The 115,343-nt window shown below is 53.1% G+C and carries 101 protein-coding genes, 1 tRNA gene and 6 pseudogenes (2 of these 108 cut by a window edge); 43 read left to right on the plus strand and 65 right to left on the minus strand.

Annotated features, from left to right (window positions below; genetic code table 11):
- A protein-coding gene (gene bglX / locus N7E69_RS00245) for a beta-glucosidase BglX (RefSeq protein ID WP_000871552.1) crosses the window boundary here: on the minus strand, positions 1-966 show its 5' end (the start). It extends 1,332 nt beyond the left edge of the window; only the first 966 of its 2,298 coding nucleotides appear in the window; the start codon lies at positions 964-966; its stop codon lies off the left edge, out of view.
- A gap of 266 nt (positions 967-1,232) precedes the next feature.
- On the opposite strand from bglX, the gene dld reads away from it, so the two are divergent.
- On the plus strand, positions 1,233-2,963 hold the full coding sequence (dld, locus tag N7E69_RS00250) for a D-lactate dehydrogenase (protein WP_000095234.1): 1,731 nt from the start codon (positions 1,233-1,235) through the stop codon (positions 2,961-2,963).
- Positions 2,964-3,021: 58 nt separating this feature from the next.
- On the opposite strand, the gene pbpG is transcribed toward dld, so the two are convergent.
- Both pbpG and N7E69_RS00260 read right to left on the minus strand, forming a co-directional pair.
- Positions 3,022-3,969: a D-alanyl-D-alanine endopeptidase gene (gene pbpG / locus N7E69_RS00255; protein WP_000911555.1), complete on the minus strand. Its 948-nt coding sequence runs from the start codon at positions 3,967-3,969 to the stop codon at positions 3,022-3,024.
- Between the two features lie 165 nt (positions 3,970-4,134).
- On the minus strand, positions 4,135-4,722 hold the full coding sequence (locus N7E69_RS00260) for a Yip1 family protein (RefSeq protein ID WP_001017055.1): 588 nt from the start codon (positions 4,720-4,722) through the stop codon (positions 4,135-4,137).
- 158 nt (positions 4,723-4,880) lie between these two features.
- Here N7E69_RS00260 and N7E69_RS00265 point away from each other — a divergent pair, with 158 nt between their 5' ends.
- On the plus strand, positions 4,881-5,450 hold the full coding sequence (locus N7E69_RS00265; RefSeq protein WP_001523476.1) for a DedA family protein: 570 nt from the start codon (positions 4,881-4,883) through the stop codon (positions 5,448-5,450).
- A gap of 48 nt (positions 5,451-5,498) precedes the next feature.
- Here N7E69_RS00265 and N7E69_RS00270 read toward each other — a convergent pair whose 3' ends face one another.
- Complete coding sequence (locus N7E69_RS00270; RefSeq protein WP_000169606.1) at positions 5,499-6,260, minus strand: SDR family oxidoreductase; 762 nt, start codon at positions 6,258-6,260, stop codon at positions 5,499-5,501.
- 65 nt (positions 6,261-6,325) lie between these two features.
- Positions 6,326-7,762, minus strand: coding sequence for a multidrug resistance outer membrane protein MdtQ (gene mdtQ / locus N7E69_RS00275; protein WP_001081453.1), 1,437 nt, complete (start codon positions 7,760-7,762; stop codon positions 6,326-6,328).
- Between the two features lie 317 nt (positions 7,763-8,079).
- On the opposite strand from mdtQ, the gene yohP reads away from it, so the two are divergent.
- Positions 8,080-8,163 (plus strand): small membrane protein YohP, encoded by an 84-nt coding sequence (gene yohP / locus N7E69_RS00280; RefSeq protein WP_000698460.1) that lies wholly within the window; start codon positions 8,080-8,082, stop codon positions 8,161-8,163.
- Between the two features lie 57 nt (positions 8,164-8,220).
- Here the strand turns inward: yohP and dusC are convergent.
- The 6 genes and pseudogenes from dusC to N7E69_RS00310 all read right to left on the minus strand — a co-directional run.
- Positions 8,221-8,946: pseudogene (dusC, locus tag N7E69_RS00285) on the minus strand (tRNA dihydrouridine(16) synthase DusC); the annotation flags it as partial.
- Between the two features lie 47 nt (positions 8,947-8,993).
- Positions 8,994-10,187 carry a 3-hydroxybenzoate 6-monooxygenase gene (locus N7E69_RS00290; protein ID WP_000150106.1) on the minus strand — a complete coding sequence of 398 codons (1,194 nt, stop codon included), beginning with the start codon at positions 10,185-10,187 and terminating at the stop codon, positions 8,994-8,996.
- 14 nt (positions 10,188-10,201) lie between these two features.
- Positions 10,202-10,846: a maleylacetoacetate isomerase gene (gene maiA / locus N7E69_RS00295; RefSeq protein ID WP_000781183.1), complete on the minus strand. Its 645-nt coding sequence runs from the start codon at positions 10,844-10,846 to the stop codon at positions 10,202-10,204.
- Positions 10,847-10,854: 8 nt separating this feature from the next.
- On the minus strand, positions 10,855-11,556 hold the full coding sequence (locus tag N7E69_RS00300) for a fumarylacetoacetate hydrolase family protein (RefSeq protein WP_000170621.1): 702 nt from the start codon (positions 11,554-11,556) through the stop codon (positions 10,855-10,857).
- A 15-nt stretch (positions 11,557-11,571) separates the two neighbouring features.
- Positions 11,572-12,609 carry a gentisate 1,2-dioxygenase gene (gene gtdA / locus N7E69_RS00305; RefSeq protein ID WP_001289853.1) on the minus strand — a complete coding sequence of 346 codons (1,038 nt, stop codon included), beginning with the start codon at positions 12,607-12,609 and terminating at the stop codon, positions 11,572-11,574.
- Between the two features lie 11 nt (positions 12,610-12,620).
- Complete coding sequence (locus N7E69_RS00310) at positions 12,621-13,979, minus strand: MFS transporter (protein WP_000194215.1); 1,359 nt, start codon at positions 13,977-13,979, stop codon at positions 12,621-12,623.
- Positions 13,980-14,104: 125 nt separating this feature from the next.
- On the opposite strand from N7E69_RS00310, the gene N7E69_RS00315 reads away from it, so the two are divergent.
- The 8 genes from N7E69_RS00315 (at position 14,105) to preA (ending at position 21,086) form a co-directional block, all read left to right on the plus strand.
- Positions 14,105-15,013: a LysR substrate-binding domain-containing protein gene (locus tag N7E69_RS00315; protein WP_000024658.1), complete on the plus strand. Its 909-nt coding sequence runs from the start codon at positions 14,105-14,107 to the stop codon at positions 15,011-15,013.
- A gap of 131 nt (positions 15,014-15,144) precedes the next feature.
- Positions 15,145-15,543 carry a CidA/LrgA family protein gene (locus N7E69_RS00320; protein WP_000045719.1) on the plus strand — a complete coding sequence of 133 codons (399 nt, stop codon included), beginning with the start codon at positions 15,145-15,147 and terminating at the stop codon, positions 15,541-15,543.
- The gene (locus N7E69_RS00325) at positions 15,540-16,235 is read left to right on the plus strand and encodes a CidB/LrgB family autolysis modulator (RefSeq protein WP_000989298.1); all 696 of its coding nucleotides are present in this window, start codon (positions 15,540-15,542) and stop codon (positions 16,233-16,235) included. Before N7E69_RS00320 ends, N7E69_RS00325 begins: the two co-directional genes overlap by 4 nt.
- A gap of 153 nt (positions 16,236-16,388) precedes the next feature.
- Entirely contained in the window at positions 16,389-17,273 is an 885-nt protein-coding gene (gene cdd, locus N7E69_RS00330; RefSeq protein ID WP_000553532.1) for a cytidine deaminase, read from the plus strand.
- 176 nt (positions 17,274-17,449) lie between these two features.
- Entirely contained in the window at positions 17,450-18,169 is a 720-nt protein-coding gene (gene sanA / locus N7E69_RS00335; protein WP_000920081.1) for an outer membrane permeability protein SanA, read from the plus strand.
- Positions 18,166-18,411, plus strand: a complete 246-nt coding sequence (locus N7E69_RS00340; RefSeq protein ID WP_000605187.1) for a DUF2542 family protein — start codon at positions 18,166-18,168, stop codon at positions 18,409-18,411. The genes sanA and N7E69_RS00340 overlap by 4 nt, the downstream gene beginning before the upstream one ends.
- Before the next feature lie 204 nt (positions 18,412-18,615).
- Positions 18,616-19,857 carry an NAD(P)-dependent oxidoreductase gene (locus N7E69_RS00345; protein WP_001136406.1) on the plus strand — a complete coding sequence of 414 codons (1,242 nt, stop codon included), beginning with the start codon at positions 18,616-18,618 and terminating at the stop codon, positions 19,855-19,857.
- Positions 19,851-21,086 carry an NAD-dependent dihydropyrimidine dehydrogenase subunit PreA gene (gene preA, locus N7E69_RS00350; RefSeq protein WP_000956095.1) on the plus strand — a complete coding sequence of 412 codons (1,236 nt, stop codon included), beginning with the start codon at positions 19,851-19,853 and terminating at the stop codon, positions 21,084-21,086. The genes N7E69_RS00345 and preA overlap by 7 nt, the downstream gene beginning before the upstream one ends.
- Positions 21,087-21,160: 74 nt before the next feature.
- On the opposite strand, the gene mglC is transcribed toward preA, so the two are convergent.
- The 6 genes and pseudogenes from mglC to folE form a co-directional block, all read right to left on the minus strand.
- A complete protein-coding gene (gene mglC, locus N7E69_RS00355; protein WP_001275101.1) occupies positions 21,161-22,171 on the minus strand; it encodes a galactose/methyl galactoside ABC transporter permease MglC in 1,011 nt (336 codons plus the stop codon).
- Positions 22,172-22,186: 15 nt separating this feature from the next.
- Positions 22,187-23,707: pseudogene (gene mglA / locus N7E69_RS00360) on the minus strand (galactose/methyl galactoside ABC transporter ATP-binding protein MglA).
- A 133-nt stretch (positions 23,708-23,840) separates the two neighbouring features.
- Positions 23,841-24,817, minus strand: a pseudogene (gene mglB / locus N7E69_RS00365) (galactose/glucose ABC transporter substrate-binding protein MglB).
- A 498-nt stretch (positions 24,818-25,315) separates the two neighbouring features.
- On the minus strand, positions 25,316-26,338 hold the full coding sequence (gene galS, locus N7E69_RS00370; protein WP_000628631.1) for an HTH-type transcriptional regulator GalS: 1,023 nt from the start codon (positions 26,336-26,338) through the stop codon (positions 25,316-25,318).
- A gap of 149 nt (positions 26,339-26,487) precedes the next feature.
- Positions 26,488-27,630 carry a DUF418 domain-containing protein YeiB gene (gene yeiB, locus N7E69_RS00375; RefSeq protein WP_001619000.1) on the minus strand — a complete coding sequence of 381 codons (1,143 nt, stop codon included), beginning with the start codon at positions 27,628-27,630 and terminating at the stop codon, positions 26,488-26,490.
- A 14-nt stretch (positions 27,631-27,644) separates the two neighbouring features.
- Complete coding sequence (folE, locus tag N7E69_RS00380) at positions 27,645-28,313, minus strand: GTP cyclohydrolase I FolE (protein WP_001139611.1); 669 nt, start codon at positions 28,311-28,313, stop codon at positions 27,645-27,647.
- Between the two features lie 329 nt (positions 28,314-28,642).
- Between folE and fghA the strand changes: the two genes are divergently transcribed.
- Entirely contained in the window at positions 28,643-29,500 is an 858-nt protein-coding gene (gene fghA, locus N7E69_RS00385; RefSeq protein ID WP_000425491.1) for an S-formylglutathione hydrolase, read from the plus strand.
- Here fghA and N7E69_RS00390 read toward each other — a convergent pair.
- Together N7E69_RS00390 and N7E69_RS00395 are read right to left on the minus strand one after the other, a co-directional pair.
- Positions 29,489-29,878, minus strand: coding sequence for a helix-turn-helix domain-containing protein (locus tag N7E69_RS00390; protein ID WP_000876817.1), 390 nt, complete (start codon positions 29,876-29,878; stop codon positions 29,489-29,491). The genes fghA and N7E69_RS00390 overlap by 12 nt on opposite strands.
- A 4-nt stretch (positions 29,879-29,882) precedes the next feature.
- The gene (locus tag N7E69_RS00395) at positions 29,883-31,250 is read right to left on the minus strand and encodes an L-serine ammonia-lyase (protein ID WP_001675764.1); all 1,368 of its coding nucleotides are present in this window, start codon (positions 31,248-31,250) and stop codon (positions 29,883-29,885) included.
- Positions 31,251-31,466: 216 nt separating this feature from the next.
- Here N7E69_RS00395 and serB point away from each other — a divergent pair, with 216 nt between their 5' ends.
- Together serB and N7E69_RS00405 are read left to right on the plus strand one after the other, a co-directional pair.
- The gene (gene serB, locus N7E69_RS00400) at positions 31,467-32,354 is read left to right on the plus strand and encodes a phosphoserine phosphatase SerB (protein ID WP_000022921.1); all 888 of its coding nucleotides are present in this window, start codon (positions 31,467-31,469) and stop codon (positions 32,352-32,354) included.
- A gap of 32 nt (positions 32,355-32,386) precedes the next feature.
- Positions 32,387-33,709, plus strand: a complete 1,323-nt coding sequence (locus tag N7E69_RS00405) for an MFS transporter (RefSeq protein WP_000023807.1) — start codon at positions 32,387-32,389, stop codon at positions 33,707-33,709.
- 43 nt (positions 33,710-33,752) lie between these two features.
- Here the strand turns inward: N7E69_RS00405 and cirA are convergent, their stop codons facing one another.
- The 3 genes from cirA to yieE all read right to left on the minus strand — a co-directional run bounded on the left by cirA (position 33,753) and on the right by yieE (position 38,613).
- Positions 33,753-35,744: a catecholate siderophore receptor CirA gene (cirA, locus tag N7E69_RS00410; RefSeq protein WP_000488250.1), complete on the minus strand. Its 1,992-nt coding sequence runs from the start codon at positions 35,742-35,744 to the stop codon at positions 33,753-33,755.
- A 346-nt stretch (positions 35,745-36,090) separates the two neighbouring features.
- Positions 36,091-37,560: a lysine-specific permease gene (gene lysP, locus N7E69_RS00415; protein WP_000535000.1), complete on the minus strand. Its 1,470-nt coding sequence runs from the start codon at positions 37,558-37,560 to the stop codon at positions 36,091-36,093.
- A gap of 189 nt (positions 37,561-37,749) precedes the next feature.
- Positions 37,750-38,613: a DNA-binding transcriptional regulator YeiE gene (gene yieE / locus N7E69_RS00420; protein ID WP_000548316.1), complete on the minus strand. Its 864-nt coding sequence runs from the start codon at positions 38,611-38,613 to the stop codon at positions 37,750-37,752.
- Between the two features lie 120 nt (positions 38,614-38,733).
- Here yieE and N7E69_RS00425 point away from each other — a divergent pair, with 120 nt between their 5' ends.
- Positions 38,734-39,783, plus strand: coding sequence for a YeiH family protein (locus tag N7E69_RS00425; RefSeq protein ID WP_000137966.1), 1,050 nt, complete (start codon positions 38,734-38,736; stop codon positions 39,781-39,783).
- A 78-nt stretch (positions 39,784-39,861) separates the two neighbouring features.
- The gene (gene nfo, locus N7E69_RS00430; RefSeq protein WP_000873915.1) at positions 39,862-40,719 is read left to right on the plus strand and encodes a deoxyribonuclease IV; all 858 of its coding nucleotides are present in this window, start codon (positions 39,862-39,864) and stop codon (positions 40,717-40,719) included.
- A 64-nt stretch (positions 40,720-40,783) separates the two neighbouring features.
- Here nfo and fruA read toward each other — a convergent pair whose 3' ends face one another.
- Genes fruA through fruB form a run of 3 tightly spaced genes read right to left on the minus strand, consistent with a single transcriptional unit; the run spans position 40,784 to position 44,557 of the window.
- Positions 40,784-42,472 carry a PTS fructose transporter subunit IIBC gene (gene fruA, locus N7E69_RS00435; protein ID WP_000854395.1) on the minus strand — a complete coding sequence of 563 codons (1,689 nt, stop codon included), beginning with the start codon at positions 42,470-42,472 and terminating at the stop codon, positions 40,784-40,786.
- Between the two features lie 16 nt (positions 42,473-42,488).
- A complete protein-coding gene (fruK, locus tag N7E69_RS00440; RefSeq protein ID WP_000091249.1) occupies positions 42,489-43,427 on the minus strand; it encodes a 1-phosphofructokinase in 939 nt (312 codons plus the stop codon).
- The gene (gene fruB, locus N7E69_RS00445; protein ID WP_000487282.1) at positions 43,427-44,557 is read right to left on the minus strand and encodes a fused PTS fructose transporter subunit IIA/HPr protein; all 1,131 of its coding nucleotides are present in this window, start codon (positions 44,555-44,557) and stop codon (positions 43,427-43,429) included. The genes fruK and fruB overlap by 1 nt, the downstream gene beginning before the upstream one ends.
- Before the next feature lie 368 nt (positions 44,558-44,925).
- Here fruB and setB point away from each other — a divergent pair, with 368 nt between their 5' ends.
- A complete protein-coding gene (setB, locus tag N7E69_RS00450) occupies positions 44,926-46,107 on the plus strand; it encodes a sugar efflux transporter SetB (RefSeq protein WP_000551934.1) in 1,182 nt (393 codons plus the stop codon).
- 63 nt (positions 46,108-46,170) lie between these two features.
- Here the strand turns inward: setB and N7E69_RS00455 are convergent, their stop codons facing one another.
- The 3 genes from N7E69_RS00455 to N7E69_RS00465 form a co-directional block, all read right to left on the minus strand.
- Positions 46,171-46,836 carry a GNVR domain-containing protein gene (locus N7E69_RS00455; RefSeq protein ID WP_001213897.1) on the minus strand — a complete coding sequence of 222 codons (666 nt, stop codon included), beginning with the start codon at positions 46,834-46,836 and terminating at the stop codon, positions 46,171-46,173.
- A 1-nt stretch (position 46,837) separates the two neighbouring features.
- Entirely contained in the window at positions 46,838-46,960 is a 123-nt protein-coding gene (locus tag N7E69_RS00460) for a membrane protein (protein WP_001519564.1), read from the minus strand.
- Between the two features lie 387 nt (positions 46,961-47,347).
- Positions 47,348-47,602 (minus strand): YkgJ family cysteine cluster protein, encoded by a 255-nt coding sequence (locus N7E69_RS00465; RefSeq protein ID WP_001675765.1) that lies wholly within the window; start codon positions 47,600-47,602, stop codon positions 47,348-47,350.
- Between the two features lie 324 nt (positions 47,603-47,926).
- Here N7E69_RS00465 and yeiP point away from each other — a divergent pair, with 324 nt between their 5' ends.
- From yeiP to yejF, 9 genes are all read left to right on the plus strand, one after another.
- On the plus strand, positions 47,927-48,499 hold the full coding sequence (gene yeiP / locus N7E69_RS00470) for an elongation factor P-like protein YeiP (RefSeq protein WP_001136822.1): 573 nt from the start codon (positions 47,927-47,929) through the stop codon (positions 48,497-48,499).
- A 212-nt stretch (positions 48,500-48,711) separates the two neighbouring features.
- The gene (locus N7E69_RS00475; RefSeq protein ID WP_000169349.1) at positions 48,712-49,698 is read left to right on the plus strand and encodes a CobW family GTP-binding protein; all 987 of its coding nucleotides are present in this window, start codon (positions 48,712-48,714) and stop codon (positions 49,696-49,698) included.
- A gap of 29 nt (positions 49,699-49,727) precedes the next feature.
- The gene (locus tag N7E69_RS00480) at positions 49,728-50,447 is read left to right on the plus strand and encodes a phosphatase PAP2 family protein (protein WP_000178093.1); all 720 of its coding nucleotides are present in this window, start codon (positions 49,728-49,730) and stop codon (positions 50,445-50,447) included.
- Positions 50,448-50,860: 413 nt separating this feature from the next.
- Positions 50,861-51,433 carry a bifunctional murein DD-endopeptidase/murein LD-carboxypeptidase gene (mepS, locus tag N7E69_RS00485; RefSeq protein ID WP_000241015.1) on the plus strand — a complete coding sequence of 191 codons (573 nt, stop codon included), beginning with the start codon at positions 50,861-50,863 and terminating at the stop codon, positions 51,431-51,433.
- A 373-nt stretch (positions 51,434-51,806) separates the two neighbouring features.
- Complete coding sequence (locus N7E69_RS00490) at positions 51,807-53,363, plus strand: cyclic di-GMP phosphodiesterase (protein WP_000957751.1); 1,557 nt, start codon at positions 51,807-51,809, stop codon at positions 53,361-53,363.
- A gap of 106 nt (positions 53,364-53,469) precedes the next feature.
- Positions 53,470-55,275 (plus strand): extracellular solute-binding protein, encoded by a 1,806-nt coding sequence (locus N7E69_RS00495; protein ID WP_000561749.1) that lies wholly within the window; start codon positions 53,470-53,472, stop codon positions 55,273-55,275.
- 9 nt (positions 55,276-55,284) lie between these two features.
- A complete protein-coding gene (locus tag N7E69_RS00500) occupies positions 55,285-56,379 on the plus strand; it encodes a microcin C ABC transporter permease YejB (RefSeq protein WP_000501619.1) in 1,095 nt (364 codons plus the stop codon).
- A complete protein-coding gene (locus N7E69_RS00505) occupies positions 56,379-57,404 on the plus strand; it encodes an ABC transporter permease (RefSeq protein WP_001137747.1) in 1,026 nt (341 codons plus the stop codon). Before N7E69_RS00500 ends, N7E69_RS00505 begins: the two co-directional genes overlap by 1 nt.
- A 1-nt stretch (position 57,405) precedes the next feature.
- Entirely contained in the window at positions 57,406-58,995 is a 1,590-nt protein-coding gene (gene yejF / locus N7E69_RS00510) for a microcin C ABC transporter ATP-binding protein YejF (protein ID WP_001676055.1), read from the plus strand.
- A gap of 3 nt (positions 58,996-58,998) precedes the next feature.
- Here yejF and N7E69_RS00515 read toward each other — a convergent pair whose 3' ends face one another.
- The 3 genes from N7E69_RS00515 to rsuA all read right to left on the minus strand — a co-directional run bounded on the left by N7E69_RS00515 (position 58,999) and on the right by rsuA (position 61,647).
- Complete coding sequence (locus N7E69_RS00515; RefSeq protein ID WP_001094639.1) at positions 58,999-59,343, minus strand: YejG family protein; 345 nt, start codon at positions 59,341-59,343, stop codon at positions 58,999-59,001.
- A gap of 390 nt (positions 59,344-59,733) precedes the next feature.
- Positions 59,734-60,924, minus strand: coding sequence for a Bcr/CflA family multidrug efflux MFS transporter (locus tag N7E69_RS00520; protein ID WP_000213347.1), 1,191 nt, complete (start codon positions 60,922-60,924; stop codon positions 59,734-59,736).
- A 27-nt stretch (positions 60,925-60,951) separates the two neighbouring features.
- Positions 60,952-61,647 (minus strand): 16S rRNA pseudouridine(516) synthase RsuA, encoded by a 696-nt coding sequence (gene rsuA / locus N7E69_RS00525; protein WP_001234836.1) that lies wholly within the window; start codon positions 61,645-61,647, stop codon positions 60,952-60,954.
- 151 nt (positions 61,648-61,798) lie between these two features.
- On the opposite strand from rsuA, the gene N7E69_RS00530 reads away from it, so the two are divergent.
- Both N7E69_RS00530 and rplY read left to right on the plus strand, forming a co-directional pair.
- Entirely contained in the window at positions 61,799-63,559 is a 1,761-nt protein-coding gene (locus N7E69_RS00530) for a DEAD/DEAH box helicase (protein WP_000578121.1), read from the plus strand.
- A gap of 124 nt (positions 63,560-63,683) precedes the next feature.
- The gene (gene rplY / locus N7E69_RS00535) at positions 63,684-63,968 is read left to right on the plus strand and encodes a 50S ribosomal protein L25 (protein WP_000494192.1); all 285 of its coding nucleotides are present in this window, start codon (positions 63,684-63,686) and stop codon (positions 63,966-63,968) included.
- Positions 63,969-64,076: 108 nt separating this feature from the next.
- Here the strand turns inward: rplY and N7E69_RS00540 are convergent, their stop codons facing one another.
- Together N7E69_RS00540 and yejK are read right to left on the minus strand one after the other, a co-directional pair.
- Entirely contained in the window at positions 64,077-64,697 is a 621-nt protein-coding gene (locus N7E69_RS00540) for a hypothetical protein (RefSeq protein WP_000033438.1), read from the minus strand.
- Between the two features lie 27 nt (positions 64,698-64,724).
- On the minus strand, positions 64,725-65,732 hold the full coding sequence (gene yejK, locus N7E69_RS00545; protein WP_000050806.1) for a nucleoid-associated protein YejK: 1,008 nt from the start codon (positions 65,730-65,732) through the stop codon (positions 64,725-64,727).
- Positions 65,733-65,911: 179 nt separating this feature from the next.
- Between yejK and N7E69_RS00550 the strand changes: the two genes are divergently transcribed.
- From N7E69_RS00550 to N7E69_RS00560, 3 genes are all read left to right on the plus strand, one after another.
- Positions 65,912-66,139, plus strand: a complete 228-nt coding sequence (locus N7E69_RS00550; RefSeq protein WP_001135904.1) for a YejL family protein — start codon at positions 65,912-65,914, stop codon at positions 66,137-66,139.
- A 31-nt stretch (positions 66,140-66,170) separates the two neighbouring features.
- Positions 66,171-67,931: an LPS biosynthesis-modulating metalloenzyme YejM gene (gene yejM, locus N7E69_RS00555; protein WP_000256150.1), complete on the plus strand. Its 1,761-nt coding sequence runs from the start codon at positions 66,171-66,173 to the stop codon at positions 67,929-67,931.
- Positions 67,932-68,004: 73 nt separating this feature from the next.
- Positions 68,005-68,081, plus strand: a tRNA-Pro gene (locus tag N7E69_RS00560).
- A 310-nt stretch (positions 68,082-68,391) separates the two neighbouring features.
- Here N7E69_RS00560 and N7E69_RS00570 read toward each other — a convergent pair.
- The 5 genes and pseudogenes from N7E69_RS00570 to N7E69_RS00590 all read right to left on the minus strand — a co-directional run.
- Positions 68,392-68,614: pseudogene (locus N7E69_RS00570) on the minus strand (DUF4113 domain-containing protein); the annotation flags it as partial.
- Between the two features lie 87 nt (positions 68,615-68,701).
- Entirely contained in the window at positions 68,702-71,068 is a 2,367-nt protein-coding gene (sspH2, locus tag N7E69_RS00575) for an SPI-2 type III secretion system effector E3 ubiquitin transferase SspH2 (RefSeq protein WP_001676053.1), read from the minus strand.
- A gap of 253 nt (positions 71,069-71,321) precedes the next feature.
- Positions 71,322-71,654: pseudogene (locus tag N7E69_RS00580) on the minus strand (tail fiber assembly protein); the annotation flags it as partial.
- Between the two features lie 83 nt (positions 71,655-71,737).
- A complete protein-coding gene (locus tag N7E69_RS00585; protein ID WP_001252690.1) occupies positions 71,738-72,022 on the minus strand; it encodes a hypothetical protein in 285 nt (94 codons plus the stop codon).
- A pseudogene (locus tag N7E69_RS00590) lies at positions 72,005-72,685 on the minus strand (phage tail protein); the annotation flags it as partial. The gene N7E69_RS00585 and the pseudogene N7E69_RS00590, both read right to left, overlap by 18 nt.
- Here N7E69_RS00590 and N7E69_RS24515 point away from each other — a divergent pair.
- Positions 72,645-72,803: a hypothetical protein gene (locus N7E69_RS24515; RefSeq protein WP_000340080.1), complete on the plus strand. Its 159-nt coding sequence runs from the start codon at positions 72,645-72,647 to the stop codon at positions 72,801-72,803. The pseudogene N7E69_RS00590 and the gene N7E69_RS24515 overlap by 41 nt on opposite strands.
- Before the next feature lie 28 nt (positions 72,804-72,831).
- Positions 72,832-73,035, plus strand: coding sequence for a virulence protein MsgA (locus tag N7E69_RS00595; RefSeq protein WP_001653202.1), 204 nt, complete (start codon positions 72,832-72,834; stop codon positions 73,033-73,035).
- 191 nt (positions 73,036-73,226) lie between these two features.
- On the opposite strand, the gene pagL is transcribed toward N7E69_RS00595, so the two are convergent.
- Entirely contained in the window at positions 73,227-73,790 is a 564-nt protein-coding gene (pagL, locus tag N7E69_RS00600; RefSeq protein ID WP_000281875.1) for a lipid A 3-O-deacylase PagL, read from the minus strand.
- Between the two features lie 729 nt (positions 73,791-74,519).
- Here pagL and narP point away from each other — a divergent pair.
- Positions 74,520-75,167: a nitrate/nitrite response regulator protein NarP gene (narP, locus tag N7E69_RS00605; protein ID WP_001115497.1), complete on the plus strand. Its 648-nt coding sequence runs from the start codon at positions 74,520-74,522 to the stop codon at positions 75,165-75,167.
- A 43-nt stretch (positions 75,168-75,210) separates the two neighbouring features.
- Here the strand turns inward: narP and N7E69_RS00610 are convergent, their stop codons facing one another.
- The 15 genes from N7E69_RS00610 to napF form a co-directional block, all read right to left on the minus strand.
- Positions 75,211-76,254, minus strand: a complete 1,044-nt coding sequence (locus tag N7E69_RS00610) for a cytochrome c-type biogenesis protein CcmH (protein ID WP_001238339.1) — start codon at positions 76,252-76,254, stop codon at positions 75,211-75,213.
- The gene (gene dsbE / locus N7E69_RS00615) at positions 76,251-76,808 is read right to left on the minus strand and encodes a thiol:disulfide interchange protein DsbE (protein WP_000828305.1); all 558 of its coding nucleotides are present in this window, start codon (positions 76,806-76,808) and stop codon (positions 76,251-76,253) included. Before dsbE ends, N7E69_RS00610 begins: the two co-directional genes overlap by 4 nt.
- Complete coding sequence (locus tag N7E69_RS00620) at positions 76,805-78,736, minus strand: heme lyase CcmF/NrfE family subunit (protein ID WP_000982526.1); 1,932 nt, start codon at positions 78,734-78,736, stop codon at positions 76,805-76,807. Before N7E69_RS00620 ends, dsbE begins: the two co-directional genes overlap by 4 nt.
- The gene (gene ccmE / locus N7E69_RS00625; RefSeq protein ID WP_001675710.1) at positions 78,733-79,212 is read right to left on the minus strand and encodes a cytochrome c maturation protein CcmE; all 480 of its coding nucleotides are present in this window, start codon (positions 79,210-79,212) and stop codon (positions 78,733-78,735) included. Before ccmE ends, N7E69_RS00620 begins: the two co-directional genes overlap by 4 nt.
- A complete protein-coding gene (gene ccmD, locus N7E69_RS00630) occupies positions 79,209-79,421 on the minus strand; it encodes a heme exporter protein CcmD (RefSeq protein ID WP_000074112.1) in 213 nt (70 codons plus the stop codon). The genes ccmE and ccmD overlap by 4 nt, the downstream gene beginning before the upstream one ends.
- A complete protein-coding gene (locus N7E69_RS00635) occupies positions 79,418-80,155 on the minus strand; it encodes a heme ABC transporter permease (RefSeq protein ID WP_000266005.1) in 738 nt (245 codons plus the stop codon). The genes ccmD and N7E69_RS00635 overlap by 4 nt, the downstream gene beginning before the upstream one ends.
- Positions 80,156-80,206: 51 nt before the next feature.
- The gene (gene ccmB / locus N7E69_RS00640) at positions 80,207-80,866 is read right to left on the minus strand and encodes a heme exporter protein CcmB (protein ID WP_000990039.1); all 660 of its coding nucleotides are present in this window, start codon (positions 80,864-80,866) and stop codon (positions 80,207-80,209) included.
- Positions 80,863-81,480 carry a cytochrome c biogenesis heme-transporting ATPase CcmA gene (ccmA, locus tag N7E69_RS00645; protein WP_000888535.1) on the minus strand — a complete coding sequence of 206 codons (618 nt, stop codon included), beginning with the start codon at positions 81,478-81,480 and terminating at the stop codon, positions 80,863-80,865. Before ccmA ends, ccmB begins: the two co-directional genes overlap by 4 nt.
- Before the next feature lie 20 nt (positions 81,481-81,500).
- A complete protein-coding gene (napC, locus tag N7E69_RS00650; RefSeq protein ID WP_000431778.1) occupies positions 81,501-82,103 on the minus strand; it encodes a cytochrome c-type protein NapC in 603 nt (200 codons plus the stop codon).
- 9 nt (positions 82,104-82,112) lie between these two features.
- On the minus strand, positions 82,113-82,562 hold the full coding sequence (napB, locus tag N7E69_RS00655; RefSeq protein ID WP_000835182.1) for a nitrate reductase cytochrome c-type subunit: 450 nt from the start codon (positions 82,560-82,562) through the stop codon (positions 82,113-82,115).
- Positions 82,563-82,677: 115 nt separating this feature from the next.
- Positions 82,678-83,547: a quinol dehydrogenase ferredoxin subunit NapH gene (gene napH, locus N7E69_RS00660; protein ID WP_000013533.1), complete on the minus strand. Its 870-nt coding sequence runs from the start codon at positions 83,545-83,547 to the stop codon at positions 82,678-82,680.
- Positions 83,534-84,229 carry a ferredoxin-type protein NapG gene (napG, locus tag N7E69_RS00665; RefSeq protein WP_000091677.1) on the minus strand — a complete coding sequence of 232 codons (696 nt, stop codon included), beginning with the start codon at positions 84,227-84,229 and terminating at the stop codon, positions 83,534-83,536. Before napG ends, napH begins: the two co-directional genes overlap by 14 nt.
- A gap of 6 nt (positions 84,230-84,235) precedes the next feature.
- Positions 84,236-86,722, minus strand: coding sequence for a nitrate reductase catalytic subunit NapA (gene napA, locus N7E69_RS00670; RefSeq protein ID WP_000778101.1), 2,487 nt, complete (start codon positions 86,720-86,722; stop codon positions 84,236-84,238).
- Positions 86,719-86,982, minus strand: a complete 264-nt coding sequence (gene napD / locus N7E69_RS00675) for a chaperone NapD (RefSeq protein WP_001260058.1) — start codon at positions 86,980-86,982, stop codon at positions 86,719-86,721. Before napD ends, napA begins: the two co-directional genes overlap by 4 nt.
- On the minus strand, positions 86,972-87,463 hold the full coding sequence (gene napF / locus N7E69_RS00680) for a ferredoxin-type protein NapF (RefSeq protein ID WP_000228064.1): 492 nt from the start codon (positions 87,461-87,463) through the stop codon (positions 86,972-86,974). Before napF ends, napD begins: the two co-directional genes overlap by 11 nt.
- Positions 87,464-87,876: 413 nt before the next feature.
- Here napF and eco point away from each other — a divergent pair, with 413 nt between their 5' ends.
- The gene (eco, locus tag N7E69_RS00685; protein WP_001550295.1) at positions 87,877-88,371 is read left to right on the plus strand and encodes a serine protease inhibitor ecotin; all 495 of its coding nucleotides are present in this window, start codon (positions 87,877-87,879) and stop codon (positions 88,369-88,371) included.
- A gap of 199 nt (positions 88,372-88,570) precedes the next feature.
- On the opposite strand, the gene N7E69_RS00690 is transcribed toward eco, so the two are convergent.
- The 5 genes from N7E69_RS00690 to N7E69_RS00710 form a co-directional block, all read right to left on the minus strand.
- Positions 88,571-90,214 (minus strand): multidrug ABC transporter permease/ATP-binding protein, encoded by a 1,644-nt coding sequence (locus N7E69_RS00690; RefSeq protein ID WP_000421574.1) that lies wholly within the window; start codon positions 90,212-90,214, stop codon positions 88,571-88,573.
- Positions 90,215-90,289: 75 nt separating this feature from the next.
- Positions 90,290-90,940, minus strand: coding sequence for a DNA oxidative demethylase AlkB (gene alkB / locus N7E69_RS00695; protein ID WP_000885000.1), 651 nt, complete (start codon positions 90,938-90,940; stop codon positions 90,290-90,292).
- 2 nt (positions 90,941-90,942) lie between these two features.
- A complete protein-coding gene (ada, locus tag N7E69_RS00700) occupies positions 90,943-92,004 on the minus strand; it encodes a bifunctional DNA-binding transcriptional regulator/O6-methylguanine-DNA methyltransferase Ada (protein WP_000975965.1) in 1,062 nt (353 codons plus the stop codon).
- A gap of 80 nt (positions 92,005-92,084) precedes the next feature.
- Positions 92,085-93,137, minus strand: coding sequence for an FAD:protein FMN transferase ApbE (gene apbE / locus N7E69_RS00705; protein WP_000784308.1), 1,053 nt, complete (start codon positions 93,135-93,137; stop codon positions 92,085-92,087).
- Between the two features lie 114 nt (positions 93,138-93,251).
- Entirely contained in the window at positions 93,252-94,388 is a 1,137-nt protein-coding gene (locus tag N7E69_RS00710; RefSeq protein WP_000865526.1) for a porin OmpC, read from the minus strand.
- Positions 94,389-95,116: 728 nt separating this feature from the next.
- Between N7E69_RS00710 and rcsD the strand changes: the two genes are divergently transcribed.
- Together rcsD and rcsB are read left to right on the plus strand one after the other, a co-directional pair.
- The gene (gene rcsD, locus N7E69_RS00715; protein WP_000083202.1) at positions 95,117-97,786 is read left to right on the plus strand and encodes a phosphotransferase RcsD; all 2,670 of its coding nucleotides are present in this window, start codon (positions 95,117-95,119) and stop codon (positions 97,784-97,786) included.
- A 16-nt stretch (positions 97,787-97,802) separates the two neighbouring features.
- Positions 97,803-98,453, plus strand: coding sequence for a response regulator transcription factor RcsB (rcsB, locus tag N7E69_RS00720; protein WP_001061919.1), 651 nt, complete (start codon positions 97,803-97,805; stop codon positions 98,451-98,453).
- Between the two features lie 101 nt (positions 98,454-98,554).
- Here rcsB and rcsC read toward each other — a convergent pair whose 3' ends face one another.
- The 4 genes from rcsC to N7E69_RS00740 form a co-directional block, all read right to left on the minus strand.
- Complete coding sequence (rcsC, locus tag N7E69_RS00725) at positions 98,555-101,401, minus strand: two-component system sensor histidine kinase RcsC (RefSeq protein WP_000876077.1); 2,847 nt, start codon at positions 101,399-101,401, stop codon at positions 98,555-98,557.
- A gap of 117 nt (positions 101,402-101,518) precedes the next feature.
- Entirely contained in the window at positions 101,519-104,155 is a 2,637-nt protein-coding gene (gene gyrA / locus N7E69_RS00730; RefSeq protein WP_108610926.1) for a DNA topoisomerase (ATP-hydrolyzing) subunit A, read from the minus strand.
- A 409-nt stretch (positions 104,156-104,564) separates the two neighbouring features.
- A complete protein-coding gene (locus tag N7E69_RS00735) occupies positions 104,565-105,767 on the minus strand; it encodes a mandelate racemase/muconate lactonizing enzyme family protein (protein ID WP_000705587.1) in 1,203 nt (400 codons plus the stop codon).
- Between the two features lie 14 nt (positions 105,768-105,781).
- On the minus strand, positions 105,782-107,107 hold the full coding sequence (locus tag N7E69_RS00740) for an MFS transporter (protein WP_000098072.1): 1,326 nt from the start codon (positions 107,105-107,107) through the stop codon (positions 105,782-105,784).
- Between the two features lie 49 nt (positions 107,108-107,156).
- On the opposite strand from N7E69_RS00740, the gene N7E69_RS00745 reads away from it, so the two are divergent.
- From N7E69_RS00745 to yfaE, 5 genes are all read left to right on the plus strand, one after another.
- A complete protein-coding gene (locus N7E69_RS00745) occupies positions 107,157-108,041 on the plus strand; it encodes a GntR family transcriptional regulator (RefSeq protein ID WP_000944714.1) in 885 nt (294 codons plus the stop codon).
- An 82-nt stretch (positions 108,042-108,123) separates the two neighbouring features.
- Entirely contained in the window at positions 108,124-108,852 is a 729-nt protein-coding gene (gene ubiG, locus N7E69_RS00750) for a bifunctional 2-polyprenyl-6-hydroxyphenol methylase/3-demethylubiquinol 3-O-methyltransferase UbiG (RefSeq protein ID WP_001091009.1), read from the plus strand.
- A gap of 355 nt (positions 108,853-109,207) precedes the next feature.
- Positions 109,208-111,493 carry a class 1a ribonucleoside-diphosphate reductase subunit alpha gene (gene nrdA / locus N7E69_RS00755; protein ID WP_001076494.1) on the plus strand — a complete coding sequence of 762 codons (2,286 nt, stop codon included), beginning with the start codon at positions 109,208-109,210 and terminating at the stop codon, positions 111,491-111,493.
- A 112-nt stretch (positions 111,494-111,605) separates the two neighbouring features.
- Positions 111,606-112,736, plus strand: coding sequence for a class Ia ribonucleoside-diphosphate reductase subunit beta (gene nrdB, locus N7E69_RS00760; RefSeq protein ID WP_000332026.1), 1,131 nt, complete (start codon positions 111,606-111,608; stop codon positions 112,734-112,736).
- On the plus strand, positions 112,736-112,990 hold the full coding sequence (yfaE, locus tag N7E69_RS00765; protein WP_000533921.1) for a ferredoxin-like diferric-tyrosyl radical cofactor maintenance protein YfaE: 255 nt from the start codon (positions 112,736-112,738) through the stop codon (positions 112,988-112,990). Before nrdB ends, yfaE begins: the two co-directional genes overlap by 1 nt.
- Before the next feature lies 1 nt (position 112,991).
- Here yfaE and N7E69_RS00770 read toward each other — a convergent pair whose 3' ends face one another.
- Entirely contained in the window at positions 112,992-114,182 is a 1,191-nt protein-coding gene (locus N7E69_RS00770) for an MFS transporter (RefSeq protein ID WP_000660247.1), read from the minus strand.
- A gap of 161 nt (positions 114,183-114,343) precedes the next feature.
- Between N7E69_RS00770 and N7E69_RS00775 the strand changes: the two genes are divergently transcribed.
- Positions 114,344-115,222, plus strand: coding sequence for a LysR family transcriptional regulator (locus tag N7E69_RS00775; RefSeq protein ID WP_000176719.1), 879 nt, complete (start codon positions 114,344-114,346; stop codon positions 115,220-115,222).
- A gap of 115 nt (positions 115,223-115,337) precedes the next feature.
- Here the strand turns inward: N7E69_RS00775 and glpQ are convergent, their stop codons facing one another.
- Positions 115,338-115,343: the 3' end of a glycerophosphodiester phosphodiesterase gene (gene glpQ, locus N7E69_RS00780; protein ID WP_001195116.1), read on the minus strand. It continues 1,065 nt past the right edge of the window; only the last 6 of its 1,071 coding nucleotides appear in the window; the start codon falls outside the window, past its right edge — the gene reads right to left on this strand; the stop codon is at positions 115,338-115,340.

Genomic DNA, 115,343 nt, shown 5'->3' on the forward strand with positions numbered 1-115,343 from the left:
CTCATCCGCCATGCTCATATCCACCCCTGCCTTTAGCGCCACGCGCACCGCATCTTCCGGGTCGGCCGCGGTACCGTGTTTAATCAGTTCTTTAATAGCGCCGTGGTCGGAAACGGTAATTCCCTTAAAGCCCCACTCATCGCGCAGGACATCTTTCAGTAGCCAGGAATCTGACGTCGCAGGCGTGCCGTTCAGCGAGTTCAGCGCCACCATCACCGCGCCGCTCCCCGCATCCAGCCCCGCTTTGTACGGCGGCATGTAATCATTAAACAGGCGCTGGGAACTCATATCCACGGTGTTGTATTCTTTACCGCCTTCAACGGCGCCATAGGCGGCAAAATGTTTCACGCTGGTCATCACCGAATAGCGGTCCGCCGGGCTTTTGCCCTGCATCGCTTTCACCATGGTTTCGCCCATGATGGAGGTTAAATATGTATCTTCGCCAAAGCCTTCGGAGGCGCGTCCCCAACGCGGATCGCGGGAGACATCCACCATCGGCGCCCAGGTCATATTCAGGCCGTCGTCCGCCGCTTCATACGCCGATACGCGTCCTACAGTTCTTACCGCATCCAGATTAAAAGAAGAAGCCAGACCGAGGCTTATCGGGAAGACGGTTCGCTGGCCGTGTACCACGTCATAAGCAAAAAAGAGAGGAATTTTCAGGCGGCTCAATGCCATCACCTGATCCTGCATTTGACGGATATCCTGGCGGGTGACGGTATTGAAAATCGCCCCTACCTGCCCGTCTTTGATCATCTCGCGAATCGCTTCTTTCGGGTTATCAGGGCCGACGCTAATCAGACGTAACTGACCAATTTTTTCATCGACAGTCATTTTCTTGAGTAAATCCGTGACGAACGCGTCGCGCGCTTCGGGCGTCAGCGGGTGATTGCCAAACAGGTTTTCCGCCAATGCTGGCTGCATCGCCAGACTCACAGCAACACCTACTGAACATAACCATTTCATGTTGAGTCTCTCTTTATCTTTATCCCGACGAGGCGGTAAAAACAGAATAAAAACCGCAGTTTGCCATAAGCCTAAACGCGAGAGGAGAAGAAAGCGAAGGTTATTCTCCTAATTTTCCGCACAGTCGAATACGCAACCACCAGCAAATGGTATCAAGGCGGCAAATGAATACCACCAACACAGAGACAATTTGAATGAGAAAGCGTATTGTCATACCAAGCGCTATGCTTAACGCTGATATTTTGTCCCACCACAAGGAGTGGAGAATGTCTTCCATAACAATGACTGATAATAAAACGTTCCTGAATGAGCTGGCCCGCCTGGTAGGCCATTCTCACCTGCTGACAGACCCCGCCAAAACCGCCCGCTATCGCAAGGGTTTCCGTTCCGGTCAGGGCGACGCGCTGGCCGTTGTTTTCCCGGGTTCATTACTGGAACTGTGGCGTGTGCTCAACGCCTGCGTTAACGCTGACAAAATTATTCTGATGCAGGCCGCCAACACCGGTCTGACGGAAGGCTCCACGCCGAACGGCAACGACTACGATCGCGATATTGTGATTATCAGCACCCAGCGGCTGGATAAGCTGCACTTACTGGATAACGGCCAACAGGTTCTGGCCTGGCCCGGTACGACGCTCTATGCGCTGGAAAAAGCGCTTAAACCGCTGGGCCGTGAACCGCACTCGGTGATTGGTTCGTCGTGTATCGGCGCGTCGGTCATCGGCGGTATCTGTAATAACTCCGGCGGCTCGCTGGTGCAGCGCGGCCCGGCCTATACCGAGATGTCGCTCTTTGCCCGTATTGACGAGCAAGGCAAACTGCAACTGGTCAATCATCTGGGTATCGATCTTGGGCATACGCCGGAGCAGATCCTGAGCAAGCTGGATGACGAACGGATTAAAGATGAGGATGTGCGCCACGATGGTCGTCATGCGCACGATCACGACTACGTGACGCGGGTACGAGATATCAACGCCGATACGCCCGCCCGCTATAACGCCGACCCGGACCGTTTGTTTGAATCTTCCGGCTGCGCCGGAAAACTGGCGGTTTTTGCCGTTCGCCTTGATACCTTTGCAGCGGAAAAAAATCAGCAGGTTTTTTATATCGGCACCAATCAGCCCGCGGTACTGACTGAAATCCGTCGGCATATTCTGGCGAACTTCGACAATCTGCCAGTGGCGGGAGAATATATGCATCGCGATATCTACGATATTGCGGAGCAGTACGGTAAAGATACCTTTCTGATGATCGATAAACTCGGCACCGACAAGATGCCATTCTTTTTCACGCTAAAAGGCCGAACCGATGCGATGCTGGAAAAAGTAAAATTTTTCCGTCCGCATTTCACCGACCGCGCGATGCAGAAATTCGGCCATCTGTTTCCCAGCCATCTGCCGCCACGAATGAAAAACTGGCGCGATAAATATGAGCATCATCTGCTGTTAAAAATGGCGGGAGACGGCGTCGCAGAAGCGCAACGCTGGCTGAATGAATTTTTTAAATCCGCTGAGGGCGGTTTCTTCACCTGTACGCCGGAAGAAGGCAGCAAAGCCTTCCTGCACCGCTTCGCCGCTGCTGGCGCGGCGATTCGTTATCAGGCCGTACACGCTGATGAAGTGGAAGATATCCTGGCGCTGGATATCGCTCTGCGCCGCAACGATACCGACTGGTTCGAGCATCTGCCGCCGGAAATCGACAGCCAACTGGTACATAAACTCTATTACGGCCACTTTATGTGCCACGTTTTTCATCAGGACTATATCGTGAAGAAAGGCGTCGACGTCCACGCGCTGAAAGCGCAAATGCTGGAGCTGTTGCAGGCGCGCGGGGCACAATACCCGGCGGAGCACAACGTTGGACATCTGTATAAAGCGCCGGAAACGCTGACGCGTTTTTATCGGCAAAATGACCCAACCAACAGTATGAACCCCGGTATCGGCAAAACGAGTAAGCGGAAATTCTGGCAGGAAAATACGCCCGACGAAACGCATTAACACCGAGTGGTTTACCGTGAATGCCCGGCGGCGCGATGCCTGCCGGGCCTGCGGCGACTTAATCGTTCTGTGCGGTTTGCGCTCCGGCGCTGGCGCTGGCTGCCGCCATTTGCGCGGCTTTTTGCTTTTTATAGCTCAGCGCGGCAGCCGGAACGGGCATGACTTTACCGGTTTCAATCCATGTACGCAGGCGACTGGCGTCCGCAAAGTGGGTATATTTGCCGAACGCGTCCATGACCACCAGCGCGACCGGTTTGTTATTGATCACGGTACGCATCACCAGGCAATGCCCCGCCGCATTGGTAAAGCCGGTTTTCGTTAACTGGATATTCCAGTTATCACGATAGACCAAATGGTTGGTATTGCGAAACGGCAGCGTATACGCAGGATGCGAGAATGTCGCCATATCTTCGCGCGTGGTGCTTAGCTGGCCAATCAGCGGGTATTGCTTCGTGGCAATCAGCAATTTTGTTAAATCCCGCGCGGTCGAGACGTTATGAATCGACAGCCCCGTCGGCTCAACGAAGCGGGTATGCGTCATGCCCAGCGCTTTCGCCTTCGCATTCATTGCTTTAATAAACGCGTTATAACCGCCAGGATAATAGTGCGCCAGGCTTGCCGCCGCACGGTTTTCGGATGACATCAACGCCAGCAGCAACATATTTTTGCGGCTAATTTCGCTGTTCAGGCGCACGCGGGAGTAAACCCCTTTCATTTCCGGCGTCTGGCTGATATCGACCTTCAGTATTTCATCCAGCGGCAATCGCGCGTCGAGCACGACCATCGCTGTCATTAATTTGGTTATCGAGGCAATCGGACGCACCAGATCCGGGTGGTTCGAATAGATCACTTTATTGGTGTTGAGATCAACAATCATTGCGCTACCGGAGGCAATCTCAGGTTGAGACGCCGCGGTTGTCGCTGCCGTTTTCGCCACAGCCTGCGGGGCAAAAGGAACGGCCAACATCAGAGCAAGGCTCAGGAATGAAGCTCGGAATTTCAGCATGATGAGATTTCTGATAATGATTCACGCGCGTCGTAACGCACACCGCCTGAGCTAAGATTATACTCAAGCTAGCAGTGGCATCATAGCGGCACGCCAGCGTTGCCGCTACAGAAGAATCGTCAGCAAATGCTGCATTGCTGGCTTTTGCGCCAGCCCTTTTTCGCATCAGAACAGGCGGTAGCCGTATCCCCACAGGATCAAGGTGATCGCCAGTAGCACCTCCAGGACCAGTACGCCGATAGCGAGCGTCGAACTGGAGAAGCTTAATCCTTCCTCTCTATTAATGTTAAGGAAAGTCGGAATACCCAAATACAGCAAATAGCCGGTGTAAAAGAGCGCGACAGCGCCGACCAAAGCGCATAGCCATACCAGGGGATAGAGCGCCATCAGACCACTTAAAAACAGCGGCGTCGCGACATAGCCGGCAAAAACCATACAGCGCGCAAGCGATGGCCGTTGCGGATAGTTTCGCGCCATCCACCAGATGACGCGTCCCATCACCGCGACGCCCGCCAGCATCACGCCGTAGAACAAGACCGCCAGCGCAAAAGCGGTAAACAGCGAGAGTTGTAACACGTTGCCGTCGCCAAAATTCCAGCCGATTTGCGTCGTGCCGATAAAGGCGCAGACGACGGGAATCGCCGCCATCAGCAAAACATGGTGCGTATAGTGATGCGAAACGGTTTCGTTTTCGCTTTTGATCACCTGCATTTCCCGATCGGGATGGGAAAAAAGCCCCCATACATGGTTCATACTGCCCCCTTCTGCTGCCTCAGATGCCAGTATGTTCAAGTATAATTCAGTTTCTGGTTATTTTATGAGCAATGGCAAAATAGTCTCCGGCAAAACGTCGGCTTTGCCGCGCACGCCTCTTGCCAGGGTGTATGCTTAATGCCGGAGGTGGTTTACGCATGGATATCAACACGCTTATTACGCATTATGGCTATGCGGCGCTGGTTATCGGCAGTATGGCCGAAGGTGAAACCGTTACCCTGTTGGGGGGCGTCGCGGCGCATCAGGGATTACTCAAGTTTCCGCTGGTGGCGGCGGCCGTCGCGCTGGGAGGGATGATGGGCGATCAGCTACTTTACCTGTTAGGACGATGCTATGGCGGGAAGATCCTGCGTCGTTTCCCGCGTTATCATACGAAGATTCGTCGCGCGCAGAAAATGATCCAACGCCATCCGTATCTGTTTGTGATCGGCACGCGTTTTATGTATGGCTTCCGGGTGGTTGGCCCGCTGCTGATTGGCGCCAGCCGCCTGCCGCCTAAAATTTTTCTGCCGCTGAATATTGTAGGCGCGCTGATCTGGGCGCTGCTGTTTACCACGCTGGGATATCTTGGCGGCGAGGTGATCGCGCCATGGCTGCACGACCTCGATCAGCATCTCAGGCACGGGGTCTGGCTGATTCTGGCCATCGTCCTGGTGGTGGGCGTGCGCTGGTGGCTGAAAAGACGCGGCAAAGCGGAGGCCCGTTAAACCCGATGGTATCCGGATGGCATAACGCCGCCATCCGGCACCCGGCGTTTATTTTGCGTTGAATTGCGGATTCACCAGCATAAATCCGCCGTCGACAATCAGCGACTGACCGGTGGTATAGCTTGCGCCTTCCGAACACAGCCAGGCGACGAGGCTGGCTATTTCATGCGTAGAACCCGGTCGGGCGATAGGGATCGAGGGTTCCGATCCCGGCTCAATGTCGCTGTCATCCATATCATTCATCGGCGTGGCGATAGCGCCTGGCGCGACGGCGTTGACCAAAATATGATGCTCAATCAGTTCCAGCGCCATGGATTTAGTCAATCCCCCCAACGCATGTTTCGCCGCGGTATAGGCGCTGGCTTGCGGAAGCGGCGTATGCTCATGGACGGAGGTGATGTTGATAATGCGCCCTCCCTCTCCTTGTTTAATCATATGCCGGGCGGCGATCTGCGCGCAGAGAAACGCGCCATCGACATCCACGGTAAAAATTTGCCGCCACTGCGTAAACGGCATATCAATAAACGCGGATTTGGTCATCGCCCCGGCATTATTGACCAGCACGTCAACGCGCCCCAGGCGCTGGATAAGATGTTCAATGGCCTGCGCGCCCTCGGGTAACTTGCTCAGGTCAAGATGAATGGTCTCTGCCCGCACACCAAACTGCGCCGCTTTTTTCGCCGTCTCCTGCGCGCCGCGTTCATCGGAATGCCAGGTGATACCAATATCAAAACCGTTTTGTGCTAATAACAACGCACACGCTTTGCCAATTCCCGAATCTGATGCCGTTACAATTGCGACTTTGGTCATATTCCTCTCCGGATGAATCATACACAGCCTAAGTATAGGAACCCTGTCTGAATCATCTGGAAAAATCAGGAATGATAACCGCCGCCCAGCGCGCTGGTAAGCTGAATAGAGGCATCCAGCCACTGGCCCTGCAACAGCAAGCCGTTACACTGCTCGCGCAGTGCCGGGATTTTGGCCTCGCTCACGCGGGAACCCGCAATAATGCCGGCATTAAAGCGCGCTTGCGCCAGACCGACCACACGCTGCGCGTCATGCTCAATCTGCTGCTGATGCTGATTTTTCTGCGCCAGCGTCTCTACCTGACTGGCGGCGCGCGCCACATCATTAACCGCATCTACCACCGCTTTGTTGTAGTTGGCGATAGAAAGGTTGCTTTGCGCTTTGGCGATATCGAGGTTGGCATTCAGCCTGCCGCTGTCGAAAATCGGCAGCGTCAGCCCGCCGGTAATGCCATATTGCTGTGCGGAATGGCGGAACAGATCGCTCAGATGTAACGCATCCTGCTGTAAAAAAGCCATCAGATTGATATCGGGATAAAACGCGGCCTTCGCGGCGTCAATGCTGCTCAACGAGGATTCAATGTACCAGTGCGCGGCCTGTAGATCCGCCCGGCGCGCCAGCAACGAATACCCCAGTTGCGACGGTAACTGGCTTTCAACGGCGGGGAGACTCACCTGACGCAGCTTGAGCGCCGCCGATTGCGTATTGGTTAACGCGCTGAGCCGCGCTTCAATAACCTTCATTTTACCGTTAACGTCATTCAACTGCTGCTGGGTTTTGCTGGCGTCGATATCGGTCTCGACCCCTTCAACAGAAGAAGTAATACCGTGTTGATACAGCTCCCGGTTTACCGCCACCACGTTTTGCTGCTCATGCTCGATTTGCATCAGCACATTTTTCAGCGCTGCCTGTGTTTGCCACTCCCAGTAGAGTCGCGCCACGCCGCTTGCCAGCAATTGTCGGGTCTGCTCCTGCTCCGCTTCGCGCGCTTTGACCGCCCCGATCCGCGCAGTAACTTCAGCGCGGTTTTTCCCCCATAAATCCAGATCCCAGCCCGCCGTCAGGCCGAATGTACCGTTGGTATACCACGGCCCGGTCGTTCCCGCCGCGGGGTCGGTAATCGCGAATGGCCCCATCAGCCCTTCCGCGGACATTCGCTGGCGCTCAATGTCAGCAGAAAAGTCGAGCTGCGGGCCGTCCTGCGCCTCAACCGCTTTCGCCTGCGCTTCCGCCAGTTGAATACGCTGTTCAGCCACCTGCATATCCGGCGAATGCTGTATGGCATTATCAATCAGCGCGTCAAGCTGCGCATCGTGATACGCCTTCCACCACTGGCTATCCGGCCAACCGTTTTTCAATGCCGCCGGCAGGCTGGAATCAACATGAGAAGAGGGCGTCTGCTGGGTCAGCGACTGGCGGGTATCGTGCATAGGGGCGCAGCCCGCCAGCAAAATAAAAAGCGGTAAGCTCGCTGTCGCGGCAAGGAAAGAATTACGATTCATGGAGGTGTTCTGATAAAAAAAGGTGCGCAGAGAGTACGTCTTACGGCGATCTATTTTTTAGTTACGCGTGGCAATACATCATCAGACAACAAAAGACATATTTTGAAATTTATATGATTAGTAAATAATTTCATCTGATACATTTTTTGATGTAATACTTCAATGAAAAGTCCCACTAACCCGTTCATAAATGAACGATTTTGCTGCAATACGCGCCAGCAGCCTTCATGAGTTAAACGTCGCCGCGCCCAACAAGGCAGCAGATGGCTTAATACTTTCCTATACTTTGTTTGTATTTACCAATAAAGGGACAAACAATGAAAATTCTTCTATGGGCAATCTTAATTATTTTTCTGATTGGGCTGTTGGTGGTAACGGGCGTGTTTAAGATGATTTTCTGATTCCTGCGCCGGGCAGCGATAGTATCTGCCCGGCACACGTTCTGGACGCTGTAGAGATTAGATTTTAATAGCCTGAATCGCCCGCGCAATCTCGGATGAACGGTTTAACGCCCGAATCGACTGAAAGAGTTCCGTCGCCTCAATATATTCCTTACGCAAATATCCCAACCACTGTTTAATACGCGCGACATGGTATAAACCGGTATCGCCCTGCTTTTCCAGTCGGGTATATTTTTGTAATAACGTTACCACTTCCGGCCACGGCATACGCGGTTCGTTATACTTCACCACCCGGCTCAGGTTAGGAATATTTAACGCCCCACGGCCAATCATCACCGCATCGCAGCCGCTGGTCGCCATACATGCCTGCGCGCTCTGCCAGTCCCAGATTTCGCCATTCGCGATAACCGGAATAGTCAGACGCTGGCGTATTTCGCCGATCGCCTGCCAGTCGATATGCTCGGCGCGGTAGCCCTGCGCTTTGGTACGACCATGCACCACCAGTTCACTGGCGCCAGCCTGCTGCACAGCATCGGCGATTTCAAATTTTCTATCGCCGCTATCCCAGCCGAGACGCACTTTTACCGTCACCGGAAGATGCGACGGTACCGCGGCCCGCATCGCTTTCGCGCCCTGATAGATGAGTTCGGGATCTTTGAGCAATGTCGCGCCGCCGCCGCTGCCGTTCACCACTTTTGACGGACAGCCGCAGTTCAGGTCCACGCCATACGATCCCAACGCCGTCGCCCGCGCGGCGTTTTCCGCCAGCCACTGCGGATGCTGTTTTGCCGGGTGGCGGCGCAAACGCCACGCTACGTCACGTAAGGCGCTCAACGCGGCTCAAGACAGTTATCTTCTTTCCAGCCGTACAGCCATTCGATACCGCGATAAAACGCCTCCTGCGATTTCCCTTTCCACAACAGATTACGCACCTGACGCTCCACCCCGGCGGCGTGATAGAGACGCCCCATCTCGCGGGTAGACCAGACGATACGCGCCGTGCGGGGAATACGCACCGACTCATACAGCGCAAATGCCTGCTGCGCGTCGCCGTCGCAGCGTTCCAGCGCTTTGCCTAGCGTGACGGCGTCTTCCAGCGCCATACAGGCGCCCTGGGCCATATATTGCGCCACCGGATGCGCGGCGTCGCCCACCAGAGTGATACGCTCGGTTCCCCATTTTGCGACCGGCTCGCGATCGGCGGTCGACCAGCGGCGCCAGGAGGTCGGCTTATCCAGCATCTGGCGCGGGCGGGGATGAATGCCGGCAAAATAAGAGAGCACCTCTTCTTTACTGCCGTCTTTCACGCCCCACTCTTCTTGCTGGCGGCTGTGGAATGTCACCACCAGATTGTACTGTTGACCTCCACGGAGCGGATAATGGACCAGGTGACAATGCGGGCCTGCCCACAGCACCGGTGCGTTAATACGTAAATCGTCCGGCATATCGTCGCAATTAATCACCGCCCGATAAACTACATGCCCCGTTACGCGCGGCGCATCGCCGAGTAAACTTTGCCGCACGACCGATTTAACGCCGTCGCAGCCCACGAGAATATCCGCCGTCCAGCTATTTCCCTGCTCATCAAACACCGTAACGTCATCCGGCGTCTGGCGGATATCGACAATATGGGTCGAGGTACGATACTCCACGCCAGGGTGCGTCAGCACCGCTTCCCATACCGTTGCATGAATATCTACCCGGTGAATTACCGCATACGGCCCGCCAAAATGGTCGCGGAACGCCTGCCCGGTTTCAATGCATACCACTTCTTCGGCATTCACGGCATCCATCATGGTAATGTGATCGGTAAACACCGCACGCTGGCGGGCAACATCGCCCACACCGAGACTATCCAGCGCCGAAAAAGCGTTCGGCCCAAGCTGAATACCCGCGCCAATCTCGCCAATTTCGTGCGCTTTTTCCAACAGCATGACTTTTATTCCCTGGCGCGCCAGCGACAGCGCGGTCGCCGCGCCGCCGATTCCGCCACCTACAATAATTGCGCTTGTCACGTGAGTCATGGTCATTCTCCTTTTCAGGCCGGGATTTTATCTTGTTGATTTTCCGGCGCGGCGGCAATAAACGCCGGTAGCTGTACGCAGGCGTCATAAACGGCTTTACAGCGCGGATAGCCTGATAAATCGCAGCCCATCCTGAGCGCATTCGCCCACTGAGGAATCAGGCAGCAGTCCGCAAGTCCTGGCGCGTCGCCCACACAGAATCGTCCGGACTGACTTTTACGCAATAGCTGCTCTACCGCGCTTAACCCTTGTTGTATCCAGTGGGCGTACCAGCGTTTTTTATCCTCCTCGCTAACCTTCAGCTCATCGGTCAGGTAGCGCAACACGCGCATGTTATTGATTGGGTGTATATCGCAGGCGATAGCGTAGACAATTTCCAGCGCCTGGCTGCGCGCCGGGTCGCTCGTCGGCAGCAGCGGCGTTTGCGGAAAATGTCGGTCCAGCCAGTCGACGATGGCCAGCGATTGCCCCAACGATTCGCCGTCATCAGTGACCAGCGTCGGCACCAGGCCTACCGGATTCATCCGTCGGTAGGCCAGCGCATTCTGCTGGCCGATACGAATATTGACGCCCACCGTCTGGTAATCAATCCCCTTTAACGCCAGCGCAATACGTACACGATAAGACGCCGAACTATTAAAGAAACTGTACAGCTTCATCGTTCACCTCAGACAATTTTCACAGCAATCGGCGTCAGACCTTCTACGTTCCCGGTGATGACATCCCCTTTCACCACTGCGCCCACCCCCTCTGGCGTACCGGTGAAAATTAAATCGCCTGGCTGCAATTCAAAGAAGCCGGACAAATAGCTGATGGTTTCATTTACCGACCAAATAAGATGACGAATATCGCTGCGCTGATGGTCTTCGCCGTTAACCTGTAGCCAAATAGGGGCGTTATCCACATTATGCGTTTCAGCGGCTTTGTGTAATGGCGCAATGGGCGCGGAGAGATCGAACGCTTTGCCAATTTCCCACGGGCGTCCCATCTGGCGCATTTCCATCTGACGATCGCGACGCGTCATGTCCAGACCGGTGGCGTATCCCCAGACATATTCATGGGCTTTTTCCAGCGGGATATCGCTCCCCTTTTTACCAATCGCCACCACCAGCTCAATTTCATAATGGTAGTTATCGGTCTGCGCCGGATACGGCAGTTCCAGGGTATCCCCCGCCGCTACCGGGACGACAGCGTCCGCTGGTTTACAAAAGAAGAACGGCGGTTCGCGATCGGGATCAAAGCCCATTTCACGGGCATGGGCGGCATAGTTGCGACCCACGCAGTAAACGCGACGTACCGGAAACTGCTCATCACTGCCCGCCACGGGTACTGTTACCGGGGCCTGCGGCTGGAATACATATTTGGTCATGTTCTCTCTCTCTAATTAATAACGTGCTTCGCGGAACAGCCCCAGGGCTTCCTGAACCGGCTTGTCCGAAAAGCTGAATAACACCGTGTCTTCGCTGCTGCGAAACGACACCTCATGCCAGGTCGGCGCCACAAAAATGTCTTTTGCGGAAAAATGAAAAGTTTCGTTGCCGATAGTGACCAGCCCTGCCCCTTCAACGACGTGGTAGATAGTGCTGTCGGTGCTCCGCGCCACACGCGAGGCAAAGCCTTTTGGCAACAGTTGCAGGAACGCGCCCATCGACGGCATCGGATAACCGCCGGTGACGGGATTAACGTAACGCAGCTTGTAACCTTCCCACTCATCCGGATCGCCCATACGGGTCAGATCGTGCAGCGCCTCGCGACTGCGGTCGTAACGGTAGTTGAAAATCGGCGACGAGTTCCCGCGCTGGTGGCGCAGCGGCAGCATATTCGCTGCATAGCGCGGCAGATAATCGCCCTCTTTTCGCGTCACCGGCTGCTGATCTTCGGGATAGTCTTCCGCAAAACCACAGCCCAGGAGATTGACTAACGGCAGATCCAGACCATCCAGCCATACCACCGGCTCTGACCCCGGATTACCATGATCGTGCCAGCGCCACTGCGGCGTCAGGATAAAATCGCCGGTATGCATTGGCGTGCGCTCGCCGTCCACCGCGGTAAATGCGCCTTTACCTTCGACGATAAAACGCAGCGCCGACTGGTTATGGCGATGACTCGGCGCGACTTCGCCGGGCAGGATCAGCTGTAAACCAGCGTATAAGGTCGCCGTGATCGACGACTGACCGCGCAATGCCGGATTTTCCAGCACCAGCACCCGGCGGATCGCCTCTTTCGCGCCAATGACATTGCCGCTTTCCATCAGTAGCGGACGAATTTCCTGATAATTCCAGTAGGCCGGCGCGCAGTTGGCGTTTGGCGTCTGCGGTACCAGGTGATGTAACGATTCCCACAGCGGCGTCAGATTCTGCCCGGAAATATGCTGGTAATACTGCTGACGGCTATCTTTTACGTTCTGATTTATTTCAGACATGGAGATTCTCCTTATTCGTTTACGACGCTGGCACGCGGCAGGTCGTCAGGTACAGAAATCGAAAGGCGGACAACCACCGTCAGCAGGGTAAGCATTACCGCGCTGATAGCCGCCGGAATAGCAATGACAAAAAACAACGTATCGAAAGAGAAATTGAGGGCCATCATCATGCCGCCGGAGAGCGAACCGACAATCGCCCCGCAGCGTCCAATGGCGTTCGACCAGCTCACGCCCGTCGCCCGGCTTTGGGTGGGGTACAGCGTCGCCGTCAGAGCATTCAGCCCGACCTGTGAACCGCTAATACCGATGCCGGTACCAAAAATCGCCAGCGCCATCAGCCAAAGGCCGTTTTCGCTCAGGCCTATCATGACAATGCAAACCGCGCCCAGCGCATAGCTCACCGCCAGTACCCGGAACGGGTTAAGCCGATCCATCAACACGCCGAGTAACAGCGCGCCAAGCGTGCCGCCAACCTGGAATGCGGCAGTCACCCACGACGCCTGTTGCAGATTAATACCGCGATGGTTAAGTAACGTCGGCATCCAGCTGGAAAGCAGATAGATAATGAGCAGGCTCATAAAGAACACCACCCATAACATCAGGGTAATGACAAGCTGTCGCCCGGCAAAAAGCTGGCGAATACTGCCTTTGGCGACGGCTGCCGTCTCATGCAGAAAGAATTGCGTATCGTGATAGCGCTCGCCGGTAATGGCGCTGACCGTCCGGGCGACAACGGCTTGCGGTAGTTGGCGACGTACCTGCCAGCGGGGAGATTCCGGCAGCGCGAACAGCAGGCCGAAAAACAGCAGCAAAGGCAAGATGCCGCCTAACGCCAGAATTCCGTGCCAGCCAATCAGCGGCACCAGTTGCGCGCTCACAATCCCGCCCATCGCCGACCCCAGGGTAAAACCGCAGAACATCAGCGTGACCAGCGCTCCGCGTCGACGAGCGGGAAGGTATTCCGACGTCATGGTGATGGTATTCGGCATCGCTCCGCCCAGTCCCAGACCGGTTAAGAAGCGCAGCAACACCAAGGTTTCTATATCCGGCGAGAAAGCGGAAAGCAGACTCAATGCGCCGAATAGCGCCACGCAAAGCTCAATGACCCGCTTGCGGCCAAAGCGATCCGCCAGCGGCCCGCATAGCAGCGCGCCGGCCGTAAGCCCCAGCAGCCCTGCGCCAAACAGCGGCGCAAGTTCGCTGGCGCTTAGCTGCCAGTGGGTACGAATATCCGGGGCGATGAAGCCAATCGCGGCGGTGTCGAAACCGTCGAGCATAACCACCAGAAAACAGCAGATGATAACGCGCCACTGCATTTTGCCGACGGGCGCGGCATCAATAAGGGCTTGTAGATCACGTCGTTGAGTCATAGCTAATGCCTCAGTGCAGGGAGATAGATGTTGTTTTTATGTTTGCTATGTTACGAGTTTGTAGAGTGAGCGATAAAATGTACAATGGCTTTTCAGGCAGAGACATAACCTGGAGGTTATAGCGAATGGCGAACTGGGCGCAGAAATTGAAATTACATCACCTGCAAACGCTGGTTGCGCTGGGCGAACAGGGCAACCTGACGCACGTCGCCCGGATGATGAATATCTCCCAGCCGGCGCTATCGAAGTGGTTATCTCAACTCGAAGATGAGATAGGCATCACGCTTTTTGAGCGCCACAGTAAAGGGCTACGGCCCTCGGAAGGCGGTAAATTACTGCTCCAGCACGCCCAGCGCCTAATTAACGATCTGGAGCGTTCACAGTATGAAATCGCCCGTTTTAAGCAGGGCGGCCTGGTTGGCAGCCTGAAGATCGGCTGTTCGCCCGTGGCGACTGACTGCGTATCACAGGCGATTCTGAGCCTGCTTAACGAAATGCCGACGCTGCATCTGAATATTGAAGAGAAGGTAATGACGCCGCTGCTGCACGATTTGCTTGCCGGTCAGGTGGATGTGGTGGTAGGGCGTGTCGGCGGCCGCGCCCTGCAACTGCCGCTTAATTATCAGGTACTTTATACCGAGCCGGTCTGCTTTGTGGCGCGTCCGCACCATCCGCTGGCCGCGCGAGCGCAGATCGCATGGAGCGATCTGGCGCACTGGCGGTGGATAGTCTGGCCAACCGGCACCCCTATTCGCATCAGTATTGATAACGCCCTCGTCGATAATGGCGTCATGCTCCCGGAAAACACCATTGAATCGGCGTCAATGAACGTCAGCACCAATTTGCTGCAAAGCAGCGATATGATCTCTATTCTTTCTTTACGGCTGGCGCAACGCTATGCCAGCCAGGGGCAACTGGCGATTTTAAACTTGCCAAAAATTGAGCAAAAAGGCAGCGTAGGGATGTTCTGGCGTAAGAATGAGACGCCGTCTTTGGCCCTGAGTCGCTTTTTGTATTTTTTAGCCCAGGTTTAGCGCCGCCGACCAGGAGCATTGCCCGATGTTCCTGCTGTCTATACCCACTATGCTAAGAATTCATGATGTGATCGGTAGCACGTTTTAACGTTTAATTGTATGATGAATCCATCTCATCAAGGGCTTTAAACATGAGTAAGTCACTGAATATTATCTGGCAATATATACGCGCTTTTGTATTGATTTATGCCTGTTTGTATGCAGGCATTTTTCTTGCATCACTGCTTCCTATCACTATTCCCGGCAGCATTATCGGGATGTTAATTCTGTTTGTATTGCTGGCGCTGCAAATTCTGCCGGCAAAGTGGGTTAACCCCGGCTGTTATGTGCTGATTCGTTATATGGCGTTGCTGTTTGTGCCGATTGGCGTCGGGGTCATGCAATATTTTGATTTACTGCGCGCGCAATTCGGCCCGGTGGTGGTCTCTTGCGCTATCAGTACGCTGGTCGTTTTTGTGGTCGTAAGCTGGAGTTCACATCTGATACACGGTGAGCGTAAAGTGGTTGGGCAGAAGGGAACGAAAAAATGATGACATATATCTGGTGGTCGTTACCGCTGACGCTGGCGGTATTTTTCGCCGCCCGCAGACTGGCGGCGCATTTTAAAATGCCGTTGCTGAATCCGCTGCTGGTGGCAATGGTAGTCATTATTCCTTTTCTGTTGCTGACCGGTATTCCCTACGAGCACTACTTCAAAGGCAGCGAAGTACTTAACGATCTGCTGCAACCGGCGGTAGTGGCACTGGCCTATCCCCTTTATGAACAATTGCACCAGATTCGCGCGCGTTGGAAATCCATTATTAGCATCTGTTTTGTCGGCAGTCTGGTAGCGATGATTACCGGAACATCCGTTGCCTTGCTGATGGGCGCAACGCCTGAAATCGCGGCATCGGTACTGCCTAAATCCGTGACTACGCCTATCGCGATGGCGGTGGGCGGCAGCATCGGCGGCATCCCCGCGATCAGCGCGGTATGCGTAATTTTTGTCGGTATTCTGGGCGCGGTGTTTGGCCACACGCTGTTAAACGCGATGCACATCCGTACTAAGGCCGCACGCGGGCTGGCAATGGGGACCGCCTCACATGCGCTCGGTACTGCGCGCTGTGCCGAGCAGGATTACCAGGAAGGCGCGTTTAGCTCCCTGGCGCTGGTGATCTGCGGCATTATTACCTCGCTGGTAGCGCCCTTTTTGTTTCCGCTCATTCTGGCGGTAATGCGCTAACGACGGGACAAAAGACCGGGTTAAAATTTGCGATACGTCGCGCATTTTTCATTTAAGTTTCACAAGTTGCATAAACAATGAGATTTAGATCACATATTAAGACATAGCAGGCCCGTAAACTACGGTTCCATTACATTGTTATGAGGCAACGCCATGCATCCACGTTTTCAAACTGCTTTTGCCCAGCTTGCGGATAATTTGCAATCAGCGCTGGCCCCTATCCTGGCGGACCACCATTTTCCCGCCATGCTGACCGCAGAGCAGGTCTCGACGCTTAAAAATACGGCGGGACTGGACGAAGACGCGCTGGCTTTCGCACTGTTACCTCTGGCGGCGACCTGCGCCCGTACCGATTTGTCCCATTTTAACGTCGGCGCGATTGCGCGCGGCGTTAGCGGCAACTGGTATTTCGGCGCGAATATGGAGTTCCTGGGCGCCACCATGCAACAAACTGTGCATGCTGAACAAAGCGCGATTAGCCACGCCTGGCTACGCGGCGAAAAAGGGCTCGCCGCCGTCACCGTTAACTACACGCCTTGCGGCCACTGTCGCCAGTTTATGAACGAGCTGAACAGCGGTCTGGATCTGCGCATTCATCTGCCGGGCCGCGCGCCGCATACGTTACGCGATTATCTGCCTGACGCTTTCGGGCCAAAAGATCTGGAGATCAAAACGCTGCTGATGGACGAGCAGGATCATGGCTTTACGTTAACGGGCGATACGCTAACGCAAGCGGCGATTACGGCAGCCAATAAGAGCCATATGCCTTATAGCCACTCACCGAGCGGCGTGGCGCTGGAATGTAAAGATGGCCGTATTTTCACCGGCAGCTATGCGGAAAACGCCGCCTTTAACCCTACGCTTCCCCCGCTGCAAGGCGCGCTAAACCTGCTGAGTCTCAATGGCTATGACTATGCGGATATTCAGCGTGCGATTCTGGCGGAAAAAGGCGATGCAGCATTAATTCAATGGGATGCCACCGCCGCAACGCTGAAAGCGTTAGGTTGCCATAATATTGACCGCGTGCTTCTCGGCTAAGCAAATGTGCCGGATAGCGACGCCCTGGCGTCTTATCCGGCCTGACTCTCCTCTCCCGCGACCCGATACAAGGGAAATCATGCTGAAAATCTCCGCAATCAGACGGCGGTTTCTTGCGCTACGTCTTCGGGTACAGTAGCCTGATCGTACTTTCATCCTGGTATCGAGTTTCCTGCATGTTAAAGCGCGTGTTTTACAGCCTGTTGGTCCTGGTAGGCTTGCTGCTGTTGACGGTGCTTGGCCTCGATCGGTGGATGAGCTGGAAAACAGCGCCCTATATCTATGACGAGCTACAGGATCTCCCCTACCGCCAGGTTGGCGTCGTGTTAGGGACAGCCAAATACTATCGCAAGGGTGTCATTAATCAGTACTATCGTTATCGTATCCAGGGCGCGTTAAACGCTTACAATAGCGGTAAAGTCAATTACCTGCTGCTCAGCGGCGACAATGCCCTGCAAAGCTATAACGAACCGATGACCATGCGCAAAGACCTTATCGCGGCGGGCGTCGATCCTGCGGACATTGTGCTTGATTACGCTGGCTTCCGTACGCTTGACTCCATTGTGCGTACCCGCAAAGTGTTTGATACCAACGACTTTATTATCATCACTCAGCGCTTCCACTGCGAACGCGCCTTGTTTATTGCGTTGCATATGGGCATTCAGGCGCAGTGTTACGCGGTACCTTCGCCCAAAAATATGCTGACAGTGCGCCTGCGCGAATTTGGCGCCCGCTTTAGCGCGCTGGCGGATCTCTATATTTTTAAACGCGAACCGCGTTTTTTAGGCCCGCTGGTACCTATTCCCACGCAGCATCAGGTGCCGAATGACGCCCAGGGGTATCCGGCAGTTACGCCGGAACAATTGCTTGAACTGGAAAAGAAAAAAGGGAAATGATCATGGATGTACAGACGATATTTGTCATATTAGCCTTTCTGCTACTCCCGCTTTTTTGCTTCCGTGAGGCATGGAAAGGCTGGCGAACCGGCGCGGTAGATAAAGTTGTCAAAAATGCGCGAAAACCGGTTTATGTCTATCGCCATGCCGATCCCGTACAATATTGGTCTTATCTTTTTCTTTATACCGGTTGCGGTTTTTTATTTACTGGAATGATTATTTATCTTCTTTTTTATCGTTAATCTATTTATTATCCCTTTAAAATTGAGAATAGTTATTATTATGATATAAGGAACAAATGCTGTTTTGCATTCTGGTTTCATTTTTTTGTGAATTCTTTCACAGAATACCCTTCTTTCAATGCTTAGGCTGGCGGTAGATTTTAGATCATTAAAACGCGTTATTTGCGTTTCGCCTTAATTTATTCAAGCATTAAGGAAGATTATATGCCGCAACAAAATTATCTGGATGAACTCACGCCTGGTTTTACGCCATTACTGGCAATAAAAGAGGCTTCACGTTGTTTATTATGTCACGATGCGCCCTGTAGTCAGGCTTGCCCGGCGCAAACCGATCCGGGGAAATTTATTCGTTCTATTTACTTTCGCAATTTTAAAGGCGCAGCGGAAACTATCCGGGAAAATAATGCGCTTGGCGCCGTCTGCGCCAGAGTCTGTCCGACGGAAAAATTATGCCAGCGCGGATGTACACGTTCCGGAATAGATAAACCTATTGATATTGCACGCCTGCAACGTTTTATTACCGATTTTGAACAGCAGACTGCCATGCAGATTTATCAGCCCGGGAGTAAAACACGCGGGAAAGTAGCGATTATTGGCGCGGGTCCGGCAGGTTTGCAGGCAAGCGTGACGCTCACGCATTTAGGCTATGACGTCACCATTTACGAAAAACAGCCGCAGCCCGGCGGATGGCTGCGTCACGGCATCCCGGCATTTCGTCTGCCGCAAAGCGTACTCGATCAGGAAATTGCCCGCATTGTAGAAATGGGCGTCAATATTAAATGTAATTGTGAGGTGGGCGGGTCGCTATCGCTTGCGCAACTCAAAGCCGAATATCGCGCCGTGCTGATGACCGTCGGGATGTCCTGTGGATCTGATTTACCGTTATTTGAGCAAGCCAGTCACGTAGAGATTGCCGTTGATTTTTTACAACGCGCCCGTCAGGCCGACGGCGATATTAGCGTTCCGCGTAGCGCATTAATTATTGGCGGCGGCGACGTAGCGATGGATGTCGCCAGTACGTTAAAAATTCTCGGCTGTCCTTCCGTCACCTGCGTGGCGCGGGAAGAATTAGCCCAATTTCCCGCCAGCGAAAAAGAATTTACCAGCACGCAGGCATTAGGCGTATCGATTATTGATGGTTTTACGCCTGTCGCCGTCAGCGGAAATAAAGTGACCTTCCACCATGTACGCCACTCAGGAGAACTGACGCTGGAAGCGGAAAATATTATTTTGGCCGTGGGGCAGCACGCGCGACTGGATACCTTTGCGGAGATAAAAGCGCAGCATAATATTATCGACACGCACAATTATCAAACCGACGACCCGGCGATCTTTGCCGCTGGCGATATTGTTAAAGGCGATAAGACCGTCGTTTATGCGGTAAAAACCGGAAAAGAAGCCGCTCAGGCTATTCATCATTATTTAGAGGAGGCCTGCTCATGTTAACAAAAGATTTGTCTGTTACCTTTTGCGGCGTTAAGTTTCCCAATCCGTTTTGTCTTTCTTCTTCTCCGGTAGGCAATTGTTATGAGATGTGCGCCAAAGCCTATGATACCGGCTGGGGCGGGATCGTTTTTAAAACCATTGGTTTTTTTATTGCCAACGAAGTCTCTCCACGTTTTGACCACCTAACGAAAGAAGATACCGGTTTTATTGGTTTCAAAAACATGGAGCAAATTGCTGAGCATCCGCTGGAAGAGAATCTGGCCGCCATTCGACGGCTAAAACAGGATTATCCGGATAAGGTGCTGATTGCTTCCATCATGGGGGAAAATGAGCAGCAGTGGCAAGAACTGGCGCGTCTGGTTGAAGAAGCCGGCGCGGATATGATTGAGTGTAACTTCTCTTGCCCGCAGATGACCTCGCACGCCATGGGAAGCGATGTAGGGCAAAGCCCGGAGCTGGTTGAAAAATACTGCCGCGCCGTAAAACGCGGCTCATCTTTGCCAATGCTGGCGAAAATGACGCCGAATATTGGCGATATGTGTGAAGTCGCGCTGGCCGCCAAACGCGGCGGAGCCGACGGTATCGCCACCATCAACACCGTGAAATCCATTACTAACATCGACCTGAACCGCAAAATCGGGATGCCGGTGGTTAACGGTAAATCCAGTATCTCCGGTTATTCAGGAAAAGCGGTGAAACCCATTGCGCTGCGTTTTATCCAGCAGTTGCGAATGCACCCTGAACTGCGCGATTTCCCGATTAGCGGTATCGGCGGCATTGAAACCTGGGAAGACGCTGCCGAATTTCTGCTGCTGGGCGCGGCGACCCTACAGGTGACGACAGGCATTATGCAATACGGTTACCGCATTGTAGAGGATATGGCGAGCGGCCTCAGCCACTATCTGGCCGATCAGGGATTTGCCTCATTACAGGAGATGATCGGGCTGGCGAATGGCAATATTATCCCGGCGGAAGACCTGGATCGCAGCTATATCGTCTATCCGCGGATTAATCAGGAGAAATGCGTCGGCTGCGGACGTTGCTATATCTCCTGCTATGACGGCGGTCATCAGGCGATGGAGTGGGATGAACACAGCCGCACGCCGCATTGCAATACGGAAAAATGCGTCGGTTGTCTGCTGTGCGGTCATGTCTGCCCGGTCGCCTGTATTGATTTAGGCGAGGTCAAATTTAAAAAAGGCGAAAAAGAACACGCGTTAACGCTGTAGCTCACGGTATGAAGCCCGGCGCGCAGTTTCGCTGCGCCGGGTTATCTGATAAGCAAGGCAATAGGTCTGGATAACTACTTCTTACGCGCGTATTTCAGCGAGTCCAGCGCCACGGCGAAAATGATAATGCCGCCTTTGATAATGTACTGCCAGTACGGGTTTACCCCGATATAGGTCAGGCCGTAGTTGATGACGGTAAAGATAATGACGCCGGTCACCACGCCGAAGACCGTACCCACTCCGCCGCTAAACGATACGCCCCCGACCACGCACGCGGCAATCGCATCCAGTTCATACATAAAGCCGAGGTTGTTGGTGGCAGAACCAATACGCCCTGCTTCCAGTAAGCCGCCGAAGGCATAAAACACGCCGGAGAGCGCATAAATCATCAGCAGGTTCAGCGCCACGTTTACGCCAGAAACTTTTGCCGCTTCCGGGTTGCCGCCAATAGCAAAAATGTTTTTACCAAAACGGGTCTTATTCCACAGCACCCAGACAAACGCTACCGCAATCAGGGCGTAAAAGGTGATGTATGAGAGCCGGAAACTGCCCATCGCCACAAAGCCCTGCGCAAAGGTGGAAAAGCCGCTGTCAAAGCCGGAAATGGGCGAAGCGCCGACAAAGTCATAGTAAAGGGAGTTGATCCCATAAACGATAATCATCGTGCCAAGCGTGGTAATAAACGGCGTCACATTCAGGTAAGCAATGATGATGCCGTTCACCAGGCCAATCACCGCGCCAATCGCGCAGACAATCAGGATGACCAGCGCAATCGGCATGGTCGCCATTTCCGGAAACACTTTGTTGGCGTTTTCCATTGATTGCAGTAATGTTGCCGCCACGACCGCCGCCAGCCCTACCTGACGCCCCGCCGACAGGTCTGTCCCCTGGGTGACGATGAGTCCCGCCACGCCCAGCGCGATAATAATACGTACCGAAGATTGCGTCAGAATATTACTTAAATTCAGCAAACTTAAAAAAGTCGGGTCCTGGAAAATAATAATCGCCAGCAACACTAAAAGAACGACGTAAATTCCGCCCTCTTTCAGCCAGGTCAAAAAGCTTTTCTTGTTTAACGCACTCATAAGGAGCCCCTGATCTTAAAGGTGCAAAGAAGCAAGACGCAAAATTTCGTTTTGCGTTGTTGTTTTAGTATCGACAATGCCGGAAACGAGACCGTTACTCATCACCAGGATACGATCGGTAATCCCTAACAGCTCCGGCATTTCAGAAGAGATAATGATGATCCCCTTGCCTTTTTTCGCCAGTTCCGCAATAAGCTGATAAATTTCAAACTTTGCGCCGACATCAATGCCGCGGGTCGGTTCGTCCAGCATTAATATTTCCGGCTGCGTTAATAGCCAGCAACCAATGATCACCTTTTGCTGATTGCCGCCGGAAAGCGAACCAATTTGCGTGCGATGCCCCGGCGTTTTTACCCGCATGGAATCAATGACCCATTGGGTGTCGCTTTTCATCCGGGAATTATCCAGTAACCCCACTTTATTTTTATAATTACGGATATTTGAAATTAATGAGTTAAATCCGATATCCAGATAGGCATAAATTCCGGTGGAACGACGCTCTTCCGTCACCAGCGCAAAACCGTGGTTAATCGCTTCGTTCGCAGTGTGATTATTAATTTTCTTGCCATGTAAAGTGATTGTCCCGGACGACTTCTCACGAATACCAAACAGCGTTTCGACGATATCGGTACGCTTTGCCCCAACCAGACCGGCAATGCCCAGAATTTCGCCCTTGTGCAAATCAAAGGAGACATCGCGAATGGAAGGCTGGCGCAGCGAGGTCAGGTTACGTACCTCCAGAATCACGTCGCCCGGCTTATTTTCTTTATCCGGAAAGCGCTGGTTCAGGGAACGCCCGACCATCATCGCAATGATCTTATCCATATCCAGCCCTTCCAGCGGCTGGGTGGCAATCCACTGACCGTCGCGCAAAATAGTAATTTCATCGCACAATTGAAAAATTTCTTCCATTTTATGCGAGATATAAACAATACCGCAGCCGCGTTCTTTCAGCTTGCGAATAATGGTGAACAGATGATTAACCTCTTTCTCAGTTAACGATGAGGTCGGTTCATCCATAATAACGATCTTAGCGTTATAGGAAAACGCCTTCGCAATTTCGATCATCTGCATTTGCGAAACGGATAACGTTCCTACGCGCGCGCGTGGGTCAATATCGATATCCAGTTCATCAAATATCGCTTTGGTATCCTAGTACATTTTATCCTGGTCGACAAACATACCTTTGGTGGGATAACGTCCCAGCCACATGTTATCCATGACCGAACGTTGTAATACCAGGTTTAACTCCTGGTGTACCATCGAAATCCCATTCTCCAGCGCTTCTTTCGCCGAATGGAAGTCCACTTCTTTTCCCTGAAATACAATGCTGCCGGAATCTTTTTGGTAAATACCGAAAAGACATTTTAATAATGTTGATTTGCCTGCGCCGTTTTCGCCCATTAATGCATGAATAGAGTGCGGACGAACGTTTAAGTTGACATTATCAAGCGCTTTCACGCCGGGAAATGATTTGTTAATGCCACGCATTTCCAACAAATATTCACCCGACGGCGGAGAAATCGTGCTGCCCATAATGATACCCTGTCGGCCTTTTTAATTATGACTATCCGCGCCGGATGGCAAAAGAAATACGTTATCCGGTCTGCGGCGCGTCCCCCTTCCACGGTTTCAGGGCGCAACAAAATTGCGCCCACAGACGGAAAAGTTATTTTTGGGTAAATTCGCTCAGATTGTCTTTGTCCACGCCGACATAAGGCACGCGCACGATTTTGTTCTCAATCTTCCAGGTGGTGCCGTCAGCCGCGCCCTTGCCTTCGGCGAGGTTTTTCGCCAGATCGAATGTCGCTTTCGCCTGATTGTTGGCGTCATTCAGTACCGTACCGGCCATCGCGCCCGATTTCACCAGCGCCAGGGCTTCCGGTAACGCATCGACGCCAAAGACCGGAATCGACGATTTATTATGCGCATCGCCATCGCATCGTTATTCGCGATAACCACTTCAATCTTGTTAGCGTTCGGGCCAGACAGCCAGGCATCCATCTTATCTTTTGCCTGCGCGGTATCCCACATAGCGGTGTCTAACGCCAGTTGCTCGGTCTGAATACCTTTAGCATTTAACTCTTTCACCACATACGTCGTACGGGCTTCAGCATCCGGGTGCCCCGGCTCGCCTTTCAGCAGAACATACTGAATTTTACCGTCTTTATTCAGATCCCAACCCTGATTCGCCTGCCAGTGTTTGGCAATCAAGTCGCCCTGAATCACACCGGATTCTTTAGAGTCAGTCCCGACATAATACGCCTTGTCATAGCTGTCCAGCGCTTTGCGGGAAGGCTCTTTGTTAAAGAACACCACCGGCACATTTTGCCCGCGCGCTTTCTCAATCACCGTACCGGCGGCTGCCGGGTCGACCAGGTTAATCGCCAGAGCTTTAACCCCTTTCGCCAATAAAACGTCAATTTGATCATTCTGTTTGGATTGATCGTTTTGCGAGTCATTCATCAGTAGCTGAACATCCGGCGCGGATTTGCCATCTTTTTCAATAGCCTTACGCACCACGGACATAAAGTTATCGTCATATTTATAAATCGTCACGCCAATACGAGTATCAGCCGCGTGTGCGTGCGCGCCGAATAACAGACTTGCCATCACGGCAGAAAGGGTCAGTACCTTCTTATTCATGGTAGCTCCGGTTTTATTATGTAGGGTATAGCGTAAAAAAATGCCCGGCTGTTCAGCACGTTAACGCGTGTTACTGAACGCCGAAGCGTATTTAGAGCCTATCCCACCAGGCGTTATTGGCGCAGCCAGTTTGGACACGGACAGCGCGCAAAAACCGGAGCGTACACGTAGTACGTGAGGTTTGACTCGCTACGCTCGCCCTTCGGGCCGCCGCTAGCGGCGTTCAAAACGCTAACGCGTTTTGGCGAGCACTGCCCAGGTCCAAAATGGCAAGTAAAATAGCCCTAATGGGATAAGCTCTTATTCAACTCTTTATTTTTGTCCGGTAGTCGCGGGATATTGTGATAACGGTTTTTATAAGCGAAATACCCCAGTAAAACTGACAACTAACTGTTACACATTAGTTACAGTGCGACAAACGTTGTCATCATAGCTATCACAATGTTAATAAACTGTGAATTTACTCACAGATTGAAAACGGTTACATGCGGTGCGTAATCAGTTAGTGATCAGTACCGCATTCTGTCGCCACGCCACCGAATGGCGCCGCACCAGGGTCGGCATGAAGCAGTGCGTCGCCGTGATATCCAGCGTGCCTGCGGCCCCCTGTAACGCCAGTTCGGTCGCGATTTTCGCCATAGAAGCAATAGGATAGCGCACGGTAGTCAACTGAGGATCGGTATAACGAGCAATAGGGATATCATCGAAACCGATGACAGACAGATGCAAGGGAATGGCGATGCCGTTATCTTTTAACGCCGTCAGCGCGCCCGCCGCCATGTTATCGTTATAGGCAAATACCGCCGTCAGTTGCAGATTGCGTCCCAGCAACTCAACCATTGCCGACTCGCCGCCCTGCATGTCCGGCGTGCCGGTGCCTATCCAGCTCTCCGACGCAGCAATCCCCTGCTCTTGCAGCGCGTGTAACCACCCTTCTCTGCGCATCGCGTCATCTTCAATACGGTGGCTGGAGGCCAGGTAGCCGATGCGTTGATGTCCATTATTCAGCAACATTCGGGTCGCCATTCTGGCGCCGCTCACATTGTCGAGACAAACACAACGATGCGCATAACCCGGCACGATACGGTTAATCAGCACCATACCGGGGATCTGATCCATAAAGTCGCTCAGCTCGCGATCGGTTAAGGCTTTTGAGTGAACAATCAATGCGTTACAACGCTGACGGATCAAGACTTCAATCGCATGGCGCTCTTTTTCCGCCTCATGATAACTGTTGCCAATGAGAACATATTTCTGGTGCTGCTGCGCGACCAGATCTACGGCTTTCACCAGAGCGCCGAAAAAGGCATCGGAAACATCCATGACCACGACGCCGATGGTGTCGCTCACCTGAGTGGCCAGCGCTTGCGCATTCGCATTTGGCCGATATCCCAGCAGGGTGACGGCCTGCATAACGGCGTCACGGGTGTCGGGACTAACCAACGCGCTGTTATTCAGTACGCGGGAAACGGTCGCTACAGACACGCCAGCCTGGCGCGCTACATCACGAATGGTGATCATATTCACTGCCCTGTTTGAGTTCAAAAATGCTCACAAATGCCCCGTTAGCAGGCGGCTATTTTGTCAGCACCCTGCCCAGGGCTGCGTGAGAAACATCACAGGGATGGAAACGGTTACAGCCATTTTGTTAATGAATGTGATCCAGATCGTTATCTGAGCGATCCTGACGCGCGCAACGTGAGTTGACGCCATAACCACTCGACCGGTCCCTGTCGCCAGAAACGTAGCCAGATGACGGAAAAGAGAAGGTTTATTGCCCATACCGGAACGACAAAGAACAAGAGTTCCAGTCGATTGAATTTCATAAATAAGCCAAACTGATAAAACAGCGTGGTACAGATGATCGTCTGCAGCAGATAATTGGTCAGCGCCATTCGCCCTACGCAGGCAATGGCAAGCGTCAGTCTGCATCGGCTAAGCTGCGGCCAGAAGCCAAACATCAGCGCGGCATAGCCCAGCGTTTGCAACGGCGCGCTCAGTTCACGCGGCGCCTGCAATAAAAAGGCGCACCAGCGGTACGCCCAGTCCAGCCGCCATTGTAAAATGACCGCAGGCAGGTTGATCAGTAGCCCTAACGCCACCAGCAGAGCCCCGGTACGGCGATAGTGCCGCAGACTGTACTGACCTTTCAGCCAGCCGCTACGCATTAGCGCGGCGCCCAGCAGCATCATACCCGCCAGTTGCCAGCCATACTGCGCGCCGAGCGCCAGTAAACTATTCGACAGCATCTCTGCCCGGTTGCTGATAGCCTCCATGCCGCCGTTCAGCTTCCAGTATTTTTCATACAATATTGCCGACGCATCCGGCGTCCAGGCGCGGCTGGTTTCGCTACTCGATACCACGCCCAGTAGCAGTAGCACGCCAATCCCTACCAGATAAAGGAGTATGCCGGTATTGAACAGGCTTTTTACCGAAGGCGCATCGCGTATCAGTCGCCAGCAAATTAACCCGACCAGACCGTAGGCCAGCAGAATGTCGCCGTCCCAAAAGAATAACGCATGGATAAAACCTAACAGTACCAATAGCGTTAAGCGCGACTGAATCCACTGTTTACCACGCGGAAGCAGCATTTGTAGCCCCGCGCCAAACAACAACGCGAACAGCGTAAGAAACTTAGCCTGCGCCACAATATCGAGAATCGCCCAGGACCAGGCGTCTTCGGGAACGATCGCGCCGTACCAGGCGGGATTGAGATAAGCCGCCTTCGGCAATCCAAAGGCGCTAATGTTAAGAAGCAGGATACCGAGGATAGCGACGCCACGTACAAAATCCAGCGTGACATTACGTTCCATCGTCTCCGCCTTAATCATGGATGATGGCGAACGGCACGCAGAAACTCCTGGCGCGTATTCTGGCTGGACTTAAACAATCCGCCCAGCGACGTCGTCGTCGTGGCGCTGGTTGCGTCACGAATACCGCGCGCTTTCACGCAGTAATGCACCGCATCAATCGATACCGCTACATTATTGGTGCCGAGCAAGGTTTGCAGCGCCGTCAGAATTTGTTGGGTCAAACGTTCCTGAACCTGCGGACGCTGGGCGAAGAATTGCACGATGCGGTTAATTTTCGACAGGCCGATCACGGAATCTTTGGGGATATACGCGACGGTCGCTTTGCCATCAATGGTCACGAAGTGATGTTCACAGGTGCTGGTCAGCGTGATATCGCGGACGGTGACCATTTCATCCACCTTCATTTTATTTTCAATGAGGGTAATTTTCGGGAAATTGGCATAGTCGAGGCCGGCGAAAATCTCGTCAACGTACATCTTAGCGATACGATGCGGCGTTTCCATCAGACTGTCATCGCTCAAATCGAGATTCAGCAACTGCATAATCTCAGTCATATGCCCTGCGATAAGGCTTTTTCGCGTTTCATTATCCAGTTCATCCATAGGCGGGCGCAGCGGCGTTTCCAGCCCCCGGGCAACCAGCGCGTCATGAACCAGGGCCGCTTCTTTACTGAGTGATGGCATTAATCGTGTTCTCCTGCAGGTGTGGCGCCTCTGCCCTGCATGGGGCAAAGTTTGTCAATATTGTGACAGTGTGATTATTGTGCGTGAGGTAGCGCACATAATCCAGTATTCACGCCCATAATTGTTGAAATTGTCGCTGCCTTTCATGACATCTTTTCCGGTGCGGGAATGATGGCAGGACAAAGGGCATATTTGTTAACGCAACGTTATTTAAATGATGAAGCATGTTTATGTATTACGGAAGTGAAAGTTACTCACAACGCGGTGAATAATCTGTATTATGAAGAATCTGCATACCTTATCAGGTTCACTATAAAAGGAGCCCCCGCATGGAAATGCTCGAAGAGCACCGATGTTTTGGCGGTTGGCAGCAGCGCTGGCGTCATCATGCCGCCACGCTAAACTGCGCCATGACATTCAGCATTTTTCTTCCGCCGACTCAGGATAATGAACCGCCTCCGGTACTGTACTGGTTGTCCGGGTTGACCTGCAATGATGAGAACTTTACCACCAAAGCAGGCGCGCAGCGTATCGCAGCAGAACTGGGCATTGTATTGGTGATGCCGGATACCAGTCCACGCGGTGAACAGGTCGCCGACGATAGCGGATACGATTTAGGCCACGGCGCCGGGTTTTATCTCAATGCCACACAGCCGCCCTGGGCCAGCCATTATCGCATGTACGATTACCTGCGCGATGAGCTTCCGGCGCTTATCCAGACACAGTTTAACGTCAGCGACCGTTGCGCCATCAGCGGGCACTCGATGGGCGGCCACGGCGCATTAATCATGGCGCTGAAAAATCCGGGCAAATACACCAGCGTCTCTGCTTTTGCGCCTATCGTCAACCCCAGCCGCGTGCCGTGGGGAATCAAAGCGCTTACCGCTTATCTCGGCGAAGATGAATCAGCCTGGACTGAGTGGGATAGCTGCGAATTAATGCTGGCCAGCCAGCCGCAGGACGCCATTCCTGTGCTCATCGATCAGGGCGACAGCGATCAATTCCTCGCCGATCAACTTCAGCCCGCCGTACTGGCGGAAGCCGCGCGGCAAACCACCTGGCCGATGACGCTACGAATCCAGCCTGGCTACGATCATAGCTATTATTTTATTGCGTCCTTCATCGAGGACCATCTGCGCTTTCATGCCCGGTATTTACGGGACGAGCGTGAGACGTCACCAACATAATGAATTTTCCAGCGCCGCGCTGTAATTCACCTCCTCCGACTGCGGCGCGGAAGATTTATTATTTAAATCCGCGGCCTGCTGGCGTACCTGAAGGCGGCCGCTGCCCTCTCCACCTTCATAACTTTCGTGAAAATTACGCAGCTCGGATTCAAACAGCACCGCATCAAGATTATGCAACTTATCCAGCGCCCGCAGGAGAGAAATTAACGTATCAAGATTGAGCCCTCCCCCCTTCTCGATACGCTTGATGGTGGCAATACCAACGTGCGCGCGATCGGCAAGCTGCTGCTGGGTCATCGAAAGAGACAGGCGCGTCTCCTTTAAGCGGGCGCACAACGACAGGATAATCTCGTCGTTATTCATCGTATTGTATTTCACGCTGTTACCCTCTCTTGCGCGGCTGAATTTTCCCCAGCGAACCATGATACGTTTCACGGTATTTAGCGCTCATGTCTTTACCGGTCTCGTACATCGCAGCAATGATCTCATCGAGCGAAATACAGGGTTCGCTTACGCGACTCATCGCCATCGTCGCCGCGTTTATCGCTTTCACGGCAGAGATGGCGTTTCTCTCTATGCAGGGAATTTGTACCTGCCCGCCCAGCGGATCGCAGGTCAATCCCAGATGATGTTCCATGGCAATTTCAGCGGCGCTCAGCGTTTGCTCCACGGATGCGCCCATCAGTTCAGCCAGGCCCGCCGCCGTCATTGAGCACGCCACGCCGACTTCCCCCTGACAGCCAACTTCAGATCCCAGAATAGAGGCGTTTTGTTTAAACAATATCGCGATAGCGGCGGCGGTCAGGAAGAAACGGGTCAGAGCACCGGGCTCCAGCGGCGTGACAAATTTATCATACCAGCAGAGCGCTGCCGGAATGATGCCGCACGCGCCATTGGTTGGCGCGGTAACAATCTGTCCGCCGCTGGCATTTTCTTCGCTTACCGCAATCGCGAAGGCATTGACCCAGTTCAGCGCGGTTAAAAAATCGCTGGCGGAGCGGTTAGCCTGTAACGTCTTATGTAACGCACAGGCGCGCCGCGGTACCTGATAGGGACCGGGTAATACCCCCTCAGTATGCAGGCCGCGATAAACCGCCTGCTGCATCACGTCCCATATTTGCGCCAGATAATTCTGCAACGTCTGTGGCGAGTGGCGGCACAGCTCATTTTTCATCATCAGCGCCGCCACGGACAGGCCGTTACGCCGACACAGCGCCAGCAACTGCGCGGCATGACTAAATTCAAAGGGCGACACTGTACGCAAAGGAAGCGATGGCGTCAGCGGCTCGCCATGTTTACGAACCTGCCCGGCGCCGGTAGAAAACCAGGTCTCTTCATACACCGTAAAATAATCATCCCTGGCGCGAAACGTCATGGCATAAGGATGGCCTGGATGCGCCTGGTGATTAGCTATAATCTTGACTTTTATCGTGATTCCGCCCGCGTCAGAGAGCGGGAGTTCGATTTTGTTTTCATTTTCCGCACGCTTAATCACCGCCATATGCGAACGGAGATCGACATTCTCCGGCTGGCAACCCAGCAGCCCAAGATACAGGGCGGTATCCACATTGTGGCACTTGCGGCTTAACGATAACGCGCCATACAGCTCGATTTCAATTTCCCGAATTAGCGGTAACGTCTCTTGTTCTCTGAGCAATGAAATAAAGTGACAGGCGGCGCGCATCGGCCCTACGGTACGTGAGCTGGATGGACCTATTACTATTTTGAATATATCAAGGCAACTCTCCATCGTTATATCAATCCTTTCAGTGTCATTCGCGTTCAGTAATAAATAACATCCTCGCACAGTTGGCATATCAAAAGTGATACCTTTTGTGTCTGAACTTTACCTGGTATCAAAAACAACGCTTTTTTAGCCCTTTTCTGGCTGTGATATCTGTGATAGCACGAGATTCCACGCCGCAAAAGAGCCATTATAATACCCGTAAATTAAGGGAGTTATCATATGAGCATTATTTATTTTATTACTACACAGGATATCGATACGTTTCAGAAAAAATTACAGGAAACGTTATTGAATGCCGTCACCATGCCGTTTCCGCTATTATTTGATAAACGTTATGCCGCGCTTATCAATACCGCTTATTTAAAGCTTACGCTGCCAGCGGAATGTCTGACGCCTGAATTTTATCGCTATTTACGCGAACTCTCATTGCAATGGCAGTTTGATTTTTTTATTAAGCCGCAGCCACTGCCTGCTAACGGTATTATCGCGTTTGATATGGACTCGACATTTATTGCGGAAGAAGGCGTGGATGAAATTGCCCGCGAGCTTGGCATGTCGACGCAAATCACCGCCATTACCCAACAGGCGATGGAGGGCAAGCTTGATTTTAACGCCAGTTTTACCCGACGTATCGGAATGTTGAAAGGCACACCGAAAGCAGTGCTGAACGCCGTATGCGATCGCATGACCCTTTCGCCAGGCCTGTTAACTATTCTGCCAGTCATCAAGGCCAAAGGATTTAAAACCGCGATTATCTCCGGGGGACTGGATATATTCACCCAGCGTCTAAAAGAACGGTATCAACTGGATTATGCCTTTTCGAATACGGTTGAAATACGCGATAACGTTCTGACGGATAACATTACTTTGCCGATTATGAATGCCGCAAACAAAAAACAGACGCTGGTTGACCTGGCTGCCCGGTTAAATATTACCACGGAGAATATTATTGCCTGCGGTGATGGCGCCAACGATCTGCCGATGTTAGAACATGCTGGCACCGGTATTGCCTGGAAAGCGAAGCCGGTTGTACGGGAAAAAATCCACCATCAGATTAATTATCACGGTTTCGAATTGCTTCTTTTTCTTATTGAAGATGAATTATAACGCGACTCACCTCGCCGGAAGGGAATTTTAAAATGAGTATAAAAACATTTATTTTCAGCCAGCCCGATAAGCCGATTGTAAAAGAGAAAAAAGAGATAGACCAGACCTATAAAAAATTTCGTTTTGAGATTATCGCCTCGGTCTTTATCTCTTATGCCGTCTTTTATCTTACCCGTAAAAACTTCTCCGCCGCGATGCCGGCCATGCTGACGGAAACGTCGCTGACCGCAGAAGACTTCGCCATTATGTCTTCCATTTTTTACATTCTTTATGGCGCGATGAAGTTTGTCGGCGGGATGCTGGTCGATAAAATTAACCCGAAAGCTATGACCGGCCCGGTGCTGATTGGCGTGGGGATTGTAAATATTCTGTTCGGCTTTTCCGATAGTGTGGCGGCATTCTACGTACTGTACAGCCTCAACGCGATCTTACAGGGCACCAGCTTTCCGCCGATGGCGAAAATTATGGCCTCGTGGTTTTCGAAAAACGAACGGGGACGCTGGTGGGCTATCGTTGAAGCGGCGCACAATATCGGCGGCAGCCTCGCGCCGCTGCTGACCAGCTTTGCTATCGCCTTTAGCGGTAGCTGGAAAATGGGGTTTTATGTTCCCGGCGCCATTTCGCTGCTGATGGGGATAGTGGCGCTATTTACCATTAAAGATCGTCCCGGTACGTTAGGTTTGCCCAACGTAGGGCAGTGGCGTAACGACCCGACGGAACTGGCCCAGGTCAAGGCCAGCCCGGTCAACCTGAGCTTCTGGCAGATTTTTGTGAAATATATCCTGACCAATCCACTGGTATGGATCATTATTATCGGTGATATGTCGGTTTATATTGCGCGCACCATCCTTAACGACTGGCCGCAGATTTACTATTCGCAGGTTCACGGCTGGAGCCTGATAAAAGCGAACTCGATTATTTCCTGGTTTGAGGCGGGCGGACTGGCGGGTGGGTTGCTGGCAGGCTACTTGTCTGACTTTATGTTCAAAAGTAACCGCTGGATGACCGGATTAATCTTCGCGTTGGCGCTGTGCATATGCATCGTGCTGGTGCCGCTGGTTCAGGATACCTCTTACACCCTCACCGCGATTCTGTTCACCATCATGGGCTTCGCCTTATACGGACCGCATATGCTTTTTGCCGTCGGCTGTCTGGATGTGACCCATAAGGATGCGGCGGGATCGATTACCGGCTTTCGGGGATTGTTCAGCTATGTCGGCGCGGCAATGGCCGGTGTGCCGGTAATTATGGTGAAAAATAGCTGGGCGTGGTCGGGCGTTTATATCTATGCGGTGATCGCCATTCTGCTAACGACTCTGTCGCTGGCGCTGCTCTCCAGGCTGCATCGGTTATAACATTCTGGCGACAGCGGCAAAACGCGGCTGTCGCCAGTCTCTGTCAGAAACGGTAATCCACCGCCATAAAGTAACGACGTCCGTCTTCGGTATAACCGTAGTCGTCGCGTTTGAGATCTTTATCGCCCACGTTCAGAACGCCCGCACGCAGTTTAACGTTTTTCGTCGCCTGCCATGCCGCGCCGGTATCCCAGACCACATACCCGCCCGGCGTTTTCGCTGTTGCGCTGTCGGCCCGCTTACGCCCGTTATAATTCCCTGATACGTAGAATGACCAGTCTTCGAGCTGCGCCGGTTTCCAGTCCAGCGTACCGTTCGCGGTGTGGAACGGCAGATCGGAAAGCGGCTTGTTCCCGCCATTACTGACGTCGCGTCCGTCGTTATAGGTGTAATTCAACGACAGTTTCCACGCCTCGTTAAACGGAACTTTCAACTCGGTTTCCACGCCCTGAATACGCGCTTTATTCACGTTGTAATAACGGAAGACCGGAACGCGCTGTCCCCGACTGTTGGTTTCGAAACCGACAAAGTTGGAATAGCCGGGCGCGGCGTTAACGTCAGGGGTACGGCTAATGCTGATGCGATTGTCCACATCGTTACGGAACGTGGTAACGCTCGCTTCCACGCCCTCCAGTATGCCTTCTTCGCCCCGGTAATAAAGGCCGAGCTCCCAGCTTTCACTGGTTTCAGGTTTCAGATCCGGGCTACCGATAATGCGGCATCCGCCACGGCAGGAGTTGGTCGCCCAGTCCGGACTTAATTGCAATAGCGACGGCGCTTTAAAGGCCGTGGCCCACCCACCTTTCACCGTCAGGGTATCCGTTGCGTTATAGACCAGATAAGCACGCGGGCTCCAGTGATCGCCATAGGTTTCATGGTCATCCATACGAATACCGGTGGTCAGCGCCAGCGGTTCGAAGATGCGCCACTCATCTTCAAGGAACAGAGCATACTGGCTGGCGGAGGTTTTAGTACTGGAACCGCCGGTCAGGTTCACCGCATCGCTCAGTTTATCGTGACGCCATTCGCCGCCGAAGGTGAGGAACTGGTTGACAGACGCTAACGGCAGAACGTATTTCCCGTCAATCGAATTGCTTTCTGACGTGATAGGGCTACTGTTGCCGGGGTTTTTGTTTTCCACTTTTTCGCCGTAGAATTTGAGCTCGCTATTGCCGAGATCCCAACGTCCGTTATGGCTCAACGCGTAGTTTTGCCGTTCCAGACGATTTTTATCCAGCGAGTCGGAGTCCCGGTCCTGGCGATCAAAACCGTAGCCTGCGGTAACGTCATGATTTTCGTTTGGTGTCCAGGCAAACTCGACGTTTCCATCCCGGCTGGTAAATCCTTCAATGCGCGGCGTTTCACCCGTAGCGGTGGTGGCGGAACTCTGCTGCTCGTCTTTTTCGCGTTTCGCCAGGCTACCGTAGGCTTTCATTCCCAGCACGCCGTCGATCAGCGGACCGCTGGTAAAGAACTGACCGTTATAGGTATCGCCACGGTCGCGATGTTCCTGAATAGTGGAGTCAACCGTGACGCTGCCGTGCCATTTCTGACCAATTTTTTTGGTGATAATGTTGACCACGCCGCCCAGCGCATCGGAGCCATACAGCGAGGACATGGGGCCACGCACCACTTCAATGCGTTCGATAGCGTCAACCGGTATCCAGTTCAGATCAAAATCATTATGGCGGAAGACCGCGTTACGGGAGTTAACGCGCTTACCGTCGATCAGGATCAGCGTATAACTGCTGTCCAGACCACGAATACTCACGCCTTTACGGTTATCCCCTTCGTTAGTGAGCTGTACGCCCGGCACCTCTTTCAGGACATCTTTCAGGTTTTGCACGGGCCTGCGCTGTAAATCTTGCTGGGTAATGACGCTGATACTTGCTGGCGCATCTTTCAGATTTTGTTCGATGGCGGACGCGGTAACGACCATAGTTTCACCATCATCCGTTGCCGCGGCAACCGGCCAGGCCAACGTAACTGCGGACATACAAAGCCCTACCCGAACGAAAGGGTTAAACCTAAACATTCCATTTCTCCATGAGGTAAATACGACAAAAAAATCGGTTATCGCTCACAACGCATTACGTTTCGCCTGCGATAACGGTTATCACGGCGAACTCTTTTTATGCAGGCGAGTCGGGCTCATGAGTGACGGTCGCGCCCGAATCTTCATCCTTTCTGATTTCGATCGTAACGATAAAGCAAACGATAATAATTATCAATTTAATTGTTAATAATTATGTCATTTGAACCAATCATGAAGAAAAAAACAAAAAACCCTCTCGAATGAGAGGGTTAGAAGAGTCAGATTCAGGCAGTCAGTGCCGGATAGCGGCATAAAAGCCTATCCGGCCTACGACGAGAATACCGCGTTACTTTTTAACGCGTTCCGGGAAGTGCATTTCGCTATAGCGCACGAAATGCGTACCTTTTATCAGCTTGTAGCCGAACCAGATAAGCAGGAACAGCGGAATACCGATATAGGTCGCCGCGACGCCGCCCCAGTCGATGGTATCTTTCAGGAACGCTTCATAGTTCTGCCCCAACGTAATAATCAGGCACAGTACAAAGGCGAAAATCGGCCCCAGCGGGAAGAACCCGGAACGGTACGGCAAATCATTCACATCATACCCTTGTAACACGTAACCGCGACGGAAGCGATAATGGCTAATGGCAATCCCCAGCCAGGCGATGAAGCCCGTCATACCGGAGGTGTTCAACAGCCACAGATAGACCGTCTGGTTGCCAAACATTGAGGTCAAAAAGCAAAGACCGGCAATCACGGTGGTGGCATAAAGCGCATTGCGCGGTACGCCGCCGCGGGACAATTTCGCAAAAATACGCGGGGCCTTACCGTCACAGGCCAGGGTGTAGAGCATACGGGTCGAGGCATACATCCCGGAGTTACCCGCAGACAGTACCGCCGTCAGGATAACCGCATTCATTATCGCCGCCGCAGACAACAAGCCCGCATGCTGGAACACTAAGGTAAACGGACTGACGCTAATGTCTTTGACGTCGTTACGCAGCAGGTTTGGATCGGTATAAGGAATGATCAGGCTGATAATCAAAATCGCGAAAACATAAAACAGCAGAATACGCCAGAACACCTGACGCACCGCGCGTGGAATATTCTTCTCCGGGTTTTCAGATTCCCCGGCGGCAATACCAATCAGCTCAGTTCCCTGGAAAGAGAAGCCCACGATCATCGCGACGCCAATCATTGCCGCAAAACCGCCAGCGAAAGGCGCATCGCCCGTCGTCCAGTTGCTCCAGCCGACCGGCTCGACACCTTTAAAAATGCCGATAATCATCGCTACGCCAACGATGATGAAGATAATAACGGTCGCGACTTTAATTAACGAGAACCAGTACTCCGCCTCGCCAAAACCGCGTACAGAAATGTAGTTCAGCAAGAAAATGACGCAGAGGAATAGCGCGCTCCAGATCCAGCCCGGCGTGTCCGGGAACCACCAGCCCATCACCAATTGCGCGGCAACCAGGTCAACAGCGATAGTCACCGCCCAGTTGTACCAGTAGTTCCAGCCCAGCGCGAAACCAAAGCCTTCTTCCACATAGTTCTGACCATATGTCGCAAACGAGCCAGATACTGGCATATAGGCCGCCAGCTCGCCAAGACTGGTCATCAGGAAGTAGACCATCAAACCAATCAGAATATAAGAAAACAGCGCGCCGCCTGGCCCCGCCTGAGAAATTGTCGCACCAGATGCAACGAAAAGACCTGTCCCGATGGAGCCGCCAATGGCAATCATCGTCAGGTGACGCGCCTTTAATTCGCGACGTAGCGCGGGCGCTTCTGTGGTTTTAGTTTTGGAACCCATGTGAAAATGCTATCCATCCAAAAAATGAGGCGCGATTGTAACAGACGAAATACTATCCTTCCGACACAAATGCGCGGTTATAAGAGACCTTCATGACCGGCCACGGATTATAAGTAAAGCAGAGAATAACGTATACGTAAGCGGATACTAAAAATGGCGATGCCGCCCGGGCAGCCCTCCTCTTCACCTTTATTCACAGTAACTCAAAAAACGCTGCAACGCGTTAGAAAGATGTTTCTGCCGATGATGAACACGCCACAACGTGCGCACCAGGCGCGGTAACGGCACCGCGACTTCGCCCAGGGTTCCCGCCTGGAGTTGTTCAGCAATCACCCGGCGCGATAAACAGCTTATCCCCAGTCCATGACGCACCGCATGTTTGATCGCTTCTGAATTCCCCAACTCCATCGCCATATGAAAGCGCGGCAAATGCGACAACAGCAAATAATCGACAATTTCCCGCGTACCGGAACCGCGCTCGCGTAAAATCCATGGGGATGCCGCAAGCTGTTCCAGCGTCACCGGCCCCTGCGTCAGCGGCGAGGACGGCGCGGCAAAGACCACCAGCTCATCTTCCAGCCACGGCTCAGAGATAATCTCTGTACTGTGACACGGCCCTTCAATCAGGCCGATATCAACCCGAAAATCCAACACCGCGTTAATCACGTCCTGGCTGTTTCCCACGCTGAGTTCCAGCGGCAAGGCCGGATAATGCTGGCGATAGCGGGCAATCATGGCGGGTAAAATGTAATTGCCGATGGTGCTACTGGCATAAACCCGTATCGCGCCGTTATCTTCACGAAATAGCTGCTCAATTTCTACCGCTTGCTCCAGCAATGCCAGCGCGCGCGGGTATAACAAGCGCCCATGTTCGTTGACCACCAGCCGTTTCCCCACCCGATCAAACAACTGTACGCCGAGCTGACCTTCCAGATCGGTGAGCGCGGCGCTAACGGCGGACTGCGATAATGACAGCATGACCGACGCCTGGGTTGTTGAACCGCTTTTCAGTACTTCAGCAAACACTTCAAGTTGTCGTAGCGTAATATGCATAGTCGTATCCCACCGATAGCGTTTCACTTACCACTTATAAAGATTAATTATAAATATATAATCAATTTTATTTTTAAACCAGATCACCGTAACCTTATTGTCCATATACAGGAGAAGGTTATGACAGAACTCACCTTGCAGAATCATCGTCGTACAATGTGGCATTTTATACCGGGGCTCGCTCTGAGCGCCGTCATTACAGGAGTCGCCCTGTGGGGCGGCGCTATCCCTGCCGTTGCAGGCGCGGGGTTCAGCGCCCTGACCCTGGCTATCCTGCTGGGTATGGTTATCGGGAATACCGTCTATCCACAAATATGGAAACAATGCGACGGCGGCGTGCTGTTTGCAAAACAACATCTGCTGCGTTTAGGGATTATCCTTTACGGCTTCCGCCTTACCTTTTCACAAATCGCCGACGTGGGTATTAGCGGTATTGTGATTGACGTATTAACGCTTTCCAGCACGTTCATGCTGGCCTGCTTCTTAGGCCAAAAAGTCTTTGGTCTGGACAGGCATACCAGCTGGCTGATTGGCGCCGGTAGCAGTATCTGCGGCGCGGCGGCGGTACTGGCGACAGAACCGGTGGTAAAAGCGGAAGCCAGTAAGGTTACTGTAGCCGTCGCGACTGTCGTTATTTTCGGCACCATCGCTATTTTCCTTTACCCGGCAATGTATCCGCTGCTGGCGCACTGGTTCAGCCCGGAAACTTACGGCATCTATATCGGCTCAACCATGCATGAAGTCGCGCAAGTGGTCGCAGCGGGTCATGCCGTTAGCCCGGATGCGGAAAATGCGGCAGTTATCGCTAAGATGCTGCGTGTCATGATGCTGGCGCCGTTCCTGATCATTCTGGCGGCACGCGTTAAACAGCTTTCACCGGCGACCGGCGCGGAAAAAAGCAAAATTACCATTCCGTGGTTTGCTATTTTCTTCATCGTAGTGGCGATCTTCAACTCTTTCCACCTGCTGCCGAAAGCCGTGGTGGATATGCTGGTGACGCTGGACACAGTGCTGCTGGCGATGGCGATGGCGGCGTTGGGTCTGACCACTCACGTTAGCGCATTGAAAAAAGCGGGGGCGAAACCGCTGCTGATGGCGCTGGCACTATTCGCCTGGCTGATTATTGGCGGTGGCGCCATTAACGTCCTAATCCATAGCCTTATCGCATAAATTATTACGTTTCACGCCTGTTAACCCGTTATCATAGCGTTCGTAATGAACCGTTAGCGGGTTTAACAGGAGTCTTTTATGAAATACATCGGAGCGCACGTCAGCGCTGCTGGCGGTCTGGCTAACGCCCCTGCCCGCGCGGCTGAAATTGGCGCAACGGCCTTTGCGCTTTTCACAAAAAACCAGCGTCAGTGGCGTGCCGCCCCCCTTACTCCCCAGGTCATTGATGACTTTAAAATCGCCTGTGAAAAGTATCATTTCTCGGCGGCGCAAATTCTTCCCCACGATAGTTACCTGATTAATCTGGGCCATCCGGTCAGTGAAGCGCTGGAAAAATCACGCGATGCCTTTCTCGATGAAATGCAGCGCTGTGAACAACTCGGCTTAACCTTGCTTAATTTTCATCCCGGTAGCCATCTGATGCAGATTGCACAGGAGGATTGCCTGGCGCGGATCGCGGAATCCATCAATATTGCCCTCGCGCAGACCGAGGGCGTTACGGCGGTTATCGAAAATACAGCCGGTCAGGGCAGTAATCTGGGGTTTGAGTTTGAACAGTTAGCCGCCATCATCGACGGCGTGGAAGATAAGTCGCGCGTTGGCGTCTGTATCGATACCTGCCATGCCTTTGCCGCCGGATACGATCTGCGTACGCCAGAGGCGTGCGAAAAAACATTCTCCGAATTCGGGAAAATTGTCGGATTTCAGTATTTGCGCGGAATGCACCTGAACGACGCCAAAAGCGCCTTCGGTAGCCGCGTTGACCGCCATCACAGTCTGGGTGAAGGCAATATCGGCCACGATGCGTTTCGTTGGATTATGCAGGATGGGCGTTTTGACGGTATTCCGCTGATACTGGAGACCATCAATCCTGATATCTGGGCGGAAGAGATTGCGTGGTTAAAAGCCCAGCAAATTGCCGAAGCGATGGCCTGACGCTCAATGTTCTTCAGGCAATAAAAAAGGCAGAGCGCGCTCTGCCTTTTTTAGCGTGTTTCTCTTATGCCGCTTTTGCCGCGACTTCCGTCTCCGGACGTTTCAGGACGGCATAAGCCAGTCCTGCCACCAGCGTACCGGCCACAATTGCCAGCAGGTATCCCAATACCGGCGTAATTGCGCCTGGGATAAGCAGAACAAACAGACCGCCATGCGGCGCCATCAATTTTGCGCCTACCGCCATAGAAATAGCCCCGGTCAACGCGCCGCCAACGATACAGCACGGCAGTACACGCATCGGGTCGCGCGCCGCAAACGGAATAGCGCCTTCAGTGATAAAGCACAGCCCCAGTACCAACGCCGCTTTACCGCCTTCCTGCTGCGCTTTGTCGAACTTACGACGCGCCACCATCGTTGCCAGACCCAGCGCTAACGGCGGTACCATACCTGCGGCCATGATCGCCGCCATCGGCGCGTAAGTTTGCGTACTCAGCAGACCAACGCCAAACGCATACGCCGCTTTGTTCACCGGGCCACCCATGTCGGTACACATCATCCCGCCGAGAATCGCGCCCAGCAGCACCGCGTTTGCGGTCCCCATGGTTTGCAGCCAGTGGGTGAGCCCTTCCAGAATCCCGGCAACCGGTTTACCGATCAGGTAAATCATCGCCAGCCCCACCACCAGACTGGAAATTAACGGGATGATCAGGATTGGCTTCAGCGCTTCCATACTTTGCGGAAGTTTCAGTTTGGTACTGATAAGCTTCGCCATATACCCGGCAAGGAAGCCGGCAATGATCCCGCCGATAAAACCAGAACCGGTGCTAACCGCCAGCATACCGCCAATCAGACCTGGCGTAAGGCCTGGGCGATCCGCGATGGAGAAAGCGATATAACCCGCCAGTACCGGCACCATCAGCGCAAACGCCGAACCGCCGCCAATCTGCATCAGCGCCGCCGCCAGCGTGTCCGGCACCTTAAAGGCTTCAATACCAAAGGCGAAGGAAAGCGCAATACACAGTCCCCCGGCAACCACCATAGGCAGCATGTAAGAAACGCCCGTCAACAGATGCCGGTATGCGCCAGCGCTCTCTTTCTTCCCTTCGGTCGCCGCTTGCGATGCCTTACCCGCCGGTTGATACGGCGTCGCTTCCGCTACGGCTTTATCCAGCTCCTGCGCCGTCTTTTTCAGCGCCAGGCCGGTCGACGTGCGGTACATCGGGAGACCGGCAAACTTCGCCAGATCCACTTCGATATCCGCCGCCACAATCACTAAATCCGCTTCCGCCACCTCTTCCGGGGTGATGGCATTGCCGGCCCCCACGGAGCCGCGCGTTTCGACTTTTACCCACCAGCCGCGTTTTTTCGCTTCTGTTTCAATGGCTTCAGCCGCCATAAAAGTATGGGCGACGCCGGTCGGGCAGGCCGTTACCGCGACCACGCGTTTCGGACCGCCGCTCGCCGCAGGAGCAGCCGCAGCAGGGGCGCTGTAAAGGGTCGCATGGCTTTTGGCTTCACTCAGAAACAGTTCCGGATGCGCGACGGCGCGACCAATATCCCCCAGCCAAACCTTTTTGCCGTTCAGAGCATTGTCGTTCGGCAGAGATTCGCCCAGCACGATCGCCAGCTCAGCATCATTCGGATTGTCGATAATTTCCAGATTTGCTTTATGCGCCGCCGCTCCAAGCAGGGTTTTCGCCATGTAAGCGCGAGCCTGGCCGAGATTAGCGTCAATTATCAGCAGCGTTTTCATTATGCCTCTCCTGCTGTCAGTTAAACGGTTGTAAGTCGACACGCGCCATCATTGCGGCCAACTGAGGACGATCGGTAATACCCACATTGCTCTGGCTGACCGCCAGCGCGGCAACCGCCGTCGCCAGACGCAGCGTATGTTCGCTGGACTCGCGCATCAGCAGGCCGTAAATCAATCCGCCAACCATGGAATCGCCTGCGCCGACGGTACTTACCACGTCAACTGCCGGTGGTTTAGCGATCCATTCTCCTGAGGCGTTAACCCACAGCGCGCCTTCCGCCCCCAGCGAAATCACCACATGAGCGATACCCTGTTCGCGTAACGCGTGCGCCGCATCAATTACATCTTTCATTTCCGGGAGCTTACGACCCGCCCAAATTTCCAGTTCGCGGCGATTCGGTTTCACCAGCCACGGCGCAGCTTTAAGACCGGCGACTAACGCTTCACGGCTACTATCAAAGATAATGCATGGACACTGGCTGCGCAGACGCGTCATCCAGTCGGTGAACGCTTCCGGACTCACGCCAGCCGGTAAGCTACCGCTGACGCAGACCATATCGAACTGGCCCAGCCAGCTCAGGGAGTCGTTAACAAAGCGTTCCCAGTCTGCGGGGGTCACGTCAAAGCCGGAAAAGTTGAAGTCGGTCACTTCGCCATCTTTTTCCGTCAGCTTCACGTTGATGCGGGTCCGGCCCTGAACCACCTGAAAGCGGTTAGCGATGCCCAGTTCGCTGAACAATTGCTGAAAACCGTCCTGGTTATCTTTACCGAGAAAACCGCCGACGGTGACGTCGATGCCTAAGTCTTTTAGCACCTTGGCAACGTTAATGCCTTTGCCCGCCGCGTGCAGACCCGTGGTTTTCACCAGGTTCACTTCGCCGCGTTCGATTTCAGGGCAAAACCCAACCAGATCGTAAGCCGGATTAAGGGTAATGGTGGCGACACGCCTGCTCATTATGCGCCCTCCCCGAGACCGGCGGCGATCGCATCGCCAATCGCTTTCAGCGCCTGTTCAGCATCTTCACCCTGCGCGGTAAAGCGCAGACGATGGCCTTTCTTCACGCCTAACGCCACCACTTTCATCAGACTACGTCCGTTTGCCGGTTTGCCGGTTCCATCAAGGTTTGTCACGGTAATTTCACTGTTAAATTGTTTAATCGTATTCACCAGCATGGTGCCCGGACGGGCATGGAGACCATGCTCATTACGCACTACAAATTCCGCGCTCAGTACGTCATCCGTCAGCGCATCATCACTGGTCAGCAACGCCAGCAGCGTCGCGGCGTCGGCGCTCAGCAGACGATCGGCTTTATTGTTCAGCAACAGGTCGCCGAGGCGTTTTAACACGGCAATCGGCTGCTCGTCGTTCATCGCGACAGTGACTAATAAGGCTGCTTTTTCACCCTCTACGTCAAACGCCTGGGTCGCACGGCTTACCGCAACAGCGCTGCGCAAATTGCCTTCCGCGCTGTCGTTCAGCCAGATGCCTTGTCCCAGATTCATCGGACTATCGTTAATCGTTTTTGCGACAAACGCCGCATCAACCGCTCCCGCCTCTTTCAGACGCGCCGCATTTAGCGCCTGCAATGTGACCAGCGAGCTGGCGATGACATCCAGCGTCATCGTCTCGTTATCAAGTTTTAATTGTTCACTTTGCTTCTCGCCCATCAGCAATGCGCGCAGCTCTTCCGCCGTTATCGCGGATTTCAGCTGTTCAGCCACGGAGTCATCGCTCAGCACATGCGTCAGCTGACGCAGCAGGCCGAGGTGTTCGTCCGAACTGGCGGCAATACCAATCGCCACGTAGGCGACCTGGCCTTCTCCCCAGGTAACGCCCTGCGGAAATTGAAAGACCTGAACGCCGGTTTTCAGCACCTGATCGCGCGTGTCTGTTGTGCCATGGGGAATCGCAATACCATTGCCAAGAAAGGTCGAGGTTTGCTGTTCGCGCGCCAGCATACCGTCAACATAGCCGCCCGCCACATTCCCCGCCTGCGCTAACGCGGCGGCGATTTGCCGAATGGCCTCTTCTTTATTTCCGGCCTGCTCGCCCGGATGAATGTCCTGAACCGATAACTGGAACATGTGTCTCCTCTCCCGCTGAATTGAAACGATTCAGCCACTATGAGAAAAAAAGCGCCAATCTGAGTTATCAAAAAAACCAGATCGCGCTGAAACGTCTCAAGAAGTCTGGATCTTTCTGCTTCAGCACGCAAGAAAAGTTACCGGTTTTGTAGCAATTTTTTGAGGTGAAGCACATTTTTTCTCCAACAGACCCTCAATAGCTGACGCATAAAAGGCTTCAGCTTTTTTCTTTCAGCTTGCGTCAGCACGCCCTGGTAACAAACTGGAATGCTATTTTGATTTTTCGTGTCGATTTTGATTCAGACGCCTGTTTATTTTCTGACGGGCAGCGTAAACTCCGCCTCTCTTCACACCACTGATATAGAAACATGCACAACAGTCCCGCCGCCGCTGCGCCTAAATCGTTTGACCTGACGTCTACCGCCTTTTTGATCGTCGCTTTTCTCACCGGTATTGCCGGTGCGCTACAGACGCCGACGCTCAGTATTTTTCTGACGGATGAGGTTCACGCCCGCCCCGGCATGGTGGGATTCTTTTTTACCGGCAGCGCGGTTATCGGCATTATCGTGAGCCAGTTTCTGGCCGGTCGCTCAGATAAAAAAGGCGATCGCAAAAAACTGATCGTTTTCTGTTGCGTGCTGGGCATGTTGGCCTGCGTGCTGTTTGCCTGGAACCGCAACTACTTTATTTTGCTGTTTATCGGCGTCTTTCTCAGTAGCTTCGGCTCTACCGCCAACCCGCAGATGTTTGCGCTCGCCCGTGAACATGCCGATCGTACAGGTCGTGAAGCGGTGATGTTCAGCTCAATCCTCCGCGCCCAGGTCTCATTGGCCTGGGTCATTGGGCCGCCGCTGGCCTATGCGCTGGCGATGGGTTTTAGCTTTACGGTGATGTATTTGAGCGCGGCGGTAGCTTTTATCGTCTGCGGCGTCATGGTGTGGTTCTTTTTACCGTCAATGCGCAAAGATGCGCCGCTGGCAACCGGCACGCTGGAAGCACCGCGTCGTAATCGCCGCGATACGCTGTTGCTGTTTGTCATCTGTACGTTAATGTGGGGAACTAACAGCCTGTATATCATTAATATGCCGCTGTTTATCATCAATGAGCTGCATCTTCCGGAAAAACTTGCAGGCGTGATGATGGGCACCGCCGCCGGGCTGGAGATTCCCACAATGCTGATTGCAGGTTACTTCGCCAAACGGTTGGGAAAACGCCTGTTAATGTGCATCGCCGTTGTCGCCGGACTGTGCTTTTATGCGGGGATGTTGCTGGCGCACGCGCCGGCAACGTTACTCGGCTTGCAGTTGCTGAACGCGATTTACATCGGCATTCTTGGCGGGATTGGCATGCTCTATTTTCAGGATCTCATGCCAGGCCAGGCGGGTTCAGCCACCACGCTGTATACCAATACCATTCGCGTCGGCTGGATCATTGCCGGTTCGCTGGCGGGAATCGCCGCAGAAATCTGGAATTATCATGCGGTCTTCTGGTTTGCGTTAGTCATGATTGTCGCCACCATGTTCTGCCTGGCGCGTATTAAAGATGTTTAACTTGCAAGCCTGATACTTTTACTCTTCGACACATTCAGCGCAGAGTTTATCTCTGCGCAATGTTCATGCGCGGTCATTCATTGTCTTTTTCTCAAAACGATATTCTGTAAGCGCCCTCCTACATAAAAGACCGGTTATTGAGAAAATTACGCCCATCAGTCCGCAAAGAACCAACACCAGCCGCATCTTATATTTTGGTGTGACAGCAACATCTATCACTTCAATGTTAGCATTATTTTTAACCGCCTCCGACAACAAGGATAGCTTTGCATATGTTTCCGTTTGTAACATATTTTTATGCACGCTATAACGTTTAATGTCACCATCATCGATATACCATGCCGCCATTTTATCGACACTATTTTTCAGGGTGGAAATAATATTATTGACGCTTTCTTCCCTCCCCTGCGCCTTAAAAAGAACAAGCTGATTTTTCGCGTCAAAACTTATTTTATTTTTATATTCCGCAGGCAAGAAACGGCTAAACTGGTTAAGGATAACCGTTGTTTTACATTGAATATCATTAGTATAGCCACATAACGCATAGGTAGCAGGCGTATCCAGATTAGGTTTGATTGTAATACTCACAACCTTTGTATCATGCTGCACGCTCACAAAAACATAGCCAATGGCGACAAAAATAAAGGTAACGATCACGATACTTAGCCATTTTCTTATAAGGAATAAGGAAACGTCGACTAAATCAATTTCACTATTTTCTCCCCGCATTTCACATCCCTTTTAAAACGCTAATAGTCAACCCGAATACTGAAATAACAAAAAGCAACACCAGCGTAAAAATAAACGCCCTGGCTGCGAACGTATATTTCTTCATAAGATAAAACCCACACATAAGAATTCGAGTATTTTAAAGGAAAATAACAACACATTCACACTGGTTATATCGATCGATAAATACATCAATGATAGATATAAACTATCAAATTCATGATATCGATCGTTATAAATAATTAAAATCGATCAAAATTCCTCTTTTTAATAGATAAAAACTATCATATAAATAAAATTGATCGTTTTTGTTTTATGTGACGGTTTGTTCGGTACACGTTCAGGCACCAACGGGGTTGAGCGGCGGCATCTACCGCTTCAGAAGCCACGAAATAAGGGAAGCATGTATTACGCTATTTAATGGTAAAAGGAGGTAATTTGATGCGCAGCTTTTGCAGACTATTTCGGGATATAACGTAAGCCCCTGCACATTTATCAAAAGCGGCTTAGATCATGGTAAGGTTTTCTGTTCGAGTTCCAGCAAATAAATAATGGCCTCTTCCCGGGTCGTTAAACACATGTCCCCTGTCGGTTGCAAACCAGAGCACGCTTTTGGGCGTAAAGGCGAGCCAAAGATAAGGCACAAGTTATCTTCCGAAAGCTGCACGCATCTGGTATTCATCGGCTTGCCATTCGGCATTCCGGGTATCGGCGACGAAATTGAAGGCGCAATACAGCAAGCACCACAACCGCTACGACAGTCCATGCTCAGCCCCTCTATTTATAACCAAATGAAAGATAACAGAATTTGTCCAAAGAAAAATCCAGATTTAAAATGTGGACGTCATCATGATCAGACCTGCCCTCAGACATTCCGAAGACAAGGCTGGAAACAGAAGGGACAACACAGCACACTTCCCCCCTCCGGGCGACATGCCATCGCCTATTCTCGTTGAACGCGGAGCGGAAAGCGGGCGAACAGTATCACCTTTTTTGCACCAGCAAAAGTGACAATTCCACTTGCCTGGACGGCCCGCCGCGAGTAGTTTTACGCGATATTTTAGATAATCCCTACAACAGGATCTCCTCGATGCCAAGAGCGAACGAAATCAAAAAAGGTATGGTACTGAACTACAACGGCAAATTGCTGATTGTGAAAGATATCGACATTCAGTCACCTACCGCCCGTGGCGCCGCCACACTGTATAAAATGCGTTTTTCCGATGTCCGCACCGGTCTGAAAGTGGAAGAACGTTTCAAAGGCGACGATATCGTTGATACCGTCACCCTGAGCCGTCGCGGCGTTGACTTTTCTTATGTCGATGGCAACGAATATGTGTTCATGGATAAAGAAGACTATACGCCGTATACCTTCACCAAAGATCAGATTGAAGAAGAGTTGCTGTTTATGCCTGAAGGCGGAATGCCGGATATGCAGGTTCTGACCTGGGACGGCCAACTGCTGGCGCTAGAGCTTCCGCAGACCGTGGATCTGGAAATCGTCGAAACCGCGCCGGGTATTAAAGGAGCGTCCGCCAGCGCACGTAACAAACCCGCGACATTAAGCACCGGTCTGGTGATTCAGGTTCCCGAATACCTGAGCGCAGGTGAGAAAATCCGCATTCATATCGAAGAGCGCCGTTATATGGGGCGCGCGGATTAAGTTTCACATTTTTCGGCTGCGCCCCAGGGCGCAGTCTGCCCCTTTTATTTATTGACTGTTCTGCACCAGGCAAGAGAAACGTTAAAAATTTAACATTTTCTGCTCTTAAGATGGCAGAAGCACGACTTCGTCAACTCAGCACTTCTCTTTTTCACGTTTATTCGCTAGGATTATTAAAAGTTGTTATGTTGTATCAATATTCTGGAGCTGACGTGACCAAAACCAATCTTATTACTGGATTTCTCGGTAGCGGAAAAACCACCTCTATCCTTCATTTATTAGCTCATAAAGATCCGGCTGAAAAGTGGGCCGTCCTGGTTAATGAATTTGGTGAAGTGGGTATTGACGGCGCGCTGCTTGCCGACAGCGGCGCACTGCTAAAAGAGATCCCCGGCGGCTGCATGTGCTGCGTCAATGGATTGCCTATGCAGGTGGGGCTCAACACGCTGCTGCGCCAGGGCAAACCTGACCGGTTGCTGATTGAACCAACCGGACTGGGGCACCCAAAACAGATTCTGGATTTATTAACTGCGCCGGTTTATGAGCCGTGGATTGATTTACGCGCCACGCTCTGCATCCTGGACCCTCGCCTGCTACTGGACCAACAGAGCGTCGCCAATGAAAATTTCCGCGATCAGCTCGCCTCAGCCGATATTATCATCGCCAATAAAACCGACCGCGCCACGGCGCAGAGCGATGCCGCCCTGCAACAGTGGTGGCGACAGTACGGCGGCGATCGTCAACTGATTCATGCCGAACATGGACAGATAGACGGTAAGCTTCTGGATTTACCGCGACAAAATCTGGCGGAACTGCCGGCCAGCGCCGCGCATTCTCACACTCATGCCAGTAAAAAAGGACTCGCCGCGCTAAATCTGCCCGCCCAGCAGCGCTGGCGACGCAGCTTCAATAGCGGACAGGGTCATCAGGCCTGCGGCTGGATTTTCGATGCCGATACCGTGTTTGACACCATTGGCCTCCTCGAATGGGCGCGTCTGGCGCCGGTGGGCCGGGTGAAAGGCGTTATGCGCATACAAGAGGGGCTGGTACGCATCAATCGCCAGGGCGATGACCTGCACATCGAAACACAGAGTGTCGCGCCGCCGGATAGCCGGGTTGAACTTATCTCAAACACAGAAACCGACTGGAATACGTTACAGACGGCCTTGTTGAAGCTTCGTTTAGCGACGCACGCGTAAGGTTGCCACCGTTTAAAAACTATGGCGAAATGACGATGAAAACCCGCTATTCCTTGATAATTCTGCTTAATGCCGCCGGTCTGGCGCTGTTTTTGTCATGGTATCTTCCCGTCAATCACGGTTTCTGGTTCACCATTGATTCCGGCATATTCCACTTCTTTAACCAGAAACTGGTGGAAAGCCACGCGTTCCTCTGGTGGGTCGCTATTACCAATAATCGGGCGTTTGACGGCTGTTCGCTGCTGGCGATGGGCGGACTGATGCTCAGTTTCTGGCTAAAAGAAGACGCGTCGGGCCGGCGGCGCATTGTGATAATCGGATTGGTCATGCTGCTAACAGCGGTGGTGCTTAACCAACTCGGTCAGGCGCTGATCCCCGTCAAGCGCGCCAGCCCAACGCTCTCTTTTGAGCATATTTATCGCGTCAGCGAGTTGCTGCACATCCCGACAAAAGACGCGTCAAAAGACAGTTTCCCAGGCGATCACGGTATGATGCTGCTGATATTTTCCGCCTTTATGCTGCGTTATTTCGGCAAAACGGCGGGGATTATCGCCCTTATTATATTTGTGGTTTTCGCGTTTCCGCGCGTTATGATTGGCGCTCACTGGTTCACCGATATTGTGGTCGGGTCACTCACGGTTATTTTGATTGGCCTCCCCTGGTGGCTGATGACCCCGCTCAGCGACCGGGCGATAACGCTTTTTGAGAATTATCTCCCGGGCGGAAATAAACAAATTTTAAACAAATAACCTATGTAATTAACATTACCTTCAGCGATAGTTTTACATCGTTGAAGGTAATTTATGATGATATTCCCCCAGCCCATCATTTTTCGGTCATATTATTCCTCTGCAAAATGAACAGTTTGCCCGATTTTTAAACGATTTGCGCTTAATTTGACCCGTGCTGATAGTTCACTTTTCGTATCATAAATTCTTATAAAAAATCACGCGAAATCGCTCGCAATGACAGCAACAATCGGGTAATCTCAAACTCGTTTTGCCTCGCCAGATAATTATTCTCATTGCGAATAAATTTGTGCGTTCCGCCACAGATTTGTGCACAAAGAATTGTCTCAAGCTGTGCAGGTAATTAGTCTCATCACGTTTGGCATTTTTATAACGATATTTATCGTTAAGGACTTCAAGGGAAAACAAACAACATGGTCAAATCTCAACCGATTTTGAGATATATTTTGCGCGGGATTCCTGCGATTGCAGTTGCGGTTCTGCTTTCTGCTTGTAGCACAACCACCAATACCGCAAAGAATATGCATTCTGAGACGCATGCTGTGGGCAATAGCGATAGCTCTTCACTGCAAGCCTCTCAGGATGAATTTGAAAATATGGTGCGTAACCTCGACGTTAAGTCGCGGATTATGGATCAGTATGCTGACTGGAAAGGCGTGCGTTACCGCCTGGGCGGCAGCACTAAGAAAGGCGTCGACTGTTCCAGCTTTGTACAGCGCACCTTCCGTGAACAGTTTGGTTTAGAGCTTCCGCGTTCAACCTATGAACAGCAGGAAATGGGCAAAGCGGTTTCACGCAATAACCTGCGTACGGGCGATCTGGTTCTGTTCCGCGCCGGTTCCACTGGTCGTCATGTCGGTATTTATATCGGCAATAACCAGTTTGTCCATGCGTCTACCAGTAGCGGCGTCATTATCTCCAGTATGAACGAACCGTACTGGAAAAAACGCTACAATGAAGCGCGTCGAGTTCTGAGCCGCAGTTAATCTTCATCAGGCAGCACCTCCCTTGGCTTACCTGATGAGACGACATAAAAAGCACTGCTTCGGCAGTGCTTTTGCTTATTATCCCTTCTGAACCCGTTTTGCCGAATGGCGTATCCAGCCTGACAGAATAGCCGTCAGGCGACACTGTGCCGAATAGCGACGTGTCGCCTCTTATCCAGCCTACAACACACGAACATAGGCCTGATAAACATAGCGCCATCAGACATTCAGGTCATTTCCGCCAACGACTACTGCGACAATACGCTTTCCTGCGCATCACAGAAAAGCATGACTATCCGGGGTAATCCAGGCTATAGTCTTATAAATCAACCAGTTTAACCGGCATCCGCCTTTTCAGGTCACACCAGGAATTATGCTTACACGCGACTCCTCTTCCGGTCGGAAAATCCTGCTTACCTGTATCATTACGGGGATAGCGGCAGCATTACTTATTGGTAGCCTGCAATTTTTCCTGTCGTGGCATAAACGGGATGTTAAATACAATACGCTCCTTTCTGATGTACAACATTACCTGGCCAGCTATTTCGCCGACCTGAAAGCCACCACCGATATTCTTCAGCCGTTGACGATCAACACCTGTCAGCAGGTTGGCGCAGAACTCACCTCAAGAGCCGCTTTTAGCCTTAATGTCCGCGCCTTCTTATTGATTAAAGATAAAAAAGTGTTCTGCTCTTCCGCCACTGGCGCCATGAATATGCCGCTTCAGCAACTGGTACCGGATATAGATATCCGCAAAGACGTTGCTATGGCGATTCTGCCCGGCACGCCAATGATGCCCAACAAACCGACAATGGTGATTTGGTATCGAAACCCATTATTAAATGACAGCGGCGTATTCACATCGCTGAATATTAACCTGACGCCCTACTTACTCTATACCACGCGCCAGGATGATTTTAACGGCATCGCGCTGATTGTCGGCAATACCGCGCTGTCGACCTTTTCTTCGCGTCTGCTGACCGTCGCGGAGCTGCCGGGCACGCCTTCACGACAGGCAACTATCAACGGCCTGCCGCTTAAAATACAGCTTTATGCCGATAGCTGGACCTACAATGACTTGTGGTATGCGTTGATGCTGGGCTGCATTAGCGGCATCGTAGCGGGGTTTATCTGTTACTTTATCTATGCCCTCCGGACGCGACCGGGCAAAGAGATTTTAACGGCGATCAAACACGAGCAGTTTTATGTGGTTTATCAGCCCGTCGTCGATACTCGTACGCTGAGCGTCACCGGGCTTGAAGTCTTACTGCGCTGGCGTCACCCTACGGCAGGCGAGATTCCGCCGGATGCCTTTATCCACTATGCCGAAGCGCAGCAACTTATCGTACCGTTAACGCAGCATCTGTTCGAGCTGATCGCCCGCGACGCGCCCACGCTACAGAAGGTGATGCCCGTCGGTGCCAAATTTGGCATTAACATCGCGCCGGAACATCTGCACAGCGACAGTTTTAAAGAGGATATGCACCGGCTCAGGGACGCCCTGCCCGCGCACCATTTTCATATCGTGCTGGAAATCACTGAACGCGATATGCTCCAGCAGTATGAAGCGGCCAAACTGTTCGAATGGCTGCATTCCGCCGGGTTTGAAATCGCTATAGATGATTTCGGTACAGGCCATAGCGCCCTGATTTATCTGGAGCGATTTACTTTAGATTATCTGAAAATCGATCGCGGCTTTATCCAGGCGATCGGTACGGAAACCGTCACGTCTCCGGTTCTGGATACCGTGCTGACGCTCTCCAGACGCCTGAATATGCTGACGGTGGCCGAGGGCGTTGAAACGCCGGAGCAGGCCCGTTGGCTACGCGATCACGGTGTTAATTACTTGCAGGGGTACTGGATTAGCCGTCCTTTACCCCTAAAAGATTTCGTGCTGTGGATGTCGGCGCCTTCCGTGCCTGAATGGTAGTCCCCTTACGGTTTTAACGGATTCACATCAGACGCAACGTCACTTATTATTCAGCGAAACGCCTGCCGGTTTGCAGCGGGCAATACGATAAGGAAACCGCCTTCAGATGATTGCGCGCGTAATGCTTCTGCTTGTCGCACTGGTTAGCGCTGGCGCCCAGGCCCAGGAAATCAAAGAAAGCTACGCTTTCGCCGTACTCGGCGAACCTAAGTATGCTTTTAACTTTAATCACTTTGATTATGTGAATCCTGCTGCGCCGAAAGGCGGTCAGATGACGCTTTCCGCCATTGGTACGTTCGATAATTTCAATCGCTACTCGCTGCGCGGCAATCCCGGCGTACGTACCGAAGCCCTTTACGATACGCTTTTTACCACCTCGGATGATGAGCCCGGAAGCTATTATCCGCTGATTGCCGACCATGCCCGCTATGCCGCCGACTATTCCTGGGTGGAAATCTCGATTAACCCCCGCGCTCGTTTTCACGATGGCACGCCCATTACCGCCCGCGATGTGGCCTTTACCTTTCATAAGTTTATGACCGAAGGCGTACCGCAGTTCCGTCTGGTCTATAAAGGTACTACCGTGAAGGCGATTGCGCCTTTAACCGTGCGAATTGAGCTGGCGAAGCCTGGTAAAGAAGACATGCTTAGTCTGTTTTCACTACCGATCATGCCCGAAAAATTCTGGAAAAATCACAAACTCAGCGATCCACTTTCAACGCCGCCCTTAGCCAGCGGGCCATACCGGATTACTCAGTGGAAAATGGGCCAGTACATTGTCTATTCACGCGTCAAAAACTACTGGGCGGCTAATCTGCCGGTCAATCGTGGACGTTTTAACCTCGACACTATCCGCTACGATTACTACCTTGATGACAATGTCGCTTTCGAGGCGTTTAAAGCGGGCGCATTTGATCTACGGCTGGAAAACGACGCTAAAAACTGGGCAACGCGCTATATCGGTAAAAATTTCGATAATCATTACATCATTAAAGAAGAGCAGAAAAACGAGTCGGCGCAGGACACACGCTGGCTGGCCTTTAATATTCAGCGCCAGGTATTTAAAGACCGGCGGGTACGTGAAGCTGTCACCCTGGCCTTCGATTTTGAGTGGATGAATAAAGCGCTGTTCTATAATGCCTGGAGCCGAACCAACAGTTACTTCCAGAATACCGAGTACGCCGCCAGAAATTACCCTGACGCCGATGAGCTGGTATTACTCGCGCCGATGAAAAAAGATCTTCCTCCTGAAGTCTTCACTCAGATCTATCAGCCGCCGGTCTCTAACGGCGACGGCTACGATCGCGAAAATCTTCTTAAAGCTGACGCCTTGTTGACGCAGGCCGGATGGGTGATCAACGGACAGCAACGGGTCAATAGCGTCACCGGTAAGCCTCTGACGTTTGAACTTCTCCTTCCTGCCAGCAGTAATAGCCAGTGGGTTCTGCCCTTCCAGCATAATCTTCAGCGTCTGGGCATTACGATGACTATCCGTCAGGTTGATAATTCTCAGCTCACCAACCGGATGCGTAGCCGCGACTATGACATGATGCCGAGGCTATGGCGGGCGATGCCCTGGCCCAGCTCCGATCTACAAATCTCATGGGCGTCGGAATACATTGACTCCAGTTATAACGCTCCCGGCGTACAAAGCCCGGTGGTGGATAAACTGATCGCGCAAATTATCGCAGCGCAGGGTGATAAAGCGAAACTGGTGCCGCTGGGACGGGCGCTGGATCGCGTGCTGACCTGGAACTATTACATGCTGCCGATGTGGTATATGGCGCAAGACAGGCTCGCCTGGTGGGATAAATTCTCCCATCCGGCGATTCGCCCGGTATATACCATCGGGTTAGATACCTGGTGGTATGATGTCAACAAAGCCGCCAAGCTACCGGCAGCCAGGAGGTAGTAAGAATCAATGGGTGCCTATCTTATCCGCCGTCTGTTACTGGTGATCCCCACGCTATGGGCCATTATTACCATTAACTTTTTTATCGTGCAGATCGCTCCCGGCGGCCCTGTCGATCAGGCGATTGCCGCGATTGAATTTGGTCAGGGCGGCGCGTTGCCCGGCGCCAGCGGCGAAGGCGTTCGCGCCAGTCATGCGCAAACCGGCGTCGGCAATATCAGCGACAGCCATTATCGCGGCGGCCGGGGACTCGATCCGGAGGTGATCGCGGAGATCACCCATCGCTACGGCTTCGACAAACCGCTGCATGAGCGTTATTTCAAGATGCTACGGGACTATCTCTCTTTTGACTTCGGCGACAGTCTGTTTCGCAGCGCATCCGTACTGGCGCTGATCAAAGATAGTCTTCCCGTCTCCATTACCCTGGGATTATGGAGCACGCTGATTATTTATCTGGTGTCTATCCCGCTGGGGATCCGCAAAGCCGTCCATAACGGCAGTCGCTTTGATGTGTGGAGCAGCGCGTTTATCATTATCGGTTATGCGATCCCCGCCTTTCTGTTCGCTATTTTATTAATCGTCTTTTTTGCCGGCGGCAGCTACTACGATATCTTTCCGCTACGTGGCCTGGTCTCCGCCAACTTTGACACGTTACCGTGGTACCAGAAAATCACCGATTATTTGTGGCATATTACGCTACCGGTGTTGGCGACCGTCATCGGCGGTTTTGCCGCCCTGACGATGCTGACGAAAAATTCGTTTCTCGACGAGGTGCGTAAACAGTATGTCGTTACCGCTCGCGCTAAAGGCGTGAGTGAAAAAAACATTCTCTGGAAACATGTTTTTCGTAACGCCATGCTGCTGGTGATCGCCGGGTTTCCCGCCACTTTTATCAGTATGTTTTTCACCGGCTCGCTGCTAATTGAAGTCATGTTCTCGCTCAACGGCCTGGGGCTGCTGGGTTATGAAGCAACCGTTTCGCGCGACTATCCGGTGATGTTCGGCACGCTTTATATCTTTACCCTGATTGGCTTATTACTGAATATCCTGAGCGATATCAGCTATACGCTGGTCGATCCACGCATTGATTTTGAGGGACGATAATGCCGCGATTAAGCCCGGTCAATCAGGCCCGCTGGGCGCGTTTCCGCCATAATCGCCGGGGCTACTGGTCACTATGGATTTTCCTGATCATGTTCAGCCTGAGCTTATGCGCGGAACTGATTGCTAACGATAAGCCATTGCTGGTGCGCTATGAAGGCCAGTGGTATTTTCCGCTGGTAAAAAATTACAGCGAGCGCGATTTCGGCGGCCCGCTGGCGACAACGGCGGATTATCAGGACCCCTGGCTACAACGGCAGCTTGAGAATCGGGGCTGGGTGTTGTGGGCCCCCGTACGCTTTGGTGCCAATACCATTAATTTTGCCACCACGCAGCCTTTCCCCTCCCCGCCTTCGGCGAAAAACTGGCTGGGCACCGATGCGAATGGCGGCGACGTTTTCGCCCGCATCCTGTACGGCACCCGCATTTCTATTTTATTCGGCCTGATGTTAACGATTTGCTCCAGCGTCATGGGCGTACTGGCGGGCGCGCTACAGGGCTATTATGGCGGCAAAGTCGATTTATGGGGGCAACGTCTCATCGAAGTCTGGTCGGGGATGCCGACCCTGTTTCTGATTATTTTACTTTCCAGCGTAGTGCAGCCTAACTTCTGGTGGCTGCTGGCCATAACCGTACTGTTTGGCTGGATGAGTCTGGTGGGCGTGGTGCGCGCCGAGTTTTTACGGACCCGCAATTTTGACTATATCCGCGCCGCGCAGGCGCTTGGCGTCAGCGATCGGGACATTATCCTGCGCCATATGTTGCCTAATGCGATGGTCGCTACCCTGACATTTTTACCGTTCATTTTATGTAGCTCCATCACCACCCTGACGTCGCTGGATTTTCTGGGATTCGGTCTGCCGCTTGGCTCCCCTTCTCTTGGCGAACTTCTTTTACAGGGGAAAAACAACTTACAGGCTCCCTGGCTGGGGATCGCCGCCTTTCTGTCTGTCGCCATTCTGCTATCGCTGCTGATTTTTATCGGCGAAGCGGTACGCGACGCCTTTGATCCTGCTAAGGCGGTATAAGATGACATCTCCATTGCTTGCGATTGAAAATTTATCGGTAGGTTTCCGTCAGCAACAGCACGTGCGCCCTGTCGTTAACGCCATTTCGTTACAGGTGAACGCCGGGGAAACGCTGGCGCTGGTCGGCGAGTCCGGGTCAGGAAAAAGCGTGACGGCGCTTTCCATTCTGCGTCTTTTGCCTACCCCTCCCGCCGTCTACCTCTCCGGCGATATTCGCTTTCACGGCGAATCATTGCTTCATGCCAGCGAGCAGACGCTACGCGGCGTGCGCGGCAATAAAATCGCCATGATTTTTCAGGAACCGATGGTTTCACTTAACCCACTGCATACGCTGGAAAAACAGCTCTATGAAGTGCTGTCGCTCCATCGGGGAATGCGTCGGGAGGCGGCAAGAGCGGAGATGATCGGTTGTCTGGATCGGGTCGGTATCCGCCAGGCGAGCCAGCGTCTGCGCGATTACCCTCATCAGCTTTCCGGCGGCGAACGCCAGCGCGTCATGATAGCCATGGCGCTGTTAACACGGCCGGAATTACTGATCGCCGATGAGCCGACCACCGCCCTCGACGTCTCCGTACAGGCGCAGATTTTATCTCTACTACGGGAACTCCAGCGCGAGCTTAATATGGGATTACTGTTTATCACCCATAACCTCAGCATTGTAAAAAAACTGGCGGATTCAGTAGCGGTAATGCAACACGGCAAGTGCGTAGAGAACCAACGCGCCGACACGCTGCTCTCCGCGCCGACCCATCCGTACACGCAAAAACTACTCAACAGCGAACCCACAGGCGATCCGGTTCCGCTCCCCGCCGGGCAGACGCCGTTGCTGGAGGTGGACAGGCTGCGCGTCGCCTTCCCGATCCGCAAAGGCATTCTGAAGCGCGTCGTGGATCATAATGTGGTGGTTAACAATATCAGTTTCACCCTGCATCCAGGCGAAACGCTGGGTCTGGTCGGCGAGTCAGGATCGGGAAAAAGCACCACCGGTCTGGCGCTGTTACGGCTTATCCGCTCCGAAGGCCGCATCGTGTTTGACGGTCAATCGCTGGATACGTTAAACCGCCACCAGCTTTTACCTGTTCGCCACCGTATCCAGGTCGTATTCCAGGACCCGAACTCATCGCTAAACCCGCGTTTAAACGTATTGCAAATTATCGAAGAAGGCCTGCGCGTCCACCAGCCTACGCTTTCAGGCGCGCAGCGCGAACAGCAGGTGAAAGCGGTCATGATGGAAGTCGGCCTGGACCCGGAAACGCGGCATCGTTACCCCGCTGAGTTTTCCGGCGGACAGCGTCAACGTATCGCCGTCGCCAGGGCACTGATTTTAAAACCGTCGCTTATTATTCTGGATGAACCGACCTCATCGCTGGATAAAACCGTTCAGGCGCAGATTCTTGCCCTCCTGAAATCGCTCCAGCAAAAGCACCGTCTGGCCTATATCTTCATTAGCCACGATCTGCATGTAGTACGCGCGCTGTGCCATCAGGTTATTGTGCTGCGGCAGGGGGAGGTGGTTGAACAGGGGCAATGCGAGCGCGTGTTTACCGCACCGCAACAGGCCTATACGCGTCAGCTACTCGCGTTAAGCTGACGCCTAAAAAGGATTATTGTTAGAAAAAGGTTCCGCTATCGCCACACCGAAATTTTTCAGCCGACAGGTGGCGGCAAACTCATCCTGACGATTAACGAACAGGCACGGTTCCCCTTCGCACTCCAGCACGGAGCAAGGAACTTCAATATCGCTTAGCGCCTGGCTGAGCTTATGCATCACTGACCACGCGCTATCGCCTGCCGGACTCAACAGTTTAAGCGCCACCAGACTATTCTCGGTGCTCTGCCCGTTTTGCGGAATCGGTTCAACCTTTGACCCCGCAAAACCCGCCGACCAGCGATAGTTTTGCGGCAGACGGTGAACAATTGAGAGCTGTAATGTATTCACTTTCTTTCCCCGGAAGCACAATTACTTCACAATTTACTTACATTTATATTAACACATCATTGACAACCCGTCCTTAAACAGATTGCTAACGCCCTTCTCTCCGTCAGTGGCTCTACAGCAAGCGGGAGTTAAAATAGTTTTACCGACACGGAGATAGCGGCGGGCTATATGTACCCGTTTCTGCGATCTAACTCAACCTTTTTAACTACAATGATGTGACTTTTTACATAAATGGATTTTACATAAAATAAACATAAAGGAGGAAAATGATGAATTGGTAATTGATATACATCAACTATGAAAGCCGTTTGGCTTTGCCATCGTGTAGCGGATAGCATCCCCCAACGCCGCCTGCGCATTCTTCGGCGCCATTGAGGGACAGCGCGCCCGTCACCGTTTTTTGGGACGGCTGGCGTAGAGATAAAACAGAATGGAACAGGCGGCGCAAAGCGCAATCGACCAGATCATCGGCCACGCACTGTTAAAGGTAGCCAGCGACAGCAACGCGCCGACGATAGCGCCAATACCAAAGCGGAAAGTGCCCGCCAACGAAGACGCCGTTCCGGCCATATGCGGAAACTCATCCAAAATGACCGCCATCGCATTGGACGAAACCATCGACACACAGCCGACAAACGCCGCAACGCCAACCACCAGCGCCCAGAATCCAATGCCCATCAGCGCGCTGAAAACCATCCACACCGCCATCGCAAACTGAATCCATAGCCCGGCCCGAAACATGTTTAGCGCCCCTACCCGTCTGACAAAACGGCTGTTGATAATCGTCATCACAAACAGAAATACGATGTTCAACGCGAAGTAGTAGCCGAAATCCTGCGGCGGAACATGATTAATTTCGATATAAACAAACGGCCCCGCGCTCAAAAAAGAGAACATACCGGCAAAACTAAACCCGCTCGCCAGCATATAGCTCAGTACGCGTTTGTGGCGAAACAACGCGGCAAAGTTACCTATTGTGGTACGAATATGAAAAGGCTGACGCCGCTCAACGGGCAGCGTCTCTTTAATCAGAGCAAAGATCATGACTGACGCCAGAATCGCCGCAATGGCCAGTATCCAGAAGATATAGTGCCAGCTTAACCATACCAACACCCAGCCGCCGACAATGGGCGCCATTAACGGCGCTATCGTAGTGACCAGCATGACAAATGACATCATGCGCGAAAACTCTTCCTTTGGATAAATATCCCGCATCAGCGCATTGATGACGACGCTTGCCGCCGCGGCCGCCAAACCGTGAAAGAAACGCATCACGATCAGTTGATCGATAGTCTGCGCCAACGCACAGGCGACCGCCGCAGCGGCAAATACCAGCGTCCCGCCCAGGATGACCGGCTTACGCCCGAGGCTATCCGCCATCGGTCCATAGATAAGCTGACCCAGCGCAAACCCCAAAATATAGGTGCTGAGCGTCATCTGCGCGCTACCGGCAGGCACGCCGAATTGCGCAGAAATCACCGGCAGCGCTGGAAGATACATATCAATTGACAGCGGCATTAACATGGCCAACAGGCCAAGAATAAAGACAATGGCAAAGGAAGAGTGCTGCCGGGTGGTCACATCGAACTCCTGAATTTAACGAGATAGTTAGCCGACGCTGGCGATTTCTTCTTCAGTCAACGGGCGGTACTCGCCGGGAGCCAGATTCTCATCCAGCGTAATGGCGCCAATCCGTTCGCGGTGCAGTTCCACAACGCGATTGCCTACTGCGGCAAACATCCGCTTCACCTGATGATAACGGCCTTCGCTGATGGTCAGACGGACCTGCACAGGTGTTATCACCTCCAGCGTAGCGGGTTTAGTGAGATCTTTTTCATTATGCAACTGCACGCCTTTCGCAAATTGCGCTGCCGTATCGTCGGCCACCGGCGACTCCAGGGTCACCAGATAGGTTTTTTCACAGTGATGGCGCGGCGACGTAATGCGGTGCGACCACTGACCGTCATCTGTCATTAACACCAGACCGGTAGTATCGATATCCAGACGTCCTGCGGCATGCAGCTTATACGCCACCGGCTCATCCAGGAAATACAGCACCGTTGGATGATCGGGATCATCGGTTGAACAAACGTATCCCTGCGGCTTGTTAAGCATAAAATAGCGTGGCCCGTGTTGCTGCGCTAAGGGATTGCCGTCATACGCAACCGCATGTTCCGGGAGCAGTTTGAAGGCCGCATTTTTAATGATGTCGCCATCGACGGTAACGCGGTTACCACGAATTTCACGCCCGGCAATAGCGCGGCTGACGCCAAGCTGCTGAGCGATAAATTTATCAAGTCGCATGTGTGTGATTTAGCCTGTAATAATACGGAAATCGGGCATTCTACCCGAAAAAAGGGAATTGCTATCCGCTCAGTATAGCGGGCTAACTATATCCCTCAAGGGAAATGATTCATGGCATACTATTCCCGGAACCGTTTAACGTAGTGAGACCATGATTTTTACACTCCGCCCCTACCAGCAAGAAGCCGTAGACGCCACGCTCAGCCACTTTCGCCGCCACCGTACGCCCGCCGTGATTGTTCTGCCGACCGGCGCAGGTAAAAGCCTGGTGATCGCCGAACTGGCGCGCGTCGCCCGCGGACGGGTACTGGTGCTGGCGCATGTGAAAGAGCTGGTCGCGCAGAACCACGCCAAATATTGCGCGCTGGGGCTGGAAGCGGATATTTTCGCCGCCGGACTCAAACGTAAAGAGAGTCAGGGCAAAGTCGTGTTCGGCAGCGTACAGTCGGTGGCGCGTAATCTTGACGCCTTCCAGGAGGAGTTTTCGCTGTTGATTGTCGATGAATGCCACCGCATCGGTGACGATGAAGACAGTCAGTATCAGCAAATCCTCACTCACCTGAGTAAAGTTAATCCTCACTTACGTCTGCTTGGACTCACCGCCACGCCTTTTCGCCTCGGAAAAGGCTGGATTTATCAATTTCATTATCACGGTATGGTGCGCGGCAACGACAACGCTCTGTTTCGCGACTGTATTTATGAACTGCCGCTGCGCTATATGATTAAACACGGCTATCTGACGCCGCCTGAGCGGCTTGATATGCCAGTGGTCCAATACGATTTCAGCCGCCTGCAGGCCCAAAGCAATGGGCTGTTCAGCGAAGCCGACCTGAACCGCGAGCTGAAAAAGCAGCAGCGGATTACGCCGCACATCATCAGCCAGATTATGGAATTTGCGCAAACGCGCAAAGGCGTGATGATTTTCGCCGCCACGGTCGAACATGCGAAAGAGATTGTCGGTCTGCTTCCGGCGGACGACGCGGCGCTGATTACCGGCGATACGCCAGGGCCCGAGCGCGACGCGCTGATTGATAATTTCAAGGCGCAGCGTTTTCGCTATCTGGTTAACGTCTCGGTGCTGACCACCGGCTTTGACGCCCCACACGTTGATCTCATCGCGATTCTACGTCCCACGGAGTCAGTTAGTCTTTACCAACAAATTGTCGGGCGTGGTCTGCGCCTTGCGCCGGGAAAGACCGATTGCCTGATTCTTGATTACGCAGGCAACCCGCACGACCTGTATGCCCCGGAGGTCGGTAGCCCGAAGGGAAAAAGCGATAACGTCCCTGTCCAGGTATTTTGCCCGGCCTGCGGCTTTGCCAACACCTTCTGGGGGAAAACCACTGCCGACGGCACGCTGATTGAACACTTTGGCCGTCGCTGCCAGGGCTGGTTTGAGGATGACGACGGCCATCGCGAGCAGTGCGATTTTCGCTTTCGCTTCAAAAACTGCCCGCAGTGTAATGCCGAAAACGATATTGCTGCCCGACGCTGCCGGGAATGTGACGCCATTCTGGTCGACCCGGACGATATGTTAAAAGCGGCGCTCAGGCTCAAGGATGCGTTAGTCCTGCGCTGTAGCGGAATGACGATGCAGCATGGGCAGGATGAGAAAGGCGAATGGCTGAAAATCACTTACTATGACGAGGACGGCGCGGATGTCAGTGAGCGCTTCCGCTTGCACACGCCCGCCCAGCGTACCGCTTTCGAACAGCTATTTATTCGCCCGCATACGCGCACGCCTGGCGTTCCTTTACGCTGGATCACGGCGGCGGATATTGTCGCGCAGCAGGCGCTGTTGCGGCATCCCGATTTTGTGGTCGCGCGGATGAAAGGCCAGTACTGGCAGGTGCGTGAAAAAGTGTTCGACTATGAAGGCCGCTTCCGCCGGGCGCACGAATTACGTGGTTAATTGTACTTTTCATTGATGTAACGGCGATTTGAGTATAGAATCCCGCCCGCCTTTGCATACGCAAAGCAGATCACTTACCTGTTGCTGGGTCGCCTGTAGCAGGAATTATTAAAGAGAGATTTAAATGTTTACTATCAACGCAGAAGTACGTAAAGAGCAGGGTAAGGGTGCGAGCCGCCGCCTGCGCGCCGCTAACAAGTTCCCGGCAATCATCTACGGCGGTTCTGAAGCCCCGATTGCTATCGAACTGGACCACGACCAGGTGATGAACATGCAAGCTAAAGCTGAATTCTACAGCGAAGTTCTGACCCTCGTTGTTGACGGTAAAGAAGTAAAAGTTAAAGCTCAGGCTGTACAGCGTCACGCTTACAAACCGAAGCTGACTCACATCGACTTCGTTCGCGCGTAATCGCCTGGAAGTTGAAGAAAAACCCCGCCCCGGCGGGGTTTTTTTATGCGTTTAATTGAATTTGACGACATGCAGAGCAACGAGAACCCACTTTGCTTTTCTGCTTTCTTACACCTCTCCACATTCAATTAGCGCCTCCCCTAATCGAGGATCTGTAGTTTCCGCCGCGGTATTCATACCTTTAAGCCGATTGAATAATGCCCGTTGACGAACGCTGGCACTTTCCGGTTTCCATGGCAAAATTCGTATTGGTATCGTTTGCCCATCATTCAACGCATCAAATACCTTTTCATTGGTCAGTAAGTCGCCGCAGCTCCATGTCTTGCTATCAAACTGAAAATCAAATAAGACATGGAGTTCCAGTTCATCTACACGCACTTGACGCTTTGCATTATCGATGCGTATTTCCACCTTCTCTTTATGCGTCAAAGTTGCATCAAGATTGAATCCATACCGTTTCAACTGCCCCTTGTCGTAATAGTAACGTATGCTGGACCAGGTTGATTTAAAAGCAAATCCAGTAATGAATAAACCACTTAACAAGAACAGCGGGCATATGAACAAGCTCAGTAACCAGTTGGTGCCATAAGTATAAAACAGTACCAACGAGAGAACGGTGAACACCATGCCGAGCATCAACATCATCAAAAATGCGACAATGTGCGCATACAAAACCTGCCGAAATAAACTGAAATTAACAGGCGGCCTCTGACGTATTCCTTTACTCACTACGGCGTCCTTTTATGTCGTATGCCTTTATTTCCCGCCCGACGTGCGTCGCTGCAACTGATCGCGCAAATTCGGCGGCGTCCCTTTGATAGTCAGGGTATCGGTCGCCGGGTCCCAGAAAATCCGCTCGCCCAGTAGCATCGCATCAAAGTTAATCGTTAACCCGCCGCCGCTGCCGGCATATTTGGTTAACTGGCGTAGCGTACTGCGATCTGCCGGGAAGCTCTCTTCCAGCTCATAGCCTTTTTCGGCGGTAAATTCGCTGAAGCTGACTTCACTGACGCCGGAAAGCTCTTTAGACAGCGATTCCAGCTCAATCTCTTCCCCGGCTTGTAATTGCTCATTGCAGTAGCTGTACACCTGCTGGCGCACGTTCTGACGTTCCGCTTTATCCAACTGCGCTTCTGCGGTGAAATCATCCACTGCCTGCAACAGGCCGCGATTCTGCGCTTTGGCGTTCAACCCTTCGCTGGCGCCGAGGAAATCCATAAAGAAGTCAGCAACCTTGCGCCCTACCCGACCTTTCAGGAACGTCAGATAGCGGGTCGATTGCGGATTAGTTTCCCACTCGGTAAGATCGATACGCGCCACGATATCCGCATGATTGATATCAAGATAATGCGTCGGGTTAATGTCCAGATTTTCATTGACCCGCATACTGCTCAGGTTGTTCAGTACCGTAACCAGCAGATACTCCACCGCCAGGTAGCGATAATGGCAGAACAATACAATGCCGCCGTCCGCAAAGGGGTATTTCGCCAGTTCGTCACGCAGGCGTCCGGTCGCCGCCCGGCTAAAGGCAAGAAAATCTTCTTCCCCCTGACGTTGCAACCGCAGCGCTTGCGCCAGTTCACTCTCTTCATTAAACAGGCCATACGCCTTATTCTTGGCGCTATAGACCCGATGCAGTTCAGCCACCATCTCGACAACGGTGGTTGTCGGCTCCAGCAATGAATCGCGCAAGACCAGCTCAAGATTTTGCTCATCGCGCTTGATAAGCTGGTGCAGGGCAATCTGGTTGATATCCAGACTCATGATAAACTCTCCTTTAAGACCGGGCGGTATTCAACCACCGCCTGCCGGAAGACGCAAGCAATCGCCCTGTCATTTCAGGCGTTATCCGTAACGCGAATGATTTAGGGGATAAAAATGCAGAAAAAAAACTGTTGCTACGGTAATATGTTGCCCTTTCATGAACAAACAGATTTTGATTTATGCCACAACTCTCCCGCTATAGTGATGAACATGTTGAACAACTGCTGAGCGAACTGCTCAGTGTACTGGAAAAACATAAGGCGCCGACCGATCTTTCCCTGATGGTACTGGGAAATATGGTCACCAACCTTATCAACACCAGCGTGGCGCCGGCTCAACGCCAGGCGATTGCGAACTCTTTTGCCCGCGCCTTGCAGTCTTCGATTAGCGAAGACAACGCGCACTAAAAAGCCGACTCCGGAGAAACAAGCGACAGGTATGGTAACTCATCGTCAGCGCTACCGTGAAAAAGTCTCCCAGATGGTTAGCTGGGGGCACTGGTTCGCTCTGTTCAATATACTGTTGGCTACGTTGCTCGGCAGCCGTTACCTGTTTGTCGCCGACTGGCCGACAACGCTTGCGGGTCGCATATACTCCTACCTGAGCATTGTCGGGCACTTTAGCTTTCTGGTGTTCGCCACCTATTTGCTTATTCTTTTTCCGCTCACGTTTATCGTGATGTCCCAGCGGCTGATGCGGTTTTTATCAGCCATTCTGGCGACCGCGGGTATGACGTTGTTGCTTATCGACAGCGAAGTCTTTACCCGTTTCCACCTGCATCTTAATCCCATTGTCTGGGAGCTGGTCATCAACCCTGACCAGAACGAAATGGCGCGCGACTGGCAGCTTATGTTTATTAGTGTGCCGGTTATCTTATTGATTGAGATGCTATTTGCGACATGGAGTTGGCAAAAGCTGCGCAGTCTCACGCGCCGTCGCCATTTCGCAAGGCCGCTTGCGGCATTCTTTTTCGTCTCCTTTATCGCATCGCATCTTATCTACATCTGGGCAGACGCTAATTTTTACCGGCCGATTACCATGCAGCGGGCAAACCTGCCGCTCTCTTATCCAATGACGGCGCGACGTTTTCTTGAAAAACACGGTCTGCTGGATGCGCAGGAATATCAGCGCCGTCTGGTAGAGCAAGGCAATCCGGAAGCGGTCTCCGTTCAGTACCCGCTCAGCAATTTGCACTATCGCGATATGGGCACCGGTCAGAATGTGCTGCTCATTACCGTAGACGGCCTGAACTATTCTCGCTTTGAGAAGCAGATGCCGGAGCTGGCTACATTTGCCGAGCAAAACATCGACTTCACCCGTCATATGAGTTCAGGGAATACCACTGATAACGGTATTTTCGGCCTGTTCTATGGCATATCGCCAGGCTATATGGATGGCGTGTTATCCACCAGAACGCCTGCGGCGCTCATTACCGCGTTGAATCAGCAAGGCTACCAACTGGGACTGTTTTCTTCGGATGGCTTCGCCAGCCCGCTTTATCGTCAGGCATTACTGTCCGATTTCTCGATGCCGGCAGCGCAAACGCAGTCTGATGCGCAAACGGCCAGCCAGTGGATAGATTGGCTTGGGCGCTACGCACAGGAAGATAACCGCTGGTTCTCATGGATATCGTTTAACGGTACTAATATTGATGACAGTAACCAGAAAAATTTTGTTAAGCGTTACGCCAGTGCCGCCAGCGACGTGGATGCGCAAATCAATCGGGTTCTGAACGCGCTGCGAGAGGCCGGTAAATTCGACAATACTGTCGTGATCATTACCGCAGGACGCGGCATACCGTTGACGCCGGAAGAAAATCGCTTCGACTGGTCGCAAGGTCATCTGCAAGTACCGCTGGTGATCCACTGGCCGGGGACGCCTGCGCAGCGTATTAATGTGCTTACCGATCATACCGATGTGATGACCACGTTGATGCAACGCCTGTTACATGTCAGCACGCCAGCGAACGAATATTCACAGGGCCAGGACATCTTTACCGTTCCACGTCGTCATAACTGGGTAACGGCGGCAGACGGCAGTACGCTGGCTATCACGACGCCGCAAATGACCCTGGTGCTCAATAATAACGGTCATTATCAGACCTATGACTTACACGGCGAGAAGATCAAAGATCAGAAGCCGCAGCTCAGTCTGCTGCTGCAAGTGCTAACAGAAGAGAAACGTTTTATCGCTAACTGATTAATTATAAATCAGTTAGCACCGTTTCCCCTTGCATTCGCGTTGGAAAGAGGTAGTATTAGCACCCACAAGTCGGCACGTAGCGCAGCCTGGTAGCGCACCGTCATGGGGTGTCGGGGGTCGGAGGTTCAAATCCTCTCGTGCCGACCAAAATTCCCCTTAAAAGCCAGCCTGCCAGGGCTGGTTTTTTTATATATCCAATTTGCAAATGGTGAAATGATGGTGAAATAGCTATCGAAGGTCACTGCAAATTGACTTCAAGCTCCCTCCAACGCGAAAAGTTGAACAGATGACTTAAATACATTGATTAGTCATCCTTAACCAGTAGAATCCGCCACGACTGGTAACTATTCAATACACGCACTATCGAACGATCGCCAGTTTGCCGCAGCCCGTTCTTGCATACAATGTGGCTGCGGCACACCATCACATCAGAAATTTGAAAATCAGGGTAAACCTGTCACTTAACCTGAAGCAGGTCTTCATAGCGGGTGGTATATCGGGATGACAGTATGTTTCTCTTCATAGCCCACTGTTGCTGGATACCCTCCCCGGCAAAGTACAGCTTTCCCCAGCCCTTCTTTGCATTCAGGTGATCCAGTACTTCCATCGGCTTCTCGCTACCGGCGCGCGGCGCGTTATCATCGAAAAAGTTTCGCCGCGCCCTGACTGAAGAAGTCTCCCCTATTTCACCTGTACATCATCCGTACTGTCTGATGTTGTTCGTCCGGGAATATCTTTGTCGCACCGCACCTCATTCACCTGGTGCATCAGTTACGACGCCACTGAACGTTCAGATAGCTCCCCAGCATCTCCTCTACAAGAGGTCGCAGGCCATCCAAAAATGTCTTTTTCGCGCTCTCCATCGCTCTTGCTCCGATAGTGCGCTCTGCATCGGTATTACCGACCAGCCCAGACGGTCTCAGCTCTGTGTCAGACAGCATCCGGTACGTTTCCTCATAATCCGATATTTGCTTTTCACGAAGCGCGTTAACGCGTTCCGGCGCTTTGCGCTCCAGCACTCTGTGTAACGGCCCCCACTGCAGTATCCACTCCCTGAACTCGCTTTTTTCAGCGGCTTTCACCTGAAGCTCCGCGTCCTGAAGGTCTGTAACCGTCACGCCGGATACGTCAAAGAAACGCATTTCTGCCGTCACGCTGGTCAGCCCGAGTGATTTCTTCAGCTTATTCTGATACGCCAGCCAGACCTCAATTTCATCAACGAGAGCCAGCGTTCTGACCTTTTCCCGGGCAATCTGTTCCAGTTTTCCCAGACGGAACATCTCACGCCCCGTGGCAACCAGCGCCGCGAGATCGTTATCGTATTGCCCTTTTTCTGCATTATGTACCAGCTGTACGTTCTTCATCTGGTGCAAAAAAAATGTGACCCGGTCCTCGCAGCTTGAGGTTGCCTCTGTTGCCATAGCAAAGGTGTTTGCTCTCAACGCCTCATCTTCAGCCAGTTGTGCCAGCCAGGACGATATCTGTGCCTTAAACCCCGCGTCCTTTATGAAGTTTTCCGTCTCACTCAGTCTGTCCAGGAAGAGGCTGAAGGCGTCGGCGTTATCTTCCTGTCCGAACATATGCCATCTGTCTGCAGGAGCCGGTTCCCCCTCCCGGGCAGGCACCAGCCAGTCAGCGGCCGCCAGGTGCAGTGCCCGAGTTTCCCGGGGGGCGGAGGCTCCCGCCATATCGAATTGTATTATGGGGCCTGAATAGCCAGGCGCGCTGGTGATCTCCCGCAGCGCCTGCAAAGTACGTTCAGACAGTGGGTTCCCTTCCAGATTTACGGTTGTCTCTGAAGACAGATGAATGAGACTTTCCGGCAGGCGGGTCAGCTGGTTACGATAGACCGACAGCGACAGTAGTCCTGACGGCAGCATCGGCAGGCTGGTCAGCCGGTTACCAGATACCATCAGCTCCTTCAGTTCTGACGGCAGCACCGGCAGACTGGTCAGCCGGTTACCAGATACAATCAGCTCCTTCAGTCCTGACGGCAACGCCGGCAGGCTGGTCAGCCGATTATTATAGGCCCACAGCTTATATAATTCTGACGGCAGCGTCGGCAGGCTGGCCAGTTGGTTATCAGATACCGACAGCTCCTGTAGCCCTGACGGCAACGTCGGCAGGCTGGTCAGCTGGTTATTATAGGCCCACAGCTTACATAATTCTGACGGCAGCGCCGGCAGGCTGGCCAGTTGGTTATCAGATACCGACAGCTCCTGTAGCCCTGGCGGCAACACCGGCAGGCTGGTCAGTTGATTACCAAAGATCCACAGCTTACATAGTCCTGACGGCAGCGCCGGCAGGTGGGTCAGCGGGTTACTAAAGATCGACAGTTCCAGTAGTCCTGGCGGCAGCACCGGCAGGCTAGTCAGCTGGTTACCAGAGACCTCCAGCGTCCGCAGTTCTGGCGGCAGCGCCGGCAGGCTGGTCAGATTATTATCAGGAATAACCAGTGTGGTAATATGCGCGGGTAAACAGTCTGGCAAGGTGGTAAGACCTGATTCTCCCACGTTAAGCACTGCATTGCCATTATTCAGGCAGGCACGCATTTTCTGTACCACTGCTGCACGGCCGCGTGACTCTTCTGCGGGTGCAGCCCTTCTCCACGCTGACCAGACAGCATCATACTCTGCTGGCGTCTGTGGAGCCGTTGTGGCAGGGAGGAAGGATGTCCTGAATGTCCCGGATGCCCCTTCCGCGTGTCCTGTGCCCTCCTCACCCTGTGCTGTGTCCAGGGTGAGGCGATGTGTTTCACTGTACCCCTGGCAATTTACGGTATAGTTCCCGGCATCATCAAGGGTGACTGACAATATCTCCTGACTGTCTTCATCCAGAATACAGAAGTAATTTTCCCCGTGCTGGCCGGAATGAATGCTTTCCTCCCATCCGGCATACGCGAGCGTCCTGAGCAGTTCAAATCTGCTGACCACATCCTCCCGCGTCGTTCCGGCCGGCGGGTGACAAATCGTCCAGATGCACTCCAGCGCTTCAGTCTGGTGCGTTGAGCAAAAAAATTCCTTCATTTTTTCCCAGGAACTCATTTCAGGGGGGGTATCAGACCAGGCAATACGATAAATGCGGCGATTACTGATGGTGGCGGGAAGACATCCGCTTCCAATATGAAAGGGCATAACAAAAAACCTTTATAAATTTACATATAGTATCTGTCCGGCAGACATCATCTCTTCCTGGTCTTAATTTCACAATAAGGTTATCGGCGGATTCATGGTCGTCCTGACATGGCGGGCTTCAGAAGGTGCAGAAGAAAAATCCGTTATGATGACCGGATGGCGGGACTGTCATTTTACAGCTAAAGTGTCGATTTTTTCAGGGTCGCTTTCCACGATGACCAGATCATCCGGTATCAACGCCCGGGCGTTCAATTTTCGATTCTGCCTGCCTGCGCAGCTCTTCCGGCGAATAAACCCTTTGAACGACTTTACCGTCTTTAAACTGCCAGCAGCATGAAATATCAGCGCGACGGTTTTCATCCGTATCAGGCAACTCTGCAACGCTCTGGCCAGCAGGCCACAGCCCGGAAACATCACGCGTAATACACGTAATAACATCGTTATCGTCGTAGGTAATTTTCAGCGTGTCTGCTGAAAATAATTGCTGGCCCCCATACCAGTCCTGACCATCCTCTGATTTAAGATACGCCGCATCGGCGAATAATGTGTCATCTGGTTCCGGTGCATACGGAATGAAATTTTTAATATTTAAAAACTGTTTGTTCTTTTTATTTTTTTTCCGCTGTCATAATTATTCCTTCTTATACACTTGGGGCTGTCACCCACGTATCACCAACCAGATACTGAATGGGACGTTGTCACCCGAATAGTCATCGCGCCACGCACTCCCATTACCTCAATCACTGCGCCAGCGAGACAGATATTACCGCAGCCAGTATCCGTGATGATTTTGTTATAAGCGTAAGACCAGGAGCCACGACACATCCAGTAAGGGTGATTGAATGCGCCCTGAGACTCCAGCCAGACGATAAACTCCGCCGTCGTCCACGGATTATCATCACAGCCGATAGTAACTGCGCCATCAAACGCTCGCGCGGCACCGATACGACGCACAAACAAATCCTTGTCCGGAATATCGCCGCCATTCTGTGATTTTTATAATGCATCGGCGGCACGACTTATGGTTTCTCGCAAACCAACGTATTCGATAAGACCGTCAACGCTTTTTCCTGACAGCGCCGTCAGGGTTTCGTCCAGCGGCTGCTTGCCCGCCAGTTTATTCAGTACCGTGGTGGCAAAGTTCGGATCATTTCCCAACGCGTCAGCCAGTTCCTGCAGGGTGTCCAGTGGCTCCAGTACGGAACCAACCAGCGCGGCAATCAGTTTGCGGACAAACTCCGCGTTTGTTGTCTGAAGCCCTTTAGCATCGCCTGGCGGCGTCGGTGTGGTCGGCGTTCCAGTGAATGCCGGGCTGTCCAGCGGCGCTTTGGTCCGTACCTCACCCATAACGGTTTTTACCGCCTTTGGTGTGGCCGCCAGCGCTTCGCTGTCACTGTCCGTGGCACTGCTTAATTTAACGATACCTTTTTTCGTCAGGCTTGCATCTTCCAGGGAAATCACGTCTGCGATATCCTCGGCCCGTTTCGCGGCCTCTTCGGCTCTGGTTGCCGATTCTCCGGCTGCAGCTCTGCTTTGCGCTGCCAGTGATGCGCTGGTATCAGATGCGGCGGCGTGGGTGGATGCCTCCGATGCTGATGACGAGGCGGCTGCCGCCGTTCTGGCTGTGTCAGCCGACGCCGCGCTGGCTGATGCCTCCCCGGCTTTTGTGGTCGCCGTACCTGCGCTGCTCTCAGCAGATGCTGCGGATGAAGCTGCCGACCAAAATTCCCCTTGAAAACCAGCCTGTCAGGGCTGGTTTTTTTATGCCTACAATTAAAAAGTTAGCTGATGCCAGAGACGTTATTTTGCATGAACTGATTTTGCATGAACTGATTGGACATCTTTCCTGTGCAGTGGTCACAGTAAAGTCAATGCAGGCAACTAACGTAAACCATGTTTGTACTAAAACAGAAAAAGCGCATCTACACCCTATACTGGAAAAAATGTTTGCAGTGGCAGGTAAATGAGTAAGCAATCTGTCGCAGCAATAATAAAACGTTCTGGTAAGGTAAACGGCCTACCACGCCTTTGTCGCTAACAATTAGCCTCCCTGTCGCCATAGGGTCGATAACGATCGGCTATTCACAACACGTTTTGTAGACAACGTACGGTGATTAATTACTCCTTCAGCCAGCAACTCGCTAATTGTTATTCAACTTCAGAAATTATAACTAATTGAAGCACCTAAAAAATTATGCCCTGAATTTTTATCCGTAAGTGATCCATTCGAGAAATGCCGGATATAAGCTTCTGTAGAAAAAGCCCCAAAGTTCCAGCCAAGAAACGCTTTTTCTCCAAAGGTAAATGCAGAATTGACACGCATATCATCTCGCGACTTAGATTTTATATAAGCCCCCAGACCAATACCGGTATAGATACCAGCGAAATGAACCAGCGCCACATCCTTCGAGATACCCAATACGCCCTGGTTATATTTATTGCAGGGAACGCTGCCAGAATGTTTACTGCAATCATCGCTACCCTTAGCCTTAAATCCTCCTAACTCCAGATTATTTCTTGCCTGTAAAAAGAAAAAATCGCTGGGTTCACTGTATGTCAGAAAAGCCGTATATAAGTGCTCAACCCCTCCTCTTCTTATACTTTCTCCCGCAGCAAAAGAGATCTGATGCTTGTTGCCCTTGCCAAAAAAAACATTATCATTAGCAGAACATGCGAATGCACAAGGTAATAATAGATATATAAATATTCTCTTCATATACACTCCACCACCATTTCAATGTCAATAGTTATTTTTAACCGGCTAACATATTTAAAATTTTCTACGCCACGCTTACGCTCACAGAAACGGCTGATATAGCATCCACACTACGTTCTCCCCTTGAGTCGCCCCAACGGGTGCTCAAAACGCCGCGAGTGTTGTTCAGGCACATCCAGGATAAGTTATAAGTGAATGACGCTCATTCCTGACCACATTTTCATTTATGATAAGAATATCGTCAGAATCTCTTTATCGCATAAAAATACCTCTGCTATTGACTTAATATTTAATTTAACAGATGTCGCGGTTTATTCGTTCTGCTCAGATGTATTTCATTGACATTAATAAAACCATAAATAAATTCAGTTAAAATAATTTGTTAATAATGACAAGCTTTAGACGCTATGACTTTTAATAAGAAATTTCCTGCCAGTAAAGATAGTCTGGACTTACGGGTGCAAGGGCGCAGCAACATATGCCACACTTCTGTTATGTCACATTGTCCGAAAAAAGCGTCCAGACCAGTATTCAACTTCAGGGAGTATTCTGTTTTCTCTCACAACGGGTTGTTTTATCCTTTCTATCGTTCAGCTAATTACTCGCCTGTCACAGGTTTTACTACTTACCCATGCACTAATTAGGGTAAAATTTACGCGCTTGACAATGTGGCAAATCTGGACGATTTCCGCGCTGAAAACAATAATCATTCTAATAAAACTCAGGAGATACAGCATGCCTGAAGTAACACCTTTTCAGGTGCTTATTGTGGACGACCATCCACTTATGCGGCGAGGTATTCGTCAATTACTGGAACTGGACCCGGCTTTTCATGTCGTTGCCGAAGCGGGTGACGGGGCGAGTGCGATCGATCTGGCGAATCGCATTGAGCCCGATCTGATCCTGCTGGATCTGAATATGAAAGGTCTGAGCGGGTTAGATACCCTGAACGCGCTACGCCGGGATGGTGTGACGGCGCAAATTATTATTCTTACCGTCTCGGATTCCGCCAGCGACATCTACGCGCTGATCGACGCCGGCGCCGACGGTTATCTGCTCAAAGATAGCGATCCGGAAGTGCTGCTGGAGGCCATTCGCAAAGGCGCTAACGGCGGTAAAGTCTTTAGCGATCGGGTCAATGAATATCTGCGTGAGCGCGAACGGTTTGGCGCGCAGGAAGATCCCTTTAGTATCCTGACCGAACGAGAGTTAGATGTCTTGCATGAGCTGGCGCAGGGGCTTTCTAACAAACAGATTGCGTCAGTACTGAATATTTCTGAGCAGACGGTTAAGGTGCACATTCGTAATCTACTTCGCAAGCTAAACGTGCGCTCACGCGTCGCGGCGACCATTCTATTTTTACAAACACGCGGAATACAGTAACAAGCCAGGCCCGATGGCGCCACGCCACCGGGCCGTCAGGGTCTTATTTCTCCTGCGCCAGCCGGATACTGCGCTCTATCACCGCCCGCCGGGTATCGTCTGCCGGCAACAGTTTCAGCATCATCTCCCAGGCCGCCACCGCCTCGCCAAAGCGCTGCTGCTCAAAGGCGTTAAACGCATACAGGCTTAACACCCGGATATCCGTGTGGTCGCGGCTCACCAGCTGACGCAGCAGCTCCCCGCCGCGGCGGTTATCCTCCGGGTCGGACGAGCGCGTCAGCGCCTCCGCGTAGCCCAGCGCCGCATCGCTGTTTTTCGGGGCCAGACGGTAGGCGTTCGCATACGCCCCGGTGGCGGTACCGGCATTACCCAGTACCATACCGGTGCGCCCCAGCATGAGCCAGCCCTCAACATTGCCGGCATCATTCTGCAGGCGGGTGCGCAGCCCCAGCGCCAGCCGCGCCATCTCCTCTTCATTCAGCGGCTGCGCCGCCGGGTCCAGCGCCCGCGCCAGCAGCCCGGGCGTCTGCGCCGTTGCCTGCTGCCAGGCCCTGACCTGCTGATAGCTGCCGGTCAGGGCGTAGCTGCCGGCGCCGACCGCCAGCGCAATGACGGCCCCCGGCACGTAAACGCCCCACCCGGCGCGCGCGCCGCAAACCGGGGTGTCCGCCGGCAGCGGTTCCCGGCGCAGGCGCACCCGCCGGCGCGTGCGGGCAACGATTATCCACCCGCCCGCCACGATGGCGGCCAGCGGCAGCACCCACAGCAGCACCGTCAGCGGGGTCAGCGGCGGGTCGTAGGTGACGAAGTTGCCGTAGCGCGCCACCATGTAATCGATGATTTCCTGGCGGCTCTTCCCCTCCTGCATCAGGTCATACACCCTGCGGCGCATGTCGGTGGCTATCATCGCGTTCGAGTCCGCAATGCTGTTGTTCTGGCATTTCGGGCAGCGCAGCTGCTCCGTGAGCTGGCGGAACTGCTGCTCCTGCGCTTCATCTTTAAACGGCATCACGTCGGTGGTCGCCCGCGCTGACCCGGAGATAACCAGCACCAGCATCAGCATCACCATGCCCGGTAACAGTCTCATTGCGCCGCCTCCCGGCTGTATCTGTCCCACAGCGGTTTCAGTTCACTCTCCCACACCCGGGCATTCAAATCGCCCGCATGGCGGTAGCGGATAATCCCCCTGCCGTCGATGAGGAAGGTTTCCGGCGCGCCGTACACGCCCAGGTCCAGCCCCAGCATCCCGTCGCTGTCCGATAAACTCAGCGCATACGGGTTGCCCAGTTCCTTTAACCAGGCCACCGCCTTCGCCCGGTCGTCCTTATAGTTCAGCCCGACCACCCGGATACCCTGCGCAGAAAGCTGGTTCAGGTACTGATGCTCGGCGCGGCAGGTCGGGCACCAGGTGGCCCAGACGTTAAGCAGCACCGGTTTCCCCTGCGTCAGCACCTCCGCCTCATAGTACTGACCCGGCGTCTCCAGCGATTCCAGGCGGAACGCCGGCACCGGCTTCCCGGTCAGCGCCGATTCGAGATTCGTCGGGTCATCCCCCTGCGCGTTGCGCGTCAGCTGCCACAGCAGCGCCGCGGCAATCAGCAGAAAAATCAGTAACGGTAATAACAGTACGTTGCGTTTCATCCGGCCTCCGGCAATGGTTTACGGCGGCGGTAGCGCGGGTCCACCAGGCACAGCAGCCCGCCCAGCGCCATCAGCAGCCCCCCGGCCCATATCCAGCGGACAAACGGTTTGTAGTACAGGCGCACGGCCCACGCGCCGTTGTCCAGCTCCTCCCCGAGCGCGGCGTACAGGTCGCGGGTCAGCCCGCCGTCAATCGCCGCCTCGGTCATCACCATCCGGCTGGTGTTGTAGAGCCGTTTCTCCGCGTGCAGCACCGCCTCCGGCTCGCCGTGGCGCGTCACCCCGATGAGGGCCACCCCGCCGCGGTAGTTGGGCCCGGTGATGTCCCGCACCTCCCGGAAGGTGAAGCGGTAGTCGTGAATGGTCACGCTGTCGCCCGCCCGCATCCGCACGTCACGCTCCACGCTGTAATTCTGGCTGAAGGCGATACCGGTAATCGTCACCGCCAGCCCGAGGTGCGCCGCCACCATTCCCCAGTAGCTGAGAGAGGTTTTCGTGCCGCGGGACACGCGCTGTACGGCTTCGGCCACCGCCAGCACCGCAATCCAGCAGGCCATCGCCATCCCCACCGCCGTCATGGCGATGATTTTATCTTCCAGCAGCCATGGCAAAAGTACCGACAGCACCAGGGTGGAGACCAGGGCGGTGAGCAGCAGTTTCCTGATGTTACGCGGCCGGTCCCGGCCCCAGCGCACCAGCGGCCCCACCCCCAGCAGCAGGGCAAAGGGGACCATCAGCCAGGTGAACATGGTGTTAAAGAACGGCTCCCCCACCGAAATGCTGCCCAGCCCCAGCTGTTTGTGCACCAGCGGCAGCAGGGTGCCCAGCAGTACCACCAGCATGGCGGCCATCAGCAGGACGTTGTTGCCGAGCAGCAGCGACTCGCGCGACCACAGCGCGTTGTTCACCCGCGAACGCACCCTGTGCCCGCGCACGGCGAACAGCAGCAGCGAGCCGCCGGTGACCAGCACCATAAAGGCGAGGATAAACATTCCGCGCGCCGGGTCGGAGGCGAAGGCGTGCACCGACACCAGCACCCCGGAGCGCACCAGGAAGGTGCCCAGCAGGCACAGCGAGAAGGCGCAGATGGACAGCAGCAGCGTCCACGCCTTAAAGCCGGCGCGCTGTTCGGTGACCGCCAGCGAGTGCAGCAGGGCGGTACCCGCCAGCCACGGCATAAAGGAGGCGTTCTCCACCGGGTCCCAGAACCACCAGCCGCCCCAGCCCAGCTCGTAGTAGGCCCACGCCGAGCCGAGCACGATGCCCAGCGTCAGGAACACCCACGCCGCCAGCGTCCACGGGCGGGCAAAACGGGTGAACGCGCTGTCCAGACGCCCGCTCAGCAGCGCGGCGATGGCGAAGGCGAAGGCCACCGAGAAGCCGACATAGCCCATGTACAGCAGCGGCGGGTGGAAAATCAGCCCCGGGTCCTGCAGCAGCGGGTTCAGGTCGCGCCCCTCCACCGGAAAGGCCGGCAGCGTGCGGGCGAACGGGCCGGAGGTGAACAGGATGAACGCCAGAAAACCGGCGCAGACCATCCCCATCACCGCCAGCACCCGGGCGACGATATCCGCCGGCACCCGCCGGCTGAACACCGCCACCGCCAGGGTCCAGCCGCTCATCAGCAGCACCCACAGCAGCAGCGAGCCCTCGTGCGCCCCCCAGGTGGCGGCCACCCGGTACCACACCGGCAGCTGCGTGTTCGAGTTGCCGGCGACATAGGCCACGGTGAAGTCGTTAACCACAAAGGCGTGCACCAGCACGAAAAACGCGCCCGCCACGCAGATAAACAGCAGCCAGGCGAACACCCCGGCCGACGCCATCATCCGCGCGTCGCCGCGCGCCACGCCCCACAGCGGGTAAACGGACAGCAGCAGCGCCACGCCGAGCGCCAGGCACAGCAGCGCGTGGCCGTATTCAGGCATCATGATGAGGTGTCCTTATCAGCGCGTTGCGGGCGGCGGTGGTTTTCCTGCATCGCCTTTTCCACTTCCGGCGGGGTGTAGTTCTCGTCATGCTTGGCCAGCACCTCGTGCGCCAGGACGTGGTTGCCCTTCTCCAGGGTGCCCTGCACCACCACCCCCTGCCCCTCGCGGAACAGGTCCGGCAGTATCCCCTCATAGCTCACCGTCACCGCCCCCTCGGCGTCGTAGAGGCTGAAGTTCACCTTCAGCGAGTCCGGGTCGCGCCTGACGCTGCCGGGCATCACCATCCCGCCGACGCGCAGACGCTGGCCCACCGCCGGCAGCTGCTGCGTCTCGCGCTTGCCGTAGAGGATTTCGCCGGGGGTATAGAACAGGTCGATATTCGCGCGCAGCGCGTACAGGACCAGGGCGGTGGTCAGCCCCAGGCCCGCCAGCACCGCGCAGACCACCCATAGCCGGTTTTTACGTCGCAGGTTCACGCGGCCTCCTGTTGCGCCTGTGCGGCACGCATCCGCGCCTCGCGCGCCCGCTGCTGCGCCACGCCGCGCAGAATGGCCCGGCGCTGCAGCACCGTGTGCAGCACCAGCAGCGCCAGCGGCGCCACGGTCATCGCCACCGCCAGCCAGACAAAAAAGGCGTACCCGCCCATGGCGAAAAAATCGCTCCACGATGAAAATGCCGGACTCACCGGTGCCCCCTTTTCAGTATCAGTTCGCTCACCCACGGGCGGCGTTTTTCCATCAGTAAAATCAGGTTGCGCATCCGCATCAGCGAAAGCGTCATAAAGAGCAGCAGGTAGCCGGCGATGGCCCAGCGCAGCGGCGAGCGCATCGCCGGGTCGATACTCTGCTGCATCCGCGTCGAGCCCTGGTGCAGGGTGTTCCACCACTCGACGGAATAGTGGATAACCGGCAGGTTCACCACGCCGACCAGCACCAGAATGCCCGCCGCGCGCCCGGCCATTTTACGGTCGTCAAAGGCGTGCCACAGGGCGATGACCCCGGCGTAGAGAAACAGCAGCACCAGCTCCGAGGTCAGGCGCGCGTCCCACACCCACCAGGTGCCCCACATCGGTTTGCCCCACGCCGCGCCGGTGACCAGCGCGATGAAGGTGTACACCGCCCCCACCGGCGCCATCGCCGCGACGGCAAGGCTGGCCATTTTCATCTGCCAGACCAGCCCGGTGAACGCCGCCACCGCCATCGCCGCATAGATACCCATCGACCAGATGGCCGCCGGGACATGCAGGTACATAATGCGGTAGCTCTCCCCCTGCTGGTAGTCCGCCGGGGCGAAACCAAAGCCCCGGACCCAGCCGGTGGCCAGCGCGATGATGCCGGCTGCCGCCAGCCACGGCACGAGCCTGCCGCAAATCTGATACAGCCGGGGCGGCGCCGCCAGCTGATGAAGGGTTTTCCACATCGTTGTCACCTGACCTCCTGAAACCAGTAAAATGTCCGTCGCGCCGGGGCGCTACTGCACGCTGAGGCGCAGCGCCGCCGCGGTGGCGAACGGGCTTAACGTCGCGCTGCCCGCCAGCAGCGCCCCCAGCACCGCCAGATAGCCGTCAACGGGTAAATGCATCGATGCCGCGTCCATCGCCGCGGTGGCGAAAATCAGCACCGGGACACTCAGCGGCAGCACCAGAATGCCCAGCAGGACGCCGCCGCGCCGCAGGCCGGCCGTCAGCGCGACGCCCGGCGCGGCGAGAAACCCCAGCGCCGGCGTGCCGAGCAGCAGCGTCAGCGCCATGATTTTCCAGCCGTACACGTCCATCCCCAGCAGCAGCGCCACCAGCGGGGAGAGCATCATCAGCGGCAGGCCGGTCACCGCCCAGTGGGCCAGCACCTTCGCCAGCACCACCGCCGGCAGCGGCACCGGCAGCAGCATCAGCTGCTCCAGGCTGCCGTCCTGCAGGTCGTCGCGAAACAGCCGCTCCAGCGCCAGCAGCGAGGCCAGCAGCGCCGCCACCTGGATGATGCCCGGCGCGATACGCGCCAGCAGCTGCGGCTGCGGCCCGACGCTTAACGGAAACAGGGTGATGACCATCAGGAAGAACCACAGCGGGCCGGCGATGTCCGCGCCGTGGCGGAACGCCACGCGCAGCTCGAGACAGAAGACACGCCACATCACAGCCCGGCCCCCCCGCCGGTCAGCGCCAGGCGGCGGACGGTGTCCGCGGCCCCCGGCAGCGGCTGGTGGGTGGTGAGAATGACCATCCCGCCCTGCGCCGTGTGCGCCGCCATCCGCCGGGTGAGGCGCGCCACGCCGTTAACGTCAATGGCGGTGAACGGCTCGTCGAGCACCCACAGCGCGGCGCGGGTCAGCCACAGGCGGGCCAGCGCCACCCGGCGCTGCTGCCCGGCCGAGAGCTGAGCGACCGGCACGTCCTCAAATCCCGCCAGCCCGGCCTGCGCCAGCGCCTCCGGGAGACGCGCGCCGTCGCCGGGGTGGAAAAAGTGCAGGTTCTCCCGCGCCGTCAGGCGGGATTTAATCCCCGGCTGGTGCCCTATCCACAGCAGGCTGCGATGGAAGCTGTCGCGCACGCGGCGCAGGGGCTCGCCCTGCCAGTACACCTCCCCGCCGTCCGGGCGCGCCAGCCCGGTCAGCAGGCGCAGCAGGGTGGTTTTTCCGGCGCCGTTGCCGCCGGTGACCTGCACCCACTCCCCGGCCTCCACGGTGAACGACAGCCCGCGAAACAGCGTCCTCTCGTCCCGCTCGCAGTACAGATCTCTGGCTTCAAGCATTCCCACTCATCAACGTCCTGTCAGAAACCTGGTTTAACATCACGCATATCCGGCAGTTTATGCGCGATCCCTTTGTGGCAATCGATACAGGTCTGTCCATCTTTTACCGCCTGATCGTGCATTTTCGCCGCGACGCCTTTTTGCGCGGTCAGATCCATAAAGTCGAAATTGTGGCAGTTACGGCATTCCTGCGAGTTGTTGTCTTTCATGCGCCGCCACTCATTTTGTGCCATTGTCAGGCGATGAGCTTCAAATTTCTGCGGTGTATCTATCAGCCCAAATACCTTCGCATACAGCTCTTTACTGGCTTTGATCTTACGGATCATCTTCGGCCCCCACTCATGCGGCACATGGCAGTCAGGACAGGTGGCACGAACGCCGCTACGGTTGTTGTAGTGGACGGTTTCCATATACTCCTCATACACCGTGTTGCGCATTTCATGGCAGCTAATACAAAACTCTTCGGTGTTAGCCTTTTCCATTCCGGTATTGAAGCCGCCCCAGAAGATGATGCCGCCGATAAAACCGATTAACAGCAGCGTCCCCAACGCCAGGCGGCTGGGGCTGCGCCACCATCGCCAGACGCGCTTTATCCAGCCGGGTTTACGGTTAGAATTTTCCATAATGACCTCTTATTTCCCGTAACCTTGCGAGGGGGTAAAGGTATTGTCGATAATCGGCGCGGTATCAGACTGCGGTACGTGGCACTGCAGGCAGAAATAACGACGCGGCGCGACGTTGCCCGACACTTTACCGTCGCTGTCCATAAAGTGCGTCGGACTGATACGCGGCGCGCCCGTCGTACGATAACTTTCCACGCCGTGGCATTGCAGACAGCGGTTGGTATTGGTCGTCACCTGGTAGCCCTCGACGCTGTGCGGGATCATCGGCGGCTGGTTGACGTAATTTAGCGGCATACGTTCCTGCTCTTTCGGCATACGAATCGCCCCTTCCTGCGTCCCGGATACTTCCGGCGACTGGCTCAGATCCACTCCGTTTGCCGCCCAAACCGCACCACTTACCACCAGGGCAAGCGTGGCCATCCATTGACACAGCGCTTTCATCAGGTCATGGCTTTTCATTGTTTCGCTCCCGAACTCCATCGCATTTACACTTCATCCTTCGAGCTGCCTCTTTGTTGGCTGCGCTCGAAAATCCCAGTCACATCGTTATCTATGCTCCTGGAGATTTCCTCGCTTACCGCCGCGATGCATCCCGAATGATGTTGCGTATCGTTATTGTAAAAACATCCTCAGAACAGACATCCACGCAGCGACCGCAGGTCATGCAGTCGCGGTGAGTGACCTGCGCCGGGCTTTGCTCATCCAGCACCGGCGCACGTAGCACATGCGGTTCCGGGCAAACATGAAAACAATCCATACAGCGATTACATTTCTCACGTTTTTTGGCCGTCACGGTCACTACGCCTTTACTGCCCAGCACGCCATACAGCGCGCCCATCGGGCAAATATGGCCGCACCAACCGTGCTCAACGACTAATAAATCAAATAAAAACAAAGCAATAATCAGCAACGCGCCGCTACTAAATCCCATAACCAGACTACGGCCTAACAGCGACACGGGATTAATCCATTCCCACAGCAGCGTGCCGGTCAAGGCCGAACCGATTAACACCACCACCAGAAGGACGTACCGTATATGGCGTGGAATCGTCGCAGACTGGTTCAGGTCAAATTTCCTGCGCATCCAGTTAGCCAAATCGGTAACGGGGTTTAGCGGGCAAACCCAACTGCAAAATAATCGCTTTCCCGCCAGCGCATACAGCACAGCGATAATCACTGCTCCCGTCAGCGCCACGGTAGCGGGAAGATGTCCACTGGCGAGACTTTCCAGGGTAATCAGCGGATCGGTCAACGGGAGGGTATCGAACAGCAAACTACTGCTGTAGTTGCCATGCAAAACCCAAAAGCCCAGCCACGGGCCGCTGAGAAACATCCCCAGCACCATAAACTGGCTGATACGGCGTAACACCAGCCAGCGGTGGCTACGCCACCAGCCTTTTTTCGCCCGCGCTTCTCGCCCGGCGTCGCGTTTACGATTTGCCATCTTTCCCCTCCAGCCAGCCGAAGCGGTAATGGTGTCCTAACTCCCCTTTCGCCAATGACAACGGCAACACTTTTATCGCTGGTTGCTCCAGTACGCAGACTTTTTCGCATTTGCCGCAGCCGGTACAGGCGTCGCTGTGTACGGTGGGCAGAAAGCGCGCATGTTTGCCGGTGCGCATGTTGCAATCCAGTTCCAGCGTGATGGCCTCATCGATTTTCGGGCATTCGCGGTAACAAACGTCGCAGCGCAGCCCCTGAAAGTTGAGGCAGTTTTCCTGATCCAGCAGCACCGCCAGCCCCATGCGCGAGTCATCAATGGAGGCGATATCTTTATTCAGCGCCCCGCTGGGGCAGACTTTGGCGCACGGAATGTCTTCACACATTTCGCAGGGGATGTCGCGAGCGACGAAATAGGGCGTACCTGCCGATAGCCCGGAGGCCAGCGTCGCCAGTTTTAGCGTGTCGTATGGACACGCCTGAACGCACTGCCCGCAGCGCACACAGGCGCTGGCGAAGACATTTTCATTCAGCGCGCCAGGCGGACGCAGCCGCACGCCCGTTGCGCGCGCGGTTTGCTGTTGCAAGCCCAGCGCCACGCCAACCGCCGCCAGCCCGCCCGCAGTGCGCACAACATCACGCAGGAAGCGGCGGCGGCCATTTTGGGGTTTCGCTGTACGGGACATAACGCGTTACACCTTCGCCAGCTTAACGGCGCACTTCTTGAAGTCCGTCTCTTTAGAGAGCGGGTCCGTCGCATCCAGCGTCAGGTTGTTCACTAGCTGAGCGGCATCGAAGAACGGCATATACACCAGTCCCTGCGGCGGACGGTTACGTCCACGTGTTTCGACAATCGAAATCACTTCGCCGCGACGGGACGACACTTTAACCTTATCCCCACGACGCAGATCGCGCGCTTTCGCATCCAGCGGGTGAATAAAGACCACCGCTTCCGGGAAGGCGCGATGCAATTCAGGCACGCGGCGCGTCATACTGCCGGTATGCCAGTGTTCCAGCACGCGACCGGTGGAAAGCCACAGATCGTACTCGTTGTCCGGCGACTCCGCCGCGGGTTCAAATGGCAGCGCGAAGATCACCGCTTTGCCATCCGGTTTACCGTAGAATTTGTACCCTTCCCCCGCTTTTACATACGGGTCGTTGCCTTCGCTGTAACGCCATTGCGTCTCTTTGCCTTCGACGACCGGCCAGCGCAGACCGCGCGCGTTGTGGTAATCGTCGAACGGCGCCAGATCGTGACCGTGGCCACGTCCAAACCAGGCGTATTCTTCAAACAGCCCTTTTTGCAGATAGAAGCCCAGCTCACGAGACTCATCGTTTAACTGATCCTCTTTCAGCTCGCTCAGCGGGAATTTGCTGACCGCCGGCGTGGCGAACAGAACGTCATACAGCGTTTTACCGCGCAGCTCCGGCTTCTGGGACAGCAACGCCTCCGGCCAGACCTCCTCGGTTTTAAAACGACGGGAGAACTGCACCAGTTGCCAGAGGTCGGATTTAGCTTCGCCCGGCGCTTTAATTTGCTGACGCCAGAACTGCGTGCGGCGTTCGGCGTTGCCGTAAGCGCCTTCTTTCTCAACCCACATGGCGGTCGGCAGGATCAGATCAGCAGACAGCGCGCTCACCGTCGGGTAAGGATCGGAGACAATGATAAAGTTACGCGGATCGCGCCAGCCCGGCATCCGATCTTCATTGATGTTCGGCCCGGCCTGCATATTGTTATTACACATTACCCAGTAGACGTTCAGCTTGCCGTCTTTCAACGCGCGATCCTGCGCCACCGCATGTAAACCCACTTTTGCCGGAATAGTGCCAGCGGGGATCTGCCAGTGTTTTTCGCAGATATCACGGTGTTTTTCGTTCGTCACGACCATGTCTGCGGGCAGACGGTGTGAGAAGGTTCCCACTTCACGCGCCGTACCGCAGGCGGAAGGCTGGCCGGTCAGCGAGAAAGGACCGCAGCCAGGCTGGGAGATTTTTCCGGTCAGCAGATGGAGGTTGTAAACCAGGTTATTCGCCCACACGCCGCGGGTATGCTGGTTAAAACCCATCGTCCAGTAAGAGATCACGCGCTTATTCGGATCGGCGTAGAGCTGTGCCAACTGTTCCAGTTGATCTTTCGGCACGCCGGTCATTTCAGCAGTCTTGTCCAACGTATATTCCGCCACGAAGGCTTTATACTCGTCGAAGCTCATCGGCTCGGAAGCGTCGGAGCCCGGATTCTTCGCCGCTTTTTCCAGCGGGTGCGTCGGGCGTAAGCCGTAGCCGATATCCGTCGCCCCTTTACGCAGATTCACATGCTTTGTGAAGAAATCCTGATTTACCGCGTTGTTCTGAATAATGTAATTCGCGATATAGTTAAGGATCACCAGGTCGCTTTGCGGGGTAAAGACAATACCGTTGTCCGCCAGTTCAAAGCTGCGGTGCTGGAAGGTGGAGAGGACGGCAACCTTCACGTTCGGGTCGGACAAACGGCGGTTAGTGATGCGCGACCATAAAATCGGGTGCATCTCCGCCATGTTGGAACCCCACAGCACAAACGCATCGGCCTGCTCAATATCGTCGTAGCAGCCCATCGGTTCATCCATGCCAAAGGTGCGCATAAAGCCCACCACCGCCGAGGCCATGCAGTGACGCGCATTCGGGTCGATGTTGTTAGAGCGGAAACCAGCCTTGAACAGTTTCGCGGCGGCATAGCCTTCCCAGATGGTCCATTGACCCGATCCAAACATGCCGATCGCTTCTGGTCCTTTCTCTTTCAGGGAGGTTTTAAACTTCTCCTCCATCACATCGAAGGCCTGTTCCCAGCTCACCGGCGTAAACTCGCCGTCTTTGTGATAGCTGCCGTCTTTCATGCGCAGCATCGGCTGCGTCAGACGATCTTTACCGTACATGATTTTGGGCAGGAAATAGCCTTTAATGCAGTTCAGACCACGGTTGACCGGCGCGTCGGGGTCGCCCTGGCAGGCGACCACACGGCCCTGCTGCGTTCCCACCAACACACCGCAACCCGTTCCGCAAAAACGGCACGGCGCTTTATCCCATTTGATGGCTTCCTGCTGCCCGACAACGGCGCGGGCGACGCCCGGCACGCTCAGACCGGCAGCCGCCGCAGCGGCCGCAACGGCGTTAGCTTTCATAAAGCTACGACGACTGAGTTTCATGGTGTTTCCTCACCTTGCTCATCCTGCTGGTGATAAACCAGCGACACCGCCAGTACGCCCTCGACATTGCGTACTGACTCAATTGTTTGCATCAGCGTTTCACTCTGGTCTGCTTCCGCCACCACGATCAGCTGCCCGCTTTCAACGTCGCTTAACGCGACTTCGCAACCCGGCAACGTGTTCAACTGTGTGCCAATGGCGGCGATGTTCTGACTTTTGGCCTGCACGACCAAGCTACAGACCTGCCAGTTAGTGCGCATGGTGGTTCTCCGCTTTGATGGCTGACACGGGACAGATAGCCACACACGCCCCGCATCCGTTACAGGCCTGCGAGTCAAGCTGCGGCTGGTAAATGCCGGATAGCGTGGGACGAAAGGTAATGGCCATAGGTTCACAACTGTCCTGGCAGCGATGGCATTCAACCGATTGCCTGGCGAGGCAGTTTTCCGTGAGTGTAAAAATTAAATCCCAGGCCCTGGTGTGGCGCGGAAGAAAGAGAGATTCGGGACAGGCCTGCGCACAGGCATAACAAAAGCTGCACTCGCCCCGTTTGAAATCTACGCTCGGATATCCCCCCGCCCCTCGCTGCAGGATGTCGGCCTCACACGCCTGGATACAGGCGTCGCAACGCAGACAATGTGCGAGAAAATAGGTCGTTTCTCTGGCCCACGGCGGAAGAATCCCATTGCTGGCGTTGCGCCAACTGCCGGTCAACATGCTTCGACGGGATAAATCAACCATGATATCGCCCTTCCATAACGACACGCTTCCATAGGGAGTGAATGCCAATAAAAACCGTACAATTTATGAGTAGTTATTTTTGTAAATAAGATATTTCAGGATGTGTAAGAGATGCATACCCCGATAGAGGTAAATGCTGTTGCCGGATCAAAAGAGTGCCGGGTAAAGACCCGTAAACGTGCTTTTTCTCACATTTCAATGAGTTATATAGATATTTATATAGCGAAAACCACTAATAGCTGATAATTTCATTTACATTATCAATATCAGAATATTCCACTATATAAAAAGATGCTATTTTATTAATAATCTTGAAAATATGAGTAAATACAGATTAATAGATAAAGTGAATATGTTAATCTGTCTCCCATGCATACCGAAAACAGCAGAAAGGAAATACTGTGAACAATCAAATGAAGATGTTTGTCCCTGCCGTCGTCTTCGCCGCCCTCGCCAGCGCCTCTGCCTGGGCTAACAATAGCGATACCGCCCAGCCGCTGGAGAAAATCGCCCCCTATCCGCAGGCGGAAAAAGGAATGAAGCGGCAAGTGATAACCCTTACCCCTCAGCAGGATGAATCTACCCTCAAAGTGGAACTGTTGATTGGTCAAACGCTGAATGTGGATTGTAACCAGCATCGCCTCGGCGGCACGCTGGAAACAAAAACGCTGGAAGGCTGGGGCTATGACTATTATGTCTTTGATAACGTCACCTCTCCGGTATCAACCATGATGGCCTGCCCTGAAGGTAAGAAAGAGCAAAAATTCGTCACCGCCTGGCTGGGTGAAGACGGGATGCTGCGCTACAACAGCAAGCTGCCGATCGTGGTGTATACCCCAGCGAATGTGGACGTGAAATACCGCATCTGGAAAGCGGACGCTAACGTACAGAACGCCGTCGCGCGATAATGTTACGCTGCCCGGTCACACTTACCGGGCATCTGAACACGCCGACTCACGCAGCGCTCCGGGGTTCTTTTTAAAACACGTCTGGAGCCCCGCTCGTCCACCGCAAAAAATACCCCGATGCCTGGTGGCGACGCGTGGCATCTTATCAGGCCTACCCGCGTGCGGACGTAGGGCTGCCATCAGGCGGTTCATCCGGCCATTACGCAGTACGCGCAACCGCATCACGCGAGGCGGCGTCACGTTCGTCGCCGGTGAGTTCGGTTAGCTGTCCGTTACGCATTTCAAGCAGACGATCGGCGTGAATAAAATAGTGATCATCATGGCTGATGGCGAAAATGGTTTTGCCCATTTCCTGCATTAACGGCAACAGTACCTGATAAAACTCCCGGCGGAAATGCGGGTCCTGATCGGCGGCCCACTCATCCAGCAAAATAATATCGCGCTCTTCCGCCAGCGCCAGCAGCAGCGCAATGCGCTTTTTTTGCCCTTTCGACAGTTTAAGATTCAAAATGCGCCCGTCGTTTAGCTCCAGCTTGTGCGTCATTTTCAGGTGCTCAAGCCACTTTTCGACCAGAGCGGGATTGGCGGGTTTCCCCTGCGGCCCCAGCAGGCGGTCGAATAACCACACATCGGTGAACACCGCAGAAAACAGTTTGCGATAATCTTCCGGCTGCCCGGCGGCAATAGGTTGACCATCAAGTAAAATCGTTCCCGATTGCGGCTGGTATAATCCGGTCAATAACATGGCCAGCGTCGATTTCCCGCTACCGTTGCCGCCAATTAAAAACAGCAGTTCGCCGCGGTGAATCGTCAGGTTGATGGGCCCCACGGAAAACGCGTTATCCTGATAGTGGAAAACCACGTTGCGCAGCTCCAGCGTCTTCCAGTCGGGAAAGGCTTTCGGCTGCGGAAAATCAGGCTTATACGGGGCGAGCGCGAATTTATTCAGTTTATTAAACGCCACCTGGGCGGTCAGTAGCGTTGGCAACGCCCCCACCGCAGACAGCAGCGGCGTGCGCAGGAACAGCAACGTCAGTGAATAAGTCGCCGCGACGTTGGTATCCGCCCAGCCGAGACTATTCGCCATCCAGAAGACCAGGCCTATCGCCCCCAGCATCATGATATTCGACCAGTTGACGGCGCTCAGGTGAAAAGTATCGGCACGGATAATGTGATGACGGTACTCTTTGGCGTCCGGGATATAGCATTGCTGAAAAATCTGCTCCGCACGCTCGCGGTTTAGCGTCAGCTCTTTGCGTCCTTCCAACACCGTCTGATAGTCGTTGTACAGCTTATCTTCGGTCTCGCGCAGGGTCGCCATATGCTGGTAAACCCGCGCCACCAGCACAAATCCGCCCCAGATAGTGACCGCCATCCAGATAGCCGTAACCAGCAGCATTTTTGTCGATAGCATCGCCAGATACGCCGCCGAGCCGACGGTGAGGATAATGCCCTGCACCAGCTCAGGCAGACGCACAAAGGCGATAGTAATATTGCGAATATCGCTGGTCAGACCGGCCAGTAAAGAGGCGCTGCCCAGTTGCTCAATGCGTTCAACGTGCGTATCCAGAATGCGCTTGATAAATTCGCTGCGCAGGCGGTAAACGAAATGGTGTCCCAGAGTGGTGAGCGCCAGTTGGGAACCTAATGTGACGACCATTAGCAACAGGAGCAGGCCGAGAAATTCCGGCAGCACCATGACGTTGGTGTCCACCGTTTCAATCAGGCGCTGATTGATAAACGCGATCAGGCCAATCCCCAGCGCCGCGCTGGCGAGGCTCAGCGCCATCACGCTAATAAATGGCCAGCGGTACTGCCGCCAGACAAGAATAAGAAGTTCCATGCTTACAACCCGGACCGATAATAACAGCCCGCAGTTTAACTAACTCCACCTGCACAGCAATAATAATTCTTATTTTTATTCTTTTTCAGCTGCCTGACGGAAGGTGAGATTGTAACGAAATTCACCGGTCATGGGATGAAAGCCCGCTTTAAGCGGCTGGATACCATGATAAAACAGCCGGGACTCGCCGCCCCAGACCACGATATCGCCATGCTCCAGTAAGATCCGCTGGATCGGGTCGCTGCGACGCAGGCCGCCAAACTGAAAAACCGCCGGCACCCCCAACGAAACTGAGATAATAGGCGCGCGCAGATCCGGCTCGTCTTTATCCTGATGCAGCGACAGTTTTGCGCCGGGCGCGTAGCGATTGATCAGGCAGGCGTCCGGTTGGAAGCTCGCATACCCTGCCGCGATTGCCGCCTGACGACATACGCTGGCAAACGATAACGGCAGCGCAGGCCAGGGTTTATCGGTCAACGGATCGCGCACGGCATAACAATAACCGTGACGATCGGTGGTCCACCCTAACGCGCCGCAGTTGGTCATCGCCACCGACATGGTGTAGCCGCCCGGCGTCACCATCTGACGAAACGGTGACTGACTGGCGACAAACCCGATATCGTCTAATAGCGACTGCGCCGCGCGAAACGCAAAGCGGCGCAACACCACCGCGCCAGGCGCCAGGGACTCTTGCCAGGGCGCTTCATCAGCAAACAGATCCAGCATTGCTACTCCTCTTTTTGTGCTTCTCGCTTTAATAGCTGCGCTTTTCGACGCACGCCCCAACGATAACCGGAGAGCGCGCCATCGCGACGCACGACCCGATGACACGGGATCACCATCGCCAGTTTATTCGCGCCGCACGCGCTGGCGACCGCGCGTACTGCCGTGGGTTTGCCGATAGTCGCGGCAAGCTGTTGATAGCTTACGGTTTCGCCGCAGGGAATCGCGCATAACGCCTGCCAGACCTGCTGTTGAAACGCGGTTCCCTGGATATCCAGCGGCAACGAGAGCAGCACATCGCGTGTGTTGATAGCCGCGACAACCTGCCGCACCCGTTGCTGAAAAAGCGCGTCAGCAGGTTCGTGGCGGGCCGCCGGGAACAGGGTGTGTAATTCAGCCAGTAGCGCGTCGTCGCTATCACCGGGGAGAATCGCGCAAATCCCCCGCTCGCTCTCCGCCACCAGGCACCGTCCGTAAACCCAGTCCGTCAGCGCATAGCGAACGGAGACATTATCGCCGCCTTTGCGAAACTGTTTTGCCGTCATGCCCAGCGTCTGGTCGGCATGACGGTAGTAGCTACTGCTATCCGGGAAGCCGGCGCGGTAAATAGCCGACGTGATCTGCTCTCCTTTCGCCAACGCCTCACGCAGCCGCTGGGCGCGCCACGCCTGCTGCCACCCTTTCGGCGTCATACCGGTGCTCGCTTTAAACAAACGGTGCAGATGAAACGGACTCATCGCCACCGCCTGCGCCAGAGACGCCAGCGTTACCGGCGTCTCCTGCTCAAGTAAACGGCAGGCGCAGGCAATCTTATCCAACCGCCGTTGCTGCGCGCGCGCATTATCCGGCTGACAGCGCTTGCAGGGGCGAAAACCGGCGTCCAGCGCCTGCTGCGCGTTGGCAAAAAAGCGAACATTTTTACGTAACGCCCGCTTCGAGCGACATGAAGGACGGCAAAAAACGCCGGTGGTTCGCACCGCAAAAACGAAACGCCCATCCGCGCTGGCATCGCGCGCCTGCACCCGCAGCCAGCATTCATCATCGGTAAGTAACGCTTTTTTCATCATAGACTCCTTCATTAAGCATAGTGCTTGCTTACATGCAGTGTGTCCGTAAATCCGCCCACAAAAACCCGTAATCTTGCGTTTTAATTCTTATCGCTCACCATGAACGTTTTGAACTGCGGCGACATCCAGGTTTTAAAGCCTTCACCTTCTTTCATGATCATAAAGACCGCCAGCCCTTCCCGCCGCACGACCTCTTGCGCCTTTTGCGTACCGAGCACCATCAGGCCGGTGTCCCAGCCGTCCGCTTCCAGCGCCGTTGGCGCGATGACCGTAACCGATACCAGGTTGTGTTCAATGGGGCGCCCCGTTTGCGGATCGATAACGTGCGAGATACGCTTGCCATCCAGCTCATAATAGTTACGGTAGCTGCCGGAGGTGCTGATGCCATGCCCGTTGATATCCACAATCGCCTGCACCGCGTTTTCCCGGTCGGTCGGCTTCTGAATCGCGACGCGCCACGGCTGCCCCTGCGCATTCATCCCGCGGCTGCTTAATGCGCCCCCCACCGAGACCAGATAACGCGCAATGCCCTCCTGCTCCATCAGTCGCGCCAGATGATCCGCCGCATAGCCCTCCCCGACCGTGGAGAGATCAACATAAAGATCCGGCAGATCTTTTTGCAAAAACTGATGTCCAGCCCTGTCGATAACCTGCAAATGTTGCAGGCCTGTTTTCGCTTTTGCCGCATCGATTTGTGCTGGTGTTGGGATATGCATCGGCTGCCGATCCGGCCCAAACCCCCACAGATTGACCAGCGGGCCCACGGTGATATCCATCGCGCCGTCCGTCTTCGCGCCAATACGTAGCGCCGAGGTCACGATATCCGCCATGGCTTCGCTGACCGGCCAGGGCGCAAGGCTGCGTGAATGGTTAAAACGCATCAGCGCGGAGTCATTTTTATAGGTAGAAAGCAACCAATCATCAGCATCAAGCTGAGTCTGGATTTTAGTCTGTAACTCTGCGGCGCGTTTCGCATCGATACCAACCACGCTCACCCGCCAGAGGGTCCCCATCGTTTTACCTTCCAGCACCTGAGCGGCAGGTGACGCTGTTGTCGTTTCGGGAGCCTCATCGCAGCCCATAAGTAGAAAAGCCGCCGCCAGACACACGGCCCGGCAAAAAGTCATTTTCATCGCTGTTTATCCTCATTCGAATGGACGCAAGCGTATATCAAAACGTCGTATTTGTACGCCGGAATAAGGCATGAAAAAAGGGCCCGCAGGCCCTTTAGCAACATCTTTTGCTGATTAGAACTGGTAAACCAGACCCAGCGCTACGATGTCGTCGGTGTTGATGCCCGCATCGCGGGTAAAGTCGTTTTTATCCAGCAGGTTGATTTTGTAATCAACATAGGTGGACATGTTTTTGTTGAAGTAGTAAGTCGCGCCGACATCAACGTATTTTACGATGTCCTGGTCGCCATAGCTGGCGCCGTAACCGTTGCTGATGTCCTTACCTTTAGACTGCAGGTAAGCCACAGACGGACGCAGACCAAAGTCGAACTGGTACTGAGCAACCACTTCAAAGTTCTGCGCTTTGTTGGCAAAACCGTAAGAGGTGGACGGGTTGCTGCCGTTAGAGGTACCAAAACGGGTTGCGTTATAGGTCTGAGAATACTGCGCTGCCAGATAGATGTTGTTCGCATCGTATTTCAGGCCGCCGGTGTAAACCGTGGCGCGATCGCCGTTACCATACAGGCGAGCGTTAGCGGTGTTATTCTGATCGGCAGTACGTTTAGACGTGGTGATAGCGCCACCGACAGAGAAGCCTTCGCCGATTGCATAGGTCAGCGATCCGCCGTAACCGTCGCCGTTCTGGTTCAGCAGGCTGCGACCGTTAGTGTTTTCACCGCTCACGCTGCCGTTTTTGCCCTGATACTGCAACGCGAAGTCCAGACCATCCACCAGGCCGAAGAAGTCGGTGTTACGGTAGGTGGCATAGCCATTACCACGCTGCTGCATAAAGTTGTCAGCGCCGTAGGTGTCGCCGCCGAACTCCGGCAGAACGTCGGTCCAGGAGGTCACGTCATAGGTTACGCCGTAGTTACGACCATAATCGAAGGAACCTGCGTCAGCGAATTTCAGACCCGCAAACGCCACACGCGTCCAGGAGTCGTTGCTGCCTTCAGTCTGGTTGCCCTGAATCTGATATTCCCACTGGCCATAACCGGTCAGTTGATCGTTAACCTGCGTTTCGCCTTTGAAGCCGATACGCATGTAGGTCTGGTCGCCGTCGCTGCCTTTGTCGTCAGAGAAGTAGTGCAGGCCATCAACTTTACCAAACAGGTCTAATTTGTTGCCGTCTTTATTATAAATTTCAGCCGCATTCGCTGCGCCCGCCACCAGCAGAGCTGGTACCAGGAGGGACAGTACTTTAACTTTCATGTTATTAACCCTCTGTTATATGCCTTTATTGCTTTTTTATGCCACTGCTTACTGGTTAACCCTCATTAACCAGTCGGCAAGTCCATTCTCCGCAAAAATACAGAATAATCCAACACGAATATGATACTAAAACTTTTAATATGTTACAGTTATCTACATAGATGTTTCAAAATATGAATTTTACAGAACTTTTTTAAAGCAAAAATCAAGTAAAAATAAGCACAAATAGACAAAATATATTCACGAAACTTTTAAAATCAACGGGTTAAATTGATGAAATTCATAGCACTGAATGATAAAACAGAATCTTCATTCGCAACTAAAATAGTGACCGCTATCATCATTAACTTTATTTATTACCGTCATTCATTTCTGAATGTCTGTTTACCCCTATTTCAACCGGATGCTTCGCATTCGGTTTTTTTTACCCTTTTTCAGACACACCCGGCTGATTTATGCTACCTGCCTAAAACTATCACGGTTATTCACTACCCTCCCCTGCTCGACCGTTCGTAAGACATTAGCAAATAATTTCTTGATATTTAGTGCTAAACATTTATAAGTAGTCTTTATATTTGTACCGTTCTGCGAAGGTTGTACGCTTTTCCCGTCCCGCCGACGGAGCGCGTGTTAAGTTGCCCGGCATGACGTAAGAGTCTGGAAATTCATTCATTACCCTTTATACTGCCCTTCACCTTCAGCGTTGCTTTTACAGGTCGTAAACATAAATGAGTCAGTCTGACACAACGGTCTCTACCCGATTCTCCCTTCTACCGGGAAGCATTACCCGTTTCTTCTTATTGCTGATCATTGTGCTGCTGGTAACGATGGGCGTTATGGTACAGAGCGCCGTCAACGCCTGGTTGAAAGACAAAAGCTATCAAATTGTCGATATCACCCACGCTATTCATAAACGCGTGGATACCTGGCGGTATGTTACCTGGCAAATTTATGACAACATCGCCGCGACCACTACGCCATCGACAGGTGAAGGACTTCAGGAAACGCGTCTGAAGCAGGATGTGTATTATCTTGAAAAGCCGCGACGTAAAACTGAAGCGCTGATTTTCGGTTCCCATGACAGCGCCACGCTGGAAATGACGCAGCGTATGTCAACTTATCTGGATACGCTGTGGGGCGCGGAAAACGTGCCGTGGTCAATGTATTACCTCAACGGACAGGATAACAGCCTGATTCTTATCTCTACTCTACCGTTGAAAGATCTCTCTTCCGGCTTTAAAGAGTCCACTATTGGCAATATCGTCGATTCCCGCCGGGCAGAGATGTTGCAGCAGGCGAATGCGCTGGATGAGCGCGAAAGTTTCTCCTCATTGCGAAAACTGGCCTGGCAAAACGGTCACTATTTTACGCTGCGCACGACCTTCAATCAGCCAGGACATCTGGCAACCGTGGTGGCGTTTGATCTGCCCATTAATGATTTAATCCCGCCGGGAATGCCGCTGGACAGTTTTCGGATAGAGCCTGACGCAACCCAGGCGACGGGGCGAAGCAGTGAAAAGGAAGCGCCTGATAGCGTCACGATTAGCTTTAACGGTTCAAAAATTGAGATCTCCTCAGCGCTTAACTCTACCGGAATGCGCCTGATCTGGCAGGTACCGTTCGGTACGCTTTTGCTTGATACGTTGCAAAATATTTTGCTGCCTTTACTGCTGAACATCGGGCTGCTGGCGTTGGCGTTATTTGGCTACGCCACGTTCCGTCATCAGCCGGGACGGTCGACGGAATCGACATCCGGCAACGCGGCGAATAATGAGCTCCGCGTCTTACGCGCCATTAATGAAGAGATCGTTTCTCTGCTGCCGCTGGGTCTGCTGGTCTACGATCAGGAAGGCAACCGCACCGTGATCAGCAATAAAATCGCCGATCATCTGTTGCCGCATCTTAACCTGCAAAATATTACCAGCATGGCGGAACAGCATCAGGGCGTGATTCAGGCGACAATTAATAACGAACTGTATGAGATCCGTCTGTTTCGCAGCCAGATCGCTCCCCGCACGCAGATCTTTATTATTCGCGATCAGGACCGGGAGGTGCTGGTGAATAAGAAGCTTAAACAGGCTCAGCGTTTGTATGAGAAGAATCAGCAGGGCCGCGCCGCCTTTATGCAAAATATCAGCAACACGCTTAAAGAGCCCGTACGCCAACTGGCGGTTAACGCCGCGGCAGTCACCACGCCGGAAAGCCTGAAACTGGCGGATCAGGCGGATGTATTGGTACGTATGATCGATGAAATCCAACTGGCGAATATGCTGGAAAATGACGCATGGAAGAGCGAAGCAACGCTGTTCTCCCTGCAGGATCTTATTGACGAAGTCGTGCCGGAAGTGCTGCCCGCCATTAAGCGTAAAGGGCTGCAACTGCTGATTAATAACCATCTTAGCGGCAACGATGAACGCTGGGGCGATCGCGACGCCCTGCGCCGGGTTTTGCTGCTGTTGATTCAGTATGCCGTCACAACGACTGCTATGGGTAAAATTACGCTTGAAGTCGAGCAGGATGAATCTATCGCGGAGCGTCTGACTTTCCGTATTCTGGATACGGGCGAAGGCGTAACGTTAAACGAGATTGATAATCTGCATTTCCCGTATATGAATGAAACGCAGGGCGATCGTTACGGCAAAGCGAATCCGCTCACCTTCTGGCTGTGCAATCAACTGGCGCGCAAACTGGGCGGTCATCTCAACATTAAAGCGCGAGAAACGCTGGGCACGCGCTATACCGTTCATGTCAAAATGCTTCCTCACGATCAGCATACTCAGGTCGAAGAGCGCCTGCTGGACGACGTGAGCGTGATGGTCGATGTGACGTCCAACGAGGTTCGCGCGATTGTGCTGCGTCAGTTAGAAAACTGGGGCGCCACCTGCATCACGCCGGATGAAAGGCAGATAAGTCAAGAATATGATCTCTTTTTAACGGATAATCCGTCTAATCTTACTGCCTCGGGCTTGCTTTTAAGCGATGATGAGTCAGGCGTGCGGAAAATTGGCCCGGGTCAGTTGCGCGTCAACTTTAATATGAGCAATGCTATGCAGGAAGCTGTACTACAACTTATCGAAGAGCAGCTGGCGCAGGAAGAGATTCCCGCCTCCCCGCTCGGCGGAGATGAAAATGCCGAGCTTCATGCCAGCGGCTATTATGCGCTATTTGTAGACACAGTACCGGATGATGTTAAGAGGTTGTATACTGAGGCGGCAACCAGCGATTTCGCTGCGCTGGCCCAAACGGCCCACCGCCTGAAAGGGGTGTTTGCCATGCTTAATCTGGTACCCGGCAAGCAGTTATGTGAAACGCTGGAACATCTGATTCGTGAGAAAGATGCTCCAGGTATAGAAAAATATATCAGCGACATTGACGCCTACGTCAAAAGCTTGCTGTAGCAAGGTAGCCCAATACATGAACAATATGAACGTAATTATTGCCGATGACCACCCGATTGTACTGTTCGGTATTCGCAAATCACTTGAACAAATCGAGTGGGTGAATGTTGTCGGCGAATTTGAAGATTCCACAGCATTGATCAACAACCTGCCGAAATTAGATGCGCATGTGTTGATCACTGACCTCTCCATGCCGGGAGATAAATACGGCGATGGGATCACCTTGATCAAGTACATCAAGCGTCATTTTCCGAGCCTGTCTATTATCGTTCTGACCATGAACAACAACCCGGCGATCCTGAGCGCCGTGTTGGATCTTGATATTGAAGGGATCGTACTCAAACAGGGTGCGCCAACCGATCTGCCTAAGGCGCTGGCCGCGCTGCAAAAAGGCAAAAAATTCACCCCAGAAAGCGTTTCTCGTCTGCTGGAGAAAATCAGCGCAGGCGGTTACGGCGATAAGCGTCTGTCGCCAAAAGAGAGCGAAGTATTACGCCTGTTCGCCGAGGGCTTCCTGGTCACCGAAATCGCCAAGAAGCTCAACCGCAGCATTAAGACCATCAGCAGCCAGAAGAAATCGGCGATGATGAAACTGGGCGTAGAGAATGATATCGCGCTGCTCAACTATCTCTCTTCCGTCACCCTGAGTCCGACAGACAAAGAATAAATCGCTTTACGTTACCCAGCCTGATGGCGCTACGCTTATCAGGCCTACCAGTCGACTCATCTTTTGCAGGCCGGACAGGCGACGCCGCCATCCGGCATTTTTTATGCCCGCGTTTTACGTACCCGCTCGGCATACACCGCCAGCGTCTGTTTCAACACATCCAGCGTCACAGGCTTCGACAAACAGCTGTCCATACCGGACTCCAGGCAACGTTGTTTCTCTTCCGCCAGCGCGTTCGCCGTCACGCCGACGACCGGCAGCGTCAGCCCAAGCTGACGGATACGCTGCGTCAGGCGATAGCCGTCCATGTTCGGCATGTTCACATCGCTCAGAACAATATCGATAGCATTTTTACTCAGCACATTCAGAGCGTCCACGCCATCATTGGCTGTCTTACACTGATACCCCAGCGATCCCAGTTGATCGGCCAGCAAGCGGCGATTGATCGGATGATCGTCAACGACCAGAATCATCATGTCGTCATTTGAATCTGCGGTTTTATCCGTCGTCGGCAATGCGCTGGAAAGCGCTTCACTATCCAGCTCAATACTATAGATACGCGCCAACAGCGCGGGCAACTCATGCACCGACGCCACACTATGCACCCACTCGCCCGGCGCTCTTTCCAACGGAATCCCGATATGACGGCGGCAAAAGACGACCGCCGCCCTCCCCTGCCAGGTATGCTCCAGCGCGTCATCGACAATCAAAATATCGTCCGCGGCGGGTTCTTGCCCTTCATAACGCTGCGTATGAACGCCGCTACGCGCCAGACTGGTCTCAATCAACTGGCACAAAGAAGTATTGCGCACCGCCAGCCAACAGCAGGTTCCGGCGAGTCCTTCCACGCTCTTTTTCACAGGGTATTGCGCGCCATAAAGCGGGATGCGCAGCGTAAACTGGCTTCCCATGCCCGGCTCCGAATCGACGGAAATATCGCCGTCCATCATGCTGATCAATTTTTCGCAAATCGCCAGCCCCAGACCGGTCCCCTGAAAGTTACGCTGTACGCCGGTTCCCACCTGGAAGAAGGGATCGAACAGGCGAACCACCTCTTTTGCCGGAATACCGACGCCGGTATCCCGCACGCGAATGCTGAGATAATCTCCATCACAGCGCACATGCAGCACGATGCAGCCAATATCGGTAAACTTAATGGCGTTGCTCAACAGGTTTGAAATGACCTGCTGTAAACGCATCGGGTCGCCGTTCAGCGATACCGGCACGTCAGGCTCAATAAAACAATACAGGCCGAGCTGCTTACGCACCACCAGCGGCAGATAATTGGCGGTGATATGATTCATCACCTCTCGCGGTGAAAATTCGCGCGGCTCAATCTTTAGCTGTTCCGACTCAATTTTCGAGAAGTCGAGAATGTCGCTGATAATTTTCAGCAACAGGCTGGAGGAGTTATTCATCGCCGTGACCAGCCGATCCACGCCTTTTGGCAACTCTTTGGTTTGCAGCAGATCGAGATTGCCGATGATACCGTACAGCGGTGTGCGCAATTCATGGCTGACCGTCGCAAGGAACATGGATTTAGACTGGCTTGCCTGTTCTGCCGCCTGCGCCATCTCCTGCAGCGACTCTTCCATTTTGACGCGCGTACTCACATCTACCAACACGCAAATCGCGACGTTTTCATTACGATAGCGGGAATGGACGAAGCTAATTTGCAAATTGGTATTATTACTGGTCAATACATCAACGAAGTTGACCTGCTGGCCGCAAATAATTTGCGTCAGGCGCTGTCTGTCTTCATGCGTGAGCATGTTCAGGTAGGTGTGCGCCAGTTCGTTACTCAGAATATTGACACCATCGATAGTGCGCAGAATACAGATCCCCACCGGCGCGGAGGCGACGATTTTACGGTTGAACTGTTCATGCTCTTCCAGACGCTGGGCATCGCTCTCCGCCGGAATGAAAATTCGCCGCTCATACATCCGCGCAAGCGTAAACAGCCCTGCACCCACCAGCACGTTCAGCAGGATAGCGTTCAGGATAAGAATACGAATACGCTCCAGGACTAAATCTACAGGCACAGAATAGACAATACTGAGCGAGGATGGCGGCAGGCTTTTTTTGAGTACCAGTTCGCGAAAACCTGGCGTATAACCAAACCAGGAACGCTCCTGCATCCAGCGCGGCTCCGCTTTAATAATGCCGTCAGGACCGGTCAACGAAATCAGCGAATGGCCGTTCTCATCAATAATGGTGACGCCCATCGGCAAACTGCCCGGCGTGAAAAAATTTTCCATGCGGATGGACTGCTCGACGCCCAGCAACGCTTGCAGACGGTTGGCCAGATACACCGGCGTCAGCGCATAAAAGTAGCCCACGCCCTGACGCGCGCCCTGGCTTATCCAGAAAAGGTTATTCCCACTTTCTTCCTGCGGCGCGTTGCGGTATTTCATAATCCGCTCATGTAACGCTTTTAACGCATCATCGCGCTCCACGGGCATTTCACGCAGGCCGAAATTCGCCATACAGAGGTTATCGCTGCCAATCAGGAAAACGCGGTTAAGATCATACGCCGCTGAAAAGTTGTCGCGCCAGTAACGCATAAACCAGGCCAGCGACTCCAGCGAACCGCGCCAGGCGGAGCCCATCGCCGCACAGTCTGAGTCGGCGAATAGCGGTTCAAAGTCCGGCACCACCATTTTGTCATCACGCGCACGCGACGACATGACGCCGTTTTCCGCCGTTAAACGGTTCTCGGCGATATATTTGAGTTCTTTCATCACGTCCGACGTGCGCTGGATAAAACGCTGCGCCTGATCGGAGCTAAGGTTGAACTCCTGACGAATTTCAGATTCCCGCTGGTGCAGGGCATTGACGATGTAAAACACCGAAACAAAGGCGATTAAGAGCCAAATGAGTAACGCTAACGCTCTGAATAAGTAGCGCGAGACTTTCAGCGTAGTTCGAAAGGAAGCAAGGTATTTCAAAGGGGCGAAGCTCCGCCTCAGGATGTAAATAGAGTGTGACTAAGGTAGCGGTAAATGACGTAGCCCGCAACGGCAAAGAAAAAGGGCCGGATATCCGGCCCTCGCACAGCAATAACATTACTCGTCAGCGTCATCCGCAACGTCGTCATCGTTTTCCGCTTCCGGGGCGATATCCTCATCCCCTTCCGCCACGCTGCCGTCGATAGCGTCGAGTTCTTCGTCATCTACCAGTTCAGCAACGCGTTGCAGACCCACCACGTTTTCGTCTTCCGCCGTGCGGATAAGGATAACGCCCTGGGTATTACGTCCCACTACGCTGATCTCAGACACTCGGGTACGCACCAGAGTACCGGCATCCGTGATCATCATGATCTGGTCGCAATCGTCTACCTGTACCGCACCGACAACGGAACCGTTGCGCTCGGTCACTTTGATAGAGATAACGCCCTGCGTCGCACGAGACTTGGTCGGGTACTCGTCCGCTGCGGTACGCTTCCCGTAGCCGTTTTGCGTTACGGTCAGAATAGCGCCTTCGCCGCGTGGGATGATCAGAGAAACTACTTTATCGTCTCCCGCCAGCTTAATACCGCGCACACCGGTCGCGGTACGCCCCATCGCACGGACGGCGTCTTCTTTGAAACGCACCACTTTACCCGCGGCCGAGAACAGCATGACTTCGTCAGAACCAGAAGTCAGGTCAACGCCAATCAGCTCGTCGCCGTCGTTGAGGTTCACCGCGATAATACCGGCGGAACGCGGACGGCTGAATTCGGTCAGCGCCGTTTTCTTCACGGTACCGCTGGCGGTCGCCATAAAGACGTTGACGCCCTCTTCGTATTCACGAACCGGCAGAATCGCGGTGATACGTTCGTTGGCTTCCAGCGGCAGCAGGTTAACGATCGGACGACCGCGCGCGCCACGGCTGGCTTCCGGCAACTGATAGACCTTCATCCAGTACAGACGGCCCCGGCTGGAGAAGCAGAGGATGGTGTCATGGGTGTTGGCCACCAGCAGACGGTCGATAAAGTCTTCTTCTTTAATACGCGCGGCAGATTTACCTTTCCCACCACGACGTTGCGCTTCGTAATCTGTCAGCGGTTGATATTTGACGTAACCCTGGTGAGACAGCGTCACGACAACATCTTCCTGGCTAATCAGATCTTCGATATTAATATCGGCGCTGTTGGCGGTGATTTCGGTACGACGCTCATCGCCGAACTGATCGCGAATTAACTCCATCTCTTCGCGAATCACTTCCATCAGGCGATCGGCGCTGCCCAGAATGTGCAGCAGTTCAGCAATCTGCTCCAGCAACTCTTTGTATTCGTCGAGCAGTTTTTCATGCTCCAGGCCGGTCAGTTTCTGCAAACGCAGATCCAGAATCGCCTGCGCCTGCTGTTCAGTCAGGTAGTACTGACCGTCACGCACGCCAAATTCTGGCTCCAGCCATTCCGGACGCGCGGCGTCGTCACCGGCGCGCTCCAGCATCGCAGCAACGTTGCCCAGATCCCACGGACGCGAAATCAGCGCCGCTTTCGCTTCCGCCGGCGTTGGCGCACGGCGAATCAGTTCGATAATCGGATCGATGTTGGCCAGCGCAATCGCCAGAGCTTCAAGGATATGCGCGCGGTCACGGGCTTTACGCAGTTCAAAAATAGTCCGACGCGTCACCACTTCACGGCGGTGGCGCACGAACGCTGAAATAATATCTTTCAGGTTCATGATCTTCGGCTGGCCATGATGCAGCGCCACCATGTTAATACCGAAGGAAACCTGTAGCTGGGTCTGGGAGTAGAGATTATTAAGCACCACCTCACCCACCGCATCGCGTTTCACTTCAATCACGATGCGCATCCCGTCTTTATCGGATTCGTCACGCAGCGCGCTGATGCCTTCCACGCGTTTATCTTTCACCAGCTCGGCGATTTTCTCGATCAGGCGCGCTTTGTTCACCTGATAGGGAATTTCATGGACGATGATGGTTTCACGGCCCGTTTTCGCGTCAGCTTCAACTTCCGCGCGGGCGCGAATGTACACTTTGCCACGACCGGTACGGTAGGCTTCTTCGATACCACGACGACCGTTGATGATCGCGGCGGTCGGGAAGTCCGGCCCCGGAATATGTTCCATCAGCCCTTCAATGCTGATGTCTTCGTTGTCGATATACGCCAGGCAGCCGTTAATCACTTCCGTCAGGTTGTGCGGCGGGATATTCGTCGCCATACCTACTGCGATACCGGAAGAACCGTTCACCAGCAGATTCGGAATTTTGGTCGGCATGACGTCCGGAATTTTTTCCGTACCGTCATAGTTATCCACGAAATCCACCGTCTCTTTTTCGAGATCGGCCATCAGTTCGTGGGCGATTTTCGCCAGACGGATCTCCGTATAACGCATTGCCGCCGCGGAGTCGCCGTCAATAGAACCGAAGTTACCCTGACCATCCACCAGCATGTAACGCAGCGAGAATGGCTGCGCCATACGAACGATGGTGTCATACACTGCGGAATCGCCGTGGGGATGGTATTTACCGATTACGTCACCAACGACACGGGCAGATTTTTTATAGGCTTTGTTCCAGTCATTGCCCAATACGTTCATGGCGTAAAGTACGCGACGGTGTACCGGCTTCAGGCCATCTCGGACATCCGGCAGCGCACGGCCAACAATGACCGACATCGCATAATCCAGATAGGAGCTCTTCAGCTCTTCCTCAATGTTGACCGGTGTAATTTCTCTCGCAAGGTCGCTCATCTAACCGCTATCCCTCTACTGTATCCCGGATTCAAAGGTCGCAAATTATAACACATTCGCCCACGTACTGGTAAACGGAATGCAGCCAGACAATGCTTTATTCGGGTGCCGCATGCTCTCTTCATTTATAAGCGTGGTCTCGGCGTTTATCGGCGATCGGCTTCAGAGGCGACACAGAGGAGATCTGGGCCTGGCCAGGAAGAGGCTGGAAAATCAATACCTCCCGTGTATACCCGTCATACTTCAAGTTTCATGTGCGTTGGCGGCAAGTTACTCGGCCCATCCCTGGGCCTCGCCCCGTCGGGGTTAGCGCAAGCGCTGTTCAAGACGGTTAACCATTTTATCCTGCAACTCGAATTATTTAGGGGATATGCCGGGAGGCATAAACCATAATCAGTATCACCAGATGCTATTTAATCACATAGGCCAGGTATTCTTTCACTACCTCATCGTTTAATTCCTGACCCAATCCGGGCTGTTCCGGCGCGATATAATAGCCATTTTCCGGCTGATAATCGTGGGTACAAAGTTCCCGAATAGATGCTTTCATCGCATTGGTATGATGCTCATGAATAATAAAGTTGGGAATTGCTGTTTCCATATGCAGCGCGGCTACCGTGGAAACAGGACCGCCGCAAACATGCACCTGTACAGTGGTGTCATAAATATTAGCATAGTCACAGATTTTCTTTCCTTCGGTAATTCCGCCGCAGAGACACAAATCAGGTTGCGCTACGGCAATAGACTGCTTCTCCAGTAATTCCCTGTATCCCCATCTTGTGTAGGAACGCTCGCCAGTGGCGATTGGAATCGTTGTTGAACGGGAAACTTTCTGCATATTATCAGAATTTAATGGATGGATCGGTTCTTCATAAAGAAAGATACGATACTTTTCTATCGCCTTCGCAAATTGAATAGCTGAGTTTGTACCGAGAAGAGAATGGATTTCTACGATAATATCAGCATCATCCCCCATTGCTTCACGCATAGCGGCAATTCGCGCTTCCCCCATTTTTAATTGATCGGCCAGTAACAATCCTGAATAGTTACGATTTCTATTCTGAAAAACACAGTCATCGCCATTACGATCGATTTCGAGTGGATCCACTTTAATCGCATCATATCCATCGTCAAGAGCCGCACGCGCCGCCTCAGCATATTCCTCAGGTGTCACTAATATCTGGCGTTTATCCCCCCAACCAAATTGTAACTGACTAGCATAGGTTCTTAATTTTTCATTAGTTTTCCCGCCAAGGAGCTGATAAACAGGTACACCTAAATATTTACCTTTGATATCCCAAAGAGCAATATCAATAGCGCTCATTCCGGCATAAAAAACGTTCCCGCCCCCCATCCCCCAAAAAGTCTTTCTGAAAAAGAACTCCCAAATTTTTTCGATATTTAGTGGATCTTCACCCACAATCAATGGCGCCAGATCTCTGATGATCCCTACGCCAGCTTTAGCGCCTGCGCCATAGGCCAGTCCTACTTCGCCAATACCACTTAATCCTGAGTCGGTATTCACCCGGATAAGTACTGGATTATAGGAGGACATCGTTTGATCTCTTTTTTTTAATTCACAGTCAAAAACTTCAATAGACGTAATTTTCATAATTTCTCCATTTATCAGGTTCGTGATACAACATTTGTTTGTTGGCTTTTTTCTTTTTTCACATCAATTTTCATTAACGCCAAAACGGCTACCGCAGCGAAGCAAAGTATTGCCTCTACAATAAATATTCCTGTCGCACCATAATGAGTAGAAACGAATCCCAGTGATTTATTAATCAGGAATCCGCCAAGACTTGAACATGAGTTAATAAACGCAATGCTGATAGCCAACCCTGACGGCGACAATAATGCAGAAGGCAGCGCCCAGTAAGGTCCGTAATAGCTGAGGATCCCAACACCATAGAACGTTAGCCCCAGCATTCTCAGCGACATTGAGGGGACAAGAGCAATCATCAGAAAACCACAGCCTGCCAGAAAAATGGGTAATGCAGCATGCCATTTTCGTTCATTCTTTTTATCGGAATGCCAGCCCCACCAGGGCATGCTGAACATAGCGAAAATAAACGGAATACTCATGATTAAGCCAACGTCAGTATCCGTAAAATCAGCTGAAAATCCCTTCACCAACCCCGGCAACCAGTAGTTTGCCGCCAGAGCAGCCGCCTGAATCAACATGTAGGCGAAAGAAAGCTGAAGCAAAACTGGATTTTTGATTACGGAAAGAAAGGATGAGTTGGTATTTTTATTTAATGCAGCTGCGGTTTCATTGTCAGTGCGTAATTTATTAACTAAGGCCGATATCTGCTGTGGCGTAAGCCATTTAGCCTTTTCTGGACTGTCAGGCAGTAAATAAAATGTCAGGATGCCAAGGAATACGGTAGGGATACCTTCAATAGCAAAAAGCCAGCGCCAGCCTTCATAATCCGGGGTATTCAAATGCTCGATGATCCAACCAGACATCGGCGCAGCCAATACCGATGCAACAGCAATAGATAACATGAAGAAACTATTGACTTTTCCGCGTTCACGAGCCGGGAACCAGCATGCAAGATAATAAACCATGCCCGGGAAAAAGCCAGCTTCAAATACCCCCAAAAAAATGCGAGCCAGCAAAATATGTTGAGTATCTTTAGCAAAAAAAATCAGCCCTGTTACCGCTCCCCAGCCGATAATAATGGAACTAATCCATTTTCTTGCACCAAGCTTTTGCAAGCCAATGCTACTCGGAATTTGAAAGATTAAATATGATATGAAGAATATAGAAGAAATATTAGCGAAATCCTCAGGCGTAATACCGAGAGATTCATTCATGCGTAATGCAGCAAACCCAATATTGACACGATCCATATAATTAAAAAAGTAAAGAATAAAGGCCAAAGGAATGATTTTCCTTTTTACAATACGAATTGCATCGTATAAATTTTCTTGTGGACTACTCATTTTGCATCACCTTTTATGATTCAATGAATAAGGGTATTGACCGGAATCGATGTTACGTAAAAAACAATACAATTCAAAAGCTAATGTGTCATATCTGATATATCAGCAAGCAAACTTAATGAAATATACAATAACAACAATAAAGTATGTAAATTTTCTTATATCTGATATATTAGATCCGTTAATTTTGAATAAATTAATTACAATGGAGCCGGGTTTAACCATGGAGGAGAAGAAAATGAAAAATAGATTAAAGCGTGACTTTAGTCACATATCAATTGAAATACCCAAATCCATCACCCAGGTGATTAAAGAGAAAATAAGGGAGATGATTATCCATGGCGATTTCGATCTTGGGCAAGCGATCAGTGAAAATGAACTATCAAATATTCTGATGGTAAGTAAAACACCAATTCGTGAAGCTTTTATTTGGCTGAGCTATAATGAAAACTTAGTCAACATCATTCCCCGCAGTGGGACATTTGTTTTTTCTGTCACCGACGAGGATATCAATGATCTCATCAAAATGAGGGTTATCCTTGAACAGGGCGCAATTCGTGAAGCGATGGAGAAAAATGCTAACAATGTCATAGTCGAATTAAGCAATATTTTATCGAAGTCAGCAAAAATTAATGCAGAGCGAGATACGCAAGCTTACCTCAAACTGGATCATGATTTTCATTATGTTTTTGTGAAATATGCCGATAATAAATACATTTCACAAGCACACCTGTTGATCTCAGCACGTTTATTGGCAATTCGCTACAGACTGGATTTTACCGCTGAATATATCACCAGCTCTAACCGTGGACATGCCACTATTTTGGATATGTTAAAAAACAACAACGTCGAGGGCGTCTGTAATTTTATCACGCACCACATCGGTAGCGGTTTTACAGAACGCGCAAGAAAACTTCTTGCGCTGAAAGCGTAATAAAGACGGCAGTAGATATAACGCAGCGACTTTGCACCTGCTATACTGCCCCGATAGATCAATAGCGGAATCTCATGTACTCATGAACACTGAAAAACCGTCGGTAGCTCACAACGTTGACCATAATGAAATCGCCAAATTCGAAGCCGTCGCGTCGCGCTGGTGGGATCTGGAGGGCGAATTCAAGCCATTGCATCGTATCAACCCCCTACGCCTTGGCTACATTACTGAGCGCTCAGGCGGCCTGTTTGGTAAAAAGGTGCTCGACGTCGGCTGCGGCGGCGGTATTCTGGCGGAGAGCATGGCGCGCGAAGGCGCAACCGTCACCGGGCTGGATATGGGCTTTGAGCCTTTGCAGGTCGCCAAACTGCATGCGCTGGAAAGCGGCATCGAGGTAGAGTACGTGCAGGAGACGGTTGAGGAACATGCGGCAAAACACGCCCAGCAATACGACGTCGTCACCTGTATGGAAATGCTGGAGCACGTTCCCGATCCGCAATCGGTCGTCCACGCCTGCGCCCAACTGGTTAAACCCGGCGGCGAGGTGTTCTTCTCAACGTTGAACCGCAATGGGAAATCCTGGCTGATGGCGGTCGTCGGCGCTGAGTATATTCTGCGCATGGTGCCAAAAGGCACGCACGACGTGAAGAAATTCATTAAGCCTGCTGAACTGTTAAGCTGGGTAGATGAAACCGTCCTGAAAGAGCAACATATCACCGGGCTGCACTACAACCCGATAACCAATACTTTCAAACTCGGTCCCGGAGTAGACGTTAACTACATGTTGCATACCCGCGCTAAAAAAGCCTGACATCAAAGAATTTTCCTATAAGGGTTGCGTTAGATCATCGGGCGCAACCTTTCTCTTCGATGAAGAAATCAGCATTCGATCAAATTTTGATTTTTTTTTATGAATTGTTGACATCCTCTCCAGGCCTTATCAGACGCGCATTTAGCGATTCTTACTCTTTTACAACCGCAATTTAACGCCAAAATCAACTCTTGTACTCAAAAGAATCCCTACTAGAATACTCACCATATAGCGTTTCACTTATCGATTACCCCCTATATATAGTATTTATCCACAGAGTTAGTCACAACGTGGCGTTGTGGATAAGCGGGGGGATATTTTTCTTTCACGGACAGGTAAACAGGTAGAAAACCACATGAATCAGAGTCTGCTGGTGACAAAGCGTGACGGCCGTACTGAGCGCATCAATCTCGACAAAATTCATCGCGTGCTTGATTGGGCGGCAGAAGGACTGAATAACGTATCGGTTTCTCAGGTCGAGCTACGCTCGCATATTCAGTTTTATGATGGGATTAAGACCTCCGATATCCATGAAACTATCATTAAGGCCGCCGCAGACCTGATCTCTCGCGATGCGCCGGATTATCAATACCTGGCTGCGCGTCTGGCGATTTTCCACCTGCGTAAGAAAGCCTTCGGCCAGTTTGAGCCGCCCGCACTTTACCACCATGTGGTAAAAATGGTTGAGCTTGGCAAATACGACAATCATCTGCTGGAAGACTACACGGAAGAAGAGTTCAAGCAGATGGATTCGTTTATCGTTCACGATCGCGATATGACCTTCTCCTACGCTGCCGTTAAGCAGCTGGAAGGGAAATATCTGGTGCAAAACCGCGTGACCGGTGAAATCTATGAAAGCGCGCAGTTCCTCTACATTCTGGTAGCGGCCTGCCTGTTCTCGAACTACCCGCGTGAAACGCGTCTTGACTATGTAAAACGTTTTTACGATGCGGTCTCTACGTTCAAAATCTCGCTGCCGACGCCCATCATGTCCGGCGTGCGTACCCCGACCCGTCAGTTCAGCTCCTGCGTACTGATCGAGTGTGGCGACAGTCTGGATTCCATCAACGCCACCTCCAGCGCGATTGTGAAATACGTTTCTCAGCGCGCCGGTATCGGCATCAACGCGGGACGCATTCGTGCGCTGGGTAGCCCGATTCGTGGCGGCGAAGCGTTCCACACCGGCTGTATTCCGTTCTACAAGCACTTCCAGACGGCGGTGAAATCCTGCTCGCAGGGCGGCGTGCGCGGCGGCGCGGCGACACTGTTCTACCCGATGTGGCACCTGGAAGTGGAAAGCCTGCTGGTACTGAAAAACAACCGTGGCGTGGAAGGTAACCGCGTACGTCACATGGACTACGGCGTACAGATCAACAAACTGATGTACACCCGCCTGCTGAAGGGCGGCGACATTACGCTGTTCAGTCCGTCCGATGTACCCGGGCTATACGATGCGTTCTTCGCCGACCAGGACGAATTCGAACGCCTGTACGTGAAATATGAAAACGACGACAGCATCCGCAAACAGCGTGTGAAAGCGGTCGAACTGTTCTCGCTGATGATGCAGGAACGCGCCTCTACCGGTCGTATCTATATCCAGAACGTTGACCACTGCAATACTCACAGTCCGTTCGATCCGGTTGTCGCCCCGGTACGCCAGTCTAACCTGTGTCTGGAGATTGCCCTGCCGACCAAACCGCTGAACGATGTCAACGATGAAAACGGCGAAATTGCGTTGTGTACGCTGTCTGCATTCAACCTGGGCGCCATTAAAACTCTGGACGAGCTGGAAGAACTGGCTATTCTGGCAGTACGCGCTTTGGATGCTCTGCTCGATTATCAGGATTACCCGATTCCGGCTGCCAAACGCGGCGCAATGGGCCGTCGTACGCTGGGCATTGGCGTGATTAACTTCGCCTACTGGCTGGCGAAAAACGGTAAGCGTTATTCCGACGGCAGCGCCAATAATCTGACGCATAAAACCTTCGAAGCCATTCAGTACTATCTGCTTAAAGCGTCCAACGAACTGGCGAAAGAGCAAGGCGCCTGCCCATGGTTCAACGAAACCACCTATGCAAAAGGCATTTTGCCGATCGACACCTACAAAAAAGATCTGGATGCGATCGTCAACGAACCGCTGCACTACGACTGGGAACAGCTGCGTGAGTCGATCAAAACCCACGGTCTGCGTAACTCCACGCTATCGGCGCTAATGCCGTCGGAAACGTCGTCCCAGATCTCCAACGCCACCAACGGCATTGAGCCGCCGCGCGGCTACGTCAGCATCAAGGCCTCGAAAGACGGTATTTTGCGTCAGGTCGTGCCGGATTATGAGCATCTGAAAGACGCTTACGAACTGTTGTGGGAGATGCCGAACAACGACGGTTATCTGCAACTGGTGGGTATCATGCAGAAGTTTATCGATCAGTCGATTTCCGCCAATACCAACTACGATCCGTCACGTTTCCCGTCAGGAAAAGTGCCGATGCAGCAACTGCTGAAAGATTTGCTCACCGCGTATAAGTTTGGCGTGAAAACTCTGTACTATCAAAATACCCGCGACGGCGCGGAAGATGCGCAGGACGATTTGGCGCCTTCTATTCAGGACGATGGCTGCGAAAGCGGCGCTTGTAAGATCTGATGAATAGTGCCGGGTAGCGCTATGCTTACCCGGCCTACGATTGTACGGTTTGTAGGCCGGATAAGGCGCTTGCGCCGCCATCCGGCGCTCATCCCATAAAGGATTCACTTCAATGGCATACACCACTTTTTCACAGACGAAAAACGATCAGCTCAAGGAACCCATGTTCTTTGGCCAGCCGGTCAACGTTGCACGCTATGACCAGCAGAAATATGACATCTTCGAAAAACTGATCGAAAAACAGCTCTCTTTCTTCTGGCGTCCGGAAGAGGTCGACGTCTCCCGCGATCGTATCGATTATCAGGCGTTGCCGGAGCACGAAAAACATATCTTCATCAGCAACCTCAAATACCAGACGCTGCTGGATTCCATTCAGGGACGTAGCCCGAACGTCGCCCTGCTGCCGCTCATTTCCATCCCGGAGCTGGAGACGTGGGTAGAGACCTGGGCGTTTTCTGAGACGATTCACTCACGATCCTATACCCACATTATTCGTAACATCGTCAACGATCCGGCGGTCGTGTTTGACGATATCGTGACCAATGAGCAAATTCAGAAGCGCGCCGAAGGTATCTCCGCCTACTACGACGAACTTATTGAGATGACCAGTTACTGGCACCTGCTCGGTGAAGGCACCCATACCGTTAATGGCAAAACGGTTGTCGTGAATCTGCGTGAGCTGAAGAAAAAACTGTATCTGTGCCTGATGAGCGTGAACGCGCTGGAAGCCATCCGCTTCTACGTCAGCTTCGCCTGCTCTTTCGCATTTGCCGAGCGTGAACTGATGGAAGGCAACGCCAAAATTATCCGTCTGATCGCCCGTGACGAAGCTCTGCATCTGACCGGCACGCAACATATGCTGAACCTGTTGCGTAGCGGCGTGGACGACCCGGAGATGGCGGAAATCGCCGAAGAGTGTAAACAGGAATGTTATGACCTGTTCGTGCAGGCGGCGCAGCAGGAAAAAGAATGGGCGGACTATCTGTTCCGCGACGGTTCGATGATCGGCCTGAATAAAGATATCCTGTGCCAATACGTTGAATATATTACTAATATTCGTATGCAGGCGGTGGGGCTGGATCTGCCGTTCCAGACCCGCTCCAACCCAATCCCGTGGATCAATACCTGGCTGGTGTCCGATAACGTTCAGGTCGCGCCACAGGAAGTGGAAGTTAGCTCTTATCTGGTCGGACAAATCGATTCGGAAGTCGATACCGACGATCTGAGTAATTTCCAGCTCTGATGGGACGCGTCACGCTGCGTATCACTGGCACACAGCTGCTGTGCCAGGATGAACACCCTTCTCTGCTGGCCGCGCTGGAATCGCATAACGTTGAGGTGGAGTATCAGTGCCGCGAAGGTTATTGCGGCTCCTGTCGTACCCGGCTGGTTGCCGGTCAGGTTGACTGGATTACGGAACCTTTAGCGTTTATCCAGCCGGGAGAGATTTTGCCCTGCTGCTGCAGGGCAAAAGGCGATATCGAAATCGAGATGTAACTCAGTGCAACTCGCTGGTGGAAACCAAAGGCATCACGCCACGTTTTTTCATCTGCACGGCATACAGTGCGCCAGCGAGTACCACCAGCACCGCGCCAGCGACATAAATCATACGATAGCCAACCGACTCAACCATCATTCCCATGATAAAGGCGCCAATCGCCATTCCGGCATCCATCGCGTTAAAGAACAGTGAATTCGCCACGCCGATTTTATGCGGTTCAACCGAGCTGATAATTTGCGTCTGGAAAACCGGCGTGACCGAACCGTAGCCGATACCGATGAGACCGCCGGAAATAATCATCATGATGCTGCCATTGGTGTAGCCCAGCGCCACCAGACCGATGGTAAAAGCCAACAGACATGGGAAAACAACGTATTTCGGCCCTTTTTTATCACAAATATTCCCGGTGAAGGTACGGCATATCATCAGGAAAATCGCGTAGCACAGCAGGAAATTACTGGCCGCCGCCATTAAATCCAGCTCACGCGCATACAGCGCCAGGAAAGCCGACACGCCGGCATAGGAGAAAGTCATAAAAAAGGTGACCAGCGCAAAAGGCAAGGCGGCGCGGTCAAACATCGCGGCAAAACCCAGATTCGGTTTCGAACCATCGGCATGACGAATTACCGGAGGGACCGTCACAATCAGGGAAAGTACAATCCCTAACGCCGCTACAGCGGAACAAAGCCAGAATGCGGCAGTGAACGCGTTCCAGCGGGCCATATTCAAACCGATCCACGGTCCTACGACCATCGCCAGGCCCATCGCTAAAGAGAAAAAGCTGATGCCCTCTCCACGTCGGGAGGCCGGAATTAACCGCGCTGAAATAGTTCCTTTTACCGTGGTAATAACACCAAACGTAATCCCATGAAGTACGCGGATAAAGAGCAGCGACTCGATAGAATGGCAAACCGGATACAGCGCAGTAATCACCAAAAAAGCCAGAGAAGAGAGCACCAGAATCTTTTTATTCGAATATTTTCCCACCCACTGCCCGGCAAACGGCCGAATAACAATTGCCGCGGCCAGGAAACATGTCACTAACAGCCCGGCCTTATCTGCAGAAGCATGCAGGCGGTCAGCGATATAAATGGGTAATAAAGTTAGCAGTACATAAAAAACAAAAAAGATAATAAAACTGACTATGGTGATTGCCCAAAAATCCTTCGTCCATAATTTTTCTTTCATTCTTAACGACCCGCTCAGATGGCGCACGCAGGCAACGCTCAGCTCAACTGAACACCTATCAGGTGCGTCAAAATGTGATGTATTCGATAGAATCACAGTATAAACAAGTGCACTCTATTAGAAAAATTAATCGTTTTAATTATATTGATTAGGTTTTACTAATGACACTAACCCAAATCCACGCCCTGCTTGCCGTACTGGAGTACGGCGGATTTACCGAAGCCAGCAAACGGCTATACATGACGCAATCCGCCGTCAGCCAGGCCATCTCCGCGCTTGAGGAGGAGCTCGGCGTTGACATATTGATTCGTGAGCGTCGTAAAGAGATTGAGCTTACCGCCGCCGGTAGCCGCATCGTCAGGCACTTACGCGCGATCCAGCGCGACGTCAACGCGGTAAAAGAGATTGCCGAACAAGAAAAAAAGAACCCGGCCCGTACGCTACGGATTGGCTGTTTTCCCAGCGCCTGCGCCTGCATTTTACCCGGCGTCATTCGCTATTTTGAAAGCCATCATCCAAATGTAAAAATTATCCCCTATGAAGAGAACAGTACGGCTATTATTGATTCGCTGCAGGACGGAAGTATTGATGCCGGTTTCGTTCCTTTTCCGGTCAACGGCATGTATTGCGTCCCCATTTACCGGGATAAATTCACCGTAGTGGTGCCTGAAAATCATCCCCTGGCGGCCAATAGTACAGTCACGGTCGAAGAACTGATGGACGAACCACTTATTGTCAGTAAAGGTCGTTATGAATTAAGCATTATGGCGTTGTTTAAAGAAAAGGGTATTGAGCCGATATTTAAATATGAATTTAACCATCCCGATACTGCGCTGAATTTTATTCGCCAGGGATTAGGTATCGCCTTATTGCCAGAATTAACCTTAAAAGCCACGACAGGAAAATTATGCTCCGTGGCGCTGGAACCCACCTTTTATCGACAAATTTCCCTGTTAGCAAAAGAACCGCCGGTAGAAGGAAGCCCGCTATTTTTATTACAAAAATGTATGGAAACACTGACCGATGAGGGTTTGCTATAAAACAACACCGCCTGATGACATTGCGTTTATCAGACTTACGCTGGCAAACGTTGCGCCAGGCCGGATGAGGCGTTTATGTCCTCATCCGGCGCTTCACTTCTACTATGGCATACCTTTAGTC

It is taken from the genome of Salmonella sp. 3C (assembly GCF_025426275.1).
Lineage (GTDB): Bacteria > Pseudomonadota > Gammaproteobacteria > Enterobacterales > Enterobacteriaceae > Salmonella > Salmonella enterica.

Coding starts and splice junctions, on each gene's coding strand:
- dld (WP_000095234.1), top strand. CDS start 1,233: ATGTCTTCCATAACAATGACTGATAATAAAACGTTCCTGAATGAGCTG.
- pbpG (WP_000911555.1), bottom strand. CDS start 3,969: ATGCTGAAATTCCGAGCTTCATTCCTGAGCCTTGCTCTGATGTTGGCC.
- N7E69_RS00260 (WP_001017055.1), bottom strand. CDS start 4,722: ATGAACCATGTATGGGGGCTTTTTTCCCATCCCGATCGGGAAATGCAG.
- N7E69_RS00265 (WP_001523476.1), top strand. CDS start 4,881: ATGGATATCAACACGCTTATTACGCATTATGGCTATGCGGCGCTGGTT.
- N7E69_RS00270 (WP_000169606.1), bottom strand. CDS start 6,260: ATGACCAAAGTCGCAATTGTAACGGCATCAGATTCGGGAATTGGCAAA.
- mdtQ (WP_001081453.1), bottom strand. CDS start 7,762: ATGAATCGTAATTCTTTCCTTGCCGCGACAGCGAGCTTACCGCTTTTT.
- yohP (WP_000698460.1), top strand. CDS start 8,080: ATGAAAATTCTTCTATGGGCAATCTTAATTATTTTTCTGATTGGGCTG.
- N7E69_RS00290 (WP_000150106.1), bottom strand. CDS start 10,187: ATGACTCACGTGACAAGCGCAATTATTGTAGGTGGCGGAATCGGCGGC.
- maiA (WP_000781183.1), bottom strand. CDS start 10,846: ATGAAGCTGTACAGTTTCTTTAATAGTTCGGCGTCTTATCGTGTACGT.
- N7E69_RS00300 (WP_000170621.1), bottom strand. CDS start 11,556: ATGACCAAATATGTATTCCAGCCGCAGGCCCCGGTAACAGTACCCGTG.
- gtdA (WP_001289853.1), bottom strand. CDS start 12,609: ATGTCTGAAATAAATCAGAACGTAAAAGATAGCCGTCAGCAGTATTAC.
- N7E69_RS00310 (WP_000194215.1), bottom strand. CDS start 13,979: ATGACTCAACGACGTGATCTACAAGCCCTTATTGATGCCGCGCCCGTC.
- N7E69_RS00315 (WP_000024658.1), top strand. CDS start 14,105: ATGGCGAACTGGGCGCAGAAATTGAAATTACATCACCTGCAAACGCTG.
- N7E69_RS00320 (WP_000045719.1), top strand. CDS start 15,145: ATGAGTAAGTCACTGAATATTATCTGGCAATATATACGCGCTTTTGTA.
- N7E69_RS00325 (WP_000989298.1), top strand. CDS start 15,540: ATGATGACATATATCTGGTGGTCGTTACCGCTGACGCTGGCGGTATTT.
- cdd (WP_000553532.1), top strand. CDS start 16,389: ATGCATCCACGTTTTCAAACTGCTTTTGCCCAGCTTGCGGATAATTTG.
- sanA (WP_000920081.1), top strand. CDS start 17,450: ATGTTAAAGCGCGTGTTTTACAGCCTGTTGGTCCTGGTAGGCTTGCTG.
- N7E69_RS00340 (WP_000605187.1), top strand. CDS start 18,166: ATGATCATGGATGTACAGACGATATTTGTCATATTAGCCTTTCTGCTA.
- N7E69_RS00345 (WP_001136406.1), top strand. CDS start 18,616: ATGCCGCAACAAAATTATCTGGATGAACTCACGCCTGGTTTTACGCCA.
- preA (WP_000956095.1), top strand. CDS start 19,851: ATGTTAACAAAAGATTTGTCTGTTACCTTTTGCGGCGTTAAGTTTCCC.
- mglC (WP_001275101.1), bottom strand. CDS start 22,171: ATGAGTGCGTTAAACAAGAAAAGCTTTTTGACCTGGCTGAAAGAGGGC.
- galS (WP_000628631.1), bottom strand. CDS start 26,338: ATGATCACCATTCGTGATGTAGCGCGCCAGGCTGGCGTGTCTGTAGCG.
- yeiB (WP_001619000.1), bottom strand. CDS start 27,630: ATGGAACGTAATGTCACGCTGGATTTTGTACGTGGCGTCGCTATCCTC.
- folE (WP_001139611.1), bottom strand. CDS start 28,313: ATGCCATCACTCAGTAAAGAAGCGGCCCTGGTTCATGACGCGCTGGTT.
- fghA (WP_000425491.1), top strand. CDS start 28,643: ATGGAAATGCTCGAAGAGCACCGATGTTTTGGCGGTTGGCAGCAGCGC.
- N7E69_RS00395 (WP_001675764.1), bottom strand. CDS start 31,250: ATGGAGAGTTGCCTTGATATATTCAAAATAGTAATAGGTCCATCCAGC.
- serB (WP_000022921.1), top strand. CDS start 31,467: ATGAGCATTATTTATTTTATTACTACACAGGATATCGATACGTTTCAG.
- N7E69_RS00405 (WP_000023807.1), top strand. CDS start 32,387: ATGAGTATAAAAACATTTATTTTCAGCCAGCCCGATAAGCCGATTGTA.
- cirA (WP_000488250.1), bottom strand. CDS start 35,744: ATGTTTAGGTTTAACCCTTTCGTTCGGGTAGGGCTTTGTATGTCCGCA.
- lysP (WP_000535000.1), bottom strand. CDS start 37,560: ATGGGTTCCAAAACTAAAACCACAGAAGCGCCCGCGCTACGTCGCGAA.
- yieE (WP_000548316.1), bottom strand. CDS start 38,613: ATGCATATTACGCTACGACAACTTGAAGTGTTTGCTGAAGTACTGAAA.
- N7E69_RS00425 (WP_000137966.1), top strand. CDS start 38,734: ATGACAGAACTCACCTTGCAGAATCATCGTCGTACAATGTGGCATTTT.
- nfo (WP_000873915.1), top strand. CDS start 39,862: ATGAAATACATCGGAGCGCACGTCAGCGCTGCTGGCGGTCTGGCTAAC.
- fruA (WP_000854395.1), bottom strand. CDS start 42,472: ATGAAAACGCTGCTGATAATTGACGCTAATCTCGGCCAGGCTCGCGCT.
- fruK (WP_000091249.1), bottom strand. CDS start 43,427: ATGAGCAGGCGTGTCGCCACCATTACCCTTAATCCGGCTTACGATCTG.
- fruB (WP_000487282.1), bottom strand. CDS start 44,557: ATGTTCCAGTTATCGGTTCAGGACATTCATCCGGGCGAGCAGGCCGGA.
- setB (WP_000551934.1), top strand. CDS start 44,926: ATGCACAACAGTCCCGCCGCCGCTGCGCCTAAATCGTTTGACCTGACG.
- N7E69_RS00455 (WP_001213897.1), bottom strand. CDS start 46,836: ATGCGGGGAGAAAATAGTGAAATTGATTTAGTCGACGTTTCCTTATTC.
- N7E69_RS00460 (WP_001519564.1), bottom strand. CDS start 46,960: ATGTGTGGGTTTTATCTTATGAAGAAATATACGTTCGCAGCCAGGGCG.
- N7E69_RS00465 (WP_001675765.1), bottom strand. CDS start 47,602: ATGGACTGTCGTAGCGGTTGTGGTGCTTGCTGTATTGCGCCTTCAATT.
- yeiP (WP_001136822.1), top strand. CDS start 47,927: ATGCCAAGAGCGAACGAAATCAAAAAAGGTATGGTACTGAACTACAAC.
- N7E69_RS00480 (WP_000178093.1), top strand. CDS start 49,728: ATGACGATGAAAACCCGCTATTCCTTGATAATTCTGCTTAATGCCGCC.
- mepS (WP_000241015.1), top strand. CDS start 50,861: ATGGTCAAATCTCAACCGATTTTGAGATATATTTTGCGCGGGATTCCT.
- N7E69_RS00490 (WP_000957751.1), top strand. CDS start 51,807: ATGCTTACACGCGACTCCTCTTCCGGTCGGAAAATCCTGCTTACCTGT.
- N7E69_RS00495 (WP_000561749.1), top strand. CDS start 53,470: ATGATTGCGCGCGTAATGCTTCTGCTTGTCGCACTGGTTAGCGCTGGC.
- N7E69_RS00500 (WP_000501619.1), top strand. CDS start 55,285: ATGGGTGCCTATCTTATCCGCCGTCTGTTACTGGTGATCCCCACGCTA.
- N7E69_RS00505 (WP_001137747.1), top strand. CDS start 56,379: ATGCCGCGATTAAGCCCGGTCAATCAGGCCCGCTGGGCGCGTTTCCGC.
- yejF (WP_001676055.1), top strand. CDS start 57,406: ATGACATCTCCATTGCTTGCGATTGAAAATTTATCGGTAGGTTTCCGT.
- rsuA (WP_001234836.1), bottom strand. CDS start 61,647: ATGCGACTTGATAAATTTATCGCTCAGCAGCTTGGCGTCAGCCGCGCT.
- N7E69_RS00530 (WP_000578121.1), top strand. CDS start 61,799: ATGATTTTTACACTCCGCCCCTACCAGCAAGAAGCCGTAGACGCCACG.
- rplY (WP_000494192.1), top strand. CDS start 63,684: ATGTTTACTATCAACGCAGAAGTACGTAAAGAGCAGGGTAAGGGTGCG.
- yejK (WP_000050806.1), bottom strand. CDS start 65,732: ATGAGTCTGGATATCAACCAGATTGCCCTGCACCAGCTTATCAAGCGC.
- N7E69_RS00550 (WP_001135904.1), top strand. CDS start 65,912: ATGCCACAACTCTCCCGCTATAGTGATGAACATGTTGAACAACTGCTG.
- yejM (WP_000256150.1), top strand. CDS start 66,171: ATGGTAACTCATCGTCAGCGCTACCGTGAAAAAGTCTCCCAGATGGTT.
- sspH2 (WP_001676053.1), bottom strand. CDS start 71,068: ATGCCCTTTCATATTGGAAGCGGATGTCTTCCCGCCACCATCAGTAAT.
- N7E69_RS00595 (WP_001653202.1), top strand. CDS start 72,832: ATGCCTACAATTAAAAAGTTAGCTGATGCCAGAGACGTTATTTTGCAT.
- narP (WP_001115497.1), top strand. CDS start 74,520: ATGCCTGAAGTAACACCTTTTCAGGTGCTTATTGTGGACGACCATCCA.
- N7E69_RS00610 (WP_001238339.1), bottom strand. CDS start 76,254: ATGAGACTGTTACCGGGCATGGTGATGCTGATGCTGGTGCTGGTTATC.
- dsbE (WP_000828305.1), bottom strand. CDS start 76,808: ATGAAACGCAACGTACTGTTATTACCGTTACTGATTTTTCTGCTGATT.
- N7E69_RS00620 (WP_000982526.1), bottom strand. CDS start 78,736: ATGATGCCTGAATACGGCCACGCGCTGCTGTGCCTGGCGCTCGGCGTG.
- N7E69_RS00635 (WP_000266005.1), bottom strand. CDS start 80,155: ATGTGGAAAACCCTTCATCAGCTGGCGGCGCCGCCCCGGCTGTATCAG.
- ccmA (WP_000888535.1), bottom strand. CDS start 81,480: ATGCTTGAAGCCAGAGATCTGTACTGCGAGCGGGACGAGAGGACGCTG.
- napC (WP_000431778.1), bottom strand. CDS start 82,103: ATGGAAAATTCTAACCGTAAACCCGGCTGGATAAAGCGCGTCTGGCGA.
- napB (WP_000835182.1), bottom strand. CDS start 82,562: ATGAAAAGCCATGACCTGATGAAAGCGCTGTGTCAATGGATGGCCACG.
- napH (WP_000013533.1), bottom strand. CDS start 83,547: ATGGCAAATCGTAAACGCGACGCCGGGCGAGAAGCGCGGGCGAAAAAA.
- napG (WP_000091677.1), bottom strand. CDS start 84,229: ATGTCCCGTACAGCGAAACCCCAAAATGGCCGCCGCCGCTTCCTGCGT.
- napA (WP_000778101.1), bottom strand. CDS start 86,722: ATGAAACTCAGTCGTCGTAGCTTTATGAAAGCTAACGCCGTTGCGGCC.
- napD (WP_001260058.1), bottom strand. CDS start 86,982: ATGCGCACTAACTGGCAGGTCTGTAGCTTGGTCGTGCAGGCCAAAAGT.
- napF (WP_000228064.1), bottom strand. CDS start 87,463: ATGGTTGATTTATCCCGTCGAAGCATGTTGACCGGCAGTTGGCGCAAC.
- eco (WP_001550295.1), top strand. CDS start 87,877: ATGAAGATGTTTGTCCCTGCCGTCGTCTTCGCCGCCCTCGCCAGCGCC.
- N7E69_RS00690 (WP_000421574.1), bottom strand. CDS start 90,214: ATGGAACTTCTTATTCTTGTCTGGCGGCAGTACCGCTGGCCATTTATT.
- alkB (WP_000885000.1), bottom strand. CDS start 90,940: ATGCTGGATCTGTTTGCTGATGAAGCGCCCTGGCAAGAGTCCCTGGCG.
- ada (WP_000975965.1), bottom strand. CDS start 92,004: ATGATGAAAAAAGCGTTACTTACCGATGATGAATGCTGGCTGCGGGTG.
- apbE (WP_000784308.1), bottom strand. CDS start 93,137: ATGAAAATGACTTTTTGCCGGGCCGTGTGTCTGGCGGCGGCTTTTCTA.
- N7E69_RS00710 (WP_000865526.1), bottom strand. CDS start 94,388: ATGAAAGTTAAAGTACTGTCCCTCCTGGTACCAGCTCTGCTGGTGGCG.
- rcsD (WP_000083202.1), top strand. CDS start 95,117: ATGAGTCAGTCTGACACAACGGTCTCTACCCGATTCTCCCTTCTACCG.
- rcsB (WP_001061919.1), top strand. CDS start 97,803: ATGAACAATATGAACGTAATTATTGCCGATGACCACCCGATTGTACTG.
- gyrA (WP_108610926.1), bottom strand. CDS start 104,155: ATGAGCGACCTTGCGAGAGAAATTACACCGGTCAACATTGAGGAAGAG.
- N7E69_RS00735 (WP_000705587.1), bottom strand. CDS start 105,767: ATGAAAATTACGTCTATTGAAGTTTTTGACTGTGAATTAAAAAAAAGA.
- N7E69_RS00740 (WP_000098072.1), bottom strand. CDS start 107,107: ATGAGTAGTCCACAAGAAAATTTATACGATGCAATTCGTATTGTAAAA.
- N7E69_RS00745 (WP_000944714.1), top strand. CDS start 107,157: ATGTTACGTAAAAAACAATACAATTCAAAAGCTAATGTGTCATATCTG.
- ubiG (WP_001091009.1), top strand. CDS start 108,124: ATGAACACTGAAAAACCGTCGGTAGCTCACAACGTTGACCATAATGAA.
- nrdA (WP_001076494.1), top strand. CDS start 109,208: ATGAATCAGAGTCTGCTGGTGACAAAGCGTGACGGCCGTACTGAGCGC.
- nrdB (WP_000332026.1), top strand. CDS start 111,606: ATGGCATACACCACTTTTTCACAGACGAAAAACGATCAGCTCAAGGAA.
- yfaE (WP_000533921.1), top strand. CDS start 112,736: ATGGGACGCGTCACGCTGCGTATCACTGGCACACAGCTGCTGTGCCAG.
- N7E69_RS00770 (WP_000660247.1), bottom strand. CDS start 114,182: ATGAAAGAAAAATTATGGACGAAGGATTTTTGGGCAATCACCATAGTC.
- N7E69_RS00775 (WP_000176719.1), top strand. CDS start 114,344: ATGACACTAACCCAAATCCACGCCCTGCTTGCCGTACTGGAGTACGGC.